Origin of the sequence: Methanobrevibacter arboriphilus JCM 13429 = DSM 1125 (assembly GCF_002072215.1) — an archaeon.
GTDB lineage: Archaea > Methanobacteriota > Methanobacteria > Methanobacteriales > Methanobacteriaceae > Methanobinarius > Methanobinarius arboriphilicus.
Window position 1 is genome coordinate 173,014 of record NZ_JXMW01000003.1, and the last position, 109,735, is coordinate 282,748.

Annotated in this window: 99 protein-coding genes, 1 tRNA gene, 2 pseudogenes and 1 riboswitch (1 of these 103 cut by a window edge); of the genes and pseudogenes, 71 read left to right on the forward strand and 31 right to left on the reverse strand. The window is 25.6% G+C overall.

Annotation, left to right across the window (positions count from 1 at the left end; translation table 11 throughout):
- Together MBBAR_RS02380 and MBBAR_RS02385 are read right to left on the reverse strand one after the other, a co-directional pair.
- On the reverse strand, positions 1–101 hold the 5' portion of the coding sequence (locus MBBAR_RS02380) for a MotA/TolQ/ExbB proton channel family protein (RefSeq protein WP_080459685.1). Its footprint begins 544 nt before the window's first position; 101 of the gene's 645 nt are visible here — the first part of the coding sequence; the start codon lies at positions 99–101; its stop codon lies beyond the left edge, outside the window.
- Positions 102–258: 157 nt separating this feature from the next.
- Positions 259–969, reverse strand: a complete 711-nt coding sequence (locus tag MBBAR_RS02385; RefSeq protein ID WP_080459686.1) for a DUF2162 domain-containing protein — start codon at positions 967–969, stop codon at positions 259–261.
- Positions 970–1,360: 391 nt separating this feature from the next.
- On the opposite strand from MBBAR_RS02385, the gene hisF reads away from it, so the two are divergent.
- Together hisF and MBBAR_RS02395 are read left to right on the forward strand one after the other, a co-directional pair.
- Positions 1,361–2,185, forward strand: coding sequence for an imidazole glycerol phosphate synthase subunit HisF (gene hisF, locus MBBAR_RS02390; protein WP_080459687.1), 825 nt, complete (start codon positions 1,361–1,363; stop codon positions 2,183–2,185).
- Positions 2,186–2,333: 148 nt separating this feature from the next.
- On the forward strand, positions 2,334–3,305 hold the full coding sequence (locus MBBAR_RS02395) for a DNA glycosylase (protein WP_080459688.1): 972 nt from the start codon (positions 2,334–2,336) through the stop codon (positions 3,303–3,305).
- A gap of 17 nt (positions 3,306–3,322) precedes the next feature.
- On the opposite strand, the gene MBBAR_RS02400 is transcribed toward MBBAR_RS02395, so the two are convergent.
- The gene (locus MBBAR_RS02400; protein WP_080459689.1) at positions 3,323–3,592 is read right to left on the reverse strand and encodes a hypothetical protein; all 270 of its coding nucleotides are present in this window, start codon (positions 3,590–3,592) and stop codon (positions 3,323–3,325) included.
- A gap of 531 nt (positions 3,593–4,123) precedes the next feature.
- Positions 4,124–4,531 carry an NUDIX hydrolase gene (locus tag MBBAR_RS02405; RefSeq protein ID WP_080459690.1) on the reverse strand — a complete coding sequence of 136 codons (408 nt, stop codon included), beginning with the start codon at positions 4,529–4,531 and terminating at the stop codon, positions 4,124–4,126.
- A 284-nt stretch (positions 4,532–4,815) separates the two neighbouring features.
- On the opposite strand from MBBAR_RS02405, the gene MBBAR_RS02410 reads away from it, so the two are divergent.
- The 9 genes from MBBAR_RS02410 to MBBAR_RS02450 all read left to right on the forward strand — a co-directional run bounded on the left by MBBAR_RS02410 (position 4,816) and on the right by MBBAR_RS02450 (position 14,310).
- Entirely contained in the window at positions 4,816–5,241 is a 426-nt protein-coding gene (locus MBBAR_RS02410) for a MarR family winged helix-turn-helix transcriptional regulator (protein WP_080459691.1), read from the forward strand.
- Between the two features lie 322 nt (positions 5,242–5,563).
- The gene (locus tag MBBAR_RS02415) at positions 5,564–7,276 is read left to right on the forward strand and encodes an MFS transporter (RefSeq protein ID WP_080459692.1); all 1,713 of its coding nucleotides are present in this window, start codon (positions 5,564–5,566) and stop codon (positions 7,274–7,276) included.
- A 451-nt stretch (positions 7,277–7,727) separates the two neighbouring features.
- Positions 7,728–9,047 (forward strand): diaminopimelate decarboxylase, encoded by a 1,320-nt coding sequence (lysA, locus tag MBBAR_RS02420; protein ID WP_080459693.1) that lies wholly within the window; start codon positions 7,728–7,730, stop codon positions 9,045–9,047.
- 102 nt (positions 9,048–9,149) lie between these two features.
- Positions 9,150–10,037, forward strand: a complete 888-nt coding sequence (dapF, locus tag MBBAR_RS02425) for a diaminopimelate epimerase (protein ID WP_080459694.1) — start codon at positions 9,150–9,152, stop codon at positions 10,035–10,037.
- Between the two features lie 463 nt (positions 10,038–10,500).
- Entirely contained in the window at positions 10,501–10,791 is a 291-nt protein-coding gene (locus tag MBBAR_RS02430) for a 50S ribosomal protein L21e (protein WP_080459695.1), read from the forward strand.
- Positions 10,792–10,796: 5 nt separating this feature from the next.
- A complete protein-coding gene (locus MBBAR_RS02435; protein WP_080459696.1) occupies positions 10,797–11,135 on the forward strand; it encodes an RNA polymerase Rpb4 family protein in 339 nt (112 codons plus the stop codon).
- Positions 11,136–11,928: 793 nt separating this feature from the next.
- On the forward strand, positions 11,929–12,555 hold the full coding sequence (locus MBBAR_RS02440) for a DUF655 domain-containing protein (RefSeq protein ID WP_080459697.1): 627 nt from the start codon (positions 11,929–11,931) through the stop codon (positions 12,553–12,555).
- A 218-nt stretch (positions 12,556–12,773) separates the two neighbouring features.
- Positions 12,774–13,670, forward strand: a complete 897-nt coding sequence (rsmA, locus tag MBBAR_RS02445; RefSeq protein ID WP_080459698.1) for a 16S rRNA (adenine(1518)-N(6)/adenine(1519)-N(6))-dimethyltransferase RsmA — start codon at positions 12,774–12,776, stop codon at positions 13,668–13,670.
- Positions 13,671–13,713: 43 nt separating this feature from the next.
- The gene (locus tag MBBAR_RS02450; protein ID WP_394334519.1) at positions 13,714–14,310 is read left to right on the forward strand and encodes a HemK2/MTQ2 family protein methyltransferase; all 597 of its coding nucleotides are present in this window, start codon (positions 13,714–13,716) and stop codon (positions 14,308–14,310) included.
- 167 nt (positions 14,311–14,477) lie between these two features.
- Here MBBAR_RS02450 and MBBAR_RS02455 read toward each other — a convergent pair whose 3' ends face one another.
- Positions 14,478–14,900: a peptidylprolyl isomerase gene (locus MBBAR_RS02455; RefSeq protein ID WP_042702866.1), complete on the reverse strand. Its 423-nt coding sequence runs from the start codon at positions 14,898–14,900 to the stop codon at positions 14,478–14,480.
- A 646-nt stretch (positions 14,901–15,546) separates the two neighbouring features.
- Between MBBAR_RS02455 and MBBAR_RS02460 the strand changes: the two genes are divergently transcribed.
- The gene (locus tag MBBAR_RS02460) at positions 15,547–16,719 is read left to right on the forward strand and encodes an acetylornithine transaminase (protein ID WP_080459699.1); all 1,173 of its coding nucleotides are present in this window, start codon (positions 15,547–15,549) and stop codon (positions 16,717–16,719) included.
- A 327-nt stretch (positions 16,720–17,046) separates the two neighbouring features.
- Here the strand turns inward: MBBAR_RS02460 and MBBAR_RS02465 are convergent, their stop codons facing one another.
- Positions 17,047–18,345 carry a tRNA pseudouridine(54/55) synthase Pus10 gene (locus tag MBBAR_RS02465; RefSeq protein ID WP_080459700.1) on the reverse strand — a complete coding sequence of 433 codons (1,299 nt, stop codon included), beginning with the start codon at positions 18,343–18,345 and terminating at the stop codon, positions 17,047–17,049.
- Between the two features lie 239 nt (positions 18,346–18,584).
- Positions 18,585–19,154, reverse strand: a complete 570-nt coding sequence (gene hpt / locus MBBAR_RS02470) for a hypoxanthine/guanine phosphoribosyltransferase (protein ID WP_080459701.1) — start codon at positions 19,152–19,154, stop codon at positions 18,585–18,587.
- Positions 19,155–19,884: 730 nt separating this feature from the next.
- Between hpt and MBBAR_RS02475 the strand changes: the two genes are divergently transcribed.
- The 15 genes from MBBAR_RS02475 to MBBAR_RS02545 all read left to right on the forward strand — a co-directional run bounded on the left by MBBAR_RS02475 (position 19,885) and on the right by MBBAR_RS02545 (position 33,979).
- Positions 19,885–21,219, forward strand: coding sequence for a signal recognition particle protein Srp54 (locus MBBAR_RS02475; protein WP_080459702.1), 1,335 nt, complete (start codon positions 19,885–19,887; stop codon positions 21,217–21,219).
- Positions 21,220–21,448: 229 nt separating this feature from the next.
- Entirely contained in the window at positions 21,449–22,456 is a 1,008-nt protein-coding gene (gene dph2 / locus MBBAR_RS02480; protein WP_080459703.1) for a diphthamide biosynthesis enzyme Dph2, read from the forward strand.
- Between the two features lie 423 nt (positions 22,457–22,879).
- Positions 22,880–23,449, forward strand: coding sequence for an exosome complex RNA-binding protein Csl4 (locus MBBAR_RS02485; protein ID WP_080459704.1), 570 nt, complete (start codon positions 22,880–22,882; stop codon positions 23,447–23,449).
- A gap of 59 nt (positions 23,450–23,508) precedes the next feature.
- Positions 23,509–23,784: a DNA-directed RNA polymerase subunit L gene (locus MBBAR_RS02490; protein WP_080459705.1), complete on the forward strand. Its 276-nt coding sequence runs from the start codon at positions 23,509–23,511 to the stop codon at positions 23,782–23,784.
- Positions 23,785–24,177: 393 nt separating this feature from the next.
- Entirely contained in the window at positions 24,178–24,621 is a 444-nt protein-coding gene (locus MBBAR_RS02495) for an NUDIX domain-containing protein (RefSeq protein WP_080459706.1), read from the forward strand.
- Between the two features lie 241 nt (positions 24,622–24,862).
- Entirely contained in the window at positions 24,863–25,177 is a 315-nt protein-coding gene (locus tag MBBAR_RS02500) for a transcription factor S (RefSeq protein ID WP_042702876.1), read from the forward strand.
- Between the two features lie 351 nt (positions 25,178–25,528).
- Positions 25,529–26,395 carry a hypothetical protein gene (locus MBBAR_RS02505; protein WP_080459707.1) on the forward strand — a complete coding sequence of 289 codons (867 nt, stop codon included), beginning with the start codon at positions 25,529–25,531 and terminating at the stop codon, positions 26,393–26,395.
- Between the two features lie 592 nt (positions 26,396–26,987).
- A complete protein-coding gene (pcn, locus tag MBBAR_RS02510; RefSeq protein WP_080459708.1) occupies positions 26,988–27,722 on the forward strand; it encodes a proliferating cell nuclear antigen (pcna) in 735 nt (244 codons plus the stop codon).
- Positions 27,723–28,033: 311 nt separating this feature from the next.
- Complete coding sequence (locus MBBAR_RS02515; protein WP_080459709.1) at positions 28,034–29,200, forward strand: DNA replication complex subunit Gins51; 1,167 nt, start codon at positions 28,034–28,036, stop codon at positions 29,198–29,200.
- Positions 29,201–29,596: 396 nt separating this feature from the next.
- Positions 29,597–29,875 carry a 50S ribosomal protein L44e gene (locus MBBAR_RS02520; protein WP_080459710.1) on the forward strand — a complete coding sequence of 93 codons (279 nt, stop codon included), beginning with the start codon at positions 29,597–29,599 and terminating at the stop codon, positions 29,873–29,875.
- A gap of 208 nt (positions 29,876–30,083) precedes the next feature.
- On the forward strand, positions 30,084–30,263 hold the full coding sequence (locus MBBAR_RS02525) for a 30S ribosomal protein S27e (RefSeq protein WP_080459711.1): 180 nt from the start codon (positions 30,084–30,086) through the stop codon (positions 30,261–30,263).
- A gap of 132 nt (positions 30,264–30,395) precedes the next feature.
- Positions 30,396–31,175, forward strand: a complete 780-nt coding sequence (locus MBBAR_RS02530; protein WP_080459712.1) for a translation initiation factor IF-2 subunit alpha — start codon at positions 30,396–30,398, stop codon at positions 31,173–31,175.
- Between the two features lie 116 nt (positions 31,176–31,291).
- Positions 31,292–31,459: an RNA-protein complex protein Nop10 gene (locus MBBAR_RS02535; RefSeq protein ID WP_080459713.1), complete on the forward strand. Its 168-nt coding sequence runs from the start codon at positions 31,292–31,294 to the stop codon at positions 31,457–31,459.
- Between the two features lie 174 nt (positions 31,460–31,633).
- Entirely contained in the window at positions 31,634–32,404 is a 771-nt protein-coding gene (locus tag MBBAR_RS02540; RefSeq protein WP_080459714.1) for a proteasome assembly chaperone family protein, read from the forward strand.
- Positions 32,405–32,742: 338 nt separating this feature from the next.
- Positions 32,743–32,819: riboswitch (Fluoride riboswitch) on the forward strand.
- Positions 32,820–32,842: 23 nt separating this feature from the next.
- A complete protein-coding gene (locus MBBAR_RS02545) occupies positions 32,843–33,979 on the forward strand; it encodes a cation:proton antiporter (protein WP_080459715.1) in 1,137 nt (378 codons plus the stop codon).
- Positions 33,980–34,399: 420 nt separating this feature from the next.
- Here MBBAR_RS02545 and lysS read toward each other — a convergent pair whose 3' ends face one another.
- The 5 genes from lysS to MBBAR_RS02570 form a co-directional block, all read right to left on the reverse strand.
- Positions 34,400–35,986, reverse strand: coding sequence for a lysine--tRNA ligase (gene lysS, locus MBBAR_RS02550; RefSeq protein WP_080459716.1), 1,587 nt, complete (start codon positions 35,984–35,986; stop codon positions 34,400–34,402).
- A gap of 1,212 nt (positions 35,987–37,198) precedes the next feature.
- Positions 37,199–38,188 carry an HNH endonuclease gene (locus tag MBBAR_RS02555; RefSeq protein ID WP_080459717.1) on the reverse strand — a complete coding sequence of 330 codons (990 nt, stop codon included), beginning with the start codon at positions 38,186–38,188 and terminating at the stop codon, positions 37,199–37,201.
- Between the two features lie 407 nt (positions 38,189–38,595).
- Positions 38,596–39,903, reverse strand: a complete 1,308-nt coding sequence (thiC, locus tag MBBAR_RS02560) for a phosphomethylpyrimidine synthase (RefSeq protein ID WP_080459718.1) — start codon at positions 39,901–39,903, stop codon at positions 38,596–38,598.
- A gap of 480 nt (positions 39,904–40,383) precedes the next feature.
- Positions 40,384–41,310 (reverse strand): carbohydrate kinase family protein, encoded by a 927-nt coding sequence (locus tag MBBAR_RS02565; RefSeq protein ID WP_080459719.1) that lies wholly within the window; start codon positions 41,308–41,310, stop codon positions 40,384–40,386.
- Positions 41,311–42,155: 845 nt separating this feature from the next.
- Positions 42,156–43,076: a helix-turn-helix domain-containing protein gene (locus MBBAR_RS02570; protein WP_080459720.1), complete on the reverse strand. Its 921-nt coding sequence runs from the start codon at positions 43,074–43,076 to the stop codon at positions 42,156–42,158.
- A gap of 381 nt (positions 43,077–43,457) precedes the next feature.
- Here MBBAR_RS02570 and hxlB point away from each other — a divergent pair, with 381 nt between their 5' ends.
- Complete coding sequence (gene hxlB, locus MBBAR_RS02575; RefSeq protein ID WP_080459721.1) at positions 43,458–44,048, forward strand: 6-phospho-3-hexuloisomerase; 591 nt, start codon at positions 43,458–43,460, stop codon at positions 44,046–44,048.
- A gap of 263 nt (positions 44,049–44,311) precedes the next feature.
- On the opposite strand, the gene MBBAR_RS02580 is transcribed toward hxlB, so the two are convergent.
- Positions 44,312–44,677, reverse strand: a complete 366-nt coding sequence (locus tag MBBAR_RS02580; protein WP_346218172.1) for a carboxymuconolactone decarboxylase family protein — start codon at positions 44,675–44,677, stop codon at positions 44,312–44,314.
- Positions 44,678–44,910: 233 nt separating this feature from the next.
- Entirely contained in the window at positions 44,911–45,663 is a 753-nt protein-coding gene (gene fdhD / locus MBBAR_RS02585; protein WP_080459723.1) for a formate dehydrogenase accessory sulfurtransferase FdhD, read from the reverse strand.
- Between the two features lie 868 nt (positions 45,664–46,531).
- Between fdhD and MBBAR_RS02590 the strand changes: the two genes are divergently transcribed.
- The 18 genes from MBBAR_RS02590 to MBBAR_RS02680 all read left to right on the forward strand — a co-directional run bounded on the left by MBBAR_RS02590 (position 46,532) and on the right by MBBAR_RS02680 (position 66,381).
- The gene (locus tag MBBAR_RS02590) at positions 46,532–47,572 is read left to right on the forward strand and encodes a FecCD family ABC transporter permease (protein WP_080459724.1); all 1,041 of its coding nucleotides are present in this window, start codon (positions 46,532–46,534) and stop codon (positions 47,570–47,572) included.
- 51 nt (positions 47,573–47,623) lie between these two features.
- A complete protein-coding gene (locus MBBAR_RS02595; RefSeq protein ID WP_211272906.1) occupies positions 47,624–48,445 on the forward strand; it encodes an ABC transporter ATP-binding protein in 822 nt (273 codons plus the stop codon).
- 179 nt (positions 48,446–48,624) lie between these two features.
- Positions 48,625–49,200 carry an FmdE family protein gene (locus tag MBBAR_RS02600; RefSeq protein WP_394334516.1) on the forward strand — a complete coding sequence of 192 codons (576 nt, stop codon included), beginning with the start codon at positions 48,625–48,627 and terminating at the stop codon, positions 49,198–49,200.
- A gap of 327 nt (positions 49,201–49,527) precedes the next feature.
- On the forward strand, positions 49,528–49,770 hold the full coding sequence (locus MBBAR_RS02605) for a hypothetical protein (RefSeq protein ID WP_080459726.1): 243 nt from the start codon (positions 49,528–49,530) through the stop codon (positions 49,768–49,770).
- A gap of 910 nt (positions 49,771–50,680) precedes the next feature.
- Positions 50,681–51,520 (forward strand): formate/nitrite transporter family protein, encoded by an 840-nt coding sequence (locus MBBAR_RS02610; protein ID WP_080459727.1) that lies wholly within the window; start codon positions 50,681–50,683, stop codon positions 51,518–51,520.
- Between the two features lie 966 nt (positions 51,521–52,486).
- Positions 52,487–54,547: a formate dehydrogenase subunit alpha gene (gene fdhF / locus MBBAR_RS02615; protein WP_080459728.1), complete on the forward strand. Its 2,061-nt coding sequence runs from the start codon at positions 52,487–52,489 to the stop codon at positions 54,545–54,547.
- A gap of 42 nt (positions 54,548–54,589) precedes the next feature.
- Positions 54,590–55,798, forward strand: coding sequence for a Coenzyme F420 hydrogenase/dehydrogenase, beta subunit C-terminal domain (locus MBBAR_RS02620; protein ID WP_080459729.1), 1,209 nt, complete (start codon positions 54,590–54,592; stop codon positions 55,796–55,798).
- Between the two features lie 805 nt (positions 55,799–56,603).
- Positions 56,604–57,419, forward strand: coding sequence for a molybdopterin-guanine dinucleotide biosynthesis protein B (gene mobB / locus MBBAR_RS02630; protein WP_249025012.1), 816 nt, complete (start codon positions 56,604–56,606; stop codon positions 57,417–57,419).
- Positions 57,403–58,419 (forward strand): GTP 3',8-cyclase MoaA, encoded by a 1,017-nt coding sequence (moaA, locus tag MBBAR_RS02635; RefSeq protein WP_080459731.1) that lies wholly within the window; start codon positions 57,403–57,405, stop codon positions 58,417–58,419. Before mobB ends, moaA begins: the two co-directional genes overlap by 17 nt.
- 631 nt (positions 58,420–59,050) lie before the next feature.
- Positions 59,051–59,527, forward strand: a complete 477-nt coding sequence (locus MBBAR_RS02640; protein WP_054835137.1) for a 4Fe-4S dicluster domain-containing protein — start codon at positions 59,051–59,053, stop codon at positions 59,525–59,527.
- The gene (fwdF, locus tag MBBAR_RS02645) at positions 59,502–60,539 is read left to right on the forward strand and encodes a tungsten-dependent formylmethanofuran dehydrogenase subunit FwdF (protein ID WP_080459732.1); all 1,038 of its coding nucleotides are present in this window, start codon (positions 59,502–59,504) and stop codon (positions 60,537–60,539) included. Before MBBAR_RS02640 ends, fwdF begins: the two co-directional genes overlap by 26 nt.
- Positions 60,540–60,597: 58 nt before the next feature.
- Positions 60,598–60,828 carry a 4Fe-4S dicluster domain-containing protein gene (locus MBBAR_RS02650; protein ID WP_042702921.1) on the forward strand — a complete coding sequence of 77 codons (231 nt, stop codon included), beginning with the start codon at positions 60,598–60,600 and terminating at the stop codon, positions 60,826–60,828.
- Between the two features lie 12 nt (positions 60,829–60,840).
- Positions 60,841–61,380 carry a molybdopterin dinucleotide binding domain-containing protein gene (locus tag MBBAR_RS02655; protein ID WP_080459733.1) on the forward strand — a complete coding sequence of 180 codons (540 nt, stop codon included), beginning with the start codon at positions 60,841–60,843 and terminating at the stop codon, positions 61,378–61,380.
- Positions 61,381–61,395: 15 nt separating this feature from the next.
- Positions 61,396–62,745, forward strand: a complete 1,350-nt coding sequence (locus tag MBBAR_RS02660) for a formylmethanofuran dehydrogenase subunit B (protein ID WP_080459734.1) — start codon at positions 61,396–61,398, stop codon at positions 62,743–62,745.
- A 12-nt stretch (positions 62,746–62,757) separates the two neighbouring features.
- The gene (locus MBBAR_RS02665; RefSeq protein ID WP_080459735.1) at positions 62,758–64,467 is read left to right on the forward strand and encodes a formylmethanofuran dehydrogenase subunit A; all 1,710 of its coding nucleotides are present in this window, start codon (positions 62,758–62,760) and stop codon (positions 64,465–64,467) included.
- 9 nt (positions 64,468–64,476) lie between these two features.
- Positions 64,477–65,295, forward strand: a complete 819-nt coding sequence (locus tag MBBAR_RS02670; RefSeq protein ID WP_080459736.1) for a formylmethanofuran dehydrogenase subunit C — start codon at positions 64,477–64,479, stop codon at positions 65,293–65,295.
- Positions 65,296–65,751: 456 nt separating this feature from the next.
- The gene (locus MBBAR_RS02675) at positions 65,752–66,045 is read left to right on the forward strand and encodes a DUF2097 domain-containing protein (protein WP_080459737.1); all 294 of its coding nucleotides are present in this window, start codon (positions 65,752–65,754) and stop codon (positions 66,043–66,045) included.
- 24 nt (positions 66,046–66,069) lie between these two features.
- Positions 66,070–66,381 (forward strand): DUF2097 domain-containing protein, encoded by a 312-nt coding sequence (locus MBBAR_RS02680; RefSeq protein WP_080459738.1) that lies wholly within the window; start codon positions 66,070–66,072, stop codon positions 66,379–66,381.
- A gap of 195 nt (positions 66,382–66,576) precedes the next feature.
- On the opposite strand, the gene MBBAR_RS02685 is transcribed toward MBBAR_RS02680, so the two are convergent.
- The 3 genes from MBBAR_RS02685 to modA form a co-directional block, all read right to left on the reverse strand.
- Complete coding sequence (locus MBBAR_RS02685; RefSeq protein WP_249025013.1) at positions 66,577–67,686, reverse strand: ATP-binding cassette domain-containing protein; 1,110 nt, start codon at positions 67,684–67,686, stop codon at positions 66,577–66,579.
- A 40-nt stretch (positions 67,687–67,726) separates the two neighbouring features.
- Positions 67,727–68,509 carry an ABC transporter permease gene (locus MBBAR_RS02690; RefSeq protein WP_080459740.1) on the reverse strand — a complete coding sequence of 261 codons (783 nt, stop codon included), beginning with the start codon at positions 68,507–68,509 and terminating at the stop codon, positions 67,727–67,729.
- A gap of 177 nt (positions 68,510–68,686) precedes the next feature.
- Positions 68,687–69,490 carry a molybdate ABC transporter substrate-binding protein gene (gene modA, locus MBBAR_RS02695; protein ID WP_080459741.1) on the reverse strand — a complete coding sequence of 268 codons (804 nt, stop codon included), beginning with the start codon at positions 69,488–69,490 and terminating at the stop codon, positions 68,687–68,689.
- Positions 69,491–70,521: 1,031 nt separating this feature from the next.
- On the opposite strand from modA, the gene MBBAR_RS02700 reads away from it, so the two are divergent.
- Positions 70,522–71,367 (forward strand): AAA family ATPase, encoded by an 846-nt coding sequence (locus tag MBBAR_RS02700; protein ID WP_080459742.1) that lies wholly within the window; start codon positions 70,522–70,524, stop codon positions 71,365–71,367.
- 654 nt (positions 71,368–72,021) lie between these two features.
- On the opposite strand, the gene MBBAR_RS02705 is transcribed toward MBBAR_RS02700, so the two are convergent.
- Together MBBAR_RS02705 and MBBAR_RS10195 are read right to left on the reverse strand one after the other, a co-directional pair.
- Complete coding sequence (locus MBBAR_RS02705) at positions 72,022–72,336, reverse strand: hypothetical protein (protein WP_080459743.1); 315 nt, start codon at positions 72,334–72,336, stop codon at positions 72,022–72,024.
- A gap of 345 nt (positions 72,337–72,681) precedes the next feature.
- On the reverse strand, positions 72,682–72,909 hold the full coding sequence (locus tag MBBAR_RS10195; RefSeq protein WP_080459744.1) for a hypothetical protein: 228 nt from the start codon (positions 72,907–72,909) through the stop codon (positions 72,682–72,684).
- Positions 72,910–73,426: 517 nt separating this feature from the next.
- On the opposite strand from MBBAR_RS10195, the gene MBBAR_RS10445 reads away from it, so the two are divergent.
- Positions 73,427–74,287 (forward strand): hypothetical protein, encoded by an 861-nt coding sequence (locus MBBAR_RS10445; RefSeq protein WP_080459745.1) that lies wholly within the window; start codon positions 73,427–73,429, stop codon positions 74,285–74,287.
- Positions 74,288–74,664: 377 nt separating this feature from the next.
- Here MBBAR_RS10445 and MBBAR_RS02720 read toward each other — a convergent pair whose 3' ends face one another.
- The 4 genes from MBBAR_RS02720 to MBBAR_RS02735 form a co-directional block, all read right to left on the reverse strand.
- Positions 74,665–76,500: a DUF128 domain-containing protein gene (locus MBBAR_RS02720; RefSeq protein ID WP_080459746.1), complete on the reverse strand. Its 1,836-nt coding sequence runs from the start codon at positions 76,498–76,500 to the stop codon at positions 74,665–74,667.
- A gap of 438 nt (positions 76,501–76,938) precedes the next feature.
- Entirely contained in the window at positions 76,939–78,264 is a 1,326-nt protein-coding gene (glnA, locus tag MBBAR_RS02725; RefSeq protein WP_080459747.1) for a type I glutamate--ammonia ligase, read from the reverse strand.
- Between the two features lie 620 nt (positions 78,265–78,884).
- Complete coding sequence (locus tag MBBAR_RS02730; protein ID WP_080459748.1) at positions 78,885–80,039, reverse strand: aldo/keto reductase; 1,155 nt, start codon at positions 80,037–80,039, stop codon at positions 78,885–78,887.
- Between the two features lie 571 nt (positions 80,040–80,610).
- Positions 80,611–80,719: transfer RNA gene (locus tag MBBAR_RS02735), tRNA-Met, on the reverse strand.
- Between the two features lie 478 nt (positions 80,720–81,197).
- Here MBBAR_RS02735 and MBBAR_RS02740 point away from each other — a divergent pair.
- The 3 genes from MBBAR_RS02740 (at position 81,198) to MBBAR_RS02750 (ending at position 84,300) form a co-directional block, all read left to right on the forward strand.
- On the forward strand, positions 81,198–82,019 hold the full coding sequence (locus MBBAR_RS02740) for a succinylglutamate desuccinylase/aspartoacylase domain-containing protein (RefSeq protein WP_249025014.1): 822 nt from the start codon (positions 81,198–81,200) through the stop codon (positions 82,017–82,019).
- A gap of 141 nt (positions 82,020–82,160) precedes the next feature.
- A complete protein-coding gene (locus MBBAR_RS02745) occupies positions 82,161–83,411 on the forward strand; it encodes an adenosylhomocysteinase (protein ID WP_080459749.1) in 1,251 nt (416 codons plus the stop codon).
- A gap of 82 nt (positions 83,412–83,493) precedes the next feature.
- A complete protein-coding gene (locus MBBAR_RS02750) occupies positions 83,494–84,300 on the forward strand; it encodes a DUF2119 family protein (RefSeq protein WP_080459750.1) in 807 nt (268 codons plus the stop codon).
- A gap of 305 nt (positions 84,301–84,605) precedes the next feature.
- Here the strand turns inward: MBBAR_RS02750 and fen are convergent, their stop codons facing one another.
- The 6 genes from fen to MBBAR_RS02775 all read right to left on the reverse strand — a co-directional run bounded on the left by fen (position 84,606) and on the right by MBBAR_RS02775 (position 91,118).
- Positions 84,606–85,595, reverse strand: coding sequence for a flap endonuclease-1 (fen, locus tag MBBAR_RS02755; protein WP_080459751.1), 990 nt, complete (start codon positions 85,593–85,595; stop codon positions 84,606–84,608).
- A 275-nt stretch (positions 85,596–85,870) separates the two neighbouring features.
- A complete protein-coding gene (locus tag MBBAR_RS02760; protein WP_080459752.1) occupies positions 85,871–86,431 on the reverse strand; it encodes a chorismate--pyruvate lyase family protein in 561 nt (186 codons plus the stop codon).
- A 70-nt stretch (positions 86,432–86,501) separates the two neighbouring features.
- Positions 86,502–87,758 (reverse strand): homoaconitase large subunit, encoded by a 1,257-nt coding sequence (hacA, locus tag MBBAR_RS02765; protein WP_080459753.1) that lies wholly within the window; start codon positions 87,756–87,758, stop codon positions 86,502–86,504.
- A 49-nt stretch (positions 87,759–87,807) separates the two neighbouring features.
- On the reverse strand, positions 87,808–88,983 hold the full coding sequence (locus MBBAR_RS02770; RefSeq protein WP_080459754.1) for a homocitrate synthase family protein: 1,176 nt from the start codon (positions 88,981–88,983) through the stop codon (positions 87,808–87,810).
- 251 nt (positions 88,984–89,234) lie between these two features.
- The gene (locus MBBAR_RS10595) at positions 89,235–89,369 is read right to left on the reverse strand and encodes a hypothetical protein (RefSeq protein WP_282956039.1); all 135 of its coding nucleotides are present in this window, start codon (positions 89,367–89,369) and stop codon (positions 89,235–89,237) included.
- Between the two features lie 573 nt (positions 89,370–89,942).
- Positions 89,943–91,118 carry an argininosuccinate synthase gene (locus tag MBBAR_RS02775; protein WP_080459755.1) on the reverse strand — a complete coding sequence of 392 codons (1,176 nt, stop codon included), beginning with the start codon at positions 91,116–91,118 and terminating at the stop codon, positions 89,943–89,945.
- Positions 91,119–93,155: 2,037 nt separating this feature from the next.
- Between MBBAR_RS02775 and MBBAR_RS02780 the strand changes: the two genes are divergently transcribed.
- The 20 genes and pseudogenes from MBBAR_RS02780 to MBBAR_RS02870 all read left to right on the forward strand — a co-directional run bounded on the left by MBBAR_RS02780 (position 93,156) and on the right by MBBAR_RS02870 (position 107,812).
- Entirely contained in the window at positions 93,156–93,923 is a 768-nt protein-coding gene (locus MBBAR_RS02780) for a succinylglutamate desuccinylase/aspartoacylase domain-containing protein (RefSeq protein ID WP_080459756.1), read from the forward strand.
- 363 nt (positions 93,924–94,286) lie between these two features.
- Positions 94,287–94,592 (forward strand): annotated as a pseudogene (locus tag MBBAR_RS10690) (metal-dependent hydrolase); the annotation flags it as partial.
- Positions 94,593–94,607: 15 nt separating this feature from the next.
- Positions 94,608–95,129: a hypothetical protein gene (locus MBBAR_RS10695; RefSeq protein WP_394334518.1), complete on the forward strand. Its 522-nt coding sequence runs from the start codon at positions 94,608–94,610 to the stop codon at positions 95,127–95,129.
- 329 nt (positions 95,130–95,458) lie between these two features.
- Positions 95,459–95,776: a Na+/H+ antiporter subunit E gene (locus tag MBBAR_RS02790; protein ID WP_080459758.1), complete on the forward strand. Its 318-nt coding sequence runs from the start codon at positions 95,459–95,461 to the stop codon at positions 95,774–95,776.
- Between the two features lie 336 nt (positions 95,777–96,112).
- On the forward strand, positions 96,113–96,382 hold the full coding sequence (locus MBBAR_RS02795) for a monovalent cation/H+ antiporter complex subunit F (RefSeq protein WP_197016891.1): 270 nt from the start codon (positions 96,113–96,115) through the stop codon (positions 96,380–96,382).
- Positions 96,375–96,956, forward strand: a complete 582-nt coding sequence (locus MBBAR_RS10450) for a hypothetical protein (RefSeq protein ID WP_211272907.1) — start codon at positions 96,375–96,377, stop codon at positions 96,954–96,956. Before MBBAR_RS02795 ends, MBBAR_RS10450 begins: the two co-directional genes overlap by 8 nt.
- Positions 96,949–97,185 (forward strand): DUF4040 domain-containing protein, encoded by a 237-nt coding sequence (locus MBBAR_RS02805; RefSeq protein WP_042702953.1) that lies wholly within the window; start codon positions 96,949–96,951, stop codon positions 97,183–97,185. Before MBBAR_RS10450 ends, MBBAR_RS02805 begins: the two co-directional genes overlap by 8 nt.
- On the forward strand, positions 97,182–97,607 hold the full coding sequence (locus tag MBBAR_RS02810; protein ID WP_080459759.1) for a cation:proton antiporter subunit C: 426 nt from the start codon (positions 97,182–97,184) through the stop codon (positions 97,605–97,607). The genes MBBAR_RS02805 and MBBAR_RS02810 overlap by 4 nt, the downstream gene beginning before the upstream one ends.
- Positions 97,600–99,093, forward strand: coding sequence for an energy conserving hydrogenase EhbF (gene ehbF / locus MBBAR_RS02815; protein WP_080459760.1), 1,494 nt, complete (start codon positions 97,600–97,602; stop codon positions 99,091–99,093). Before MBBAR_RS02810 ends, ehbF begins: the two co-directional genes overlap by 8 nt.
- Complete coding sequence (locus tag MBBAR_RS02820; protein WP_080459761.1) at positions 99,094–99,438, forward strand: hypothetical protein; 345 nt, start codon at positions 99,094–99,096, stop codon at positions 99,436–99,438.
- On the forward strand, positions 99,431–99,784 hold the full coding sequence (locus tag MBBAR_RS02825; protein WP_249025016.1) for an EhbH: 354 nt from the start codon (positions 99,431–99,433) through the stop codon (positions 99,782–99,784). The genes MBBAR_RS02820 and MBBAR_RS02825 overlap by 8 nt, the downstream gene beginning before the upstream one ends.
- A 13-nt stretch (positions 99,785–99,797) precedes the next feature.
- Positions 99,798–100,253, forward strand: a pseudogene (locus tag MBBAR_RS02830) (MnhB domain-containing protein); the annotation flags it as partial.
- Positions 100,254–100,362: 109 nt separating this feature from the next.
- Positions 100,363–100,617 carry a hypothetical protein gene (locus MBBAR_RS02835; RefSeq protein WP_080459762.1) on the forward strand — a complete coding sequence of 85 codons (255 nt, stop codon included), beginning with the start codon at positions 100,363–100,365 and terminating at the stop codon, positions 100,615–100,617.
- Positions 100,618–100,901: 284 nt separating this feature from the next.
- Complete coding sequence (locus tag MBBAR_RS02840) at positions 100,902–102,503, forward strand: 4Fe-4S binding protein (protein WP_080459763.1); 1,602 nt, start codon at positions 100,902–100,904, stop codon at positions 102,501–102,503.
- A gap of 102 nt (positions 102,504–102,605) precedes the next feature.
- A complete protein-coding gene (locus tag MBBAR_RS02845; RefSeq protein ID WP_080459764.1) occupies positions 102,606–103,127 on the forward strand; it encodes a 4Fe-4S binding protein in 522 nt (173 codons plus the stop codon).
- A gap of 219 nt (positions 103,128–103,346) precedes the next feature.
- Entirely contained in the window at positions 103,347–103,793 is a 447-nt protein-coding gene (locus tag MBBAR_RS02850) for an NADH-quinone oxidoreductase subunit B family protein (protein WP_042702964.1), read from the forward strand.
- A gap of 330 nt (positions 103,794–104,123) precedes the next feature.
- Positions 104,124–105,257 (forward strand): hydrogenase large subunit, encoded by a 1,134-nt coding sequence (locus MBBAR_RS02855; RefSeq protein ID WP_080459765.1) that lies wholly within the window; start codon positions 104,124–104,126, stop codon positions 105,255–105,257.
- 127 nt (positions 105,258–105,384) lie between these two features.
- Complete coding sequence (locus tag MBBAR_RS02860) at positions 105,385–106,383, forward strand: respiratory chain complex I subunit 1 family protein (protein ID WP_211272908.1); 999 nt, start codon at positions 105,385–105,387, stop codon at positions 106,381–106,383.
- Positions 106,384–106,615: 232 nt separating this feature from the next.
- Positions 106,616–106,876, forward strand: a complete 261-nt coding sequence (ehbP, locus tag MBBAR_RS02865; protein WP_080459766.1) for an energy-converting hydrogenase B subunit EhbP — start codon at positions 106,616–106,618, stop codon at positions 106,874–106,876.
- Positions 106,877–107,155: 279 nt separating this feature from the next.
- On the forward strand, positions 107,156–107,812 hold the full coding sequence (locus tag MBBAR_RS02870) for a DUF5612 domain-containing protein (protein ID WP_080459767.1): 657 nt from the start codon (positions 107,156–107,158) through the stop codon (positions 107,810–107,812).
- A gap of 200 nt (positions 107,813–108,012) precedes the next feature.
- On the opposite strand, the gene MBBAR_RS02875 is transcribed toward MBBAR_RS02870, so the two are convergent.
- Together MBBAR_RS02875 and MBBAR_RS02880 are read right to left on the reverse strand one after the other, a co-directional pair.
- Positions 108,013–108,303 (reverse strand): hypothetical protein, encoded by a 291-nt coding sequence (locus MBBAR_RS02875; protein ID WP_080459768.1) that lies wholly within the window; start codon positions 108,301–108,303, stop codon positions 108,013–108,015.
- Between the two features lie 185 nt (positions 108,304–108,488).
- Positions 108,489–109,589, reverse strand: a complete 1,101-nt coding sequence (locus tag MBBAR_RS02880) for a CRISPR-associated protein Cas4 (protein WP_249025017.1) — start codon at positions 109,587–109,589, stop codon at positions 108,489–108,491.
- Between the last annotated feature and the right edge of the window lie 146 nt (positions 109,590–109,735).

The window sequence follows — 109,735 nt, forward strand, 5'->3', positions numbered from 1 at the left end:
ACAAAAATCAGCAATATTACTATCACTGGTATTAATAAACTTTGAGAAATAACATTCAAACCAGAAGTTAAAATATCACTACCCGGAATACTTGTAACCATCTTAAAATCACCATTCTTTTATTTAATTATTTGAAAGTTTTATTTATTGAAAAATTATTTAATTTTATAATATTTTAATTAATTTAATCTAAAATTAATCATAAAATTTAATCATAAAATTTAATTATAAGATTTAATTATAAATTTATTATAAAATTTAATTATTGAGATTGCTTATTTTTTTGTTTATAATTCTTCCTGCTATTAGTAATCCTATGAATAGTAGGAATGCTATGATTAGTGAGCCTGTTGATTCGATTGAAATTTTTCCCATAGGATTTGCTAATACACTGCTTATGTTTGGGAGTATTAATGAAGAAATGAGGAAATATAATCCTAAAAAGAACATGAAATTTCCAAGTACAACTGGATATGGTTTTTTAACTATCTTATTGAATATGTTTGCTCCAAAGTATGCAGTAATTATGACTATCATTAAAGCTAATGCTGCGTATTGGCTTAGGTTAAAAGGTGTTAGGCCTATTGTTGGAGCTACTACTAATATACTCACTACTATTGATAAGAAACAACAAGGACATGGTGCAATAATTGCAATTGCAGCTGTTTTAGACGTGTTTTTTTCGTGTATTTTCCATTCTCTTATAGTTAATACACCTGAAATAATCATAATAGCTGCCATTATTAGGAAAAATCCACTGTTATAAGTGTACATTATCTCTGTTATTTGAGATGAATAATATGATGCGATTAAAGTGATTATTAAAACTCCTATTCCATAACTTATTACTATTGTTGCTAATGCTTTCTTTGAAAGATTAGCTAAGCCAGAAGCAAGACCTATCTTTAATCCAAAAACTAAAATTGCAGATAAAACACCTAATTGCCATAATATTGCTACTATATCCATTTCTTACACCTCATTTTTTATTATATATCTTAAGATATATAAAGTTAATTTAAGTTTTTTTCAACTTTGTTTGAAAATTTAAATGGTATATAGAAACAGTTATTACTATTTTTATTATTTTTATTATCTTTATTATTTTTATTATTTTTAAAATAAGTTATTGTTAATAAGTATAAAATATAATATCTATGATAAATAAAAAATAATTGTACAGATTTTAGTATTATGTGTATTATTGATAAATATTTTAGTATTACAAGTATTACAATTTTTAGTATTATATTTATTATTGATAAATAGTTTAATATTAAATTTTAATATTACAGATTTATTTTAATATTACAGGTTTTGCTATTATAAAAACCTATCATTAATAAAAAGGAGAATAATAATGTTAACAAAGAGAATAATTCCCTGTTTAGATTGTGATCTTCAAGTTCCAGAGGGGCGTGTTGTTAAAGGTGTTGAATTTAAACAAATTAAATACGCTGGAAACCCTGTTGAATTAGCTAATAAATATTATGAAGAAGGGGCTGATGAAATTGTACTTCTTGATATTACTGCTTCAAGAGAAAAAAGAGCTACAATGGGAAATGTAGTTAAAGATGTAACTGAAAATGTCTTCATACCTATATGTATAGGTGGGGGAATTAGAAAAGTTGATGATTATATTGATATGCTTAAAGCTGGGGCAGATAAATGTTCAACTAATACTGCAGCTATACATAATCCTGACCTTATTAATGAAGCATCTGAGGTAGTTGGAACACAAGCATGTGTGGTTGGAATAGATGCAAAAAGAAGGTATGTTGATAATCCAAAAGAAAGTGATGATAAAAATATCATAGAAACTAAAAATGGTTATTGTTGGTTTGACACTAGTATCTATGGTGGAACTGAATTTACTGGCATTGATGCTATTGATTGGGCTCAAGAATGTCAAAAAAGAGGTGCTGGTGAAATTTTATTAACTTCTATGGATAGGGATGGAACTAAGGATGGGTATGATCTTGAACTAACTAAAGCAATTAATGATTCTGTTGATATTCCAGTTATAGCTTCAGGTGGTGTTGGTAAACCAGAACATATTTTTGAAGCTTTTGATATAGCTGATGCTAGTGCAGCTTTAGCAGCTAGTATTTTCCATTTTAATGAATATCCAATTCCTGAAGTTAAGGAATATTTAAAAGAAAAAAATATTAATGTTAGACTTTAGTTGAAAACATTAATGCTTGACTTTAATTGAAAATATTAATATTTGACTTTAATTGGAAATATGGATAATGTATTTAGCTTTTAATATGGATAAAAAATTTATTTTTTAATAGGTAGTTTACTTAATTAATATGGGGTTTAGTTTTAGTATGAAATTTGATAATTTAATAAATTTGGAACTAACACAGAAGTCAGGTCAAACATCTCAACCTCCTTGGATTGAGATGCATGGCAAATATTGTGATTTGATTTATTTAAATGAGGTGCCAATCCTTATTAAAGCTTATCAAGATGATATAACCTCTTTAAATATTAATTATGAGCTTCCTCTTGATATTGGAAATTTAAAAGATTCTGTTGATCAAAAAAATACTGAAAAAAATATAAAAAACGAAATTAATAGAATATTCGATTTAAATTTTGATCTTAATAGGTTCTATGATTATTTATCTGAAGATTCTAAACTTGAAACAACCGTTGATTTTTCGAGAGGACTACGTTTATTTTTAGCTAAAAATCCATTTGAAGCTATTGTATCCTCAATTGCATCCGCTAATAATTCTATTGTTCGTTGGACAAAATCGATAGCTAATATTCGGAAAAAATGGGGAAATCCAGTTAAATTTTCATCTGGAATATTCTATGAATTTCCTTATCCTGAATTACTCCAATTTGTTCATGAAAATGATTTAGAAGAATTTGATTCTTTAAATGGATCAATTGATATGGAATTTTGTATTAAAAATCTAAAATCATGTGGTGTAGGTTATAGGGCTCCTTACATCAAAAAAACAAGTGAAATTCTCTCGAATGATATAAATCTCCTTGAAATATTTAATATGGACTATGAAGAAGCATTCGAAACAGTTTTAACTTTTCCAGGTGTTGGCCCAAAAGTGGCTGATTGTATTCTTCTTTATGGTTATGGGTTTAAAGAAGCTTTTCCCACTGATATATGGATAAAAAGAATTATTTCTTATCTTTATTTTGATAATAAAGATATTTCTGTTTCTAAAATTCGAGAGTTTGGAATAGAGCACTTTGGGGAATATGCAGGATATGTTCAACTTTATCTGTTTCATTATGCCCGTAAATCTGGATTAATGAATAAATTGAAGTAATCTAACAATTTTCAATATTATATATATTTTAATACTTTTTTACCATTTTCTGTTATATGATATAGTCTTCCTTTAGTTGCTTCTTCATTAATACATTTTATTAGATTCTTTTCTTTTAATCCAGATAAATAGATACTAATATGGCTTGTTATTACTCCAACATCTCTAGCTATTTCAGAAGGAATTTTTAATTTTTCATCTTTAAGTGATATTAATATCTTCTGTCTATATTTTGAAGGTTTAACATATACTAAAAATTCTATTATTTCATCACTGTATTCTTTCATAATATTATCTCCATCTGTTTATAATTAATCAAATTTTTTGTTTAAGATCAAATTAGATGTAAATTAAATTATATACAAAATTTAAATTATATGCAAAATCAGATATTAATATTAACACAACTTAAAAATTAACTAAATTTAATTTTTTCATTGTTATAATTAAGAATTATTATATTAAAATTAATATTTAATAAATTAGATGAATTATATTAAAAATTATAAAGTTTATTAATATAACATCATTTTATTTAAAATAGTTTAATATAGGGGGATATCGATTTTTATATATTTTTTATTTAGTTTATATGTCATCTAAAGTTATCTAAACAAATGAAATAATATTTATATTTAAAATTTTTAAATGTTCATATAATTTTTTATAAAAATTTAGTATTCAAAATAATTTAAATAATACTATTAATGATTATTAGTATTATTAGCATTATTAATATTACTAATTATACTTAGTATTATTATTGCTTGTTAAAAATTATTAGAATTCTTTAGTTGTAATTTTATTTTAATTTAAAGTTATAAAGAGTAGTTTTTTTCTTTCATTAAAGTTTTGAACCATCCAGATATTTCCAAGTCTTTAATTTCTTCAATATCAGCCCATTTAAAATCAACATGTTCATTACTTATTTTCACTTCTGGAATTTCAGAAGTAATATCAACATTCATAACAACAGCTATAGTCTTTTTATGAGGAAAATCTTCTTGAACTGCTCCTATTAAATCGTTTAACTCAATAGACAAGTTTGTTTCTTCATTAAATTCACGGATGAGTGCTTTGTCAAAGTCTTCTCCTGGTTCAACTTTCCCTCCAGGAAGTTCCCACCGACTAGGATTTGTTTTAGAGTTCGGATGTCTTTTTAATAGTAGAATTTTTCCATCTTTTTTTAATAATCCTCTCATTACTAGTCCATAGGGTTTTTTCATTTTATCAACTCTTTTTAAGTGTTAGTCTTATATTTTATATAAAATATATATAAAATATACTATTACTCTTTAATATATTATTATTTATCTAACTTTATTCATAAATTATGTAAATTTATTAATAATCATCTATAATCATCTATAATCATCATAATTATTCATATTTTTAATATTCCTATTTTTAATATTAGAAATTCAAAAAGTTTAAATACTATTATTTAAAAATAATTGATATATCAATTAAAATTATTTAACAAGTTAATCTATTAGGTTAAGGTCATTATATGGAATATGTTTTTGATAAAAGTGATTTATTATTTGAATTTATAAAAATAAACCATAAATTAAGAAGAATACTTCAAAATAAATTTAAATATTATGATATTACATTTGAACAGTGGTATATGTTATATTTTATATATCAAAATGAAGGATGTAATCAAAAAATGCTTTCAAAAGCTTCAAATAGAGATACTGGAGCTATCACAAGAAGTTTGAATATTCTTGCCGATAAAGGACTTATTGAAAGAAAAATTTCCTTTCAAGATAAAAGAGAGTTTTTAATATATTTAACTGATAAAAGTTTGAATTTGTATAAAGATACATCTAAGTTAATGCTAGAAAATTCTCAAGAGATTAAAAATATTTTTACTAAAGATGAACTTGAAAAACTATTTTATTTATTGGAAAAATTAGATTCGAATTTATAGTTTTTTATCTATATCTTTTCTATCTATAGTTTTTTCTGTATATGATTCTTTTGTATAGTTTTCCATAATTTGATATGATTTCTTAATTTGATATGAATTTTTTCTAATATTTTTAATTTAATTATATAATAATTTTTAATTTAATATTTGATCTATTTAATTTATTAATTTATTTAATATATTTAAACTATTTAATTTAATATATTTGATCTATCTAATTTATTTAATTTATTTAATCTATTTAATTTAATTGACTATCTAAAAATAGCTGATATATCAATAGTTGATATATCATTTATAATAAAAATTAAGGAGGTATTGATTGTCATCAACTGAATCAATTAAAAATGAAGGATTACCTTCATCCGCATGGTTGTTATTTATTGCAATTATCGCTGCATTAATGGGTATGGGTCTTATAGGGCCTGTTTTACCAACACTCTCGACTCAATTGGGAGCAAGTCCAAGTGAAGTTACTTTATTATATAGTAGTTATAATATTGTAATGGCAATAGGTGCACTGATTACAGGGGCCATATCTACAAGACTAGGTCTTAAAAAAGCATTACTCATTGGAATTATTATAATTGGTGTTTTTGCAGCTATTGCAGGATTTGCAACTAATATTTGGACTATTATTGGGCTACGTGGTATATGGGCATTAGGAAGCTCTCTTTTCTTTGCTACGGGGCTTGCTGCTATGGTAACTGTTGCAGGAGTTTCAAAAACAAAGTCAATTGTTTTGTTTGAAGCTGCTGTTGGAATAGGCGTTGCAGCAGGGCCATTAATCGGGGGAATTCTTGGACAATTTTCATGGAGATATCCATTTATTGGAATTGGGGTGATGATGGTTATTGTTTTTTTATTATTATTCACTAAATTACCTAATGTAAAAGAAGATCTCGGTACAAAATCAAACACTTCTTTAAAAGAACCTTTTCGTGCAATGAAAAATCGATCTATTGCAGTTTTGGGAATTGCTAATTCTCTTTATAATTTTGGTTTTTTTACATTATTAGCTTATAGTCCATTGATACTAGGATTAAATCCCTTTAATATAGGACTTATATTTTTAGGATGGGGTATTCTACTTGGTATTTCTTCTTATTTCATAGCGCCTAGACTTGAAAAGACTTTTGGAACAATTAAATCATTATATGCCATGTTAATTTTATTTACAATTCTTCTTTTAGTCATGGGTATATTTACATCTGATTTACTTATTATATCTGGATGTATAATTATTTCTGGTTTATTGTTTGGAAATAGTAATTCTTTATTCACTAATGCTGTAATGACAACATCACCTGTTGAAGCATCAACAACATCTGCTGCTTTTAGTTTTTTACGTATGATAGGTGGAGCTATTGCTCCTTTTTTAGCTGGGATTTTAGCTGAATTATATGCCCCTAACATACCTTTTATTGTTGGAAGTTGTTTTGTTATAAGTTCTATTATAGTTATAGTACTAAATAGGAACTACATCTCTCCAAAATCTAAAATTGAAAGTAAAAAACCAAAGCAAACTCTATCAAATCAAACTATTTCAAAACAAACTTTATCAAATCAAACTCTTAAAGTAAAAGATTTCATGATTTCAGATGTTATTTCTATACCTCCTAATGCTGAAATTAAAGATTTACTAAAATTATTTTCTAAACATCATATCGGAGGAGTTCCAGTTGTCAATAATCAAAATAAACTAATTGAAATGGTTAGTGATGGGGATATAATAAGATATCTCGCTCCAAAAGAATATTCTGCACATGATTTTATATATAGTATATTAATTGAAGAAGGAGAATCAGAACAAGAAGTTTTAAATGATAAAATAACTGATAGTATTGATAATTTGATACCTAAAAGAAAATTATATTATTTAGATGAGGATGATACTTTAGAAAAAGCTATTCAGATTTTATCTCAGAATGAGTTTAAAAAACTCCCAGTATTAGATTCAAATAAGCATGTTATTGGTATTATTAGTAGAGGGGATATAAATAACATTTTAATGAAGATGTTAGCACATAGATAATAGAATATAGATAATATTAAAAAGTTAATATTAAAAAGTTAAAATGCTAATATTAAAAAGCTAATATTAAAAAGTTAATATTAAAAAGTTAAAATGCTAATATTAAAAAGCTTTATTTAAAAATTTTTATTATTAAAAAACTATCTTTAATTATTATATTGAGTATAATACTCTTCTTAATTAATTATAGTATTTTTAATTAATTATAATAGTTAAATCATTACTTTTTTATATTTTTTTTAATTTTAGCCCTATTTTTAACCATTGAGAAAAATTCATATAATAGATTCATATTCTTATAAAAAACTTATATTATTCCTATAAAAAGCTTATATAATATAAAAAAAATATTATTTATTAATAGCTATTAACTAAATTTTGAGAATGTGAGCATAAATATTTAAAATAATAATTTATTTAATAATTTATTATATTGCATCAGGTGAATTAAATGGATTTAAATCTTAAAATTAATGATAAAGGTCATGTTGATATTGGTGGAGCAGATGCTACTAAACTTGCAGAGGAATATGGAACTCCTTTGTATGTTATTGATGAAGATAGAATAAGAGATAATTATAAAAGAGTTTTTAATGCTTTTACTAAATATTATCCTGATTTTAAAATACTTTATGCTTGTAAAGCTAATACTAATCTTTCTGTAATGAGAATACTCGAAGAAGAAGGTAGCTGTATTGATGCAGTTTCTCCAGGTGAGGTTTTTACCTCTTTAAAAACTGGTTTTTCTCCTGATAGGATTCTTTTCACAGGGAATAATGTTACTAACGATGAATTAAGATATATTGATGAAACTGGGGTTAGGATAAATTTAGATTCTGTTTCTCAGTTAAAAAGATTAGCTGAGATTGTTGATCCTGAAGGATATAAGATTTCTTTCAGAGTAAATCCTATGGTTGGTGCAGGACATCATGAACACTGTATCACTGGTGGAGAAATGAGTAAATTTGGCATTAAAGAAAGTGAAGCAGTAGAAGTTTATAAGTTAGCTAAAAGCATGGGTTTTGAACCTGTTGGAATGCATACTCATATTGGTTCAGGTATTTTAGATCCAGAACCTTTCAAGTTAGCTACAACTGTCTTAATGGACATTGCTGGGAAAGTTTCTCAAGAAGCAAATATTGGTTTTGAATTTTTAGATCTTGGTGGTGGTCTTGGAATACCTTATGAACCAGAAGAAAATTTACTTGACATTGATCCATTTGCAGAGGAAATAACTGGGATATTTAAATCAAAATTATCTGAATATGGGATGGATGGAGCAAACAAACCTTCTATGTATATAGAACCTGGAAGATATCTTGTTGGTGATGCATCAGTTCTTTTAACTAGAGTTAACACTGTTAAAAATAGTTATCGTAAATTTATTGGCGTCGATTCTGGATTTAACACTCTTCTTCGCCCAGCTATGTATGGGTCATATCATCATATTGTTGTAGCTAATAAAGCTAATAAAACAGACGAAATTTCTGAAAATGAAACAAAGCTTGAAAAAGTTGATGTTGCTGGTAATGTATGTGAGTCTGGAGATTTGTTTGCAAGAGATAGACCTCTTCCGATAATCGAAGAAGGTGATCTTTTGTCTATAATGAATGCAGGAGCATATTCATTTTCAATGGCTTCTCAATACAATTCAAGACCAAGACCAGCTGAAATTCTTGTGAAAGATGGAAAGTCTGAAATAATAAGGGAAAGAGAAACTTACGATGATCTTTTCAAAAACCAAATTATTCCTAAAAGGTTAGAAAATTAGTTTCCTAAAAGATTAGAAAATTAGTTCAATGATTTATTAGTTTAATTTAATTATTATATATTAAACTATTCAAAGGGTTTAATAATTCAAAAGAGGTTGTAAATGAATTTATCAGGATTAAAGTTTTCTAAAATGCATGGTCTTGGAAATGATTATGTTGTTATAAATGAATTTAATGAAGAAGTAATCCCAGAAAATGAAAAATCTCGCTTTTCAATTGATGTATGTAAAAGAGGCTTTTCTATTGGTGCTGATGGAGTAATCTTTATTTGTCCAGCTACTGATAATGGTGAAATAAAATTCAGGATTTTCAATGCAGATGGTAGTGAAGCTGAAATGTGTGGCAATGGTATCAGATGCTTTTCTAAATATGTTTATGATAATGATATTATTAAAAAAGATAAAATCAATGTTGAAACTTTAGGTGGATTAAAAAAAGTCGAAATTACTGTTGATGAGAAAAATAAAAGTTTATCTAAATTTTTTAAAGTTAACATGGGGTTATCAACTTTTAAAACTTCAGAAATTCCAATGGTAGCTAGTGTGGATGAGTTTTTAGATGAAGTATTAATTGTCAATGATGAAGAGATAGCTATGACCACTGTTAGTGTTGGCAATCCTCATGCAGTAATATTCACAGAAAATACTAATTTTTCTGATTTGAGTAGTGTGAATTTGGATATTTATGGTCCAGCTATTGAAAACCATGAAGCTTTTCCTCATAGGATAAATGTCCATTTTGTTGAAATAATATCTAAAGATGAAATTAAAGTTATTACTTGGGAAAGAGGAGCAGGATTTACCTATGCTTGTGGTACTGGAGCTACTTCCTGTGTTTTATCTGGTTTTAAACTTGGAATTTTAGATAAGAATGTTTTGGTTCATCTTCCTGGTGGAAACTTGGAAATTGAAGTTTATAAAAAAGATGATAAATTAGGAGCATTTATGAAAGGAGAAGCAGAATTAGTCTTTAATGGTGAAATGGTTTAAGATAATTTTTATTTATTTCATATATTTTAATAAAAATTAATTATTTTTCGCTAATTTTTTCATTAATAATTTTCAATTAATAATTTTCATAATATTCTATATAATATTCTTTATAATATTTTTTATAGTATTTTTCATTATATTTTTTATTAATATTTTAATATTTTCATTGAAATTCTATTCAAGTTATTATTTAAGTTGTTATTAGTTTATATATAAAAATTTTAAAAGTATATAAAATTTTAAAAAGGCAAAAATATATTAATACCTTCAATAAGAATATATTAATATTATCAAAGATAGGATAATTTTTCATAATTTTTATTTTAATATAAAACTTTAAAATGCTTATTGAAATTATATCCAATGATATTCTGTAATTTTTAGATTGTTATTATATTTGATTGCTTAATAGCATATCTATATTACTATTTACATGTTATAATTATACGAGGTTATTTAAATGCAAAGATCAAGAGGATTTAGAAGTAGATCAAGAAATAAAATGACTAAGGTTTCAAGACCTGGAAGATCTAACCCTATAACTAGAAAAATTCAGAAATTTAATAATAATGATTTGGTACATATTATTATTGATCCTAGTATCCATAGAGGTCAACCACACACAAGATTCCATGGTAAGACAGCTAAAGTAATTGGATATAGAGGAAATGCTTATATTTTAGCATTGAATGATGGTAACAAAGCTAAAGAATTGATTGTTAGACCAGAACACTTAAAACCACAAGAGTGATTCTAATGATAGGGAAGAAAGCATTAGAAAATGAGCCAATTCCTGCAGCTAAAGTAAAAGAGATACTTGAAGAATTTCAAGAAAAATATGAATTAAGTTATGAACAGAATTTAACTTTAGATCATGTTACAAAGTTTAATAAGCTTTCTTTAGAAGATACGGAAGAATTAATAGGAAAATTAGAAGAAATAGTTAAAAAAAAGCATGCAGTACGTATTGCTGACTTAATGCCTAAAGATTTGTCTGATTTAAGACTTTTATTTGCTAAAGAAAGATTGCCTATATCAAAAGAAGAATTAGAAAAAATTCTTTCTATTGTTGATGAATATAGGGATGATGAATAGATTTTGTATAACTTATCTAATTTTTTAACTATTATTTAATAGCTTATTATTGTTTAATGATGAGCTATTGAATTGTAACTGTTCTATATTATAAATTTATTGATTTCAATATTTTTATAGGTTTCATATTGATATTTCGTATTTATTATATTATTAACAAAGTCAATTATAATAAATTGATTTTTAATCATTGTTTTTAATATAATATTTATTAGAATTCTTTTTTTATTTTACTATTATTAATTGGTTTATTAATCAGTTTATTTTCATAATATTTTTTATGATTAGCTATTATAATTAAAATATAATATTATATTTAGTTTCATAGCTAATTAGAAAATAACTTTAATAACTTTTAATATCAGAAATTATTTTAATTATAGATTAAATAACTATTTAATGATTTTTTGTGGTTTATAATTAATAATTATATTTTAGTAGTATAATTTTATTTAATGGTTTATAGTTATTGTATTAAATCAAATAATATTAATATGATTTAAAAGTTTTTAATTATATCATAATTTTAATTATATAGAAAAGTATTAAATGTAATAGAAACAATATGAAGATAACTATAACTTTAAATGTTCTTTAATTTAAACAATTTACATATAAAATTACATTAAGAATTATAATTACATAAGAAGTATATTAAGAATTATATAAAAATAAGAATTATATAAAAATTAAGTATAAAAAATTTGCATAAAGAAACTTATATAAAAACTTATAATCTTAAGGCAGAATATTGAATTATAAAAATAAAATCTGTGCTTAATGTTGTGATTAAATGGAAGATAATGCAGTAATATTAGACTATTTACCTTTAGGTTATGTAAAGGAAAATATGTCTACCTTTAAAAAAAAGCCTGTTGCTCAGGCTATCGGAACCGAAAACTTTACTTTATTAGAGTTAATCCCAAAAGACAATGTTGACTTAGAGATTCATGAAGATGTATACATCGGCGCAGGAAAAAGAGATAAAATAAGTCGTGTTAAAGGAAAACTTGACTTCGAGAATTTGACTGCAACAAGTAGGATTGAAATTGATTATGTTATTAATGAAATAATAATGAACCATGAAGATAAGTATATTAAATGGATTAATGAAGCCGGACCTTTAAGCACACGTTTGAATAAATTAGAACTATTGCCTGGTATAGGTAAAAAGCATATGTGGGCTATTATCGAAGCAAGAGAAGAAGAACCTTTTAAAAGCTTTAATGATTTAAAAGAGAGAGTTCCCTTACTTAAAGATCCTATTGATAGTATTGCTAAAAGAGTGAAAATGGAACTTGACACTACTCAACCAAAAAGAGGTAAAAATAAGTATCGTGTTTTTACTCATTCTCCAAGAAGGCATGACTCAAAAAATAGAAAAAGACAAGGTAAAAGTAAACATAGGAGAAGAGATTAATAGATTAATCTCTATTTTATTTATTAATCTTTTTATTTTATAATTTTCTTTATTTTTGTTTTGGTTTCTTTATTTTCATTCTATTTTTTATAATAAATTCATATTTATTAATTCCTAAATGTTGATTTACATTTATTATTCATATTTTTTAATCTCATACTTATTAATTCTTATATATTAACTTTAATTTGCTAATTCCTATTTATTGAAGTGATAATTTGAAATCTAATGAAAATAATGAGCATAATTTCTCTTTAGCCACTGAAACTAAAAATATACTTCAAAAGCATGGAATTCGCTTAAATAAAAATTTAGGGCAAAATTATTTAATTGATGATTATAAGAGGAAAAAGATAATTAATTTTGCTAATATTTCAAAAAATGACACTATATTAGAAATCGGTCCGGGGATTGGAACATTAACGATAGAACTATCTAAAAAAGCTAAAAAAGTAGTAGCTATTGAACAGGATAAGAAAATATTTGAAATTTTATTTGAAAGAATACAAGAGGAAAATATTAGTAATATAGAGTTAATAAATGACGATGCACTAAATGTTGAAATATCAACTTTTTCAAAATCTAATAAAATAGTTTCTAATTTGCCTTATCAAATATCTTCTCCAATAACTTTTAAATTTTTGGAATTTGATTTTGATTTAGCTATTTTAATGTATCAAAAAGAGTTTGCTAACCGTATGATAGCTAAAGTAGGTGATAAGAATTATTCAAGACTTTCTGCAATGTTGCATTTTAAAACAAGTATTGAGTTTTTAGATAATATATCTCCTCAGTCCTTTATTCCACAACCAAAAGTAAATTCATCTGTTGTTAAGCTAACTCCTATAAGAAATGAAAGTTTTTTTTCAAATAAGACTAATGAGAATGATTATTCATTGATATGTAGAGCACTTTTCCCTCATAAAAATAAGAAAATTAGAAATGCTTTAATTGATTCAAGAAATATTTTAGGCTATTCTGATAAAAAAATATTAAGGGATTTATTAGATTCTAGTCCTGAATTAGAATCATTTTTAGTTAAAAGAGTTGTAAAAACCTCTCCTGAAGAAATATTAGAATTAACTAATTTGATTAAACCTATATTATGGGGATAACTTTAGAGTAAATTGTAAAATAATAGGAATGGATTTTATGAAGATTGGAGAGTTTAATATTGAATTAGAAAACATGGTTTATGAACCATCAGATGATAGCTTTCTTTTAATTGATAATTTGAATATAAATCCTGGCGAAAAAGTTCTTGAAATAGGAACGGGGTCTGGAATAGTTGCAATGTATGCTTCAAAAGTTGCTGATGAAGTTGTAGCTACTGATATTAATTTTAATGCTATTGAAATTGCTGAAAAAAATTTTTTGTTGAATAATATTGATAATATAAATATTCTTTTTGGAGATCTATTTGAACCTCTTAAGTCTGAGGGTTTTAATGAAAAATTTGATGTTATTTTATTCAATACTCCATATCTACCAACTGAAAATGATGAAGTTTTAGAAGATGATTTAAATTATGCATTTGATGGTGGCTTAGATGGAAGAAAAATAATCGATCCTTTTTTAAATCAAGTGAAAAATCATCTTAATAAGAATGGAAGGGTACAGCTTATTCAGTCTTCACTTTCTAATATAGAACAAACATTATTAAAACTAGAAGAATTAGGATTTTTAGTTGAGATTACTGCTAGTGAAAAATTTTTCTTTGAAGAAATTGTATTAATAACTGGATTTTTAGATTAAGTGATTATTATTAAATTATTAAATTAAAACTAAGATAAATATATTAATATAAAAAAACATGGAATAAGGTATGAAATAAAAAATGAAATAAAAAATGAAATAAAGAATGAAATAAAATGTAAAATAAGATATAATATAAAAATAGAAAAAAAGATTTTTTTTAAAGTTTAACCTTGAATAGTCACCTTTAACATTTTATCTCCTTGTTTTACTGAATTAACAACATCCATTCCAGAGATAACTTTTCCAAAAACAGTATGAACACCATCAAGATGAGGTTGAGGTGAGTGAGTTATAAAAAACTGGCTTCCTCCAGTATCTTTACCTGCATGTGCCATGGATAAAGCACCAGTTCCATGCTTATTATCATTTATTTCACATTTGATTGTATATCCTGGACCACCAGTCCCATTTCCTTTTGGACATCCGCCTTGAATTACAAAATCATCAATAACTCTATGGAATGTTAAACCGTCGTAAAATCCTTCTTTAGCTAATTTTTCAAAGTTAGCAACAGTATTAGGGGCATCTTTTTCAAATAATTCTAACTCTATGTTACCTTTTTCAGTTTCAATAATAGCTTTTTTCATAATATCACTTAAAACTTAATTTAAATTTATATCAATGTCTAAGATATGTTAAATATTCGAAATATAAGAAATATCAAATATAAAAATACTTAATATACAATATTTAATATAATAAAATTAATACAATAATATTTGATGTAAAAATATATTATATAAAATTATTCAATTATACAATATAATTATTCAATTATATAATATAATTATTCAATATATAAAATATATTTAATATACAAAATCATTATATTATTATATAAAAATCATTTTATTATATAAAATATTAATTAATACAAAAATATCTAAATTATATCAAAAACTTTTATGTTTTTTATTGTATAACTATTTTTTGATATAATTAATAATTATAGATAAATTAATAATTATACTATCAATAATTAATATTTTACTATATAGATAACTTAATAATTATAGATAAATAATAAATATGGATTCAACCATTTTAATTTATTAAAAACTAATATAAAACTAATAAAGAATTAATATAAAACTAATAAAAAATTAATATAAAATTAATAAAAATTATATTAATAAAAATTATAAAATAATTAAAATAAATTTTATTATAATAAATAAAATTTATTATACTAATTATTATACTAATGATACTATACTAATATGAGGAAACAGAATGAATAACAAAGAAATCATCGATTTAGACTCTAAATATATTATGCAAACTTATGGGCGCCAACCAATAGCTTTGAATCATGGTAATAGAGCTACTCTTTGGGATGCAGATGGAAATGAATATTTGGACTTCTTTGCAGGAATAGCTGTAAATGTATTAGGCCAGTCTCACCCAAAAGTAATTGAAGCTATTCAAAAACAAGCAGAAAAATTGATTCATGTTTCTAATGTTTATTATACTGAAGAACAAGTAAAACTTGCGAAGAAATTAGCTGAAATAACTATTTTTGATCGTGTTTTCTTTACAAATAGTGGTGCTGAAGCTAATGAGGGAGCTATAAAACTAGCTAGAAAATTTACTGGAAAAGGCGAGATAATTGCCACCAATAATTCTTTTCATGGAAGAACTCTTGTAACTGTTACAGCTACTGGTCAAGATAAATATAAAGAACCTTTTAAACCATTGCCTTCTGGATTTACTCATGTACCTTTTGGTGATAGTAATGCAATAGCTAATGCTATTACTGATGATACTGCTGCTGTTCTTATTGAAGCTATTCAGGGAGAAGGTGGTATTGTAGTTCCTCCAGAAAAATATTTAAAAGAAGTTGAAGCTATATGTCGTGAAAAAGAGGTTCTTCTTATTCTTGATGAAGTTCAAACAGGTTTTGGACGTACTGGGAAGATGTTTGCTTATGAATTATTTGGAATTAAGCCAGATATTATGACTATAGCTAAAGCTCTTGGTAATGGATATCCAATTGGTGGACTTTTAGCTAGAGGTAAAGTTGCTGAAGGTTTTGATTATGGTGATCATGGATCTACTTTTGGTGGAAATCCTCTTGGATGTGCTGTGGCTTTGACTGTTATTGAAACAATTAAAGATGAAAATCTTCTTGAAAATTCTAAAAATCTTGGAAACTATCTTAAAAATGAATTTATTAATTTAAATGAAAAATATGATTGTATAACTGATGTTCGTGGCTTTGGTCTTTTTTTAGCTATTGAATTAGATAGAGATTCTTCTGAAATAACAAATAAAATGAGAGAAAGAGGATTTTTAATTAATTCAACTGCTGGCAACGTTTTAAGGTTTGCCCCACCTCTTATAATAACAAAAGAAGAAATTGATAAAATGATTTTAGATTTAGATCAGGTATTTTCTGAGATTTAGTTAAAAATTTAATATTGATTTTTTCATTATTATTATTTTCATTATTTTTATTATTATTTTTATTATTACATTTATTATTTTTATTACTTTTAATGTTTATTTTTATTACTAAAAAATTATTTAAATAATATATAATTTTTTAATATTTTATTTAATTATTTCATTATTTTATTTTTTAGTTTTATTATTCTATTATTTTATTTAATTATGCTATTATTCTATTTTTTAGTTTTATTATTTCATTTTATTATTTTATATTATAATTATAGCTTATTTTACTTTATTTTTTCTTGATTTATTTTATTAAGTTAATATTTAAATTTAAAATCATCCTACTTCAATAACATCTAATTCTTTACAGATTGATTTTGTATTTAATATTTCACTAATACTTGGACTTGTCCTTGAATCATCACTTGAAATAAGTTCTTTGATATATAACCCACCTTGTGTTTTAACTATCATTTCAAATGTGTTAGAATTTATTAAATTAGTTGAAAGTTCTTTCACTTCTCTTTCACGAATTTTATCAGCTCTTCTATGAGATACTCTTTGAGGAGTTCTTTGTTTAATGATTGAATTTTCGAGCTTTTTAATTTTAGATAAATCTTCTTCTGAGATTTTTGCTTCACATTCTACTAAAGCACGATAAACTTTAAATGTATCTGGTGATGAAACTTTTATTTCTGCCTTTCTACTTCTTTCAGTAAATTTAAGATTATTATATTCAGTTTTTCCCCCTGAATATTCATTAACCTTCTTTGCTATACTGTCCAAATCTAATTTTCTGAATTTCGGTTCTTTTATTTCTAGTACAAATGGACGTCCTTCTCCCAACATTCTAACATCAATATCTTCTCTTCCAGCTCCATGGAATTTAGCTTCATATCCATTTGTTTCTTTTAGTACTATATCTGAGATTAATTCTTCTACAGATTCATTATACATCTTACCAGTTCCATCACATTCATCACAACCTTTTCCTTTACATTTCCTACAAGGCCACTTAGTTTGAGGAATGCCACGAATTAATTTTTTATATTTTCCTTCTATAAATATTGGATTTATTTGAATTCTAATCTTAATTTTTGATAAATCTTCTGTATTCTCTTCTTTGTCTTTATCAAGAATTTTTCTCAAATCTACCATAATTACTATATCTGGATTTTCAAAATCAACAGTTTTATTTAATTTAGCTTCTATTAATTTCCCTATTTTTCTGTTGATTTCTTTTTTAATATTTTCTACATCTAAATCTAAGATACTATTTATTTCTTCATCCTTTTCTAAGATTTTATTAGGTATTTTTGATCCAATTAAAAATGTTTCAAATTCTAAATTTAGATAATCAATTTTTTCAATGATTTTTTTCAATATATTTTCATTGGCAATGTTTTCATGAACTTTAAAAAGAATATCATTACATATTTCACATGAAGAAGATTTTTTATAATTATAACCCTTTTCAGATAGTTTTTCATTAATTAATTTGCCCCTATTTCTATTTCCAGAAATATTTTCTAATTCTTTTAAATTAGAGAACTTTCTTCCAAGACAACAGTTACAAATATTCTCATTATTTAGTTTTATTAGCTCTTTAGCTTTTTTAAGATTGTATTGATCCATGTTATCATTTAAATAATTTATTAAATTAGTATGATATTAATTATCAGAGTTCATTTTAATTATAATTCATTAAGTGTTACTTTATTCAGTATTACTTTAATATTCAATATTATTTCAGTATTCAGTATTATTTAAGTATTCAGCATCACTTTAATATTCAGTATTACTTTAATATTCAATATTACTTTAGTTTTAAAAATAACTTTATTTTTGGGAGTAATTTAATAGTAAAAATCAATTTAATCTATGATTGTTGATTCAATGACAACTTCATTGTTAATAACATCCATTTTGATAATTGTTGTTAAGGAACATCCTGTTTTATCTTTTACAATTTTTTTTCCTTTTCCTTTCTCAATTACAGCTATCGCATCTTTAATTTCAACACCTATCTTTTTAAGAGCTTTAATAACAGCTATATATGTTCCACCGGTACTAACAACATCATCTATGAGGAGTATCTTTTCTCCTTTATTTAGCTGGTTAATATATAGGTTTTGTTCACTGTAACCAGTTTTTTGAAATACTGGAACTTCACCAGGAAGCCCATATTCTCTTTTTCTAATTACTACAAAAGGAATGTTTGTTTCAAGTGAAAGTGCGGTAGCTAAATGGATTCCCATTGCCTCAATACAAACAATTTTATCAATATCTAAATCAGAATTATCTTTAATAACTTCTACAATTTCTCTTAAGATTTCAGGCTTCATTTCAGGAATTCCATCTGATACAGGATGAACAAAATAACTATACTCTCCTTTTTTCACAATTGGAGATTCTTGTAATGTTTTTTTAAATTCTTCAAGCATATTATCACTTTTTATTAATTATTCTTATTTCTATTCCTTATTGTTATTCTATATTTTCATTATCATTATTTCTATTCTTATTATCTTTATTTATACTATTATTATCCTTAATATCCTTATTATCCTTAATATCTTCATCATATCTATTATAATTATTTATATTTTTATTATCAGTATTTATATTCTTATCATCGTTATTAATATCATTATAATACTTATTTATACAAAATTATATTTATTAATCATTTACTAATATTAGATTTAAATATTATTAATTAGTTTTAAAAAACATAACTTTTATGAGATACTTTTAATAAATTTCTTAATTAATTTATTAATCATTAATTATTTATTAAATGATTAATAAATATAATTTTGTATAAATAATCTATGTAATTAATCTCTGTAATTTTTATAATATTAGTTTATATGTGTTAATTTTATGTGTTAATTTTATAATATTAATATTGAATATTATATAATTACTATTTAAAATATAATTATTATTTAAGGTATAATCATTAATTTAAGGTATATCAATTAATTTAAAATATAACTATTATTTATAGTGTAATTATTATAGTATAATTATTATTTAGGATAGTAATTGCTTATAGTATAACTTATTTAGGATATTAATTGCTTATAATATAATCATGTTTAAATTATTTAAAAAATATTATTGTGAATTTTATTATTAAAAGTTATTAATTAAAAGCCTGGTGATTAGATGTTAGGAAATTTAGGGAAGAGTCTTACAAACACAATGAAAAAATTGGCAGGTATGACTGTAATCGATGAAAAAACTATTAAAGAAGTTGTTAAAGATATTCAAAGAGCTTTAATTCAGTCTGATGTTAATATATCTTTAGTTTTAAAGTTATCAAAAAAAATTGAAGATAGGGCACTCAATGAAAAACCACCTAAAGGAATTACTCCAAGAGAACATGTAATAACTATTGTTTATGAAGAAATGGTCAATCTTCTTGGAAGTGAACCTCATGAGCTTGAAATAAATGATAAACCTTTTAAAATAATGTTTTTAGGGTTACAAGGAAGTGGTAAAACAACTACCATTGGAAAATTATGCAGATTTTTACAAAAAAAAGGTTTTTCACCTGCTGTTGTTTCTACAGACACTTGGAGACCAGCTGCTTATGAACAATTAAGACAGTTAACAGAAGAGATGCAAATATCTCTTTATGGTGATCCTGATAATAAAGATGCGGTAGATTTAGCTCGTAAAGGTTTAAAAAAGTTTAAAAACCAAAAAATTATCATATTTGATACAGCAGGAAGGCATAAAGAAGAAAAAGATCTTCTTGATGAAATGGAGAAACTTTCTTCTGTTATTGAACCAAATGAAGCAATGTTAGTCATTGATGGAACTATTGGTCAACAAGCTGGAGAACAAGCTAAAGCTTTTGCAAGTACTACTGATGTTGGTTCAATTGTAATTACAAAGTTAGATGGTTCAGCTAAAGGAGGAGGTGCTCTTTCAGCTGTTGCTGAAATTGGTGCACCAATAAAATTTATTGGGACTGGTGAAAGAGTAGATGACTTTGAAGTTTTTGACCCTGAAAGATTTATTTCTCGTTTACTTGGAATGGGAGATATTAGAAGTTTAATTGAAAAAGCTGAAGAAGTTGTTGATGAAGATGTAGCTGCTGAAACAATGAATGCTATGTTAAGTGGTAAATTCACAATTAAAGATATGGAAAACCAGTTCGAAATGATGAATAAAATGGGACCAATGAAACAAATTATGAATATGATTCCAGGTCTTGGTGGAAAAGTACCTAAAGAAGCCTCTAAAATGACTGAAGATAAAATAAATAAGTATAAAATTATAATGTCTTCTATGAGTACTTATGAAAAGGAAAATCCAAAGGTTATTAAACAATCTAGGGTAATGAGGATTGCTAAAGGTTCTGGAGTTAAAAATGAAGAAGTTAAAGAACTTTTAAAATATTATAATAATACAAAAAAAGCTATGAAAGGCATAGGAAAACGTGGGATGGGTGGAGGATCCATGGGACGACTTATGGGTCAATTCATGAGATAAATTTTTAATTTCTTTTTAAATTTATTTTTAAACCAATTTAATCCATTTAAGTCCATAAATCCATAAATCCAATTAACCTATTTAAGTCTATAAGTCCATAAATCTATAAATCCATTTAACCTATTTAAGTCCATGAATCCATTTAAACCCATTAAATCCATTTAAATTTATTCTAAATTCATTTAAATCTATTTTTAAACTTATTTTAACTCTTATTACAGGAGTAAGTATGTCATTATATGATATGAATATTGAAAAAGCTATTAAAGCTATTAAAAAACAGAATGCTAAGAATGTTGGTCTTCAATTTCCAGAAGGTCTTAAAACTCAAGGAACTAATATTGCAAGAATTCTTGAGAAAGAAACTGATGCTAATATTATAATTTCTGGAGATCCTTGCTTTGGTGCTTGTGATGTAAGTGACAGTAAGATGGAGGGTTTAGTTGATTTAATTATTCATTATGCTCATACTCCACTTCCGATTAAATATAATGTTCCAGTACTGTTTATTGAAAGCTATTCTAAAGTTAACATTTATAAATCTCTTGATGAAGCTCTTGAATTAATTAAAGATTATTCTAAAATTGTTGTAGCTACTACAACACAACATTTAAATCTTTTAAATGAAATAAAAGATTATTTAGAGGATAATGGGAAAGAAATTGTTTTAGGGTCTTCAAAAAGTACTTTAAAAGGACAAGTTTTAGGTTGTAATTTTTCTTCTATAAAAAATCTTGATGCAGAAGCTTATCTTTTTTTAGGTAGTGGAAATTTTCATCCATTAGGTATTCATCTTTTTACTAAATCTCCAGTAATAGTTGCTGATCCTTATAGTGGAGAAGCAAGGGATATAGGGGATTTTGCTGATAGGATCCTTAGAATAAGATTTGCAAGAATAACTAAAGCAAAAGAAGCTAAAAAATGGGGGATACTAATTTCTTCTAAAGAAGGGCAGTATAGATTTGAATTAGCTAAAGAAATAAAGAAAACCCTCACTGATGAAGGAATGGAAGCTTATTTAATTATGATTGATAATATAACTCCTGATGCACTTTTGCATTATATGGATTTAGATGCTTTTGTTGTTACTGCTTGTCCTCGAATTGCTATTGATGATTCTCAAATGTATAAGAAACCACTTATAACTCCTCAAGAATTAGAAATAGTTCTAAATAAAAGAGAATGGGAAAATTATCAGCTTGATGAAATATTATTTCATGAGAAAAATAAATATTAAGTCTTTTATTTAATTTTTGTTTATTATATTGATATTTATTAATATTGGAATTATTTATAATATTGGAATTATAATATATCTAATTTTTACAATCCATTTTTACAATCCATTTTTATAATCCATTTTTATACATAATTCTTACAGAAAATCTTTTTTATAAACAAGCTCATTTATACAAGTTTAGTTATAACAAATTTATTTATAGCAAGATTATTTACACAAAATTTTTATTTACATAGAATTTTATCTATACGCAATTAATATATATGATGAAATTCAAAATTTATAACTTGCAACACTAATAATATTGAAAATGATTATATAAAATATAAACAATTTATAATTTTAAAACTAATTTGTAGCATTGTTTTATTAATTTTTTATTCAAATTTCATTAAAATTCTTATTTTTAGAGGTATAAGTATGAAAGTTAAATCTGGAGATTTTGTGATGCCGGGAGATGTTCTTGGTGTTAGTGAACAATTTTTACCTGATAAATGGACTTATGATGATGAAGGTTATATTAGAGCATCTGTTTTAGGAACAGTTGATATTAATTCTTCAAAGAAAAAAATTTCTATAGTCCCTTCTTCAGGCAATCCTGCTGTTTTGAATGTGGGAGATAGTATTTATGGGGAAATAACTGATGTTCGTGGTCAAAGAGCAATGATTAATGTCCAGAAAATGAAAAATACTTCTAGGAAATTAGCTCTTCCGTATATGGCTGCAATTCATATTTCACAAGTAAAAAAAGGATATTTAGAAAAATTAACTGATGCTTTTAGAATTGGGGATATTATTGAAGCCAAAGTATCTAAAATAATGGGAGATAATTTAGATTTAAATACTGAAAATACTGAAAATGGTGTTGTAAAAGCTATGTGTACTCGATGTCGTGCATATATGGTGCCAACTGAAAGGAAAGATGAAGTTTATTGCGAAGTTTGTGATAGGAAAGAAAGAAGAAAAGTTTCCACAAACTATGATTGCTGAATAAATGATATATTTATAATATTCAGCTAATATTTGATTAACATTTATAGGATGATAAAATGGATGATATTGAGATTTTGAAAAGTACAAAATTAGAACTGGAATTAATGATTCCTGGTGAAAGCCACACTATTTGTAATGCTTTGAGAAAAATCCTTATGGAAGATGAGGAAATTGATTATGCTGTTTATGGTATTGATCACCCATTAATAGGTGAACCAATAATAACAATCAAGGCTAAAAGAACTAAAGACCCTAAGAAATCACTCTTAAGAGCATCTAATAAATTAAAAGAGCAATCTGACGAGTTTAAAAAATTAATAGAATCAGTGTAAATATTTGAAACATAATTATTTAATATTTTTTGTAATGTTGTCTTATTATATTTAGCTATATGTTTCATTATATAGATTTTATACTGTAAAATTATTTTAATATCTTATTGATTTTTCGTTAAATTATTAATATTATTAATATTATTAAATATTAAAACTATTAAAATTATTAAAGCTATTAAAATTATTAGAATTATTAATATTATTAAATATTAAAACTATTAAAATCATTAAAGCTATAAAATTATTAATTGTTAGTATTAAAATCAATCATGGGTCTGTTCTTTATTCACTATTTTTATTATTTTTACTTTTAGTTTTATTTATAATTTTATAAAATCAGCTAAAATAGAAATTTCATATAATTTTATATAATTATTAGTCGTGATATCTTTGATTAATTACAAAAAACCTTCTATTACAGTGGATATAATTATTTTTAATGAAAAAAACAATGATGATATTAGAATAACCAAAAATAAAGAATTTGTTTTAATTAAAAGAAAAAATGAACCATTTAAAGATCACTGGGCGATCCCTGGTGGATTTGTTGATTATGGTGAATTAGTAGAAAATGCTGCTTTAAGAGAAGCTAAAGAAGAAACTGGAATTGATGTTAAAATTAAAAAACTTTTTGGTGTTTATTCAGATCCTAAAAGAGACCCTCGAGGACATACGATTACTATTGTTTATATAGCTAATGGGAACTTTAGTAAAATGAAAGCAGATAGTGATGCTTTAGATGCTCAAATAATATCTTTTAATGATATTGAAGATATTAACCTTGCTTTTGACCATAAAAAGATATTATGTGATGTTTTTAATGGATTGAAATAATTTAACATATAAAAATTATATAAAATTTAATGATTAAGTTTTTATAAAATTATGATTATAGAATAATAAGAAAATAATATTAATTATAATGTGGAATTATAATCGATTATATATATTATAATTATTTATAATTATTTATTAATTTATATTCATTAATTTATTTATTAATATTATACTAATATGTTAGTATTATACTAATATGTTAATATTATATTAGTATTATACTATTGGGAGGAATATTATGGAGTTTTGTCCGAAATGTGGAGCTATGATGCTTCCAAATGGTGATAAATTTCAATGTAAATGTGGTTATACTAAAAGTTTAACTGAAGAAGATGTTAATCAATATGCAGTTAATGAAAAGGTTGATGCAAAAGAAAATGTCATAATGAAAGGAGAAGATATTAATACACTTCCTACAACCAAAGTAACATGTCCGAAATGTGGCAATGAAAAAGCTTCTTGGTGGTTACAACAAACTCGTAGTGCTGATGAGGCAGAAACAAGATTTTTAAGATGTTTAAAATGTAAACATACTTGGAGAGAATATGATTAGAGATGATATTAATCTTTTAATATTCTAAAATTGATTTATATTAGAATTCATTATTTAAAATTTAATATCAATGTATAATGATTAGATTATACTATTCATAGTATCGTAGTGATTAAATTATGCTATTGTGATTAAATTATATTATTATAAGTGATTAGATTATATATTATATGATTAGATTATATTATTAATATTCCTCACTAAATGATGGAATATTATATATTCATTTTTTCTGTTTAGATAAGTACATCCTACTGATTTATATATAATAAGTTTTTATATTTAATTAAAAACTAAATAGTATAGACATTTAAAACAGTATATACATTTAAAATTTATTGAGGAAATCCAATGCCTGATTCCAAGAAAAATTCTGACGATGAATCGTTTATCGATAAAATTGTTTCATCTATTAATAAAATTGATAAAGTTGATTCTGATGAAAAGGCTGATTCTGAAGAAGAATTAGATGAAGAAAAAAAGGATAACGATGAAAAATCAAAAGATAATACTTCTGATAATGACCTTTTTTTAACATCTAAAACAGATGAAATCCTTTCTAATGATTTTAAACGTAAATTTCCTTTTTTAGCTATAATTGGTATGGTGCTCGGCATAGTTATTGTTTTAGCAGGGATTTTTTTTATTTTAGGCGCTTCTGAAAGAGTTGTTGATAGTGTTGCTTCAGGTGAAACTGGTACCTTAGCTATTTTTATAATATTTATAGGAATTATAATCCTCGGAGCTTCAGTTCTTGGAATTTTATCAAAAAAAGGTCCAATTTCAGATGCATTTAATCTTGATGATTTAAAATTATTAGACGAAGATGATTATGAAGAGGATCATGAATCTAAAGACAACAATAAATCTAATGATAAATCTAACCACAAATTTAACGATAAATCTAAAGATAAATCTGATGATAAATCTAAAGATGAGGTTAAAGATTCAAAAAATGAATTAGATGATTTGGAATATACTTCAAATAAAGATTCTAATTTAGATAACTTTGATAATATAGAGAAATTCAAAGATTTAGATGAAGATGGGAATGAAATTTCTAATGAAAGTATTTCTAATAATGATAATAATTATGAAATCTTAGAGGATAATGATGAAACCTTTGAAGATATCTCTGAATCTAAGGATAATAAATTAAAAGAAGATTCTAATGAAGATATTGAAGATATTGGGGAAAATGAGTCTAATGATAAATAGGAAGTGTGTTCTAGATTTAAATGTATATTATATAAATGTATAATATAAATATACTATAACATAAACTATAATATTATTATAGATTTGAAAGGATATTATCTTATAGTTTATATATTTTTTTGTATAATTATTTATAAAATTTATATTTATTTTATAAATATTAGAATCATTTTTAGGATTATCTTTAGGATCAACTTTATTTTCAATAAATTTCAGGTTTATAAGTTATAATATTCAATATAACATTTAATTCATTTGAATTATAATCCATAAAACTTATAATTTATAAAACTTTGAAGTCTTATAAAGTTTAAAAAAATCTTATAAACTTTGAAAATCTTATATATGTATAAATATGATGAAGAACTATCATATATATACATTATATAATGATGAATAACATTGAACACTATAGTTATTAATAGATTAGAATAATATTATAAATTATAATGATATTATAAATTATAGTATTATAAATTCAATAATTAATAATAATTATTTTAATAAAATAATTCTTTTAATAGAATAATTCTTTTATTAACTAATTTAATGTTATCTAAAATCTTAAAACAGTTAAAGAGATGATTTTAAAATGTTTAAAGCTGAATTAAGTAATCCTAATATTTTAAAAACAAGTTTTGATGCTATTTCATCTATTGTTGATGAAGTACAAATTCAAACTGATAGTGAGGGTATTAGACTGGATGCCCTAGATCGTAGCCACATCACATTCGTTCATTTGGAACTTAAATCAAGTTTATTTGATGAATTTATTTGTGATGAACCAGAAAAAATCAATATAGATACTGACGAATTCGTTAAAGTTTTAAAACGTTCTAAAAGTGATGATAGAGTAATAATGTCTCTTGATGAAGGAAATTTTATTATAACTTTTGAAGGGGAAGCTAAAAGAACTTTTAAAATCAGATTAATTGATATTGATCAGGAACCTCCTTCACCTCCTAAATTAGACCATCCTACTCAATTTGAAATTCCTTTCGCACTTTTAAAGGATTCTATTGCTGATATTGATATATTTTCAGATAAAATTTCTTTAAAAGTTGATAATGAGTACTTTAGGGCTGGAGCTGAAGGTGAATTTGGTGATGCTAATATTGAGTATCTTCATGGAGAAAAAATTGAAACAGATGCTAAATCAGTTTTTTCGCTTGAAAAAATTAGAGAAATGCTCAAAGCAGATAAATTTTCTGATATAGCTGTTATTAAACTTGGAGATGATATGCCTCTAGATCTTAAACTTAAAATGGTTTCTGATGATGGTGAACTCAGCTTTTTGCTTGCTCCAAGGATAGAAACTGAAGATTAATCAGTTTCTTATTTAAATTTTAATTTATTTAGTTTTTTACTTATATATATATATAGTTTTTCAATGCTAGATCAGTTAATTTTATTTTATATTTAGAATAACAAATGTTTACTTGTAATAAGTGACATTTAAGTATTTCAAGTTCTATATTAATCCTATATTCATAAATCAATTAATTTAGATATAATTTCAAGATTTAAATTATGTTAGTTTCTTAAGATTAGCTTTTATTAAATCATTGGCTTTTATTAGATTATTAGATTTTATTAAGCTATTAGCTTTTATTAAAAATTAATTAGAGATGATTATTTTTGGAAGATCAATTTTTTGCTAAATTACGTGAAATTCAAAAGAAAGAACGTGCAAATAGCTCATTAGCTAGGGTTGGAAATGATTTTTATAAAAGAACTCATAGGTACTTAGATAATATTAGAGATATTGCTGTTAATGATCCTTTTTCAGAAGAAAGTGATTTATTAAGGAATGCTCAGAGAATAGCTACTGAAATTTGTGAAATTAGAGAACATAAGATAGCTGATGCTGCTGTTATGAATATTCATAGGTCTTATCATCTTTTTCAAGGAAAGCCTCAATTTGATTTAATAGATACAACTCCTTTGAATATTACTGAAGAAGAAGAAAAACTTTATTTTTCATTTATCGATGTTTTAAAGTCACATAGAAGGTCTATATCATTAGATGAACTCACAACTAATGATAATACTTCTAAAGATTCTAATCATTTATCAGATAAAAAATCTTCGGATGATTCTATTAATACTAAATCTGATGATATTAACTCTAATGTTAACTCTAATATTGAATCTAATGGTATTGAATCTAATAATAGATCTAATGATAAATTCATTAATAATAAATTAAAGAATAAAAATAATGATATTAAAAATAATTTAATTGAAAATAATAATGTTAAAAACGATAATGCTAAAAATGATAATGTTCTAAAAAGGCTTAAAACCATAAAATCTGCGAAAGTTATTGAAGATGAGAAAATTGAAAATATTGAAAAGCAAATTTCTAATTCAAATAGTTTTAATGAAAAAAATGAGAATTATGAGTCTTCAAAATCAGTAAAATCAGCTGAAATAGATAAATCAAAAATTTCTAAAGACTTTAACCAAGATAATTTTATTCAGGGCAATAAAAATATAAAAAAAGGAAGAAAATCTGAATTAGCTAATATTATGGGTAATGAAGAGGATCAGTTTGTTGATTTAGATTCTTTAGTTGTTGATGAGACATTTAGTTCTGATAATTCTCTTGATCTAAATAAATCAAAATCAACAGTAAATAAAATAGCTAATGTAATGATTCTAATATTTTCTGAGATTAATTCTATTATGGGAGTAGATAAAAAGATTTATGGTCCTTTTAAACCTCAAGATATTGTTATAATGCCTGATATTAATGCAAAAATCTTAATTAAGAATAAAAAAGGTAGATTGGTTAAAATTTAGTTTTATACATTGTTTTCTATATTTTAGCTATAATTAATAGCTGTAATAATGTAAAAGTTTTTCATTTACATTATGAAAATTTCTATTATTCCATTAAATTTAAATATAGATTAAAATAATATATTATATTAATATCTATTATTTAAATGAAAAGTTTATTATTAATTTTTTATAAAATTTAAGACCTATTTTGGGTTTATTAAGCTTAAATCATTTAGGTTAATGTTTTAGTGATATATTTTTCTTTAAAATTAATATATTGCTTTTTTGACAATTATTTTAAGATAATAAATATTCAACGTACTGTTGTTATATTTTTAGATATTTTTATAATATTATTAATTTATGTCATGGAGACATATATTTGCAAATATATTTACAAATAAAGGTGATTAAATGAAAATTCCTAAAGAAAAAAGAACTTACTGTCCGAAATGTAAAACTCATACTGTTCATGAAGTACTCGTAGCTAAAAAAAGAAAAGCTAGTGAGTTAAAATGGGGACAAAGGCAATTTAGAAGAGTTACCGCTGGTTATAGGGGATATCCTAGACCTTTACCTGGTGGAAATAAACCAGTTAAAAAATTAGATTTAAGGTATAAATGTAAAGAGTGTGGCAAATCCCGTGTTGCAACTTCTTTTAGAACTGGTAAACCTGAATTTGTAGCTCAATAATTTTAGTTAAACAAATAATTTATAAATTTTGTTAGTTATTAGTTAAATTATCTGATTATAATTATTTAAATCAGTTAATATTTAGTATTATTACTTAATATTTATATTTATTACTTAATATTTACATTTATTATTTAATATTTATATTTATTCATTTTAACTAACATTTAATATTAAATTACATTTTCATAATTATATTGGTGATTAAATGTCAAATGAAAGAAGAGGAAATTTTTTAAAAGTCAAATGCTTGGACTGTGATAATGAACAAGTAGTATTTGATAGAGCAGCTTCTAATGTCCAATGTATTATTTGTGGTAAAACACTTGTAAAACCTCTTGGAGGAAAAGCTAAAATAACTGCTCATATTGATTCAGTATTGAAATAAATATGGGTTTAATTTTTAATTATTTTTAAGTTTTTTACTAAATTTAATTATTTTACTAGAGAATTTTATTAATTTGAAAATTATTAATTAAAAAGTTCTTTAGTCTGTTTTTATTTATTTTCAGGTGTTTTAATGGTAAGAAAAAATCAAGAATGGCCAAGTGAAGGAGAATTAATTGTAGCTACTGTTTACAAGGTTCTTGGTTACGGAGCATTTGCTAATCTAGAAGAATATGAAGGAAAAGAAGCTTTTATTCATATTTCAGAAGTATCTTCTGGTTGGGTTAAAAATATTCGTGATCATGTAAGAGAAAATCAAAAAATTGTAGCTAGAGTTTTAAGAGTTAATCCTAAAAAAGGTCATGTGGATGCTTCTTTAAAAAGAATAAGAGAAGATCAAAGAACAAAAAAGATTCAACAATGGAAAGTTGAACAGAAAGCAGAGAAATTTTTAGAATTAGCTGCTAAATCATTAGATAAAAATCTTGATACTGCTTATAAAGAAGTAGGTTATAGGTTAATGGACAGTTTTGGTGATATTTATGGTGCTTTTGAAGGTGCTGCTGAAGAAGGCGAATCTGTTCTTATTGAAGAAGGTATTGATGAAGAATGGGCTAAAACAATTGCGGAGATAGCTAAGAAAAATATTACTCCTCCTGAGGTTCATATAACTGGTTATATCGATATTCAAACTTTTGATGCTAATGGCGTTGATATAATTAAAGAAGCTCTTTTAGCTGCTGAAGACGACGATGTTGAGGTTCAATGTGTTGGAGCTCCTCGTTATAGAATAACTGTCAAGTCTTCTGATTATATCCAAGCAGAAAAAGATTTAAAAGCTGCTGCTGATAGAGCTATTGAAATTATTGAAGAATCAAATGGTAATGGAACTTTCTTACGTGAATTAGAGTAATTTAATTTTTATTAGATTAACCATTATCTTTAATTATTTTTTATTTAATATGATTTATTAGCTATTATTCATTTTTAAATATAAAATTAATATGCTATTTTATTCAAGTGACTTAAATGAAGATGAAGATGCATAAATGTAATTCTTGTAATGTATACACGATTAAAGATGTTTGTCCTAGCTGTGATGGGGATTTAAATGTTATATATCCTCCAAAATATTCTATTGAGGATAAATATGGTAAATATCGTCGAAAATTAAAAGAAGAAGCGTTTGATAAATAACTTGTCATTATTTAAAAATCAAAGATTTTTTATTTTTATAAAAATTTTTTATTTTTATAATGTTAAATAAGCATTATTAAAGAAGACTTTAATAATATTATATTTATAAATTATATTGAATTTATGAAATATATCGGATTTTATAAGGTATATTGAATTTATAAGGTGATTTCTATGAAAAATACTGAAATCAATATTTTGGAAGATGTTGAATTAAATAATCCTATTTTTATTGAAGCTCTTCCAGGAATTGGTCATGTTGGTAAATTAGCTGCCGATCATATTATTGATGAATTAGGAGCTACTAAATTTGCAGAACTATATTCTTATCATTTTCCTCCTCAAGTTTTTGTAGATGAAGACGGACTCATTGAAAATATGGTGAATGAATTTTACTATTTAAAATCTCTAGGAGAAGATAAAAGAGACTATATAATTTTAGTGGGTAATAGTCAGGCTTTATCTCCAGAAGGACAATATGATTTGTCTGGGTTTATATTAGATTTTATTGAAGATTTTGGAGTTAAAGAAATGTATACCCTTGGTGGATTAGCTATTGGGCATCCTATTGAAGAATCTCGTGTATTTGGTGCTGCTACTGATCTTGAAATCATTGAAACATTGAGAGAGTTAGATATTGAAATAAGATCTGCCGATGGTGGAATTGTAGGGGCTTCTGGATTACTCCTTGGATTAGGAAAACTTAGAAATATTCGGGGTGCTTGTTTGATGGGTGAAACACCTGGCTATTTCATTGATGCTGAAGCTGCAGAAGCTATTTTAGGAAAATTAGCTAATCTTCTTAATATAGAAATTAATACTGATAAACTTGATGAAAGAGCTGAAGAAACAAGGAAAATGATATCTAAAGCTCAAAAAATGGAACAAGAAATAGTTAATAGGTCTATGGGTGCTGGAGAAGACGATTTAAGATATATTGGTTAATTAAAATATATACTTACACTTATTTTTAGTACTTTCTTTTTTTCTTTTAATTATTATTATCTTGTTTCTTTCTTTTAATTGCTGTGCTGTTTTTTTTTAACTAACTCCTATTCTTAAACAATTTTTATTTTTATCTATTTTTATGACTTAATTCGGATTTTTAGTTTGATATTTTAAGTGTTGTATAACTTTATAAAATTTACTAAAAATATAAATAGTTGAATAAAAATAGATATTAATGTTATATTATAGGATAAAGTTATATATTTATAAATTACTAATAATTGTATGATTTCTAATCAACATCGTGATTTTAGTAATGTGTAATTTTATTATTTATACAGTAAGGTGATGAGGTTCCACCTATAACTGCCATTTTTTTTAAAAAAATCTGGATGATGACTTCTACTATCAATAAAATGTTTTTAGAGGGTTATTATGGCAGATTTTTATTTATTAGTATTAGGATTATTAGTTTTTGTCTCAAGTTTGATTTCAGTTCGTTTAGGTTTATCTGTATCAATCATAGAAATTTTATTTGGAGTTATAGCTGGAAATTTAGGCATAATCCATTCAGAAACTTGGATGCTTTTTATTGCAAGTTTTGGAGGAATATTATTAACATTTTTGTCTGGAACTGAGATTGATGTTAAGCTTATGAGAAAAAAACTTAAGGAAACAGTTTTAATTGGGTTTTTATCTTTCTTAATACCATTTGTCCTGATTTTTTCAGTTGTTCATTTTTTAATTGGTTGGAATCTAGTTGCTTCATTGTTAGCTGGAACTGCTTTATCTGAAACATCAATTGCTGTTGTTTATTCAACTTTACTCCAACAAGACTTATTTAAGTATGATATTGGTAAGATATTAATGGGAGCAACATTTGTAACAAATATTTGCACAGCTATTGCTTTAAGTATACTTTTTACTAAACCTAACCTTTATATCTTTATTTTTTATGCTGTATCCATATTATTATTGATATTTGCTTTTAAATATTCCTATAGGTTCTTGGTTAATTCTAAAATTTTGAAAGATAAGATATTAGAGATAGAAATAAAATATATTTTTCTTTTACTTTTCATCTTAATGTTTTTTGCATCATGGGGAGGAGGACAAGCAATATTGCCCGTATTTATTTTAGGCATGTTACTATCTAATACTTTAAATGAAAATTCTAATGGACAAAAAGCAAAAGAAAGGATAAAGACTGTTGCATTTGCAGTTATAACTCCAGTATTTTTCATCATTGGTGGAATGAAAGTTTCAATACCTTTAGTAATTGGCGGACTTGGAATTTTTATTCTAATTTTTTCTTTTAGACAATTAGCTAAATTTGCTGGTGTTTATTTTTTGACTAAACATTATTTAAATTCAAGCACTGGTTATATTACTTTGATGATGAGTACTGGTCTAACATTTGGTTTAATAGCTACTTTATTTGGTTTGAATACTGGTCTTTTAGATAATTATTCTTATTCAATATTAACTGGAGTTTTAGTTTTAAGCGCGGTTTTACCTACAATAATCGCTCAAAAATGGTTTGTACCAAGACATTTAGAGGATCTAAATTAAAATAAGAAAAAACAAAATAGAAAAAGAAGTAAAAAGTAAAATATAAAATAAAATTAAAAATATAAGTAATAACTTATTAATATAAAAATAATATTACTAATAAAAATAAAATTACTAAATATATTATTATTAAGTATATTATTAGTAAATATGCTGTTAGTAATCATATTATTACTAATTATATTATTAGATATACTATTACTAATCATATTATTGGTAAGTATAAAATTACTAAGTGTATTATTATTAAGTATATTATTAGTAAATATACTATTACTAAGGATATTAGTAGTGTAATATATTATTGTAATAGCTATTAGTAAATATATTATAGGTATTTAGTAAATTAATAGATATATAATAGAAGAATATTATTAATAAAAAATTTTATGAAGTATTAATATATGAAAATAATACTTTTTATTCTTCCATTCTTAATCTTTTAACTACAAAATCTTTATCTAATGATAAGAGGAATGAAGCTGCTTTTGGGCCTTGTTTTTGCCCAAGAATCATTTTATAAATAGCTTGGAAAGCCTTTTGAGGTTTTAAATCATATCCATTTAAAGTTTCATACATTTCATCATGAAGTGTTTCAGCAGAATTAAATTCTTTGCTTTCAATTAAATCAGCTAAACTTTTAAGAAAAGCTTTTTGATCATCAGCTAGCTCTAATCTTGGAATTTTTTTCATGACTTGGAATTTAACAAATTTCGGACCGTATTTATCTAACCAATTTTTCACTTGTTCTATTCTTTGTGTGAATTGTTCAAGTTCTTTTTCTTCTAAATCTTTAAACTCTTTATCTTGGAAACTTTTAGTTAGCTGAGAATTCTTTTTAAGAATTTCAAATATTTTCTCTGGATTATTTCCTGCTATCTGATAAGCAACAGTTAAAAATCTGTAAGGTGGTCTGAATGGTAAAGAATCTCCTTCGTTTATTTGAGCAATTTCATAAATCTTCTTGAATTTTTTACCTTCTTTTTCTGATGGTGCTTCTTCTTCATTAAAGAAAACTTTTTCCACTTTGTCAAACTGATCAATAAAATCAAGAAATGCCATATTAGGTGAAAAATCTTTGTGTTTCATTGGTTTACTTCTAAATATAAAGTAGTTAAGACTTTCAGCAGGCCCAATTTCTAACCATTGTTTTGGAGTAAAGAATACTCCTTTAGATTTACTCATTGCATCTCCATTTAAGGTGATCCATTCATAAGGGACTGGATATGGTGCTTTATAGTTAAAAATCTCTTCAGATATTATTTTACTAACATCATAAGATCCTCCACTAGCTGCATGGTCTTTACCAAATGGTTCACATGTAATTCCAAATATTTTCCATCTAGCTGCCCATTCTACTCTCCAAGTTAACTTACCATTTCCTGATGTAATATTCATTTCTGCGTCTGCACCACATTCACATTTATAAGATATAGTATCATTATCTTCATTAAATGCATAACTAGTTGTAGTGTTTACTCTTCCACATTTATCACAAATTGGATTGTAAGGTAACCAGTCATCAGCTAATGGATGTTCTCTGTATCGATTGAATATTTCTCTTATTTCATCTACCTTTTCTAAGGATATTCTTATATATTCATCGTAAATTCCATCTTTATACATTTCAAAGCCAGATTTTGGAGTTAGTTCTATTTCAAAGTCATCTAAAATATCTAGTAGTGGCTTTTCAAAGTGTTCTACAAAGCTATCGCAACATCCATCTGGACATGGGATATTGGAGTAGGGCATACCTAGATATTTGTCATAACTTTCTGGTAATGGGTGTGGAACTTTTCTAAGTGGGTCATGGTCGTCTGCAATCCAAATAGTTTCAGTTTTTTCACCCATTTCTTTCAATTGCTTTCCTACAGCATTAGCTATAAAAACATCACATGAATTTCCTATATGTATTGATCCTGATATAGATGTTCCACTTGCAATAACATGTTTTTCAACATCCCATTCTTTTAAATCATCAGCAATTCTTTCTATCCAATGTTTCATCATTTCACCAGTAAAATAATAAGTCGTAATTTTATTTAAGATATATCAATGAATTATATAGTGAACAAAATTAATTATATTTCTATTTATTCTTTTATTTTTATTAAATTAATTAACTTATATTAAATATTAGTTAAAATATTAATTAATCTAAAATATTAATCAATCTATTAAATTAATTATATTAAACTAATCTAATTAATTATATTTTTAGTATAATTTAGATTATAGATATAATTTTAATTTAAGAGTTAAATTAGCTTATTGTAAATATTTTATAATATATATTCTATATGATATGAAAATAGTAAATATATACTTTATTTTTTATATTATTTTTTTTAAATTGTTTAATTAAAATTTAATTAAAATTTAAAATAAGTATTGAATAATAAGCATTATATAAATTTATTTTTAATTCTTATAAATATTATTGTTAATAACTTTTTAATTCAATAAAAATAATTTAAACTTAATTTATATGTTATTATAAATATTTTCAATGCTTTAACAATGAGCTGATTATTAAAAAACAAAATTTAAATTTTAATAAGACATTTTGACTCCAAAATAATTCTAATTGTTGAAATAAATAACTATATTGAAAAATAGAAATAATTATAAAAAATAAGAAGTAATTAGCTAGCTATAATTAGCTAGCTATAAAGGCAAGTACCTTTTTCACCAGTTACTATATTGTTTTTTATCATATATAAATATTTATATCTTAACAATCTAATAGTTATTAGTAGGCTTGGTGAGTTAATAGCTAGTAAAATACTATAGTTGAACAAAACAGTATAATATACTGTTTATTCAAGGAAAGTAGGAGGCAAGTACTATTTTTTCACCGAAGTGTAAGCCTTTTACTTTTACTAAGTAAGTAGGAGGTGATAGTGTTGCCATTTGAAAGTATACTATCTCTTGTATTAGTGATAGTTCTAATACTCCACAATGTAATAGCTATATACTTCCTAATTAGATAAGGTTAAAGGATAGTTACACAGCTCACCAACCTACATAATGATTTTAAATAATAAAAAACGACATAAAATGTCTAATTTATAATAATATTTGATTTTTATAACTTATAAATTTATATGTTATCCAAATTTAAGCAAAATCATATATCAAAATTTTTATTTTTGATAGTTATGGAATTGATATTTAAATAAAAATATATTGTGCATCAATTTTTTATATTTTTATTATTTAATTTTTAGGAAATTCTTTAGTATATTTATTTCCATTATTTTTAAACATCATTATTGCATTCAAACCATTTATTTCATACATATTAAAATCTTCACTTATTAGAACATTTGCAGATAATCTATTAAAAAGAGTCACAACAAGATTTATTGCATTAATGCCATTAACTCGAGCAGGAAGTATTGTTATATAATGCAATAAATTATCATCTTTATATGTAGCTTTAGCTAAATGAAATATTGCTTCATTGACTTCATTGTCCTTTAAAAAATGAATACTAATGCCATGCCTAGTCTTCAAATCTTCAATATATTTATCATCACTTTCAAGATAATTTTTCAATTTATCTCGCATTGGGTCATTGAAATAATCATCACCAAGTTTATAAAAAGCTATTTCATACGCAATCCTGACAAAAAGTTTAATTATTGGCCATGTATCTATGGATTCTTCCATGAAAAATGTTTCTTCATGATTTATTATTTTGCTTTTTATTTTTCCAGATTTTATTTCCTCTTTTGATTTTGGAGATAATTCAACATTGAGTTCTTTTGTCAATTCATCGAATATTTTATCAAGGTCTTCTATAGGAATATTGGCTTCAGCAGTTAATACTCCAGTAGCTTTTCCATCAGTAGTTTTATTTTTTATTTTAAGTGTAGGTTTTATTTGGGGAATGCTTGTTATTTCTAAATTACCTTCGTTATCAAGCCCTATTTCTATTTTTCTATTTTCATTTTCTTTAGATATAAAATCATTGAAAGGATTTATATGATTTCCTTTATTAGACTTTATTTTTTCATCATTCTTATATATTTTAAATAGTAAATTTTCAGCTACTTTTTTATCTAACTCATCATCTATTTTCGAATTACAATCTTTACATAGATTTTTCATTGTTAAACTTCCACCTAATTGTTTAGGAACAATATGCTCTCTATTGAATTCTCTATCTTCTTTGCTTGTTTCACATAGTATACATTTTTTCATTATTATGCTCCTGTTTTTTATTTAATAATTATAATTTAATAAATAATAGCTAATAATATTTTTTAATAAATAAGTTGTAGTATAACAGAAATATTTAATACTAATTCTAAAATGAAGGCCTGAAAGATTATAAGTATATAAATAAGAAGTTATAGTTTTGTATAAAGATTTTAAAAAGAGTAATTTTAGAAAAAATCAGCACATATGGGACAGATTTTATGAACATGGCTAAAAATTAATTTATATAGTTAGAAACTTAATTTTTTGCACTAATTTTTGCAGTTTATTTATATATAATCGACAAAATTTGTTCCAAAAATTTGGTGCTTGACTATAATTTTGAAATTATTTATAAATAAAAATAAAAAAATAGTTAATAAAAAAAATAAAAAAAGTATGTTAAAAAGCTAGATATTCCAAAGCGAACCCTTTGGGTCGGCTTGATCTAACCATTCATTAACTATTTTTACAGCACAGTAGTTCCCACACATTGTACATGTGTCTGGATCTTCTGGAGGTCTGTTTTCTCTTATAGCTCTAGCATCTGCTGGGCAAATAGCTAAATTATATTGACTTTCCCAATCAAGTTTTTTCCTTGCATTAGCCATAGCTAAGTCTTTTTCACCATTGTGTACTCCTTTTGCCATATCTCCAACATAAGTACCGATTCTTGTTGATATAACTCCTGCTTTAACATCTTCTGGCTCTGGAAGAGCTAAATGTTCTGCAGGGGTAACATAGCAGATGAAATTAGCTCCTGCTTTAGCTGAAGCAGCTGCTCCAATAGAAGAAACTATATGGTCATAACCAGGAGCTATATCACATACAATAGGTCCTAACATGTAGAAAGGAGCTCCTCCACACATTTTCTTTTGTATTGTTACATTAGCAGGAATTTCATTAATAGGGATATGTCCAGGTCCTTCAATCATTGATTGAACACCAGCTTCACGACATTTATCAATTAATTCTCCAAGTATAATTAATTCTTGAACTTGAGCTCTGTCTGTAGAGTCAGCTATTGCTCCTGCTCTCATTGCATTAGCTAAAGAAAGTACAACATCGTGTTCTTTTGCAATATCAAGGATATAATCGAAATTTTCAAACAATGGATTTTCTCTTTCATTTTCAACAATCCATGCAGATATAAATGCTCCACCTCTACTTACAAGTCCGCCTTCTCTTCCTTGACGTTTAAGCCTAGCTAAAGTTTCAATATTAACACTTGAATGAATAGCCATAAAGTCAATACCATCTTTGGCTTGTTTTTCAATGGTTTTAAACATTATTTCTTCATCCATATCAATTGCGGATCCAGTTTTCCGTATTGTTTCAATAGCTGCTTGATATATTGGTACACTTCCAACAGGAATATCAGACATTTTTAAAATTCTTCTCCTGATTTCATCAAGGTCTCCACCAATACTTAATTCCATTAAACTATCGGCTTGGTTATCTATAGCTATTTGAGCTTTCTTTTCTTCTTCATCAAAATCAATAATGTCAGTAGATGTTCCAATTGTTGCATTTACTTTTGTTCTAAGACCTTCTCCAATACCACAAGGAGTTAGATCTCTGTTAACATTTGATGGAATTACTATAGTACCATTAGCCACGGAATTTCTTATAAATTCTTCAGAAACTCCTTCTTTTTCAGCAACTATTTTCATTTCTTCTGTAATTATCCCATTTTTTGCATCTTCTATTTGTGTCATAATTAATCACATTTTTAATTAAATAAGATCGAATTTTTATTATAATTTCAAAATTTTTACATAATTTCGAAGTTTTATAATTATTTTTAATAAAAATATATTTTTAATAAAAATATTTGAATAAATTTTATTTCAACCAAATTAGTAACCAAAATTAGTTCAAATAATATTTAATTTTTTAAACTTTATTTGAATTTAAGTACATTTAGATTGAATATATCTTATTATAAACTTATAGCTTATAAATTAATCTATTTTATTTGTATAATACAGGTTTAAATTAAAGAAAACTTGAAAAATTTAAATTTTCTTTGATTTTTTATAAATATCTTTATTAATAAATATCTTTATTAGTACTTTATTAGTGAATATTTTTATTAATAAATAGCTTTGATATAAATATTTTTGATAGTAAACATATTATTAAATATTTAATGATATAATATGTTTTTAAAAAATAATTCAAAATTTAGAATAAATTTAAGATTTATTGTTATAAAACTGATTCATTCTATCAGTCACTTGCTCAAAATTAGGGATATTTGTTTGACATCCTTTTTTTTCTACAATAAATGATGAAACAGCTGAAGCAAATTTAGCACAATTTTCAAGGCTTTTTTCATTAATGTATCCATATAAAAACCCTGCTCTATAAGAATCTCCTGCACCTGTTGGGTCAACAGCTGGTCGATAGATTGAATCAACTTTTATCTTTTCTTTTTCAGTATAAATAACACTACCTGCTTTCCCACATGTTTTAACTATAATATCTGGACCTATTTCTCTTAAACCATTTATATCACATTTTAATAAATTTTGAATTCTTTCTATTTCATGATGGTTTCCGAATAATATTGTACAATTATTTATAACTTCCTTGAGTTTTGGAGCATTATACATATTTAAATCTTGCCCAGGGTCAAATGAAACTATTTTATCATTATTTTTACCTAAAATGCTACTTTTTATATTATATGTCGGATCTCCAGTAGCTAAATGGATTGCTTTACAAGATTGAACAGATGATTCTGGAGGATCAGATTTTAAAAATTCTTTTCCAGCTCCCCAATAAAAATAAAATATTTGATCTTCTTTATTGTTTGTCATACCAAATGCTGTTGGTGTATCTTCATTTTTAGATATAATCATTGAATCAGTATTAATTTTTAATTCAACCATTTTCTCTAAATATTCTGATTTTAAAAATTTTTCTCCAACTGCAGATATAAGAGATGTTTTAAGGCCTAATTTGGCTCCAACCATAGCTACATTTGCTCCGGCACCTCCATGAAATATTTTCATTGTTTTAATAGGAGTGGATGAATTTGGGGCTGGAAATTTCTCTACTGTCATTATATAATCTATTGCTGTATGGCCTATAACAAGTAAATCATCTTTTTTAATCAATTAAAAACCTCTTTATATTTCTCTTTTTATTTTATATCATTTTACTTATTAAATATTATTTAATTATATTATTAATTATTAATTCTGTGGTAAAGATTTAATATGATAATTATTCTATTATTTATATTCTAATTTATATTCTAACTATATTTTAACTATATTCTATTATATTAATTAATTAAATTAATTAAACTATTAATATAATACTCATTAATTATCGTACTATAGAATATATCAGTTTATATTTAATTTAATATAGAATTATACTTTTGATATAATAGTTTAATTGATATAACATAAATACTATAAATAAATTAGATATACAATCTTATATTTCTTTTTGGATAGTGAATGAAAACTAATAGTAATATGTGATTATAATAATGTCAATATCGTGATTATAACTATTATTTTAATCTATTTCATGTATTTTTTCTATTTTTCTTAATTTATTTATGTTAACTGTTTAGACATCTCCTATTTATTTATAATTATTTTATATACTTTAATAATAGAAAAATATAAGTAGTATAATGTAAATATATTTAGTCCTAATGAAATAATAAATTCTTACATAATTTATTATCTAATGCATGAAAAGACGAACCCATACATGAGCTTATTCTTATTAGTTTCATGAAACATTAGATGGGAAATATGTTGGACATATTATTTTTAATTTTTATTTTTTTTAGAAATATTAATTTAAAATTATTATTTAAGAGTTCTTATTTAAAACTATTATTTTAAAGATATTATTTGGGACTTTTATTTTAAAATTATTATTTTAAAATATTATTTGGGAATTTTTATTTGAAGATATTGTATTATATTGTATTTAAATATTAGATTGATAATTTCATCTTCTTTTCTTTTGTTTTCCAAGGTTTTATAGGTATAAAACCCTCTCTAGATATTAATTTTTGACCATCATTCAAAAAATATTCAATAAACTCTTGAACTTCTTTTTTTTCAGAATTAATCGCTATTAAACTAATAGCATGTTTTGTTTCTTCCTTTAAAACATTATTTCCTTTAAAATAGCTTCCATTTAAAAAAGTATATAATTTATTAGAGTTTTGCACAATTTTAAAAGCATCAAACTCTGATTTCACATTTTTTATTATTTTATAGGCAATATTATTTTCATCAAGAGTGCTCCAAGCTAATCTTTGTGCTGTACCCTCAATCGATACAAATTCAAGATTTTTTAAATCTTTCATCTGTTTTATCTTCATCTTAGAGGACATTTCATTTGAAACAAGGACTAAATTATCATATCCAATCACTCTAAAGTCTAAATCATTTTTAAAAGCTATTTGGGGATCATCAAGAGCTAAAATATCAACCAAACCTTTTTTTGCTAATTTATACGCACTATTATCATCACTACTATAGATATCAACTTCAAAAGGTATTTCATTAGATATTGATTCTAAAAAGTTTGTTATTATATGTCCTCCAGCAATTATTAATTTATCAGTTTCAACTACTCTAGAATTGTATTTTTCATAAATATTAACTAAATTCTTGGATTTTTCAGTTAAATAAGTTCTAGAACCAGAAATTTTAACTAAATCAAAACCAAGTCTTTTTTCAGCATTTTTAATTCTTCTATTTAGAACAGAATGAGATATATTGAGTCTTTTAGCCACTGCTCTTTGAGAATTAATTTCATCTAATAGCTTTAATGATTCAAATAGTTTATAGCTATAAGTTTCACCATTAATTTTAATCTCAACTTTTGGTTCAATCTTATATTTCATATAATTACTCACATTTTAGATATTTGATCACATAAATATTGATTATTTAAAATTTATTAGTTAATTTATTAGTCACTTTATTAATTATGTTATTCTTTATTTAAAAATTATAAAATAAATATTATAATTATAAAGTATTATAAAAATATTATAAAAATATTCTAAATAAATAATTTTAAATAAATTAAAATTTAATAAAAATCTATAATATATTTAACATAAAGTATTATTTGACATAAAAATATAACATGATTATATTTATTATTCATTATACTATTATTTTTATAAGTATAATTTAAAGTTATTAAATTATGACTATTTATAGTTTAATAAAAGTGTTATTATCCTCTTAAAATAAATATAAAAATCTAAGGTTGAAATATGAAGTTAATGAAAGCAGCTATTGAAGAAATTTTAAGTAATATAGAGTCAGCTACTGAATTTATTGATGAAGAAACAGTAAATGAGTTTATGAAAGTATTAACTGAATCAAAGAATGTATTTGTTATGGGTGCAGGAAGATCTGGACTTGTAGCTAAAGCTTTTGCTATGCGCTTAGTTCACTTAGGTATTAGTGCTTATGTTGTAGGTGAAACTATTTCTCCAGCTATATATGATGATGATTGTATATTAGCTATTTCTGGATCTGGTGAAACTAATACTATTGTTTCAGCAGTCGGTATTGCTAAAAATAGAGGTTCTAAAGCTTTAGCTCTCACATCTTATCCAGAGTCATCTTTAGGAAAGCTTGCAGATTGTGTAATGAAAGTTAAAGGTAGAACTAAGATTGACATTGATGATGAAGATTATATTAAAAGACAAATTGATGGAAATTATGTTTCTGTAACTCCTCTTGGTACAGCATTTGAGTTAACTTCCCTTATTTTTTTAGATGGTCTTATAGCTGAATTAATGCAAAAGATGGGTAAAACAGAGGATGATTTAAAATATCGTCATACTGTATTAGAGTAAATTCTTTAATTATAATTTTTTCTATCTATTATATTTTTAATATATTATACTTTAATATGTTATATTTTCATCTATTATACTTTCATCTATTATTTTATCTTCATCTATATTCTCTTATATTATACGTTAATACATTATCTTTCATCTATTATTTTTTTATTTTTATCTAATTTTCATCTATATTTTCTTATATTTTCATTTATTATATTTTTTATATTTTTTTATATTTTTATCTACAATATTTTTGTTCTTATAACTATTTTTTATTCATTATCTAGTATTATGTCTTCTGCCCAAGAAATAGCTGCGGCCACTGTTGGAAAGCCTATAGTGCTTGTAATTGATATCAAAGTATTATAAATTTCATCATTCGTTGCTCCTGCTTCTAAAGCACGTCTTGTATGGCTATGAACAGCTCCTTCTGCTCTAATAGATGCACTTGCAGCTAACTGTATTAAATGAAGAGTTTTTTCATCAATCGGTCCTTCTCTACTAGCTTTTCCAAGCTCTTCCAATGCATTACCATATTCTTCAAACCTTTCTCTTATATTGGTATATTGTTTTGGTAAACTAATTTTAACATCTCCTTTTTTAATATCTTTTTTAGAATTTTTAAATGAAAATAATATTTTTAATAACTCTAAGTTTTAATAATTTTAATAACTTTAATAATTTTAATAGAGTTTAATAATTCTAATAATTTTAATAACTTTAATAATTTTAATAGAGTTTAATAATTCTAATATTTTTAATAGTTTTAATAATTTTAATAGGGTTTAATAGTTCTAATATTTTTAATAGTTTTAATAGTTTTAATAATTTTAAGATTTTTAATTTTTAATTTATTTTTTTAAAATGATTTTTAGAATATTACTCTATCCCAATGTGTATAAACATTAAATCTATCTTCTCTTATAAATCCAACTAATGTAACATTTCCTTTTTCTGCAACACTATATCCTGAAAAAGATGGTGCAGCATTTGATGCAAGTAGAGGTATTCCTGATCTAACAATTTTTATAACCATATCTGCAGGCATTCTTCCACTGTATATTATGTAAGAATTAGAAAAATCAAGCTTTTTTCTTGTTGCAGCACCTATTACTTTATCCACAGCTACGTGGCGACTGACATCTTCTCTAACAATGAATTGATTTTTATCATTATTTACAAATGCTGCTACATGAGTTCCACCAGTTTTTTGCCATATTTCAGCATTTTTTCTAAGTTTTTCTATATTTAAAAGTAATTCATCTTTTTCAACTTTCAAATCAGATTTTATTGGAGATATAGAATTAATTTTTGACCTCCAACCACCAGCACTATCTGATGGAAGAACTAAATCTTTTTTTTCCTTATAATTCTCTATTTCAACATCTATATTCATTCCATTAATATTTATCTTTTTTATTTCTTCTAAGTTTTTTATAATTCCTTCTCCTATCATATACCCTGTTGCAAAATCTTTAAGGGAGTTATTTATACTTGAAAAATTATACTTATGCTTATTATTAATTTTCAGGTTAGTTGTTTCATCATATACTATTTCTTCAGACTTTTGAATGTTTTCCCCGTTTTTATAACTAATTGCATTAATATTTCTTGTTAACTTCAAAGTATCACTTTTTCTTATTTTTGATATTTTACTAAAATCACTAAGATATTTTAATAACAGCTTTAATAATTTTTTGTCAATTATTATGAATTAATTATAATTTAATATTTATTAATTATTATAGTTATTTATTTTTTTTATAAGATATATTTATCATTAAATTTGCTATTTGGTTAGGTTTATATAGAAAGAAGTTTATACATTATTCTGATATGTATTTTTATTCATATCGGAATAAGAGGTACTAACTTTCCTATTAATCTAAAAATAATTAACTCATCTAAAAATAATCAAATCAATCTAAAAATAATTAAATTAATATTAAATTAATCTGAATTAATCTAAGAATAGCTTTACTAATTTAAAAATAGTTATTTTGAATTAAAAATAGATATATTATTGTATATAATATGATCCTCTATTAGTATATAAAAGTTCTGTATTTGAATATTTACTATATTCTGTGTAGTTATATTGAATATAGTAAATATTTTCTAAATTTTTTAAAAATCACAGATATTACTGTTATTTAAAAAATATTATATTATTTAAAAGTAAGAATACATATCTATAGTAAGGCTATGTAATATCGAATAATCTCTTGGATTTCATGATAAAATAGATAAAGTCGCTTTGATTTTTAAATAACAACATTAATGTAGTATTAAAATTAGTATTAGATATAATATTAAGAGTAGTATTATAATTATTATTTAATATAATATTAATATTAGTATTAATTGTAATTATAAAAGTAATACTGAAAATAAAAATAAAAGTTTCAAATTAAGCTTTCATAGAAGTAAAAACTTTCAAAGAACCAAAAAATTCAATAGAGTTTAAAAACAGAATAATTGGCTAAGATATAATGAATGTTCCTAATAAACATGTTCTTAATAAAGATATTCCTAATAAATATTTTGTATTGGTTATTTTAGTATTTTTACCAATTTTCTTATTTTTTCTTTCCTTCTTTGTAGGAAGATTTCCAATTTTTCCAAATGATGTAGTATTAACATTATTAAGTGTTATAAATCCAAATTTAGCAGTTTCACCATCTATAAGCTCTATAGTTTTTAATATTCGGTTGCCTAGGATTGTAGCTGCTATGTTAGTTGGAGCATCACTTGCTATAGCTGGAGCAGCTTTTCAAGGAATTTTTAAAAACCCATTAGTATCTCCAGATATACTTGGTGTGTCTGCAGGTTCTGGTTTTGGGGCATGTATTGCAATTTTATTAGCTGCAGGAAATTGGATGATTCAAGTTTTTGCCTTTATTTTTGGACTTATTTCTGTTTCAATAACATATTTAATTTCTAAAAGTTATAAATCTGGAGGAATACTTGTATTAGTTTTATGTGGTGTTGCAATATCTGCTTTTTTCAATGCATTAATTTCAGGAGCTAAATTTGTAGCAGATCCCACTGATAAACTTCCTCAAATTGTTTATTGGCTGATGGGAAGCTTAGCAGACGTAAATATAGATAGATTATATGTCATTATAGTCCCTATTGTTATTGGGGTAACAATACTTTTAATGTTAAGATGGAGACTAAATATTTTAGCTATGGGGGATGAAGAAGCTCAATCTCTCGGTGTAAATCCTGGAAGATTAAGATTGATTATAATTGTCGCTGCTACATTAGTAACAGCTGCGGCAGTTTCTATTAGTGGGATAATTGGTTGGGTTGGTCTTTTAATACCACATATATCTCGTATGGTGGTTGGTCCTAATCATAAAGTATTACTTCCAGCTAGTTTAAGTATTGGTGCTAGCTTTCTTTTACTTATAGATACAATTTCGAGAACAGTTGTATCTATTGAAATACCAATTGGAATTTTAACTGCAATTATCGGAGTCCCAATATTCTTATATTTACTTAGAAAAGGTTATTCAGAATGGCATTAGCTTATTTGAATATAAAATATTTATTGAAAGTTTTTTTATTAAAAGTTAAAAGTGATCTTTATGGATAAAATACTTGAAATTAAAAACGCTTCATTTTCTTATGATAATGAAAATAATGTTTTTGAGGATATAAGCTTTAGTATATCCAAGGGGGATGTTTTATGTGTTTTAGGTCCCAATGGAACTGGAAAAACTACTTTACTAAAGTCTTTAAATGGTTTAAACAATCTTAAATCAGGTGAAGTGATTTTAAAAGGAAATCCATTAAATTCACTTAGTTTTACAGAGATAGCAAAAGTTATTGGATATATACCTCAAGGACATATTCCAACTTTTCCATTTTCAGTTCTTGATGTAATTTTAATGGGTAGATCTCCTTATCTTGGATTAACTGAGTCTCCAGGAGAAAAAGATATTAAAATAGCTGAAAATGTTTTAAAAAACCTTAATATATTGCATATGGCTAATAGGGAATATACTAATCTAAGTGGTGGGGAAAAACAGTTGGTTTTTTTAGCTAGAGTTTTGGCTCAAGAACCGGATTTACTTATTTTAGATGAACCTACATCTCATTTAGATTTTGGAAATCAAATTAGATTTTTAGAAATTATTGATAATCTTTCAAAAAAAGGCTTGACCATTTTAATGTCTTCTCATTTTCCAGATCATGCATTTATATCTTCTAATAAAGTAGCTATAATGAAAGATAAACATTTAATTGATTTTGGAACTCCTGAAAATGTTATAACCGAGAAAACTCTTAAATTTCTTTACAATATTGATTTAGAACTATTAGAAATTTCCAATAATAGAAAGATTTGTGTTCCTATTAAAAGTAATTCTTTCTTTGATTTTGATTTTTTTAAAGAGTAGCATAATAATTTTTTAAATAGTAAGTTTTTAAAAATAGCTATTGTCTGGTGTTAATACTCATTAATTTGGTATTAATATTTATGGCTTGGTGTTAATAATTGTTATTTTAGTGTTAATATTTATAGTTTTGGTGTTAATATTTATGGTTTGGTGTTAATAATTGTTATTTTGGTGTTAATATGAATATTATTGATAATAAAGAAATTTTTGAAGAACAATTGGAAAAAGCAGGTAAATTTCATGGAGATATTTGTGGTGGAATTGTAATAGGTACAAAATTAGCTATTTATGTGCTTGGAAAATTAGGGATGGAACTAAATCAAAAAAATAAAGACTTAATTGTTTTTTTAGAGATTGATAGGTGCATGTCTGATGCTGTTCAAGCTGTAACTGGATGTTCTATGGGTAAAAGGTCTTTAAAACAAATGAATTATGGTAAATTTGCAGCTTCTTTTTATAAAATTTCCACTGGTGAAGCTTTTAGAGTTACTGATGTTGATGCAAATTCTAAAGAAAAAAGAGATGAAACTACTGAAGAAATGATTGAAAGGTTCAAAAAAACTCCTAGTGATGAACTCTTTAGTTTACAACCTGTTGAAATTATCTTGGATGAAAATGAGTTACCTGGAAGCCCTAGAGATAAAGTTTTTTGTGCTTCATGCAATGAAAAAATAATGGATGGAAAACAGATTATTATGGGTGGAAAATCTTTTTGTAAGTCATGTGCTGAAGGTTCATATTATAGAATTTTATAATCATATCTATTTATAATCATCTTTGAGTAGCTAGCTTATTTATTGATTAATTTAGTTTGTATTTCTTTTATTTTTTATATTTCCTTTCATATCTCTTTTTTTATATTTCCTTTTTACTTCTCTTTTTTATATTTCTTTTTTATATTTTTCACTGAATTTTTTTATCTTAAATTGAATATTTTCATTTTATATTTAATATTTACTAAAACACATTATTATTTGATGAATAAAATCTATTATCATTAATAAATTATTATTTAATAAAATATATATATTATGAAAATTATACTGATAGTTAATATTATTTTATTACTAATAGGTGATTGTATGGGTAGCATTGATAAAGAAATTCAAGAACAAATTAAAGGAAAGATTAAAGCTGAAATCCAAGCTGAAATCCAAAATCAGATTAAAGGTAAAGTAGAAGCTGAAGTTGAAAAACAAGTTCAAGAACAGATTAAAGGTAAAATTAATGAAAAAATTGAAGCCGAAATAGATGCTCAAATTAGGGGTCAAGCTAGGGATAAAATCAATAAAAAGATTCAAGAACAAATCATTGGAAAAGACTAGTTTTATTATTAATATATAATATTAATATCTTACAATTAATGTCTTATCATTAAATATCTTATTATTAATATTTTATTTTTTATTATAATACTTTATTTATTATAATATTTTATTATAATACTATATTTTTAATAGTTTATTCTTATATTATTTTTATAATTTTTTATAATTTTTTTTACAGTATATAATTTTTTACACTATTTTTATTATTTTTTAAGGTAAACAATTTTTTTATTATTACATTATTACAATTTATTATTATTTTATTATATAAATAATACTTATTTCAATATTTTATTACTGCTATATGTTATAATTAATAGTTTATAATAATCTATTATTATATTAAAATTAATAATTAGTAATTTGCAAGTAAATAATATATATAACAAAGATAACTTCTGAAATATTCGTATATATAAAAATAAGTACATAAAATATTTCAAAACTTTAAAACTGTTAATCATCCTTGTTTGTACTGAATCTTCTTTAAAAATAGCTTTATCTCTTTAAGTAAAAATAATAAGTAATATTTAGCTTTTTAAGATATTTAATAAATATAAATAATAATTTTTTGATTATTTAATCATTTTCTCTTAGGAGGTTATTATTTTTGTATTATAGTATATATAAGTTTTTTCTTTTGATTCCAAAAGATAATTATTTTTATACTATACCACAAATGATATGTTAATAATACTATGATAAGTTTTTAAAATTTTGTAACATCAGAGTATTATTAAATTTTTTAAATATATTAAATAATATATTAAAAAATATAGAAATTGTATTACTATTGTATTACAATAGTTACTTAATTGACATATGATTAAGTATAAAAATAGATTGCGTATTAATGCATAATATATGTATTAATATGATCTAAACACAATATAAAGAGGTTGAGATTATGGGTTCGTCTTTTAAGAGTCCTGCTGATACAGCTAAGGCTATTGCTGGTATCGCAGAGCTTAAAGAGAAAGCACCATTAGGAAATGTTCTTATTTTAAGTTTCCTTGCTGGTGCATATATCGCATTTGGAGGTCTTTTGGCTGAGGTTGCTACTGGTGGTATGGCTGCTGCTGGGTTCCCGCCAGGACTCGTGAAACTAGTTTTCGGTGCTGTGTTTCCAGTTGGTTTGATGCTAGTTGTTATAGCTGGATCAGAACTTTTCACTGGGAATAACATGTATATGGCTGTTGGTGTTTTAACTGGTAAATCAAGTTTGAAAGGACTAGGTAAAAATTGGGTTGTTAGTTGGATTTTCAATTTTATAGGTGCTGTTTTTGTTGCTTATGTTTTTGCATATTTAGCTGGTATCCTAACTGTTGAACCTTTCATGACTAATGCTGCTACTATTGCTCAAACTAAAGCGTTAGGTGGCGCTGAGTTTATGTCAGCAGGTAAATCTGTTGTTTCTTTAACTTGGGATAAAGCATTTCTTAGGTCTATTGGTTGTAACTGGCTTGTTTGTCTGGCAGTATATTTAGCTATTGCATCTGATGATATTATTGGAAAAGTTATGGGTATATGGTTCCCTATTATGGCGTTTGTAGCTTTAGGGTTTGAGCACAGTGTTGCTAACATGTTTTTCATACCTGTAGGAATTTTCTTAGGTAAAGTAACTTGGTATCAATGTTTTGTTAATAATTTAATACCTGTTACCTTAGGTAATATTATCGGTGGAGCTATATTTGTTGGATTCTTGTACTGGTACACTTATTTGAGAGGACAAGATCTAAGTACATAGCAAAATACACAGTTAAAATATAAATAGAAAGTAAAAAAATCAATGGAATTTAAAATTAGCTAATAAAATTGATGATTAGATGATATCGATAAGATTAATAATAGTAATTAGACAATAAACAATAATTACTACTAAAACTAAAATCTGTAGTTATTATAGTTTATAATCATTCAAATTTATTAGCTTTCAATTTTTTAAACAAAACTTGATTAGTGTAATTATTCAAAAAGCTTTATTAATACAAGTGCCATTAATAGTATTCACTATTTAAACAGTATTGTTGTAAAATCAGTATTGTTATGTTATTATTATATCATTATTATTATGTTATGTATGATTAGTATTTATATGTAATACTAATTTTAATTTTAATAATATTATGGTGATACTAATATATCTTTATTAATAATAATTAATATTATTATAATGCTCATATGTATTATTTCATGTATTATTAATGATAATTAATATAATATCAAATTTTATAATACTAGTATGATTATTAATGAAATACTAGTATGATTGTTAATTATAGTTAATATTATTATAATACTTATATGATTTTTAATAATAATTAATATTATTAATATTAAATTTAATGTTACATTTGTATTTTATCTAATAATGCTTATATTACTCTATATTTGGGAGTTTTCTTTTTAAATTGATGAAATTTTAAATTTATCAAATATTAAATAAAATAATAGAATAATATATTAATTAAGAGCGATATACTAAATATAATCTCATATTCTTAGACTTATAATTTGAATTAATATTTAATATTATCTGATTTGATGTTGAATTTAAAGATTAATATTGAGTATTGTCTGATTTGATGTTGAATTTAAAGATTAATATTGAGTTTAAGAATAAATAGTGAATTTAAAGATTAATATTGAGTTTATTACGATTAGACGATTAGTATATTGAATTATTATATAAGTCATTTAAGGAGAGTATTAAATGGTTGAAATGAAATATGTCCCTACAATATGCCCATATTGTGGAACTGGTTGTGGACTTAATCTCGTTGTAGTCGATGAAAAAGTTGTTGGTGTAGAACCATGGAAAAGACATCCAGTAAATGAAGGAAAGTTATGTCCAAAAGGAATGTTTTCTCATGAATTTATTCATAGGGAAGATAGATTGACTAAACCACTTATAAAACAACCAAATGGTGAATTTAAAGAAGCTAGTTGGGAAGAGGCAACTGATCTTGTTGCAAAAAAATTAGGAGAAATTAAAAGTGAAAATCCTGACAACATTGGATTTTTAGCTTGTGCAAGATCACCAAATGAAAATATTTATATTACTCAAAAATTTGCACGTAAGGTAATAGGAACTCACAATGTTGATCATTGTGCTCGTATTTGTCATGGACCTACTGTAGCAGGTTTAGCTAGGACTTTTGGTTCTGGTGCTATGACTAATGATTTCAAAAGTATTGAAGAAGCAGATGTTGTTTTTATAATTGGTTCTAATAATATGGAAGCACATCCACTGTTTGGTAGAAGAGTCATAAGAGCTAAGAAAAATGGTGCAAAAATTATTGTTGCTGATCCAAGATTTACTCCAACTGCAAAACTTGCAGATATTTACATGGAATTTAGATCTGGTGGAGATGTTGCATTATTAAATGCTATGATGAAGATCATTATAGATGAAGGCTTACAAGATGATGATTTCATCAAAAACAGAACTAAAAACTATCAAAGATTGAAAGAAATTGTAAGTAAATATGATCTTAAAAAGGCTGCTGAAATTGCTGAAGTAAATGTTGAAAAACTTGTAGAAGCTACAATGTTATATGCAAAAGCTGATAAGGCTGCTATTGTCTATTCATTAGGTATTACTGAACATAGGCATGGTGCTGATAATGTAATGTCAACAGCTAATTTAGCAATGCTTACTGGTAATATTGGTAGAAATGGTACTGGTGTAAACCCACTTAGAGGACAAAACAATGTACAAGGTGCTTGTGATATGGGTGCACTTCCAACTGATTATCCAGGTTATCAAAAAGTTGTTGATGTAGATGCTACACGTCTTATAGAGCAAAATTGGACTTGTACTTTGAATGATTGTGCTCCAGGACTCACTGTTGTTGAAATGATTCATGCGGCAGCTGCAGGTGATATTAAAGCAATGTATATAACTGGTGAAGATCCTGTACTTTCAGATCCAGATACTAATCATGTTATTGAAGCTATGGAAAATCTTGACTTTTTAGTTGTTCAGGATATTTTCATGTCTGAAACTGGTAAATATGCAGATGTTGTACTTCCAGCTGCAGGTTGGGGTGAACAAGAAGGAACCTTTACTAATGGTGAAAGAAGAGTTCAACTTGTACGAAAAGCTGTTAACCCGCCTGGTGAAGCTAAAGTTGATTGGGAGATCATGAAAGAGATAGCTGTTAAAATGGGAGCTGACCCAAAACAATTCACATATAATAATGCAGAAGAAATTTTCGATGAAATGCGAGAAATTACTCCTCAATATAAAGGCATGAATAGAGAACGTTTAGAACGTCCAGAAGCACTACATTGGCCATGTCCTGATGAAAATCATCCTGGTACTGGTTTAATGCATGTTAATACTTTTGCTCATCCTGATGGAATGGGAGTATTTGAGCCTGCAGAATATATAGGTCCATCTGAACTTCCAGATGACAATTATCCTCTAATATTAACTACAACAAGAACTCTTTTCCATTATCATGCTAGTATGACAAGAAGGTGTAAGACACTTGATAATGAATTACCAACAGGTTATGTTGAAATTCACACCAATGATGCTAAAAAGCTTGGTATCTTGAATAGAGAACTTGTTAAGGTTAAATCTAGAAGGGGAGAAATTGAAATTCCTGCAAGAGTAACTGATGATATAAAAGAAGGTGAAATTAACATACCTATGCACTTTGCAGAATGTGCAGCTAATATGTTGACTACTTCTAAAGAACTTGACCCTAAATCTAAAATGGCAGAGTTAAAAGTATGTGCAGCTGTTGTCGAAAAGATGGAGTAAATTTAAGTTTTTAAGGGTAAGTTATTAAGGAAGTGATTTAAAATGTCAGTAAAAGTTAATGATATGTGTTATATGTGGTCTGCTGCTGATGATTTAGCTAAAAAAGGTGAATACGGTGGTGCTGTAACTACATTGATGAAATATATGCTTGAAAATGGTATTGTTGATGCAGTTTTGGCTGTTGAAAAAGGTGCTGATCTTTATGATGCTGTACCTATTTTAATTAATGATCCTAAAGATATAGCTAAATCTGCTGGTTCTCTTCATTGTGGTACTTTAAATATCGCGAAAGTTGTTGAAAAGTATCTTGATGGTGTAAAGGATATTAAAGTTGCTGTTACATGTAAACCATGTGATGCAATGACTATAAGAGAACTTATAAAAAAAGGAAGAGTAATAGAAGATAATTTAATCATGGTTGGTGTTAATTGTGGAGGAACTATGCCTCCAGTTAAAACTCGTGAAATGATTGAAGAAGTATATGAAATGGATCCTGATGAAGTTGTTAAAGAAGAAATAGCTAAAGGAAAACTTATTATCGAAACAGAAAATGATGAAAAATCCTTTAGTATTGATGAACTTGAAGAAGATGGATTAGGTAGGAGAACCAATTGTCAAAGATGTGAAGTCAACATTCCTCAAATGGCTGACATGGCTTTAGGTAATTGGGGAGTTATTGGTCCATTAGCTGGAAAAGCAACTTTTGTAGAGGTATTTTCAGATAAAGGTGCAGATGTTCTTGATAAAGCTATTTCTGCAGGTGTTGTAAATATTGAAGAAGCTAATCCTAAAGGTATAGAAATTAGAGGCAAAATTAATCAATCTATGGTTAATTTAGCTAATAAGTCTAAAGAATTTGCTTATGGCGATATTAAAGGAGATATTTTAGAAGTTTTTGCTGAATACCAAGATGAATTCTCTCGATGTATGAAATGTTATGGATGTCGTGAGGCTTGTCCAATTTGTTATTGCCCTGAATGTTCATTAGAATCTAATGGTCCGGATTGGCTTACTAAAGCTTTAATTCCAGCCGCACCAATGTTTCATTTAGAAAGAATGGTGCATATGGTTGATTCATGTACTAATTGTGGACAATGTGAGGAGGTTTGTCCTTCTGAAATTCCTGTAGCTAAAGTGTGGGATACTGTAAATTCAAAAATCCAAGAAATTTTCGATTACTACCGTGGTGTAGAAGATGAAGGTGTTGTATCTCCATTAACATATTATCAGGATAAAGGACTAAGAGACTAAACTCTAAAGACAGTAAATTAAATTTAAAGGAATTTTAGTAAACCAAATTTAAAGGAATATGATAGATAATATTTATAGATTTAATGGCGAGAAAAATTTATATTATTATCTATTTTTATTAAAATCTTTATTTAAAGCCTTTATTTTACTAAAATCCTTTATTTATTAAAAAATTTTATTTATTAAAAACCTTTATTTACTAAAAATTTTTATAGAAGAAAATAAATTTAAGATATTGAAATTATGTACCCTCTTTAATATATATTAAGAATCGCTCATCTGATTAATCCATATTTCATCGTTAGAGTTTATCAATATCTTTTTTATTTTTCTTCTTTTTTTTAGTAATCTTAAATATTATATTAAAAAGTAGACTTAAACTCATTACATATTAATTATATTGCTAATAATATTATTATTAGTATTACTATTAGTATTACTATTAGTATTACTATTAGTATTATTAGTAATTGTATTGTTAATATTATTAGTATTATTATTAATATTAGTATTATTACTATTGTTGTTAACATTAGTAGTATTGTTAATGGTATTATTGTTTTTTAATATAATGTTATTATGATAAATTTAATATTGATGAAAATACAAACTATTTATAATATAATTAAAAAATTTATGATTAATATTTTTACTTTATAAGTAATATTTTTATTATTATTTAATATATTTACTTGTTATTTAGTATAATTTTAGAATTAATATTTATAATATTTGTTTATATATGATTATTTGTATGTAGATTTTTAAAATAAATTTTTAATGTATTTTTGATTGTTTTATAGTGTTGGGGAGTGTTAAAATTAAAATAATTTCTGTTGTGGGTAAGAAAGATACTGGTAAAACTTCATTAACTGTTAAAATAATAAAAGAATTGAGAAAAAGGAGTTTTAAAGTTGCTACCATCAAACATTCTCATCATATGCTTGAAATGGATCGGGAAAATACTGATACATGGAAACATAAAGAGGCTGGTTCTGAAACAGTTGTTGGGATAGGTAGTCGAACTTTTTTTAACATAAATAAAGATTTGTCTTTAGAGAGACTTCTATTTTTGATAAAGCTGATTGATGAGCCGGATTTTGTTGTGGTTGAAGGATTCAAAAATTATAATTATGCAAAAATTTCAACATCAAAGGAAATTAATGATGAATTTACATTAAAGAATGTGGATGCATTAAATATTAAAGATTCTGAAATACCAAAACTTGTTGATCTAATTGAAAATTATAGTTATGATATTTTAGATACATTATACATTGATAATTGTGGTCTTAATGATGCTGAATCCATTGGAAAAGCTATAATAAGTCAATCTCAGGAAAGAAAAGATAATGAAAAAGAGAATATAAAAGAGAATAAAGAAGAAAATAAAGAAGAAAATGAAAAGAAGGAAATTCAAAAGCAGTTGAAAGAACTTGAAGTTGAAGATGTTGAGGTTCTTCTTTCTATTAATGAAAAAGTAATTGGTGTGAACTCTTTTGTAAGTAGTTTCATGAAAAATAGTATCCTTGGAATGTTAAATTCTCTCAAAACTGAAGAATATGGGATAAAAGACTTTGACAAAGTGGAACTTGTGATTAACAATGGAAACAAAAAATAATATCGAAGAGAGACTATCTCCTTTTTTAGAGGATAATTTTGATAATAATTCTTTAAAAAATCTTTCAAAAAAAGTTGAAGATAGATACAATCGTCCAATAATTTCTCTTAGACTTTCTATAACTAATAGGTGTAATATAAATTGTTTATACTGTCATCATGATGGGATGATGCCTTCAAGTAATGAGATGACTTCTGATGAAATTTTTCAGATTTTAAAAATAGCTAAAACATTGGGCGTTGAAAAAATAAGGTTTTCTGGTGGTGAACCACTTATTAGAAAGGATATTGTTGAAATTATTGAGAAAACTGCTTCTTTAAATTTTAAAGATATATCTATAACTACTAATGGAATTTTGTTAGCTAAATATGCTGAGGATCTTTTTAATGCAGGTCTAACTAGAGTTAATGTTAGCTTTGATACTCTTGATCCTGAAACTTATAAAAAAATTACAACAAAAAATTATCTTAAAGAAGCAAAAAAAGGTGTTTTAAAAGCTGTTGAGGCAGGATTAAACCCAGTTAAGTTAAACATGGTTGTGATGAAGAATATTAATGATAATGAAGTTATGGAAATGTTTGAATTTGCAAAAGAAAATGGACTTGTTCTTCAGTTAATTGAACTTATGAAATCTGAAAACTGTGATGATAATGCTTTTAGTGAAGAATATCATTTTGATGTTGGTTTAATAGAAAAAAAATTAGCAAAAATGGCAAAAAAAGTCAGAACTCGTAAATTTATGCAGGATAGGAAAAAATACTTTATTGATGATGGTGAAATTGAAGTTGTTAGACCAATGGATAACACTAAATTTTGTGAAAATTGCACTAGACTTAGAATAACTCCTGAAGGAAAAATTAAACCTTGTTTACTTAGAAATGATAATCTTATTGATATAATCACTCCTTTAAGAGAGGGAGCTTCTGAAGATAGGCTTCGAAAAATCTTTTTAGAGGGAATAAGTAATAGAGAACCTTATTATATTAATAATAATGAATAGATTTTTTAATTATAAACTTTTAATTATAAAATTTTTAATTATAAAACTTTTTATTTATAATTTATTTTTTATATTCTTTTATTTTTTATTAATATATTCTTTTATTAATAAAATTTCTATTAAATATTTTTAAGTACTTTATTCTAATTTCATATTCAATTTTAATTTCATATTTTATGCATTCATTTTTATTACTTGTTTTTATTTATTTTTACTTTAATTTTTATTATCTTATTTTTATTATTTTTAGGTATTTATTTTTAGTATTTTTGGTTTTAGTTTTTAGTATTTTTTGATTTTTATTTATATATTAAAATTTTCAAAATAATGATTTTGGAACCCCTAATTTTACCAATTTTTGATAGAAATTTGAATTTTTTAATAATTCTTTTATTTTAATTTTAAGTGATATTAGTCTTTTTACTTATTTTAAAATTAATATAATATATTATTTTAAATAAATAATCTTATAAATAGCTTTAAATATTTTTATACTAATTTTTAACATTTTTTAAAAATTTTAAATGTGTTGATTCTACACACTACTATATAAATTTTTCGGCATGATTCTAGTAGGCATCTTTATATTAATAGAAATTAAATGTGTATATAATACACATGGTGAGAGAACATGCCAAATCATATTGCTTCTGGTCTTAAATACTTAGCTGCAATTGAGCTGAAAAAACAAGGTTTTAATCAGCAAATGATTGCAGACGAACTTGATATTGATCGTTCAACTGTTTCACATTATCTTAACGGTCGAAATTTATCATGGAATTCTATCGAGGTAGCTAAGACTATAACAAATATGTGTCCTAAAGATTTTTTAATTATGACACAGACATTGTTTAAAGATGAACAAAAAACCCGTAAAATTGCTTTAATTTGTAAGAATGGGGATTATCATGCAGAAGTTTCAGATTCATGTATTGGGTGTGGATTATGTGTAGATTTGTGCTTAATGAAGGCAGTCAGTTTAGACTCTTTGAAAGCTCAGATAGACTCCATTTACTGTTGTGGGTGTCTTCTTTGTGAAGAAGGATGTCCAACAAATTCTATAAAAATTTTGGAGGTAAAAAATGATCGCGAATACGAAAGAAGTTAAAGATGAAGGCTTTGACATTAAAAGATCAGCAGAAGAAGTAAGGAATTTATCTTTCAAAGATCATATTTGTATCGGCTGTGGGATATGCGAATCTACTTGTCCAGTAGATGCTATAACTGTTGATGATATGGGTCCTATTGTAAGAGAAGAAGTAGATGTTTCTAAAATCGACATTGATAAAGATAAATGTGTTCTTTGTGGTATGTGTAGTGGGTTATGTCCAGTAAATGCATTGGATTTCACTATAGATAATGAACCTATTTCTACTATTGATGCATATCCTCATTATATTGCATCTGCTGAAATTGACGATGATACTTGTATTTATTGTCAAAGATGTGAAGTTGCATGTCCTAGAGAGGCTATAACTATAGCTAGGTCTTTACCAGAAAGATCTGATTTAGTTACTGGTGAAATAGAAGTTGATGAGGAAACTTGTATCCATTGTGGAATATGTGATGAAATGTGCCCAGCTGATGCTATAGATGTAGATAGAACTCCTGGTGCTGAAAATATTGAAATTAACAAAGATAAATGTGTATATTGTTTAATTTGTAAGAAATCATGTCCTGTAAATGCAATTAAAGCAGCTTGTAGGATTTGTTCTTATGGAGAATATGATATAGATCCAGCAGATGCTGTAACTACTGGAAGTTCTTTTATTGATGATGAACTTTGTGTAAAATGTGGTTGGTGTGAAGAAATTTGTCCTGTTGATGCTGCTAAAGTTAAAAAACAGTATGAAGGAACTTTAGATATAGATCAAGACAAATGTACTGTCTGTGGAACTTGTATCGATGTTTGTCCTTGTGACGTTTTATCATTCCCTGAGTCTCCTGGACCAGCTACTGTAGTTAATAATATCAACAAAGATGAGCAATATTGTATACATTGTGGTGCATGTGAAAGAGCATGTCCTGTTGATGCTATTGATGTTAAAATTACTAATGTTGATCACACTCCAACTAAATCTAAATCTTGGATAGAGAAATTTGAGGCTTTAAAAAACTAATAGCTAATAATAGTATTTAATACTATAATAATAAGCTATTTAATTATTTGGTGATTATATGGAACTTAAAGTAAATCAAGATAACTGCCTTGGATGTGGTGTATGTGTAGTTGCATGCCCAGTTAATGTTTCAATCAGTAACGATGTTGCTGGAGGGCATGGATCTAGAACAGAAGAAGTAATAATGATGGTTGAAAATGGTGTTATTAAGCTTTTCAGTGATGACAAATGTACCAAGTGTGGAACTTGTCAGATGTTCTGTCCTGTTGACGCCATATTTTTAGAATAGAGGTGCTAAATTATGACATATATTGAAAAACCACCTGTTCCAAATGTTGTTAAATATGATGAACCTATGGCAACTAAAAGAAATAAACTTGAAGTTATGTTAAATACTGGGTCTGATATTTATCAAGGAGCATGTAAAAAGAGAGGTTCTACCTTAAAAGATGAATATAGGCATGCTTCTGGTACTGCTTATATGGATCCTAGAGATATGGCAAGATTAGGTGTCAAAAATTGGGACACTGCTTTAGTAAAAACTGACTGGGGAGAAGTTGTAGTTTTTACAGCTCATTCAAGAGATGCTCCTCATGAAGGTCAAATCTTTATTTGTAAAGGGCCATGGGCAAATGTTATTGTAAGTCCTGAGACTTACTGCTGTTGTGACCCTACTTACAAAGGAGTTGAAGCAACCATTGAAAAAACTGATAAAGAACCGTTACTTATGGCTGATTTAATGGCAGAAGTTTATATGAAATATGATAAAGATGCTGAAAAATCTACTAATCGTTTAACTGAAAAAAAGATTAATGTAGGTATAACCAAGCCAGAAGAATAGATAGGAGATGTAAATATGGCATATGAAGAACCAATTACAGACTATGATGAAATAGTTGAAAATTGTACTTGTGCTTTCTGTGGTTGTAATTGTGATGATTTGACCTATTTGATTAAAGATGGACATGTTGTGGGTGTAAGACATGCTTGTCGTTTAGGTGCAAGTAAAGTTATGGAAGATATGGATCAAAGATTATTAGTCCCTATGATTCGTAATGAAGAAGGAGATCTTGTTGAGACTGACTGGGACACTGCATTAGATAAAGCTGCAGAACTTATTGCTGGATCTGTAAGACCAGTATTTTATGGTTGGAGTGAAACATCTGTTGAAACCATGAAGCATGGTATTAGACTAGGAGAACTCGTAGGCGCAGTTTTAGATAATCAAGCTACTATTTGTCACGGGCCTTCTCTTCAAGCTGTTCAAAATGCAGGATATCCTGTTAACACTTTGGGAGAAGTTAAAAATAGGGCTGATATGATTGTTTATTCTGGAAACAATGCAATGAATTCTCACCCAAGACATTTGGGAAGATATTCTGCTTTCCCTAGAGGATACTTTAGAAAAAGAGGTCGATTTGATAAGACTATTGTTACTATGGATCCAAGATATACAGATACTGCAAAAATGTCTGATATATGGGTAGGATTTGAACAAAATGGTGATTATGAATTTTATAATGCTATGAGGGCAGTTTTAAGAGGTAAAAAACTTAAAAAAGATGTAATATCTGGAATACCTAAGGAAGATATTGAAGATCTTGTTGAAGCTATGAAAACTACTCAATATGGTTCTCTTTTCTTTGGTTTAGGATTAACTCATACTTTGTCTAAACAAAGAAATATTGATATTGCAATTAATTTAATTCAAGATTTAAACAAGTTTACTAAATGGAATTTAGTACCTATGAGAGGACACTTTAACGTTAATGGATTTAATATTTTCATGGCATTTGAAATGGGATTCCCATACGGTGTTGACTTTTCAAGAGGTTATCCAAGATATATGAATGGTGAAACTAACACTATTGATTTGTTAACAAGAGAAGAACCAGATGTATTTATGGTAATAGCTGCTGATCCTGGAGCTCACTTCCCTGGTGGGGCTAACAGACACTTAGCTAATATTCCTGTTATACAAATTGATATTCATTGGGGTCCTTCCACAGAAATTGCTGATATTGTTTTACCAGGTTCTTTCATTGGTGTAGAAGCTGCTGGAACTAGTTATAGGATGGATGGTGTTCCAATTTACATGAAAAAGGCTATTGATAAACCTGAAACTTGTAGGGACGACGAATGGATTGTTAGAGAACTCCATGAAAGAGTTCAGAAAATTAAAGGCTCACAGATAGCTAGTAAATAAATAGGTGATCTAATGGAATACATAATTAAAAATGGTATCGTTTATGATCCTACTAATAAAGTAGATGGGGAAAAGAAAGACGTAATGTTTAAAGATGGTAAAATTGTTGACAGCGTCTCTTCTGATGCTAAAGTGTTAGATGCAACTGATAAAGTTGTAATGGCTGCTGGTGTTGATCCTCATTCTCATATTGCTGGGCCAAAATTAGTTGTAGGAAGATTATATAGGCCTGAAGATTCAAGAAAAGGGATTAAACCTAAAACAGCTACTACTCGTGCAGAGACTGGATTTTCTATACCAAGTTGTCCGACAACTGGTTATAGATATTCTAGAATGGGGTATGGAACTGTTGTGGAAGCAGCTATGCCTCCTTTGGAAGCAAAACACACTCATGAAGAGATTTTAGCAATTCCTAATCTTGATATTCCAGCATTATCATTATTTGGTAATAACTGGTTTGTATTAGAATATGCAAAAGAAAATAATATTGATGATTTAGCTACTTTTATTTCAAAGTGGTTAAAAATCACAAGAGGTTATGGAGTTAAAATAGTAAACCCTGGTGGTAGTGAAGCTTGGGGTTGGGGTATGAATGTACATGGGTTAGATGACCCTGTTCCTTATTGGGATGTTACTTCTCGTGAAGTTATCCATGCATTAGCAGAAGCTAATGAAAAGTTAGGACTTCCACATTCAATTCATCTCCACCCTAATGATTTAGGCCATCCAGGTAATTATAATACTACAATAGACACTATGGATCTTATAAAAGATATATCCAAAAATTCTCCTGTAAGAGATCAAACTGTTCACATGACTCATATTCAATATCACTCTTATGCTGGAACTAACTGGAGAGATTTTGAATCTGGTGCTGAAGATGTGGCAAAATTCATTAATAAAAATGATTATGTTACTTGTGATGTTGGTCAAATCACTTTAGATGAAACCACTACCATGACAGCAGATGCTCCTATGGAATTTGATCTTCATCAATTAAATGGGCTTAAATGGGCTAACAAAGATATTGAACTTGAAACAGCTGCGGGTATTGTTCCATTTATTTATTCTGGAAGAAACAGTGTACACTCTGTACAATGGGCTATTGGTCTTGAAATGTTTTTAATGGTTGATAATCCATGGCAAGTCATGTTAACTACTGACAGTCCTAATGCTGGTCCTTTCATAAGATATCCTAGAGTTATTTCTTGGTTGATGAGTAATAAACGCAGAACTGAAATGATTGAAAATGGTGAAGTTCATAAGGCTGTTGGAAGAAAATCAGTTCTTGCAACTTTAGATCGTGAGTATGACTTTAATGAAATTGCTACTATTTCAAGAGCTGCTCCTGCTAAAGCTTATGGATTTACTGATAGAGGTCATTTAGGTGTTGGAGCTAGAGCTGATGTAGCTGTATATGATATTAACCCTAATGATATTGATCCTTCTAAAGAGTATGAAACTATTGAACATGCATTTGGTAATGCTAATTTAACTGTTAAAGATGGTCAAATTATTGTTCAAAATGGAGATATTGTTTCTACTAAAGAAAGTCAAACTATCTGGACTAATGTTAAAGGTATTGAAGAGAAAGAAAATGCACTTATGGAAAAAATCATGCCAGTATTTGATAAGTACTATACTATTAAATTTGAAAATTATGTGGTACATGATCATTATGTGCATAACCCAATTGAGGTTAATGTCCAAGCAGGCAAATAGGAACTAGAGGTGTTTAATTTGAAAACTATAACTTTTAATCAAAAAAAGACTTCTTCAATAGCACTTGAATTTGATGAATTAATTCCTGATGAAATTTATGGTTGGGATAAATCTGATTTTGATAAATATATGGTGCCTATTGGGAATTCCAGATTTCCACTTTCTGATTACTTTGATGTAGAAGTGGAAGGAGAAGCTGATTCTCCTGCTCAAGTTAAAATGGTTCTTAATGGAGATTTGGGTAGAGTTAAGTATATTGGTGCTAAGATGACTGATGGTCAAGTTATTGCTAACAGTAGTGTAGATCTTCACTGTGGTGCTGAAATGGCTGGAGGTAGCATACTTGTTAATGGTGATGCTGAAAGTTATGCTGGCAGGGAAATGACTGGTGGAAATCTAGAAATCATTGGTAATGTAAAAGAATTCTGTGGTGCTTCTTATATAGGTGATTGGAGAGGTATGACTGGAGGAATCATTACTATTCATGGTAACGCTGGAAAGCAGTTAGGTGAATGTTTAACTGGTGGGGAAATACATGTTAAAGGTAACTGTGATATTCTCGCCGGTATTCACATGAACAAAGGTCTTATTCAAATTGATGGTGATGTCACTAGATGGCCTGGTGGTCAAATGCAAAATGGGGATATTGTTATCAATGGAACTCTTTCAAGATTCCTTGAAGGTTTTGAACAAGAAGAAGTTGTTAAAAATCCAACCATTGCTGGAAAATCTTTTTCAGGAAATTATATAAAGTTTACTGGGGATATTGCTAGAAATGGTAAAGGAAGTCTCTATTTAGCTGCAGAAAAAAATAGACATTTGCTCTAATTTAACCAACTTTCTTTTTTATTTTTTTTATTTTTTTTTTATTTATTAATATTTATTAATTGCAATTAAGGAGATATATTAATTTTAATATGATATTTTTATATTTATTATCATTTTTAGAATCTTATTCTAAAAAATTATCCTGTAAAATCTAAAATTAGAAAATTTAAAATAGTTATTAGAATAATTATTAAAATAATTAAAACATATTATATTATATAGATTTAGATATGATATTTTAAAAATATGATATTAAAATTAATAGAGTCAATAATTAATAGGATCAAATAATTAATTTGATCAAAAATAATTAATATGATTAAATAGTTGAGATGATAAATAATTAATTAGTTAAATTTATTAATTTAGTAGATTTATATAAATCAACAATTTTTAGATGTTAATGACTGATAAAAATTATTTTATCAATTATCCAATCTGGATTAAGTGATATTTATGAAAGAAGAAATTGTTTTAAAGCCTGATGAAGCTTTAGAATATGTTAAATTGAATGTAAAAGAAGAAGATGTGTTAGAATTATCTTATAATAGAGTTTATGCTCCAGGAGATGTCTTAAACATACAAGTTGAAGAAGAATTTGGGGAAGAAAACGTCATTGTTTCTTTACATTTAAATGGAGAACTTGTTAGTGATGTTGTTAGAGTTAATTTAAATGACATTAAAGATGATTTATTAGAAATAGGTCATATTAGTGGTGAAAAAGAGACTATTATTGTTATTGAAGATTAATAAATGATATATGTGGGTGAGATTATGAATACAACAGAATTTGAAATGGACTGTGATAAAGCTATTGAGTATATTAAAGAAAATGTTCAGATTTATGACATATTAGAACTTTCTTATAACAGGGTTTTCACTCCAGGGGAAGTTTTAAATATTGATACTTCTGAGTATAATGGTAAAAGTGGTTTAAAAGTTGTTATTCATGTTTCTGAAGATACGTTTACCTCTACTGTTGAGGTAGATCTTGAAGAAGTTAAAGAAGAGTTGATTGAAGTTATTCATATACCACAAAATAAAGATGAAAAAATAGTAATTATAATTGATAAATGTGATATGTAGATATTTAATAATTATATTTAATTAATTTACTCTTTTTATTACTCTCTTTATTTATTAACCTTCTTCGCTTATTAACTTTCTTTGTTTATTAAACTTTGCTTATTAATCTTTTTTATTAACTTTTTTGTTTATTAACTTTCTTTATTATTTTTTTTTGTTTAATCTAATTCTATTTTATCCTATATCTTATATATTTTAATTTTTAATCTTTTTATAGTTATATTTGTCTAGTATTGTAACATTCAATGATTTAAAACTTATATAAATTTCTTTATTTAACTTAACTTTTAAAACATCAGCAGAACTCTTTGTTAAAAGTCCTCTAAATATATCTCCTCCCACATCAACACTAACTAAAACAGTTGGCCCTGTTTCTTTAATATCTACAATTTTTCCTTTCAGCTGGTTTTTAGCTGATGATTCAAATTTTTCATTAGAAAATATAATGTTTTCTGGGCGAACAGCAATTAAAATTTTCTCTATTCCTTTTTCTTTTATCTTTCCAGTACATTCTGTGTCTGAACTAGTAATTAATGAACCACTATCTAATTTTACAATTATTTTTTCTGAGTCTGCATCAACAACTTTTCCTTCAAATATATTGCGAACTCCTACAAAATCAGCAACAAAATTGTTTTCTGGTTTGGAAAATACTTCATGGACAGAGGCCAATTGCTGAACTTTTCCATCTTTCATCACACCAACTCGATCTGCTAAATTCCAGACTTCATTAAAATTATGTGTTATGTGAATGACTGTTGTTTTATAGTCCTTCACTATGTGTTTAATCATCGAAGTTAATTTTCCTTGTGTTGTAATATCAAGTGCACTAAAAGGTTCATCCATCAGTATTATTTTTGGCTCTACAATAAGTGCTCTTGCAAGGGATGTTCTCTGTGCTTCCCCTCCACTTAATGTATTTATGTCACGATGAAGTATATGGGAGATTTTCATCTTTTTAGCTATATCCTTTATTTTTTCATCAATTTCTTCATCTGAAAACTTTTTTTTAGCTCCATAAGCAATATTTTCATAAACATCCATATTCGGAAATAGAATATTGTCTTGATATACTATTCCTATTCCTCTATCTTCGGGATGTAAATTATTAATTATATTACCATTTAACTTAATTTCACCTTTATTTGGAGAATAAAAACCAATAATAGTTTCTAATAGGACGGATTTTCCACTTCCTGTAGGTCCAATGAGTATTACATATTCTCCTTCATGGATACTAAAATTTATATTTTTTAATATAAAATCTCCTAAATCTACAGTTAAATTTTTTATTTCTAAATACATGATATCACAGAATAATAATATAGGTAATAATTACTAGTAATTATAAATTACTTTCTTTTGCATATCTTTCCATCACTGCTATTGTTATGAATGATATAAGAACTAATAGTATTCCTGCTGTAATTGCCATATCTATATCTCCTGTTGATAAATTAAGATACATTGAAACAGCAAGAGTCTCTGTTTTCATTAATATACCTCCTCCAACAAACAATACAGAAGCGAAAGTTCCGATACATCTAGCAAGCGTTATAATACTACTTGCAAAAAGTCCATTTTTAGACATAGGTAAAGTAACATTAATAAAAGTAGCAATCTCACTATATCCAAGACTCCTTGAAACAAATTCATATCTTGGATCTATATAATTGAAAGTTGAGTATAAAGTCCTTACTGCATAAGGAAGTGCAACAAAAAACTGTGCAATGATTATACCAGTACTATTAAATACAAGTTCAATTCCAGCATTTTCAAGATATGATCCAATACCATTTGACCCTAAAAACATTAAAAGAGCTATTCCTATAACAATTTCTGGAAATGCCATAGGTAAATCAATAATAATATTGAAAAATCCTTTTAAAGGAAATTCATATCTACTTAGTGTATATGCCATAGGAATACAACAAACCATAACTAATATGGCGGACACTATAGAAGTAGTTAAAGTTAGAGAAATTGCAAAAATCATTTCTTCTGAGAATAATGCATCTACGAACCCTTGAAATGTTGGTATTAGGAACATACTCCCAATAACTACAAAAAATATTATTGTTATAAATACAGTTAACCCTATAAATGTCAATTCAAATTTCGATCGCATTTTTTACCATCTTTTTACAATTTACTCAATATATTATGAATATTAGAATATTTTGTTATATAATATTAAATATTATTAGATATTAGAATATTATTAGAATATTTAAAAATATAAAATATTTAAAAAATAAAAAAGGATTTAAGATAGATTAATTAGTTATCATAGATAATTATTTACCTATATTTCAAATCCCCATTCTTTCCATATTTGTTTACCTTCTTCTGAGGTAACAAACTCTTCAAATTTGTCTGCTGCTGATTTATCTTTTACAAATGAAGTTATTCCAATAGGAACAGTACTCTCTATATTTTCATCATCCGGTATTTCTATAACTTCTATTTTCCCATCGCCTTCTTTCCAAACAGTCATATCTTCCCAAATTATGGTTGCATCGACTTGTCCAGTTACTATATATGTGAGTAGCTGATTAACAGTGGTTGTTGTAACTACTACATTGGACTGGACTGAATCAGTTAAATTATTTTTTTCAAGTATTTTTTGAGTGGTTTTACCAATAGCTGGACCATCTGCTTCACCAACACCTACTTTAACACCAGGCTTTGCTAAATCTTCAAGTGATGTGATGTTTTTAGGATTTCCTTTTTGAACAACAATCACAGGAACATTTTTAGTTATATTTTTAACAGTATTATTTTCCATATAACCATTGTTCATAGCATCTTCCATATATTTGTAATCAGCAGGTAAAAAAACATCACCACTTTTTTGTGTTTCGAGAGTAGCAAATAACTCTCCACTACCTCCGTATTTGGCATTTACTTTTATATTAGGATATTTTTTATTAAATTCACTGATAAGATCTGCACCAACTTTACTAAAACCTGCACCAACTAGTACATCAATGCTTCCTTCTTCATTTGAACCACCACTTGTAAGTGTCCCACTTACATATAATCCTGCAATAGCAATTGCTGCTATTATAACAATAATTAAAATTATTATTTTATTATTTTTATTCATATAATCATTCCTACTTTTTTTTTAAAAAAATATGTCAATTGTGAAATATTTTTCATATCGGATATAAGTTTGTATTACCTTTTATATAAGTTTTTTTACTTAATTCTTAGTTATGCAGGTATTTAAATGATTTTTTTTATAATAATTGGTAATATTTAGGTAATATTCTTAGAAATTTCTTAACTTTTAGAAAAATAACTACAAAATGAATTAACTGAAAAAAATAAGATAATTAGTAATATTGCAGGAGAAAATATTAATTTGAAAAAATAGAATGGAATTCTTAATAAAAAGCAAATATAGAGTGAAAAAAGATTAGCAAAAGTTGAAGAAAATGTTTCTTCATTAATGAATGTTGATTATAAAGAGTTTCTTGAATTTATTAAAAAGAGAGGGTAAAAAATAATTATTATATAAAAAAATTAATTAAAAAATTTTTTTTATCTAATATTCAGTGTTTTAAAAATGGTTAATATGGTTATCTTATTTTAAATGTTTTGGCCATGTGCATTAAAGTTTCTAAATTTGGAGCTCGAAGCATTGCATATGTTTTGTGCTATCTAATCTATATTTGTTTAAATTCATAAGAGTTATTCTTTTTAAGCTTCCATATGCAATTGTCCCATTAATACAATTTGAATAACTTTATAACACTTACTCCTGTTTTCCATCTGTACTATTATAAATTATACTACTGAATATCCCAACTGTACTTTTATTTATATTAAAGTTAATATCGGAAGGTATTTCAACTTGTATATTTTCTTCTGTAAATGTGTTGTGGTATTAGCAACTATGCTCCAGTTGCTATAGCTATTATTAAAATTGCTATTCCAATTATTACTATAAATTTTTTCATATTATGTTTATCTCTTAAAAAAATAATATTTTTTTTCTATTTAATAATATATTTATTAGATGTTCGTATATAACCTTATATATTTAATTCTTAGATTAGTTTTCATATACTCCTTTGGATTAATTATATTTTATATTATCATTATACTTTTTTAGTGTAGGGGATGATTATTATGAAAACTGTTGAAAATATATTTGATGTAATAATCCAACAGGAAGGTACATTATTTAAACAATCAGAAGTATTTACATTAGAATATTTACCAGAAATATTAAGATTTCGTGAAAAACAATTAAGAGCTATGATAAATCATAGTAGACAATTAAACAGTGGTCATGCTCCAACTAATATGGAAATTACAGGGCCATATGGAACAGGTAAAACAACAGCTGTAAAGAAATATTTTGAATTAGTAGAAAATAAATTCAATGTAGCAACAGCTTATATTAACTGTGAATTTGATAAAACAGAAAACCAAATGCTAACAAAAATCTATAATAAACTATATAAAAAAAGTGTTAAAACAGGAGTAACAACTAATATTCTTAAAAATAAGATAGTTAACCATCTTGGCAAAACAGAAAAAGTATTAGTGGTTTGTTTAGATGATTATGGATCAAATAAAATATCTGGTGATGATATTGATCAGATAAACAAAGTTATGTACACTTTACTCAGAGCTCATGAAATCGATCATAAAGCTAAAATTAGCCTAATAACAATCACCAATCGTAGGTACATTAATTTTGTATTGTCTCAAAGTGTTGAAACAATATTCAGACCAGCTAATGTTAATTTTGACGCATATACTTTAAGTGAGATACATACTATTTTGAGTGATAGGTGTAAATTAGGCTTTGCTCGAGGAGTTATTAGTGAAGAAGTTATTTATATGGTGGCTGAGCATGCTTACCGTGAAGGAGACTTAAGAATAGGTATAAGATGTTTATATGATGCAGGTCGTAATGCAGAACTTGTAGGAAGTAGTACTATTGAAAGAGAACACTTAGACTTCTAATTTTTTTTATTTTTTGAGTTATATGATGAATTATATCTCGAATCCACTACTGTTGCTTAAACTTGAGTGGTTATTCTTTGAAACTTGTTTTTTTAATTTATCATGGAATTTTTCATAATAATAATCATCATGATACTTACTATTAAGGAATTTTCTATATTCTCCAATGTTTGAATTTAATGTGTGAACAGCTCCACTAGTGAATTGGATTGATAAAACTTTTTTAATAGGGTCAAATCCAATTTTATGTATTATAGGGCTGTTTATTTGATGTTTAGGTTCGTTAATATTTTCACCCCCTGCTTTTATTTTTATGAATGGTTATAAGTTTTGATAAAAGTAATATATAATAATTGTTGATTTGTATTGTTAAAAAATTAATATAAACATTATCAATAATTTATAAAAATTAGCATGAAATGGAAGAAAAGTTATAATAATATATAAAATACGGTTAAAGTGTTATATTCTAATAATCAACCTTTTTCTTATAAAATTTTCTAAATAAATTTGAAAAAACTCTAAAAAAGCACTAGAATATATTTTAAACACTTCAACACAAGAATTAATATCCCATCCATAACTAAAAGAATTGTCCCTTGTGATTTTTAGGGATATGATTAGAATATTGTAAATAATAATAAAAAATGATTCTTAATTTGTTAGTCTCCAAGATTTTAATTTTAAGATATAATGTTTTCTTTCATTAATTGGGATATTAGATTGTTTTTCATATTCTTCTTCAGAACTGTATGTAATGAGAATTACATCTTTATTTAAATTTTCTTTAATTAAATCAGTATCTTTTTCTGTTAAATTTTTAAAATATATTTTTTCATAATTCTTATTATCATTTGCTGATTTGTAATTGATTCTGACTATTCCTTCTTCTAAGATGTGTATTTCAATTTCAAAATTATGTTTGGAAGGGTTTTTTACTTTTTTAATATTCAATATTTTTTTTGTCATTTTAATCAAAACTTATGGATTTTTTTTATTCTCATGTTTTTTATAATTTTTATAAATTATTTAAATATTGGGTTTTTGTTTAAAACGATAATGACTATATTCGGCATTATAATAATTATTTTATAATTTCTTGAAGATTTTAATAAAAATAAAAGTATTATAACTTATGATAGAATTAAAAATTTTAAAAATAAAACAATAATAGGATGTTTTTTTTCAAACATTTTATTTTTATATTAAAATATAATTTAATTACTTATAATATAAAAAATTATTTAATTATTTATAATATAAAAATATTTAAAAATGCTTTAAATGGATTTCTATAAAAATTTTGTTTATTTGCTAATAACTAACTCTTTGATTAAAGCTATGCTTTAAGAAAATCCATCCAACTAAAAATATCGCATATATTATTGTTGTGGCGAATATTAAATTAAAATTCATCATTTTATAATCACCACCTGTATTATATATATGTTTTTGATATGTTATAAAATGATGTATAAAAGAAAAACATTTTTGCAGATGTTTACAATTAATGTAAACCTTTACAGTAACCTTTACACTCATACCCCTTAAGATTGTAAATTAACCTTTACAAACCTTTAAAAAATTCAGTTTTCCTTCACAAAATATGATGATGTGAATGTGTGTGGGTGTATATCAAGATTTATTAGAAGGTAAAAAAATTCAAAGATGAATGGATTATATAATGTTTAGTTTTGCAGCTGTAAAAGTAAACATTTCAAGTGTAAATCTTTTTAATATTTTTGAGTTTGTCTATTTTTGAGTTGATATTTTTTATTTTTTTCCCATTTTCCTTTTTGTATTGTTATTTGGTTTTTTAATCCATTTTTAGTCTTAAATATTCTTTTTATTGATTTAGGAAGAGTGTTTCTGAAGTAATTTTCAATTTTATTATTTTGTTTTTATTAATATTTATTGTTTTTATAACAACTAACTATTTATAGTATTAATTATATAATATAATTTATACATTAACATTTTTATAATATTAATATTCTTTTTTTAATAATTTTATAAATTTTTGTATAAATTAATATATCTAAAATTGGGGGTATTTTTTATGAAAAAGTATTTATTTCTATTAATAGCTGTTTTTTTAATAGGAACCATTTCTGCTGCTGTTGCTGATAATGGTACACTAGTTAATGAAACTACTGTAAAAGTAAATGAAAGTGGGGAACTTAAAGATTATAATTTTTTATGTGTTGATGAAGAAAGAATTATATATTATGGAGATTCTCTTCCTATTAGTTCAAAAATAACTACAAGAGAAGGTGTTGTTGAATACATTGTAGATAATTATCATAATAATAGCTATGATGATTTGCAGGAGGGTACTTGGAATATCACTCAAAAAACCAGTTTACCGTGGGTAGAATATCCAGATTTTTACACAGCACAAAAAGTAGTAAGCACTGATAAAATAGTTACTATTGAAGAGATTAATAGTTCTAATTATACAGTTACAAGATGGACTGATGAGACATATAACTTTATATTTAGAATGATGGGTGATGGTTGGAATGAAGGAAAACAAGATTTATTATTGTTTCAAGTAGATTCTTTCATAAAAGATATAATTGAATATGTAAAGATTCCTGTTGATCCTAACAATGAAACTAACACAACTAATAATACTAATACAACAAATACTAGCATAACTAATAATACCAATACAACTAATGATACTAACATAACTAATACTAATACTTCAAACAATACTAATATTAATAATAACACAGAAGCATTTAAAACTAAAAATTCAACTCTTAATAATGATACTATTTTGTCATATAATAAAGAAGATAACGTTATCAACAATACTCATGCTAGTATGAAAGAAACTGGTTTACCAATTTTATTTTTAATATTAGTATCAATCATTTCTGCAGCAATCTATAATGCTAAAAGAAAAAAATAATAAATTTTAAATTATATTAAATAATATTTTGAGGTAGGTCTTCTATTGATCCACCCTACTTTTTTTATATAATTTTGTGCTACTTTTTCAAAGTGAAAATCCGAAGGATTTATTGCTTTGAAATCAAATCATTAAATAGAGAATATGTATTTTTACGCTTTATATTAATATATGTTCTTCATTTTAATATTTATATCTTTTTAATCATTAATATCCAAATTATTAAATGAATAATCCAATAAAAAAATTTAAAAAACAAAAAAATATCTTATTTTAAAATTAAAGAAAAATATTCAAAAAAAAAGAAATTTTAAATTTTAAGAAAAATAAGGATTTCTACAAAGCTATAATTATAATAAATATAATAGCTATACTAATTATAATAATTCCATTTCATCAATCTCTATTGTTCCTTGAACAGCTTTAATATTAACATCAATTCCACTTTCTTTAATAGCTGCTATCTGGTTTAAACCACTTCCTGTGACAAAACCAAAGTTGTATCTATCTACTTTTGCATTGTAAACAAGTTCTCTAGGTTTTCCTATTTTAAAAATAGGTAACTTTATTTTTTCCATTCTATCTAATATTTCTTTAGTTTTATCTCTTGCAATAAATGGAACTTCTTTTATTGATGCAAGTATTTTTTTTGAACCATTAATATCAAAATTATAATCTGGATTATTCAAATAATTTTCATCATGATTAGACTTGTTAAGAACATAAGTCATATTTTTAAAAATAAATATCTCGTGTGGATCTATTGAAGAACCATCATATGAAATTAGTTCTGTAAAAAATGGATTTTTTCCTATTTCTAAAAGCCCTCCATATTTTGGGGTTGACATAATTCCTTTATTGATAAGTACTCCATCACTTGATAAGCTACAAATTGTAGCTATACCTACTTTATTATTTTCATAATATTCTGTTCCTTTTTCAGGTTCAACTATTTTATAATATGGACTTAAATATCTCTTAGATAGCTTATAACTTTTTTTCATGATTTCTATAGATTCTTCTAAATCTGACCTATCTACATATGATAAATTAGTTATTAGCTTTCCTTCACAAGTTTCAACATCGAAATCAACATTTTGAATAAGATTCCATGCTTTTGAAAGTAAAAATGAAACTTTCAATTCTTTTTCTTTAGCTGAAGGTTTTAGAATACTATTTTTTTGGAGTTTTTTACTATTATTATTGGTAGAATTTTTTCTTTTTCTAAGGACATTATGTGCAGGTTTTAAATTTTCAAAACTAGCCATTTCATCACTTATTTTCATTTCAATAGGATAATCTAGCTCTTTAAGTGTACAAAGTGGTGTTATGCCTGCAATAATTGCTATACCTGCCATACTCTCATTTACATTAATTCCTAATACTTTTTCTCCACCTTCTCCTATTGATATAACTCCATCAATTCCAATTTTGTTTAAGTCACCTAAAATAGCTTTAGTTTTTTCAAGAGAGTCTTTTGGTATTACCCTAAAATTAGCAGGAATAACTCCATTTCCAGTTTCTATAACATCCAAAACTGAAGTCATACCATCAGCTATGAATGCATTTATAGGGGTGATTGAAGTCTTTTTATATGATATTAATTCAGTAAATCTTTGAGGAACATAGTTTTTGACTTTTATGAGTCCTCCATAAATAGGTAAACTAGGAATGCCTTTTTTTAAAAATATTCCATCTATAGTAGTTCCACATATAGTTCTTATTAAGTATTCTTTACTATCAGAATTCTCAATATTCCTTGTTTTTAATCCTATGTATGGGCTTATATGTAATCCTGATGAAAAGACACTTCTCATTGTTTCTATAGGATTTTTTTCTTTTTTATTTAATTCTGAATCTTTTAAAGTGACACTTGAAACATTTACAACCAAATTCCCTTTTTTTGTTTCATAATCAAAATCAGTTTGATATATCATTTCTTCGAATTTTGAGAATACAAAATCAACATGGTCATATATAAGACCATTTTTTAGCTGCAATTTACCATAATTAGTTAATTTTCTTCCAGAATATCCAACTTTTTTAGTAAACCCCTTTTCATCAAGAATTTGCATATGATATCGGATAGTTCTCTCTCCTAGATCATATCCACGGCTTATTAATTCCTTGGAAACAACCCTTGCACCGACTGGTTTATCATATTCATTTATAATTCTTAATATTTCAATTATTTTTTCTTGTGATTCTGACATAAAAAACTCCTAAGAATCAGTATTTTTAATAATAATTATATTTTAACAATAGTTAATTAATAACCTTGTTAAATCATAGTCCTATTATTATTAAATTATTATTTATATTTATCTATATTAAAATATTTATAGAAAATGTTCATTATGATTGAAATATTATTCATTATAATTAAATATTTATAGAAAAAATTTATAATTTGGAGTATTATTAATTTAAATATTATTAATATTGATGATATTATTGATATTATAAATATTTTTAAAATAAGCAGTTTATTTGTAAATTTAAAATTAGCTATAAGATTAAAAATAATAAAAATTTAATAGTAGTATTTAAAGAATAATCTCTAAATTTTCTACTATTTTATAATATATTTTGTATATTCCTTAATATTTTTCATTATTATTTATAGATTAAAGAATTAATAAATTAAAGAATTAAAGACTCATATATTTTTTCTGTTCATATCCGAACACTTGTATTCTGTATTCATCCCATTCTGCGTATTTGGATTCTAAGAATTTTTCACTAATATGGGATCCAAGTCCCTTTTTAAGGACTTCATCTTCTTCAAATGCATGATATGCTTCCCATAAGCTTGCAGGTAAAGTTTTAATTCCTCTTTCTTCAAGTTCTTCATCATTTAATTTATAAATGTTAATTTCTGTTGGGTCTCCAGGGTCTATTTTATTGTTTATACCATCTAAACCTGCTTCTAACATAGCTGCAAATGCAAGGTAAGGATTACATGATGGGTCGGGACATCTATATTCGATTCTTGTTCCTTTTCCACGTGCAGCTGGAATACGTATAAGGGCAGATCTATTTTTAAGTCCATAAGCAACATAAACAGGTGCTTCATATCCTGGGACTAATCGTTTATAGGAATTTACAGTAGGTGCAACAACAGCAGATAGAGCTGCTGAATGTTTAAGTAGTCCACCCATAAAGTATAATGCTTCTTGAGATAATCCATTTTCACTATTTTCATCAGAGAAGAGATTTTCTCCATTCTTAAATAAGCTTTGGTGACAGTGCATTCCACTACCGTTTACTCCAAAGAATGGTTTTGGCATGAATGTTACCATATATCCCATATTGTCAACGATAGCTTTAATAGCTTGTTTAAAGGTTATTACAGCATCAGCTGTTTTCAATGCATCGTCAAACTTAAATGCAATTTCATTTTGACCAGGAGCAACTTCATGATGGCTTGCTTCTACTTCAAAACCAAGTTCTTCTAGGTCGAAAACTAATTTTCTTCTAAAATTAGGTCCTTTATCTAATGGTTCAACATCGAAATAGCTTGCATCATCATGTGGGATGTAATTACCTTCTTCATCTTTGTCTATTATGAAAAATTCTGGTTCAGGTCCAATATTGTAGTTATATCCTTTATCACTAATTTTTTTCAGTGATTTTTTGAGTATACTTCTTGGGTCTCCCTCAAATGGGGTGTTATCAGTATTATATATATCACATATAAATCTACATACTCCAGATTCTTCTGGTCTCCATGGTAAAAGGGAAACTGTGTTTGGGTCTGGTTTCATTATTAAGTCACTATCATTTATTTCAACAAAACCATCTACAGAAGATCCATCAAATAATATTCCATCATTAAACATATCTTCTAAGTCTTCATCACTCCCAAAAGGAACAGATACGCTTTTTGGGATTCCATTAATATCTACAAATTGCAATCTTATAAATTTAATTCCTTTTTCATTCATTATTTCAATTGCGTTTCCTATAACATCCATTAAATCTTCTCCAATAAGAAATTAGCCAACATAAATTTTGATTAGCTATTAATAGTTTTATTTTGTTTAAAAATTTTAAACAATGTCAACATAATCATTATATATCATGGTAATATATCAACCAACTATTTCGACTACAAAAATTTTACAATTTTTATATTATATTAGTTTTTTTATTGTATTTTTTTTATGTGATATATGATTATATTGTATATTGATTTCCTTGTTTTTATATTTATACAATAAATATTGAAATTTATAGTTGTAATTATTAGTAGTCGGAAATAATTTTCCTACTCATGGCATATAAATATTTCTAATTTATTACTTTTTAATAAAAAAATATTAATTATAATTTTTTAATTTTAATCTTTGATTCAATCTTAACCAATTTTCAATTTTAATTAGTTTTTAATTTTAATCAACTTCAATCTTAATTAGCTTTCAATTTAATCAACTTCAATTTTTAATTCAATTTTTATTGTTTTCAATTTTAATTTTCATAATTCAAATCTATATTTAAATTATTTATTTTATATTTAAATTATCTATAACATTGATTTTGTCTATAAATATTGATTTTATCCATATATTTAATTTAGTTTTAATATTTAAAAAATCTATCTACCAAAAAGTTTTTTTACTTTTTCCAATTCTTTAGGAATATTTATCATTTGAGGACACATTGATACACAATCTCCACATTCTGTACATGAAGATGCATAATTTTCTTCATCAAGGAGTGAAAAATATTGCATTGAGCTAGCTTCAGGGTCATCGAGCATTTTAGCTATATTATATTCTTTAAAACAAGTAGGTATATCTACTTTTTCTGGACAGGGCATGCAATAATTGCATTGTGTACATTCAACATCTTTTTTATCTCTATATGCCCTAGCTACTTCTTTTATCAATTTTTTTTCTTCATTAGTAAGAGTGTTTGGATAGCTTTGATTTGCTATAGATATGTTTTCTTTCACTTGTTCTAAATTACTCATTCCACTAAAAACTGTACTAATTCCTTCCATGTCCCATAAATATTTAAATGCCCATTCCAAGGGGCTACGCTTCACTTTTGCACTATCCCAAATTTTTTGAACATCTTGGGGTATGTTTTCAACAAGTTTACCTCCTCTTAAAGGCTCCATAATCATGTTCCCCATATTTATACTACTTAAATATTGTACTCCATTAATTCCACTTTGATAACCTTCATCTAGATAATTCATCTGGGTAAGAACAACTTCCCATTCGTAAGAATCAAGAATTTCAAGTAAAAGATCTAATTCATCATGAAAAGAGAATCCAATATGCTTAATTCTTCCATCTGCCAATGCATCATCCATAAATTCAAAAACATCGAGGTTAGTTAGATTTTTCCAATAATCTTCTTTTAATGAGTGAAGTAGATATATGTCTATACTATCGGTCTTTAATCTATCTAACTGTTGATTTAAAAAGATATCCATATCTTCTTTTTTTTCAACTATCCAAGTTGGAAGTTTTGTTGAGATTAATACTTTTTCTCTGTATCCTGTTGATAAAAAATCTCCTAAAAATGGCTCACTTTCTCCCGGTTCATTGAAATCAAGTGTGTGATAAGAATAAGCTGTATCAATAATATTTATTCCATTATCAATTCCATATTTAAGCATTTTTGAAGCTTCTTTTTCATCAATTACATTTGGTTTGTTTTCTATTATTGGAAAACGCATAGCTCCAAAACCTAAAATTGATACTTTTTCACCAGTTTTTCCTAATTCTCTATAAAGCATCTTAACACCTAAATTATTCTCAAAACTATTCAATTTATAATTCTATTAAATTATATTTATAATTCTATTGAACTATATTTATAATTCAGTTAAATTTTACTCTATAATCCTAGAAATTTACTTAATAATATTAAAATTATGTTTTATAATCTTATTAAAATTAGTTATAAAATTAGTTTATATTATTAAATATTAATAATTATAATAATTATAATAATAATTTTAGAATTATTATTATTATTATTTTGATAATTAATATTAATAATTAATTTATTATTATACTATCAATATTATTATCTAATATTAAGTATTATCTAACAGTAAGTTAACTTTTTATTATGTAAATTATGTTATTTTTAATATATCTTGTTTTACTAGTATTATATTCTAAATTATTACTATTATTTTAAAATTATTATTATTTTTAATTTTTTAGGCAGTAATCTTTGAATTTTTTATCTTAGAATTTTTTATCTGCACTGTTTTAAAACATTTTGAAAAAAGAATAAGTTTTTAAAATACTTGAATTTGTATAAAAATAAAAATATAATGTTTCCTGGGATATATATGATGCCGGGAGCGGGATTCGAACCCGCGGCCTCACGGTATCCCAGGAATTAGTCAGAGCACTGCTTAAAACCCTATGAGCCGTGCGCTCTAACCAGCTGAGCCACCCCGGCATCTGACTATCATCTATCAGATTATTATCACATTTAAACTTTTCGATTATTTTTGATTATATCTTTAGATTTTCAATAAGTTCTAATAAATATTTAATATATTTATGATAAATTGTTTATATTATATATACTTATAATAACTATTATAGAAGTATAATAACTGTTATATATATTATATAGAAATACAACAGCTGTTATATATATTATATGGAATTATAATAATATTTTATGTATTATATAAATATAATAATCATTGTATATATTATGTTGGATTATAATAAGTATATTGTATTAATAATTATTATATGTTATAATAGATATTATATTATAGATATTATAAAAGACATTATAAAAGTTATCAATTATAATAATTATTGATTATATATTTGCTATGTAAACTATCATACAACAATTATCATTTTATTTAAACAATTATCATTGTATAAATCAATAAAAACTTAAAGATGGGGGACTTTAAATGAATAACAATCAAAAGATTTTAATTTCTATAATAATTATTTTACTTATGTTAATTTCTTTAACTACTATTTATTTTGTTTTTTTGGATAAAAATTCAGTAAACATTGACTATATTAACTCTGAAAATGGAGCTGATGTTAATAAAAATAATGTTTTAAGATCTAATCTTATTATACATAATCATTCTAATTTAAGTTTAGCTATGATTGATTCAGCTAAAAATGGAACTCCAGTTATTCAATTTGGGAATGGTGAGGAACCAGTAACATTTATTGTTGCAGGAGTTCATGGAAACCAACTTCCTCCTCAAATAGCTGCAATACAGCTTATTGATTATTTGGATAATAAAAAAATTCATGGAACTGTTTATGTTGTTCCGTTTGCAGCTCCTAATTTAACTGCTAATAATGAAAAACTTTTGAATGGTCAAAATCTTAATACTGTTGCTGATGAAGTAGGAACTCCTTCTAATGATATTGTTACATATGCTGCTAGTAGAAATTCAAGTTTTGTTGGTGATTTCCATTCAACAGCTCCTGGTGCTGTACCTGGACATGATACAATAATGTGTTCTAAATATCCAACTTATGATAGCTATTTATTTGCAATTCAAATGACTAAATTTTTAAATGAAGGTATTGAAGTTCATGAAGTTGCAGGAGTTGATTATGAAGGAGCTATTGAAGATGTTTTAAATATGAAGGGTACTCCTTCAATCACAGGGTTATCTACATCTCCTCATGGTGATATTTCTTCTGGAAGTGTTGAAACTTCTTTTAATCAAATGTTAGCTTTGTTAAAGTCTAATGGGAACATTTAATAATTTTAATAGATAATAAATCTCTTAATAAATTTATTTTCAGAATTATTTTTTTGTATTAATGATTATAGTATTAATAATTTTATATAAAATGAAAATAAATATAAAATTATATTAAGATTAATAATATTTGTGATTTTTATGAGTAAAGTAAGAAATATGAATTTAGCTGATGAAGGTATTAAGAAAATCAAATGGGTTCAAAAACATATGCCCGTTCTTGAACACATTAAAAAAGAATTTGAACGGACAAAACCTTTTGAAGGTATTACTATAGGTTCTTGCCTTCATCTTGAGCCTAAAACAATTAATCTTGGTTTAACTCTTCAAGCTGGTGGAGCTGAAGTTGCAATGACTGGATGTAATCCATTATCTACTCATGATGATGCAACTGCAGGGGGTGCAGCTCTTGGACTTAATATGTATGGTTGGAGAGAAGAAACCGAAGAAGAGTATTATGAAACTATAAATGATGTTCTTGATCATAAGCCTGATATAATCATTGATGATGGTGCTGACATGATCTTAGTTCTTCACCAAGAAAGAAAAGAATTACTTTCTAATGTTAAAGGGGCTTGTGAAGAAACTACTACTGGAGTTCATAGATTAGAAGCTATGCATGCAGACAATGCTTTGAAAATTCCACTTATAGCTGTAAATGATGCTTATACTAAATATTTATTTGATAATAGATATGGTACTGGTCAATCAACTTTTGATGCTATAATGGGAACTACTAATATGTTAATTGCTGGTAAAACTGTTGTTGTTTGTGGATATGGTTGGTGTGGCCGTGGTGTAGCTACTAGGGCAAATGGTTTGGGAGCTAATGTAATCGTAACTGAAGTTGATGCTATAAGGGCACTTGAAGCAAGAATGGATGGATATAGGGTTATGCCAACAAAAGAAGCAGTAAAACATGCTGATTTATTAATAACCGTAACTGGAAACATTAATGTTGTTAGTGGGGATGATTTTAGAAATATGAAAGATGGATGTATGTTGGCAAACTCTGGGCATTTTAATGTTGAAATTAACAGAGAAGACCTTGAAAATCAGTCTGTATCTGTTGAAGAAGTTAGAGAGAGTGTTGAAGAATTCACCATGGAAGATGGAAGGAAAATTTATCTTTTAGCTGATGGACGTCTAGTTAATTTAGCTGCAGAAAGAGGACAAGGACATCCTGCAGAAATAATGGATTTAAGTTTCGCTGCTCAAGCACTTTCAGCTAAATATATAATCGAAAATGATCTTGATGTTGGAGTTATAAAATCTCCAGATGAACTTGATTATAAGATAGCTGGTTTAAAACTCAAAGCTATGGATATTGAAATTGATAACTTGTCTGATCGCCAAAATGAATATTTAAATAATTGGCAAGAAGGAACTTAAATTTATTTATATCTCTTTCCTTTTTACAAACCTTTCTATAAGTTTATAAAATTTATAAAAAATATATCAGTTATATATTTCTATGTCATATTATAGATTTATCGATAAAGGAGAAGGACCTACAAAACTATTTGTAGGTGGAATTCACGGTCATGAAGGTGAAACTACTATTGATTTTCTTAAATCAATGTCCTATTCTGATTTTTCTAATGGTAAAACTTTTATTTATAATTTTGATTATACAGAATATATTTCTACTATAAAAAAAGAATATTATGAAACTAAGATTGGTAAAACTATTATAAATCTTATTAAAAAACATAAACCTGATTTTTATATAGAACTTCATTGTTATAATATTAAAAATTATGAAAATCTGATTTCCCCAAATAGACGTGAATCTCAAGGTGTTCCACCTCTTATTGATCTTGAAAATCATGTTTTAATAAGTTCTGTTTCTCCACTTATCCGGAAGAAATATTTTAAAATGGAAACTGTTTGCAAAACTTTAGAAATCCCTTGTATTAACAAAAAGCTATATTGGAATGATTTGAATAGTATAACTAAAGATATTATAACTAAATATAATATAACTAAAGGTAATATAACTAAAGGTAATATAACTGAAGATAATATAACTGAAGGCAATATAATTAAGAATAATGTAGTTAAATATAATATAAATATGGATAATGCAAATGAAGATAATGGAAATAATTATCATCTAAAATCTTCATTTAATACTTATTTAAACATTATTAAAATATTATCTAAAGTAAAAAATAGGGATGAATTTCAAAGAATAATGATAAAAAAATATCCAAAACAGGTTGAATTAGCTGTAAAATATGCAAAAGAAATTTTTGGTGAAAAATTTCCTCCTTTTTAGATTTGTTTTAATAAAAATCTGTTTTAATAAAATCAAGGAAAAATTAGTTTTAGATATTTATGAAATTAGTAATCATTCAAAATAATTATAGAAATATTAGAAATAAATGTTTTGAATAAAATTTTGAAATAAAAATATTAATAATAAAAATATTAAGAATAAATATATTAATAATAGAAATATTAATAATAAAAATATTAAGAATAGTATTATTAAATTAGATATTTTTATTAAAAAAGATAGATTTATTAAAAAAAATAGTTTTATTAAAAATTACTTTATTGATAAAATAAATGTTCTAATGCTTATTTTCCAAACCAATCTTCAAGGCTTTTTTGAGTAGTATTTAGTTTTTCCATTTTTTTAACAGCACTAAGTACTCTTTCCTCAGAAAAATCATGCTTTTCACATAAAAAATCAACTATTTTAGTTTTATCAACACTTTTCCATTTGATATTATAATTTTTATTAATGTTTGGATTTAAAAAGATATTTTTGAGTTCTTCAAGATTCACATCAAATGTAATGCCTTTTTCTTTTATATATTTTTCTATGCTTGAATTTTTAACTATTTTGAGACCAGTCTTTGCACCAACACCTTTTATTCCAGGATTAAAATCTGTTCCAACCATTATTGCAATATCAACTAACTGTTCTCTTGTAATTTCTAATCTGTTTAAAACATTATCAAGTTCAAGATATTCTAAATCAGATAAGTTTCCACTTATTGTAAGATTTCTAATGATTTTTTTAGCACCAAAAAGTAAACAATCATAGTCTTGAGAAGCCACTGCCCATGCATCTCCGTTTAGAACCATATAAGAAGCTTGAGCTTCTCCTTCTCCAAATGATTGAACATAAGGGATTCCCATTATTTCTAAAAGTTCTTTTGCAGATTCAAGGATATATGGTGACATTCGAGATGATCTTTTTGCAAATTTCATTGCTGTTTGTTCATCTCCTTTTTTAAGAGCTTCTTTCCATTTCTTTTCTGCATCTTGTCTTATTTCACGCCTTTCATTTATGGTGTTTTCTTTATACTCAGAGGGTTCTCCATCAAATACATAAATAGGTTTGATACCTTTTTCAACTATATTTGAAGTTCTATATAATATTCCACTCAAGTGAGAGGTTATATTTCCATTCTTATCCATTAATGGTGTTCCATCAGCTTGACGAATACTTGATAAAAATTGATATAGAGAATTAGCTGCATCTATAGCTATTATTCTACCATTTAAATCTTTGAAATTTATAATTTCTGGTTCTATAATGTCTTTGAATTTAACTCCCATTAAAACACCTTTATGAACACTAATCTGAAGTTAAGAATTATTTTCATGATTTATATTAATTTCATTTTATGTAATAGTTTTAAATTTTATAATAATTTTAAGCTCTATATTAATTTATTTAATAATTTAATTAAATTTTATATTAATTCTAAGCTCTATATTAATTTTAATATGTATAATATTATTTTAAATCTTGGTATGATTTTAATTTTTTGTATTTAATACTCTTATAAAAAAATATATGAATATAAAGATTTTATAGATTTTAATTTTTATTAATTTTTATAATTCTTTAAAAATGAATCGATAGGGAATTTTTCTTCAATCCAAATCAATATTTCATCATTATGTATAATATGATAATCTCTACTTAAAAAATTAGCATTTGTTTTAAAAATATTTTTCAATTCGTCTTTTGGATTTTTTTCAATTTTAACTGTTTGAATTTCTCTTCTAGATTCAATATTGTATTTTCTTAGAATTCTACCAATAGGAATATCTGCACTTATTAAGTCCTTTTTAAATTCTGATGTTAATCTTTTAATAGGAATATATGATGTTGCATAAATTAGAGGAGAATTATCATTAAACATTACAACAACACGATAATTTACTATTTCACCTTCATCAATACTAAGAAGCTTAGCTATGTCACTATCAGCTTCTTGAAATTCCTGTTTCAATGTTTTAATTTTAATTTCTCCCACTAAAACATCAAGTATTGTAGTAACAGAACCGTCTGTTGCTAAAAGTATTTTTTGGGTGTTTGATAATTTAGCACCTTTTTTTTCAAGATTTTCTATCTTATCAATAATTCTAAGCTCTTTTTTATTCATAAAATTCCTCAAATAATTTATAATATATTTTCAATTTATAACCTATTTTCAGTTTATAATCTATTTCAGCTTATAATATATTTTCAGGACTTTCTATATACCCTTTTATAACAGAACTAGCAACTACTCCTGCATTGGATAAATAAACTTCAGATTTAGGATCTCCCATTCTACCCTTGAAATTCCTATTTGTAGTGGAAATGCTAACTTCTCCTTCACTTAAAACACCCATGTGTCCCCCTAAACATGGTCCACATCCAGGATTACAAATAATAGCCCCAGAATCCATAAATGTTTTAAGAATCCCTTTTTCCATAGCTATTTCATAAATTTCTTTTGAAGCAGGAGAAACAATTAGTCTAACATCAGGATGAACTTTCTTACCTTTTATAACTCTTGCTGCTTCTTTTAAATCTGTTAATCTCCCATTAGTACATGAACCAATAAAACCTTGATCAATATGGGTTCCAATAACCTTTGATATATTTTTCACATTGTCTACATCATTAGGACATGCAATTTGAGGCTCTATTTCACTTATATCAAAAGAAAATTCTTTTTCATATACAGAATCCTTATCTGACCTAAATACATTTAATTGATCAATGGATTTATTAGTTCTCTTTGCAATATATTCTAATGTTAATTTATTAGGCTCCATTATTCCATTTTTAGCACCCATTTCAATTGCCATATTCGTAATTGTCATTCTAGAACTAACATCTAAATTATCAATAGTTTCGCCACAAAATTCGCATGCTTTATAAGTTGCTCCATCAGAACCTACATGACCTATAATATGTAAAATAATATCTTTTGATGTTATATTATTTGGTAATTTGCCATTAATTTCAATACGATATGATTCTGGAACCATAAACCAAGTTTTACCAGTAGCATAAACCATAGCTATGTCTGTTGCACCCATTCCTGTTGAAAATGCTCCAAATGCTCCATAAGTACAAGTATGAGAATCTGCACCAACAATAACTTGTCCAGGTTCTACAAGTCCTTTTTCAGGTAAAACTTGGTGACATATTCCTTCACCATGAGTATAGAGATTTTTTATTCCTTGTTTCCTTCCAAATTTTCTCGCTACTTTATGAAATTCTGCAGACCCAATTGTATTTGGAGGAACGGTATGATCAAATACAATAGCAATTTTTTCAGGGTTCCAGACTTTTTTAGCTATTTTTTCAAAAGTTTTAATTGCTGGAGGTGATGTACCATCATGAGACATAGCTAAATCTACATCAATTTCTATTATTTCACCAGGAGATACATCAGAACCTGCTTTTTTTGAAAGGATTTTTTCTGTAATATTCAATTTTAACACTCTTTAATATTTTTGTTAGAATCTTATTGAACTTCATGATTTAAATGTCAAATGGGCCTCTAACTGTTTTAACAATATGATTGAAGACTTCATCATCAATATATGTTCCTTCTTCTCTATTCTTTTTAACTTCCTCTACAATCTTACAGAGTTCGTCTTTTGTAACTTCAACACCACATTGATCAAGTTTAGCTTTTACAGCTCTACAACCAGAATGTTTCCCAAGGACTAATTGGCGTTTTTGACCAACCATTTCTGGTAAAAATGGTTCATATGTAAGTGGTTCTTCAATAACAGCATCTACATGTATTCCAGATTCGTGTCTAAATATGTTTCTTCCTACAATTGGTTTATTATTATGTACTGGGAGTTTTGTATATTTTTCAACAGTTTTTGATAACTCTTGTATGTGTTTTATCTTAAATCCTAAATCTATACCATAAATAATCCTTAAAGCCATTATTAATTCTTCAAGAGAAGTATTTCCTGCCCTTTCACCAATTCCATTTATGGTAGTTGAAACTGCACTTCCTCCTGCGAGAAGTCCTGATATGGAGTTTGAAAGAGCCATACCAAAATCATTATGGCAATGCATAGCTATATCAATATTTAAATTTTTCTTAAGTTCTTTTACAAGAAAATCCATTCCTTGGGGGCTGATTGAACCTACTGTATCTGCAATATGAACTCGATCTGCTCCAAAATCTTCTGCCTTTTTATAAATTCTCTTTAAATAGTCAAGATCAGTTCTTGTAGCATCCTCTGCAGAAAAAGCTACAAATAAACCATGATCTTTAGCATATTCAATAGAGTTCATACACACGTTTAATGCTTGTTCTCTACTTAAATGTAGTTTATGTTCAAGATGAAGGTCTGAAGTTGCCATAAATGTTATAACACCATCTACATCACAATCAAGTGCTCTATCAATATCCTCTCTCTTTGTTCTAGCTAAAGATATAATTTGTGCATTCAATCCTTCATTAGCTATAGATTTCACAGCTTCTCTTTCTTGATTCGATACTATAGGAAAACCTGCTTCTATTTGATGGATCTTAAGTTCATCAAGTTTTTTAGCTATCTCTAATTTTTCTTCTGGATTTAGACATACATCAGGAGTTTGCTCACCATCACGAAGTGTTGTGTCGTAAATTGTGATTTTTTTTGGAAACTTTAATTTAGCTTCTTTATTAAAGGGGCTTACATAATATTGCAATTAATTCACCTAAAATTGAAAATAAATATTTAGATAAAAGATATTCAATATACTTAAAATATATTTACTTAATGTTTTTATCAATTAATGTTTTTATTTATTAATTTTGTAAAATTCAAATTACTAATTTTGTTTTATATTATTTATATTGTTTTTCTTTTTTAATATCTTAATTTCTTTTGTTAATATGATATTTTGTATTAATGTTCTATGATAATTATATCATAGTATTATATTTCATGTCATTAAGTTTATATCTCATATCCACAAATAACACATTTAAATTTGCTTTTCCCTTTTAGAGACCCTGATTTTTTCATTTCTCCACCACAGAGTGGACACCTAACATCTTTATCCACAACAAGGTCTTTTAGTTTATTATTCATGAGTAAATATATATGTTTGATTATATTAATTTTTTTCTAATTATTCTTAAGAGCTAATATTTATTTTATTAATTAAAGTTTCTTTTTGTTATATTTATTCTTAGATTCATTATTATATTTATTATTAAATTCATTATTAAATCATTTATTATTAAATTTATTAGACTTATTATTAGATTTATTATTAGATTTATTATTAGAGTTATCGTTGAATCCATCCTCTAAATTCTATTATTTTATTTATTATTTTATTCATAAATCCTATTTATTTGATATAAAAAATTTAAAAATAAATTTAAAAATAAATGATTAAATAATAAAATTTAAATAATCAATGTTTCAATAAAGTGTTAAAAAGTTATAATGAAAATGAAACTTAAAATAAAATCTATTATAATGATAAAAATATTAGAATATTAAATAGGATTCAAAAAATACAAAAATACAATAAAATAATAAGTCTAATAATAAAAGAATAATTAAAAGAATAATTAAAGGAATAATTAAAAGAATATTAAATGAATAAAAAGATAATGGGGGAAAATAAAAGCTTTTTTAATAGAGTTCTTTATTTTACTTGTTTAATTTTTGATAGATAGCTGCTTGAAGTCCGTGGTGTTTAATCATACCTTCAACTTCTTTTTGATCGTTTTCTTTATCTTCAAAACTTATATGTTCAATATCATGTAAACTGTAATCAGATTCTCGTGATAAAGGAAGAATTGATCCTTTGAATAGCTTTAAAACTACTTTTCCACTCACTCTTAATTGCATATTGTCAATAGCTTGATCCATATCATCTCTAAGAGGTTCTTGCCAAAGAGCATTATAAACTAAGTCTGCATATTTTGTACTCATGTATTCCGAGAACAATATTTCATCTTTTGTAAGAACTAATTCTTCTAAAGCTTGATGAGCACGAATTAACAATAATGCACCTGGAACTTCATAGATTTCTCTGCTTTTAAGACCAATCATACGATTTTCTATTGTATCTATCCTTCCAATCCCATTTTCTCCAGCTATTTTGTTAGCTTCTTCTATAAGCTCAAAAAGTGGCATGATTCTCCCATCAATAGCTATTGGAACTCCTTCTTCAAATTCAATAGCTAATTTTGTAGGTCTGTCTTTTGCATTTTCAGATGATGCAGTCCATGCATAAATCTCTTCAGGAGGTTCATTAACAGGGTCTTCAAGAATATCTCCTTCTATTGATCTTCCCCAAATATTTTCATCTATACTATATATTTTGTCAGAAGAGATATGAATCCCATGTTTTTCAGCGTATTCTTGCTCTTCTGTTCTTGTCAAGTTTAAATCTCTAATTGGAGCAACTATATCAAAATCAGACATGGATCTAATCACTGCTTCAAATCTAAATTGGTCATTTCCTTTACCAGTACATCCATGAGCTATAGCTTTTGCATTTTCTTTTAAAGCTACTTCAATGATTTTCATAGCTATTAATGGTCTTGCAAGAGCAGTACTTAATGGGTATCCTTCATATACTGCATTTGATTTTATTCCTTTAGCTATATATTCATTTGCAAACTCATTTTTTGCATCAATTGTGTAATGTTTTTTTACTCCAAGGTTTTTAGCTGCTTCTTCTGCTTTTTCAACTTCTTCTTTTGGCTGACCAACATCTACACATGCAGTTACCACTTCTAAATCATATTCTTCTTCTAACAATTTAACACATACAGTGGTATCTAATCCACCGCTAAATGCAAGAACTACTTTTTCCATTTAATTCACCATATTTTTGGAGTTTAATATTATTTTAAAATTAATACATAATTAATCAATATAAAATTATCATATTCACTATATTTAATTTAAATATTTTTAGATTAAGCAATTAAATTTAATTATTATCTTATAATTTCAGCATTATATTAATAATTTCAGCATTGCTCAGTAAGTTAATTTAGTTAAACAATTATTAGTTTGATAGTTAATTAATAAAGTAAAAACTTAGTGAATAATAATACTATTAAATAAAGTATTAAACAATATATTTAAAATATAATATTTTAAATTCTATATATTATAATATTTAAACATAATTAAAATTAAAGATAATAAAATATAATATAAAGATATTATATTAATTTTATAATCTAGAAATATTTAAATTAAAGATATGGAAATATAATAAAGATAATTGTATATAATTTAATTGTATAATCTAAAAATATTTAAATTTGCTTAAACATAATTTAGTTCTTAAAATTATTAATTAGCATTTTACCTTATTTTAGTATTTTAAGTATTATTGTCTTTAGTATTATTATTTTAAGCATAATTTTATATTAATATTATTAATATTATTTTAGTATTATTGATATATTAATGTTATTTTAGTTTTAATTTTTGTATTAATATTATTGATATATTGTAATTATTAAGAATATGTAATTATTAGGACTAATTGTATTATTTTGATTATAACTTAAATTAGGCTTTAAATGTTTTAAATAAAAATAGTAGTTAACTAAAATAGTAGTTAATTATAATAGCTAATTTAATATTTATTTATATAATATTTAGTTAAATGTAAGACAGAAGAAAAGTCCTTAATTGGTATTATGAAAATAAAGCTGAGATGACACATTTGAGAGAACATTTTTACCAATTAAGGAATGAGACCTATTTTCTAAAATTTTTATTTTAGGATGTTTTAGATTTCACAATTATTAATTGTACTTCATATTATATAAATGTTTAGGCAAGCCTAAATTTTTTATTTTAATAATTTTTCTTATTATTATAATTTTTATTATTTTATATAATTAAATTATATTCAATTATATTTTTTAGTATTTCTAATTATTCTGTATAGTATCATTTATTATAATAATGTTGATTATACTCTTATTCAGTGTATTATTATTCATTATATCATTATTCAGTATAATTATATCCTGTATATTATTGTTCATTATGATGTAATTCTTTATTATGAATTATTATCATTATAATATCTTATATTATAGTATTAAGAATATTAATCCACTTATCAAATTATTCATGATCTATCATAATAGTTATTATCTAAAATCCTAGCATTTATTATTTATTTGTCAGTATACCTATAATAAATTAATTAAATATTATTAATAATGAGATTAATGCTAAATCTAGAATTGATATTTATTTTAATAAATCATATAATTATTAAATTAAGGTATTTTTGATTTAAATACTTATAATATTAAATATAATGATATTCATAATATAATAACAAATATAAAAATAGACTTGCCATGAACAATAATTATATGTAGATATCTTTAGAATTTATTTATAATTATTCTAAATACTTATTACATTTGATAGTAAATATTTAATAACTTATATAATAATAAATTCTGTTCTGATTTTACACATATATTGTTATTTTATTTAATTGAGAATGGATAATATATAAGATTATGGCAGATTTCATAAATAGTTATGGTTTGAAATACAATTTCGTGTATTTTATAGAATATATAGGATATATTGTAGAATATTTTTAAATAAAGATATATAGAATAGTTTTAAATAATCTATGAGTTAATTTAATATAATCAATGTAGTTATATATTAAATAAGTTTTAATTTTCGATTAACAATTGATTTATTATTACTTATTATATTGAAATTTATTTATTTTAACTTTCATTAATAATAAACTTCTAATGGGGGGCTTATATTAAAGGCTATATAGATTTCAAAAAAGAAAAAGATGAAGATTTAATTAGTTCTGTAAAAATTGAATCTGATATAAAAAATTCTGAAATGTTCAATAGATCTAAATCAGATGATAACTTAAAAATAGATCGTATTTTTAATGATTCTGGAGGCTATATAGCTGCTAATAGTCAAATTTTTGAAAATATTCCGAATACATCTATTTCAAGGAAAATTTTAAATGAATCTATTAAAGGAACTCCTATAATTAAATTTGGTTCTTCCTCTCCAAAAGTCATGATAATTGCAGGAATTCATGGTAATGAATTACCTCCTCAGATTGCTGCTGTTAAACTAATTCATAAACTTGAAAGATTAGAAAAAGAAGATAAAATATCTGGTACTATTTATATAATTCCTTTTTCTTCTCCAAAATCAACAATGGATAATTCAAGATGGTTTAATGGTGTTGATTTAAATAGAATAACTTCTGTTAAAGGTTCTTTAACTAATGAAATTTTATCTAAAATAAAAGATTTCAATTTAAATTCTATCGGAGATTTTCATTCTACTTCTATAAATAGTATGCCGGGAAAGGAAGGAATTTTTTGCACAATGAAACCATCTCCTGAAAGTTTCCAAATTGCCAAGTATATTTCAGATTCTACAAAATCTGAATTACTCTCTTATAAAAACGCTGGAAATGCATATAAAGGAGCTCTTGAAGATGAGTGTAATATTGCATTAATTCCTGCAGTTACATGTGAAGTTCTATCACCTAATGGAACAGCCAAAAAAGAAGCCTGGGAACGCTCATTAGATCAAATGGGGTATTATTTATCCTATTTTGGAATAATTTCAAAAGATTCAATTTAGTTCATATTAATTATAAATTCATTTTTTAAATATAAATTTAATTATAAATCTACTTAGATTAATCTATTATCTTAATCTATTTATTTTAATCTATAACTTAATCTATTTAACTTAATTTATTAGCTTAATCTATTTATTTTAATCTATAGTTTAATCTATTAACTTAATTTATTAACTTAATCTATATTTTAACCTATTTTATTAATCTATATTTTATTCATTTATTTTAATTTTATATTACTTTTCAAATGCTCACAAAATTAATAAATATATTAATATTCAATTGTACTATTATCTATTATACTATTGGATATAATTTTATTGGATATTTTTTATTTCACTATTTAATTAACTGGTGATTCTATTTCTTCTTATAAAAAACATGTTCTATTTGCAATTTTAACTTCATTGATATTTTTTCAAAATCCTATATCTATTGCACTTGTTATTATTGGTGCTAGTTTACCAGATTTTGATCATAATATCAAAAAATTAAATGTATATAAAATGATTATTATCGGACTTATTTCCTTTATCATCCTTTATATAGCTAACTTACCTTATTTTATAGGGATAATTTTCCTTATAATTCCAATTATTTTTTATTTTTCAAATCATAGAGGATTTACTCATTCTATTTTAGGAATATTAATATTATCTTTACTATTATCAATAGTTATCATTATGGGAATTTTTTTGATTTATCCCTCTTTAGAATATTTAACTATAATGAATAATATTGAGAATTATTATATTATTTCTGCTGCTATAATTTCTGCTGCTATAATTGTATTAATATTAGGGATACTAACTATAAATAAAAATTTGATTGTTCCTTTTATAGTATTATTCTTATTAGGAATCATATTCTTACCAATTGAGTATTATTCGTTTTTCACCACATTTGATATTTCATATAATTTTATTAATTGGTTAATTTATTCTATAAACACAATAACAGATATAAATCTAATAACAGGTTTTAATTTACTCCTTGTCAATCAAATGATGATATATTTCTTTTTGCCCTTATTCTTAGGATTTTTAACTCATCTTATTTTGGATTCTTTAACTCCTACGGGTATTGAATTATTTAGACCATTTTCATCAAAAAAAGTACACAAAAAATTTGCAGTAGCTTGTTTAATTCTTATTTTATTATTAGCTATTTTAAAATATTTTTTCACCTATAATTATTATTTTTAGCTGACTTTTCCATCAATAACTATATTTCTGAGATTTTTTATTTCTTTAAGATTTATTTAAAGGAATCATAAAGGAAAATTTTTATATACTTTAAAATTTAATTATTAATCATGACTAATTGAAATTGTCATTATTTGAAACATAAGATAATACTTTTTCATTAAAAAAGTAATAATATATTGAAAATAAAATACATATTGAAAATTAACTTATGATTTTAATAGTATTTTGAAGAAAGTTTAATGAAATATTCTATCTTAATGTATGAATTGATAAATAAATATCTTATGATTATTGTATTTCAAATTTTTTGATGGAGATCCTTTAAAATGTTTTTAAACAGAATTTATTATGGTATTGCTTATGTAATAGTACTTATATGGGAAATAATCAAATCAACTATTGACACTGCTATAAGATCTGCTAAAGGAGGCAAAACAATTGACCCAGTAGTCATCGATATTAAAACTGATTTGACCAGACCAATTTCCCAAACATTATTGGCTAATAGTATAACCCTTACTCCTGGAACATTGACTATAGATGTTGATAGTGAAAATCAAGTTCTTAAAGTTGCTATTATAGCACCAAGGGATGTAAAAGATGTTATTCCATTTGAACCTTACATTAAAAAGATGTTAGAATAATTTACATAATTTACATAAAAACTCGAAAAACTTTTCAAAAATTTAGAATTTTTCAAATGTTTTAGAATAATTTTATAGTTTAAATTATAGTATAAATTAAAAATATGATTATATTAATGTTTATATTAATAATATTAAATATGGGTTAAATCATGGGTTAAATAAATATGAGTTAAATTTTTTAATAATCATTTATATTAATTTTATGACTACATTAATAATCAAATTAAATTAATAACTAAATTGTATTGATAATTAACTTACATTGATAATTAAATTAATAGTTATATGTTTTAATAATCATTAAATTTTATAATCTACTTGAATGTGATAAAAATGAGTATATTGCTAATTTCAGAATATATCTTAATAGTTGCTCTTGTGATATTTATGTTTGCAGCTGTTAGAATACTTACACATAAAACAATAGCTATGGGGCTTATTGGATGTTCCACATTTTCTTTAGCTATATCAGTACTCCTTTTGATTGTAGGAAATATTTATACAATTGATTTCTACAAAGATATTGCTTTAGCATTACTTCTTCTTGGAGTAGTAGGTACAATAGCTTTTGCTGTGGCATTGAGGAGGTTTAGTCATGATTGAACTTTTAATAGAAGTTATTCAATCAATCTGTCTTATTATTGCAGCTATTATAGTTTTAATCACTGCTATTGGAATTCTTCGTCTTGATGATGATATTGATAAGGTAATTTATGCAAGAATTCACATGTTAGGTATGGTTGATATTGCATGTGTTTTAGCAATGATTGGATTGGGTCAATTTCTTGTTGCAGGTATTTATTTTGTATTAGCTCCATTTTTAGCTCATGCAATGGCTAATGCATACTACTATGGGGAAGATGATCGTAATTATGAATCTGATGATAGTTTAACTGGTAAAATTAATGATAATGACTACAATAAATTAGCTATTGGAAAAAATGACATTACTATAACTGATTCTAAATATAAATTTGATAGTAAAAATAATTTTTCAGGTTCTAAGCATTCTGATTCTATTACTAATGTCACTGGTAATGTCGAGGATAATTTGACTGATAATGTGGCTGATAATCTAGCTAATAATGTAACTATTAAAGAAGTCAGTACTGATGATATTGAAAATAGTAATTTAAACCGAAATACAAACCGAAATAGGGGAAAAAATCATGATTGAAGTTGTTGTGATGTTTATTGCAGTTTTAGGATGTATCCTTGCAATAATGCAAAGGGACTTGCTTAAAGCAGCTATTCTCACAGGAATTAATGGTGTATGTGTAGCTTTTCTTTTTCAATTCTTACTTGCTCCAGATGTAGCTTTAACTCAAGCTATTGTAGGATCTGCTATTGTTCCAGTATTTTTAGCAATGGCTATTTATAAAACTCAAAGGATGGATGATAAATGACTGACATTCTCTTGATTCTAAGTGACACTCAGCTGATGTCTTTGCTTACATCAGCAGGATTTATAATTGTAGGACTTTTTGCAGCGATATTCCTTGATAATATAATAAAAAAGATTATTGGAATAGCTTTTATTGAAGAAGGAGCTAATTTATTTATCATTGCTCTTGGTTATAAATCTGGTGGTGTAGTCCCAATTATTATGCCTGGAATGAGCCAAGAATGGTTTGCTGCAAATTCTGCTTATCCATTGCCTCAAGCATTAGTTCTCACAAGTATTGTTATAGGGGCAAGTACTTTAGCTGTAATGTTGGCTATATCTATGGTTTTATACAAAAAATATGGTACTCTAAGTGCTTCTGAAATATTAGGGGATAGAAAAACAAAAAATGTAGCTAATGAAATGGGTGGTACTGATGAATGAGTTAATTCCTCTAATGGTGATTATTCCTGTAATATGTGCTTTACTATTGAATTTATTTCATAAAAAGGATAGAACTGTAAAATTATTAGCTATTTTTGTAGCTATAGTAATTCCTGCTATTCCTTTATTAGCAAATTATGGGGTGTATTTTTTCGGTGGACATGCTCCTTTAATCTCTGATCCAACATTACTCTCAACTCTTCCAGCAAATTTACAGAATTCAACAATAGCACTATTCCATCCTGCTGTTACATATTCTTATGAAGCATTTCAAAAAATATTCATATTTATATTAGGAATTGTAGCATTTTTTGCGATATTCACATCATTAAGCCAAAACAAAAGAGTATCCGGTCCTTTAATGTTTTTAATGTTTATTGGAACAGCGGCAGTCACAGCAATCATGCTTTCAGATGATATTTTCCATATATATGTGTTTTTTGAAATAGCTGCGCTAGCTCAGACAGGAATTATATTAACTTCTAAATCTGATAATAATTATGAAACAGCTCTTAAATATATGATTTTAGGTTCTATTGGTGGTCCACTTTTACTTTTAGGTATAGGATTTGTTTTAGGTGCTGTTGGTAGTGTAAATATCACTGATATTGTTTATGTAATTTCTCACAATCTGGTAGATCCTCTTTCACCAACTCTTTTATTTGCATTTAGTCTAATATTCTTTGGTTGGTTGTATGTTTCAGGATTGCCTCCATTCCATACTATAAAATCGGGAATTTATAGTAAAGCTCTTCCAAACTCTGCAGCTTTACTTCAAACATTTACTGTAATCACTTTTATTTCAGTAGGAATTGCTATATTTAGAATATTTTCATATTTACCTTTCTTTAAAACATTAATTGTAATATTTTCATTACTTGCAATGATTTTAGGTGTTACAATGGCTATTATGCAAACTGACTTTAGAAAAATGATTGCATTTCTAGCTGTAGGTGAGTTAGGTTACATTGGACTTGGATTTGGTCTTGCAACTCAATTATCTATTACTGCAGGTCTTTTCCAAGCACTTAATGAGATCATAGTAACTGCCCTACTTTTCATTGGGTTTGGAACTATATTATATCTTACAAAAACTTCAAACACTAAAAAACTTGGTGGTATGTTAGAGCATAATCCTATAGTTGCGATTATGGTTTTGATGGGTGGGTTTGCAATGGCTGGTGTACCTCCATTAAATGGATTTCAGAGTAAAATGATGATTATCCAAGCATCTTTAGATTCTGGATTTCCTGAAATATCTATTATAGCAGTTTTAGTTAGTATTGTAACATTCATGGTTTTCATTAAAGCATACCATTCAATATATTTAAAACCAAAGCCGAATGACCTAGTGGTTTCTGATAAACCTTTACCCAAGTCATCTATAATTGCTATTGGAGCATTATTAATAATATGTATTATACTTGGGCTTTTCCCTCAATTAGCTACAGATAGCATTTCACAATTTGCAATGGGGTTGATTTAGATGGGATTTTATGATAAAATTGTTAATTCACTTAAAAATATAATCAATATTAAAGAAAAAATAGGTGAAGATTCAGCTACAAATGATCTTGTTTCTTCAGCATTAGCTGCAGAATTAACTTTAATTTCAACTATTCTCATAGCAGCAATTTTACTTAGACATATTAATATATTTTTAACAATAATTGTTGTTTTAGTATTAGGGGTATTTTTAGTTGGTAACATGCCACTTATTCCAAGGCTTAAAAGAGAACAAAGCGAATCTCTGGAAAAGATGACTTTTTATGTGATTCTTACTTTAGGAATTTTAATTACTGTAATTTATTGGGGAACTAACCATGTCTAATGAAAATAATGAATATGTTAGAGATAAAAAAGATTCTAGTGAAAAAGATAATACTAATAATTATACGGGTATTAGAACTTTAATACTGTCTATTTCAACAGCTTTTTTCTCTTTTACATTACTTGAAGTTATGTTCGGTTTTAAAAACATTATAAATCCTGGTATTAGTAACATTTATAATGCGTTAGGTACTTCAATTGAACCTAATATGATTACATTAGTAGTTTTTGATTGGAGAGGTTATGATACTCTTGGAGAATCTTTAATATTAGTAACTGCTGTAATTGTTATTCTTTTAGTGTTTGGAAGAGGTATTGTTGACGGAAATTCTAAGGAGAAAGAATAAAGGAGAGAGAATGATGAGTCCTATTCTTAAATTATTTGCATTTCCATGTGCTTTTATACTAGTATGTTTTGGAGTCATGACTATTTTGGGAGGCCATATAACTCCTGGTGGTGGTTTTCAAGGAGGAGCAATGATTGCTGCTGGAGTTATTTTATGTGTTATTGTTTATGGTGTTGAAAAAAGCCCTATAAACTTTTCCCATGACTTCATATCTGCAATTGAAAGTATTGGTGCTATGGGTTATATCAGTTTAGGTTTAGTTGGTTTGTTCACTACAGGATTCTTTTTATATAATGTAGGTACAGATTTTTATAATATACTTCCACAATATATTGTTAATATATTTCATTATCAGGACCCTACTAATGCAGGAATAGTCCCATACTTTAATATATTGGTAGGTTTTAAGGTATTTGTTGGTTTAAGTGCTGTTGTAATAGCTTTTTCACAGTTTGACAAGATTAAAGAACATGTTAGTGATAAAGAAGATGAACCAAATAATAATGATAGTAAATCTGATATGGATAATAAAAATACCAATGGTAATAAAGATTCTCTAAATATAGGAGATTGAATATATGTTATACTTAGGCCCTGTAATATTTGGATTTTTAATAGGATTTGTTGTAGGAATAAGAGTTAGGAATACTAGTAGTATTAATCTCACAATAGGATCTTATGTTATCATATTTTTAGTAGCTCTTATAATTGCATGGCAATCTGGTCCATACCCATTTTTTAATGATGTGCCTATATCTACATCATTTCTGTCTGCAGCTATTGGTTTGATAGTTGGGGATGTAATTAAAAGAATAATATCAAAAACCCAATAAACTAAATAGAATATGTCTAGTTTAATTATAAAATTTTAATTATAAAATTTCAACTAAATGAAGTTTAATTATATAAAATCTAATTATATGAAATTTAATCATAATTTAAATTATGAAAATTTTAATATTATAAAGAATTTAATCATAAAGTTCAATTATATAAAATTTAATTATATAAATTTAAATTATAAAAAATAAGTTAAATTATAAAAAATTTAATTATAAAAATCTTAATTATAAAAATTCAATTATAAAAAGAATTTACGATGATAGGAAGTTAAATCATGTTTTTATCAACAAATAAATGTGAAGGGATTGGAGAATGTGTTAAAATATGTCCCACTGAAGCTATTCGCCTTATAAATGGTAAGGCTTTTAGTTGTATTACTTGTGGGGCTTGTTTTGAGGCTTGTCCAAATCAAGCTATCTTCAAAAATAGATATGGGGGGTATGTAGTTGATAGAGCCAAATGTAATGGCTGTGGAGTATGTGAATTTACCTGCCCAGTTAATAGTATTCACATTGAAAATGGAATGACTAAAGGTATCTGTGCAAGATGTGGAATTTGTGTTGATTCTTGCCCAACTAAATCTAGAATAGATGGCTTTGATTTAATCGAAGAGAAACAATTAAACTTTTTAAAATCACTTAATTTAGCTATTCCTACTTTAAACGAATCTAAATCTTCAAAATCTCATACCAAAAGAAACTTTGTTGGAACAGACTATGAAAATTGTATCTTATGTGGCCGGTGTGAGTATTATTGTCCTACTAAAGCTATTGATGTTAATATAAATCAAAAAGGTGTTTGTACTGAGTGTAGAGTTTGTACAGATGTTTGTCCTGCAGATGCTATTCAAGAAGGTGTTATTGATCATGATAAATGTGTTTTGTGTTTGAATTGTCTTAAAAATTGTCCAAACGATGCTATTAAAGCAGACAACTTTGAAGTTAATATTATTAAACCTGAGGATGAAATAACTGGTTCAATTGTTTCATGTCTTAATTGTGGTTTATGTGCTGATAATAGTACTACTGGTGCTTTAAAACAAATTAATGGTAAGATGCGTTTTGATCCTTCTATTAATATTCAAGGAGCTAAAAATAAAGTAGAAGATAACAAATTGAATAATAATGAATTTGATAATGAACTTCTTGATAATATTTTAGATGATGCATTTGATACTAGTAATAAAGTTAGTACTAATAATGAAGATATTGAAAGTGATAATAATAAAATTTCTGATTTTGGAGATAAATCTCTAGCTCAAGATGATATGGCATTAGCTAAAGAACTTTTAAAAGCTGATGTTGAGTTTGAAAAAATTAATCAAAAATCAATTGATTCATGTCCTGTTTCTACACTTAAAGAAGACGAAAATGATGAATTTGCACTTAATGGTTATTGTGTTTCTTGTGGTAAATGTGTTAAAGTATGTGATAGACAGAATGCTCGTAAATTTATTACAGCTGAATGGGATGGCTCTGTTTCAGATGATTGTATATCCTGTGGAATATGTAGTGAACTCTGTCCTAAAGATGCCATTACTTTAAAAAGAGGCACTATTGAAGTAGATATGGATAAATGTATTCTTTGTGAAACTTGTGGAATTCATTGTCCTGTAGATGCAATTCCAAAAACTACAATGGCTAAAAAACGCATCTCCGATGGCTTCAATTTAATTGATAATAAGCTTTGTATGAATTGTAAATTATGTTATAGAATTTGTCCTGAAGATGCTATTATTGATAGAGAAGATGTTGGAATGATGGTGGATGATAGTAAATGTATTTATTGTGGTGCATGTCGTAATGCCTGTCCTGCAAAAGCATTTATTTTTGAAAGAGAATTTGAAGATTTTGGTGATAAAATTAGTAATAAATAATAATTATCTTTAATAGTCAAGGATATTTTAAAAAATCTATTTAAAAATATATTTATTATAACTTCATAATAATATTTAACTGAATAACTTTATGGTGTTTGAATGAAAAATTTAATAAGAATAATGCTAGAAGGAGCTTTTGGGAATTTTAAAAAGGTTTTTTTTGCTTCTAATAGAGTAACGGATATGGAAATGAGAGAAGATATCCTGAATGGTAAAATAAAACCAAAAAATAAAGTAGCTATTGATGCTTGTATTGGTTGCTCTGGCTGTGCAAATATATGTCCAACTAATGCGATTGATATGGTTGATTTAGAAACTCCTGAAGAGCTGATGGATGGATGGATCAAAACACAAGTTCCAAAACTCAATTCAGAAAAATGTGTTGTATGTTATTACTGTCATGATTTTTGCCCAGTTTATGCATTATTTGGTGAAAAAGCTACAATACATCCTCATGATGTTGGTAAAGTCGAATTAGACCTCGAAGAGCATATGAATAAACCATTTAAGATTTCTGAAGATAAACTTTCATTTATATCTCAATATTTATCTGATAAAACTGTGATAAAAAATAATACTAGTGAGAATAAACTTAAGAAATTACATAAGTTTAGTAAATAATAATAAAATTAAAAATTAATAATCAAATTTAAAAATTAATAATTAAATTTAAGAATTAATAATTAAATTTAGAAATAATAATTATTATAATTACTATAAATAATAACTATGTTCATAAAATAATAAAATTAGATTTAAAAATAATAATTAATAAATATTATAAATCACATTAATGAATAAAAATTAATAAATAAAAAATAAAAATTATAGAGGGATTTAATGAGCCTTAAGTCATTTTCAAGGGCAAGAGCTGTCCATTTAATGTTAGTATATACTGGAGGATGTAATGGTTGTGATATTGAGATAGTTAATTGTGTTCTTTCACCTAAATTTGATGTTGAGCAATATAAGGTTTTTTTAACTTGGAATCCTCGTGAAGCTGATGTTTTGGTTGTCACTGGTCCTGTAACAAAGCTCAATGAAGCACCTTTAAAAAAAATTTATGAAGCTATTCCAAATCCTAAAGCTGTAATAGCTGCAGGAGCCTGTGCTTTAATGGGTGGAGTTTATAAAAATATTCATGGTGATATACCCTCTGAAGAAATTATGGGTCCAGTTGAGAACATAATTCCAGTGGATGCTAAAGTACCTGGTTGTGCTGTTAGACCAGAAGATGTAATTTCTGGTGTGGTAGCTGCACTTCCTAAACTTTTAGAAGCAGATTAACTATTGAAATTAGATTAGGTTATTTTAAAAATTAGATTAGCTATTTAATTTAATATTTAATATTAATTTAATATTAATTTAATATTAATTTATATTAATATAGTTAATATATTATAGAATTTTAAGATAGTTATGGAATTAATAAATTAGTATATACTAAAATTACATGATAAAATTTAATAAATTAGAATTAATAAATTAAAAAACTTATTAAATTACTAAAATATTCGTTAGATTAATGAAATTATTATATTTATATAGATATAATTATTTAATACTTGAATTTACTTAAAAATTAATTATAATGTATTATTACAATTAAGTGATATAATGACAGAAGATAAAAGACCAATAAAGCAGGAAATAATTGAAACCGAGGTTGCAATGGGAACTGTCCACCCTGCTGCATTGGAACCATATAGGGTCCGACTTTTTGTTGAAGATGAAATTGTAAGGGATGCTGAGATTACTATTGGTGTTAATCATAGAGGAATTGAAAGAATAATGGAAGGACTACCTGTTGAAAAAGCAAATGCCCTTACAGAAAAAGTATGTGGAATCTGTTCTAATGCTCATATATGGAACTCAGTTTTAACTGCAGAAAAAGGCCTTGGAATTGATGTTCCTGAGAGAGCTAATTATATTAGGATTATAGTCGAAGAACTTGAGAGATTACATAGTCATTGTCTTTATCTCGCTCATGGATGCGAAGTTTTAGGACATGAAACATTTTCAATGAGAGCTTTTTATCTTAGAGAAACAGTAATGGAATTACTTCGAATGATTGGGGGTAACCGTGTTCAATATGGAGCTTCTATAATTGGAGGAGTGAGACCAAGATGTGAACTCACTGAAATGAGAATTCAAAAGCTTGCTGAAGGTATGAACACTCTTGAAAAAGGAATATTAGATTTTGCTGATCGATTTGTTTCTGATCCTATTGTTATGAGTAGAATTGAAGGAATTGGGGTAATTACTCAAAAACAGGCAAAAGCCCTTGAAGTATCTGGTCCAACTCTTAGAGCTACTGGAATATCTCAAGACCTTAGAGCTACTATGAAAGAATATGATGATTTTGATTTTAATATTGTAACTCAGGATGATGGGGATGTGAAATCCAATATATTAATGAGAGTTCTTGAAATTCCAGAAACAATTAATATCATACGTCAAGCTATAAAAAATCTTCCAAAAGGCCCTATTGTTAATAGATCTTGGGAAATGTTTGATTGTGATACAATAAAAAGCTATATCGAAGTTCCAAGAGGAACCTTATATCATTCTTATGCAATTGAAGATGGTCGGGTAAGAGGAAGTATAATTAGAACTCCTTCAATGTCTAACATTGGAGCTATGCAAACTGCCTGTATTGGCGATCATGTTACTGATGCACAACTCTGTATAGTTCAGTGTGACCCATGTTTTACTTGTACTGACAGAGCTATTAAAATAATTAAGATTTAAATCATAATTAATAAATTTCATAATATAAATTAAATTTAAAAACTAAAATTAAATAAGTTATAAGCTAGATTTAAATAAACTATAATTTAAACAAACTATACAACTATACAAATTAAGAGGAAATAAAATGTCAAATATCACAATTATATATTCAATTTTAGCAGTGATTGGTACATTAGTTCTAGCCCTGATTGTGGGAACTTTTCTTCCTGGAATTGAAAGAAAATATATTCAGGCGAGAATCCAACAAAGAATAGGGCCTCCTGTCACTAGTCCCGGGATTATGGCTCCTATAAAATTTTTCTTTAAGGAAAATATATCTCCGAATTCACCAGTACCAACCCTTTACAAATCGTTACCTATTGTTTCTTTTATTGTGGTAATTTTAATATTGTTGGCTTTAACTCCTCAAATGTATTTTTTTGGAGCATTAGCTAGTATTATTGCTATCGTTGGATTTTTGAAAGTAGAAGAAGTTGCTTATGTATTAATGGGATCTCTTTCTAAATCTGTAATGTCTCTCGGACTTCCATTTCCAGATATTGTTAAAGGAGCATCTCATCCAAATGTTCAAAGATCTTATCTTGAAGATTTAAGCTCAAATAGAGCATTTCGTATGATTGCTTTTGGTTCATTCCCGTTATATCTATCAATATTTATACCTGTAGCTATAACTGGTAGCATATTCCTTGGAGATATTGTGGCTTATCAACAAGTTCATGGTCCATTCTTATTTACAGTAGCTGGAGTTATTGGGACTATAGTTTTCTTCATTGGTTATATGATTCTTTTAAATGAATATCCTTTCAATATTTTAAAAGCTAAAGCTGATGTTATTGAAGGTCCTTATATGGAATATGCTTCAAAATATAGGTCTTTTGTTTATATTACAAGAGGATTTTTAATGTTTACTTTAGGAGCCTTATTTTCAGTTTTATTCATTGGACTTCCACCTAATATATTTTCTTGGGGGATTTTGGTAAATATTCTTGTTGCAGTTATTTTCCCAGTAATAATGGGTATAATGAGTGCATTTTCTCCAGTATTTACTTATAGGCAGTTCTATCCAGTTGTAATTGCATCATCTCTTTTAGGAGTTTTAGCTATCGCTATTGGATTATTATAGTAATTATCATTGCTTTAATTATTAAATAGATAGTTATCCAAAGATACTATATTATTTTAATTCTTAAATAGATAACTATCTAAAATAGAAAGACATTATTTCAAATATCTAGATATTGTTTCAAATAGATATTAATATAAATAATAATAAATATAAAAATTTATAATATTTATAAAAGTTAAAGTTAATATTATATAAATTAATTATATAAGTTAATATTTCGGTGATTTTATTGAAATTTGTAGTTAGAGCTCATCATATTGTAAGCCTTGGTGGATATATTGTTGAGCGAAATTTTCCATATAGAAATATTATTCTAGTTAATAAATCTGATGAACCTATTAAGGTTGAAATCCCTGTTTTTAATGAAAAATGGATTGATGAGCATAGGGATTTAGGTTTAGAGGTTATACCTGTTGGTGAAGGAGATAGTTTTCTATCTTTGTTTAGAAAAGCTAAAGCTGATTTAGAATTAGTAAAATTAGAAAATTAAGATTTAAAATGTTTTATATCGAGTAATATTATATCTAATAATAATATATCTAATATTATTTTATATCTAATAATATATCCAATATTATTTTATATATATACATTATATATCTAAAATTAATCATATCATGTCTAAAACATATTATGTCTATTAAATTTTATTTCTAGTTTTATAATTTGAAAAAGTTTTTATTTTTAATTTTTTAGTTTTCTATTATTAATTTATTATATCAGATTTATTTATGCTGTTAATTTTTATTTTATTCATTCAGGTGTTTAAATGCCAAACACTGCGATAACAATTAAAAGTCTTGAAAAAAAAGGAGTTTTAGATGAAATAACTAATATAATTTCATCTTATGGTGCAAATATCAGCTATACTCATCTATTTATTGAAAAAAACAATTTAGGATCAATTAATCTGGAACTTGAAAGTATCAATAACCTTGAACAATTAATCGAGGATATAAAATCTATTGATTCAGTTCAATCTGTTGAAGTTCATAGTTCTCTTAATGATATTTATGGTAAGAGGATTATAATATTTGGTGGTGGTGCTCAAGTGTCTCAAGTAGCAATGGGAGCTATAACTGAAGCAGATAGACATAATATACGAGGAGAAAGAATAAGTATTGATACAATCCCTTTAGTTGGTGAAGATGATATTGCAGAGGCAGTTGAAGCTTTATCTAGACTTCCAAGAGTAAGTGCATTGGTGTTGGCAGGATCTTTAATGGGGGGCAAAATAGCTGAATCAATATCAAATGTAAAGTCTGAGCATGATTTGGTTGTTATAAGTTTAAATATGCCTGGTGGTGTTACTGAAATAGCAGACATTGTAATATCTGATCCTATACAAGCAGGAGTAATGGCCGTTATGGCAATAGCTGATACTGCTATTTTTGATATTAAAAAATTGAAAAAAAATAAGTTTTAAATGTTTTCACATATTTTAGATAATTATAATTCTTTTTAAAATATTTAAAATAGAAGTAATACTAGTAAATAAAATAATACTAGTAAATAATCATTGAAATTTATGGATATTTATTAATATTTATTAGTATTTATTAATACTTATTATATTTGTTAATACTTATTATATTGTTAATTTTTTAAAAAAGAGTTATAATATATTTAACTCATTTCTATAGCTCTTATTAATCTACTAGCATCATTTTTTATTTCAGGGTTTTTGATTTTTCCACTTTCTCTTATTTTAAGAGCTAGAGTTAAGACTTTAGAAACATCCTGTGGTTTTAAATTTTCTACCATTTCTAAGTAAGTTTCACTTTCTTCTTCACTTATACCTAACTCTTCTTTACATTCGTCTAAATCTACTAAAACAGCTCTACAGTTAGCCATTAAATCGTTGTCATCATAGAAGTCACATGATTCACATTTTTTTATTAATTCTTTGTCATTCATTTTTTCACCTATATTATTAATTCATAAGTTTGTAATTATATTTTACATATATATTTTCAAGTACTTATTATTTAGTATTTTATTTCGACTTTTTATTATAATTACTTTTATTATAATTATAAAAATTTTTTATTTTTAATTAATTATTTCCTTTGTTTTCTAAGATATCTTAGTAATTTTAAAATTCACTTAAAATCTACCTCTTGATTACATATTAAATTATAAACACACTTATGACATTTTTTATTATCTTTTTTAATTTCAGGCATTATTTCATTGGTTATAATATCATCGATTTCATTTAAAATTCTAAAAAAACTTTTTCTTAAGTTTGCATCCATCACAACAACTCTTCTCTCTCCTAACTTTAAATAATCCACAAATCCTACAAATACTTCGGTATCAAATTCATTTTCTATTAATAATGCAGCTGCAATTAATTCTATTGCATCTCCATCCCAAACTCCTTTCAAAGGTGGATTAGATGATTTTATACTCATTGGAAAATATTTTCCATCAATTATTTCAATTTTATCGCATGTCCCAACAATATCTAATTGTGTATCTCTCATTAGATAACTATACATGGCTGTTGGAAAGAATAATTCTGCAATTTGGCTTCCATCCTTTTGATTTAATAAGATAGCTTTTTTTGTTTTTAAAGATAGTATTTTTAAATTATAATAAATTTCTGTTTTTAGATTTATTTTAATTTCTTGTATTCTATCTATTCTTTCAATTTCTTCCTCTATTGTTTTGATATCATAATTTTCTTTTAAATTATCATTATTATTAGAATTATCATTAGAATTATTAATGGACTTATTATTATAAATATCATTAGCACTATTAGTAGTATTGTTATTAGAATCATGAGAATTATTATTAAAACTATTAATACTATTGGTAGGATCATTATTAGAATTATTTAAATTTTTAGTGTATTTTTCGCTTTTTAATTTATCTAAACTTGTTTCTTCTTTATCATTGTTCAAATCATTATTAAATTTGTTTATATTATTTTTTTCTTCTATTTTAACTAATGCAGACAAAGAATTTTCTATATATTCTTCTATATTTTTATTTAAATTTTTTTCTATCTCTTCTAAGTCCATTTCCTTTGTTATTCTTTTTAAATTTCTTTGAAATAAATCATTTACATCAATTCTTAGTTCTTTCATTGTTTTATGTAAAAGAATGTCTTTTGATTCTTCACCTAATGTTTTTTCAAGATATAGTTTCATTGGACAAAACATATAACTTTTTATTGAAGATATACTGATCATTTTAATCTCTCTTTTTAATTATCTATATAAAGTAATTTTTTAGCAAGTAGAACTTGATAAGTAAAAATTAGTTAGTAAAAATTAAACAATTATTACTCAACTAATATTATTTATTACTTAACTAATAGTATTACTATAAATTATTA

What these genes read in the sequence shown, in the direction of transcription:
- MBBAR_RS02385 (WP_080459686.1), bottom strand. Translation starts at nt 969, where the DNA reads ATGGATATAGTAGCAATATTATGGCAATTAGGTGTTTTATCTGCAATT.
- hisF (WP_080459687.1), top strand. Translation starts at nt 1,361, where the DNA reads ATGTTAACAAAGAGAATAATTCCCTGTTTAGATTGTGATCTTCAAGTT.
- MBBAR_RS02395 (WP_080459688.1), top strand. Translation starts at nt 2,334, where the DNA reads ATGAAATTTGATAATTTAATAAATTTGGAACTAACACAGAAGTCAGGT.
- MBBAR_RS02400 (WP_080459689.1), bottom strand. Translation starts at nt 3,592, where the DNA reads ATGAAAGAATACAGTGATGAAATAATAGAATTTTTAGTATATGTTAAA.
- MBBAR_RS02405 (WP_080459690.1), bottom strand. Translation starts at nt 4,531, where the DNA reads ATGAAAAAACCCTATGGACTAGTAATGAGAGGATTATTAAAAAAAGAT.
- MBBAR_RS02410 (WP_080459691.1), top strand. Translation starts at nt 4,816, where the DNA reads ATGGAATATGTTTTTGATAAAAGTGATTTATTATTTGAATTTATAAAA.
- lysA (WP_080459693.1), top strand. Translation starts at nt 7,728, where the DNA reads ATGGATTTAAATCTTAAAATTAATGATAAAGGTCATGTTGATATTGGT.
- dapF (WP_080459694.1), top strand. Translation starts at nt 9,150, where the DNA reads ATGAATTTATCAGGATTAAAGTTTTCTAAAATGCATGGTCTTGGAAAT.
- MBBAR_RS02430 (WP_080459695.1), top strand. Translation starts at nt 10,501, where the DNA reads ATGCAAAGATCAAGAGGATTTAGAAGTAGATCAAGAAATAAAATGACT.
- MBBAR_RS02435 (WP_080459696.1), top strand. Translation starts at nt 10,797, where the DNA reads ATGATAGGGAAGAAAGCATTAGAAAATGAGCCAATTCCTGCAGCTAAA.
- MBBAR_RS02440 (WP_080459697.1), top strand. Translation starts at nt 11,929, where the DNA reads ATGGAAGATAATGCAGTAATATTAGACTATTTACCTTTAGGTTATGTA.
- MBBAR_RS02455 (WP_042702866.1), bottom strand. Translation starts at nt 14,900, where the DNA reads ATGAAAAAAGCTATTATTGAAACTGAAAAAGGTAACATAGAGTTAGAA.
- MBBAR_RS02460 (WP_080459699.1), top strand. Translation starts at nt 15,547, where the DNA reads ATGAATAACAAAGAAATCATCGATTTAGACTCTAAATATATTATGCAA.
- MBBAR_RS02465 (WP_080459700.1), bottom strand. Translation starts at nt 18,345, where the DNA reads ATGGATCAATACAATCTTAAAAAAGCTAAAGAGCTAATAAAACTAAAT.
- hpt (WP_080459701.1), bottom strand. Translation starts at nt 19,154, where the DNA reads ATGCTTGAAGAATTTAAAAAAACATTACAAGAATCTCCAATTGTGAAA.
- MBBAR_RS02475 (WP_080459702.1), top strand. Translation starts at nt 19,885, where the DNA reads ATGTTAGGAAATTTAGGGAAGAGTCTTACAAACACAATGAAAAAATTG.
- dph2 (WP_080459703.1), top strand. Translation starts at nt 21,449, where the DNA reads ATGTCATTATATGATATGAATATTGAAAAAGCTATTAAAGCTATTAAA.
- MBBAR_RS02485 (WP_080459704.1), top strand. Translation starts at nt 22,880, where the DNA reads ATGAAAGTTAAATCTGGAGATTTTGTGATGCCGGGAGATGTTCTTGGT.
- MBBAR_RS02490 (WP_080459705.1), top strand. Translation starts at nt 23,509, where the DNA reads ATGGATGATATTGAGATTTTGAAAAGTACAAAATTAGAACTGGAATTA.
- MBBAR_RS02500 (WP_042702876.1), top strand. Translation starts at nt 24,863, where the DNA reads ATGGAGTTTTGTCCGAAATGTGGAGCTATGATGCTTCCAAATGGTGAT.
- MBBAR_RS02505 (WP_080459707.1), top strand. Translation starts at nt 25,529, where the DNA reads ATGCCTGATTCCAAGAAAAATTCTGACGATGAATCGTTTATCGATAAA.
- pcn (WP_080459708.1), top strand. Translation starts at nt 26,988, where the DNA reads ATGTTTAAAGCTGAATTAAGTAATCCTAATATTTTAAAAACAAGTTTT.
- MBBAR_RS02520 (WP_080459710.1), top strand. Translation starts at nt 29,597, where the DNA reads ATGAAAATTCCTAAAGAAAAAAGAACTTACTGTCCGAAATGTAAAACT.
- MBBAR_RS02525 (WP_080459711.1), top strand. Translation starts at nt 30,084, where the DNA reads ATGTCAAATGAAAGAAGAGGAAATTTTTTAAAAGTCAAATGCTTGGAC.
- MBBAR_RS02530 (WP_080459712.1), top strand. Translation starts at nt 30,396, where the DNA reads ATGGTAAGAAAAAATCAAGAATGGCCAAGTGAAGGAGAATTAATTGTA.
- MBBAR_RS02535 (WP_080459713.1), top strand. Translation starts at nt 31,292, where the DNA reads ATGAAGATGAAGATGCATAAATGTAATTCTTGTAATGTATACACGATT.
- MBBAR_RS02540 (WP_080459714.1), top strand. Translation starts at nt 31,634, where the DNA reads ATGAAAAATACTGAAATCAATATTTTGGAAGATGTTGAATTAAATAAT.
- MBBAR_RS02545 (WP_080459715.1), top strand. Translation starts at nt 32,843, where the DNA reads ATGGCAGATTTTTATTTATTAGTATTAGGATTATTAGTTTTTGTCTCA.
- lysS (WP_080459716.1), bottom strand. Translation starts at nt 35,986, where the DNA reads ATGAAACATTGGATAGAAAGAATTGCTGATGATTTAAAAGAATGGGAT.
- MBBAR_RS02555 (WP_080459717.1), bottom strand. Translation starts at nt 38,188, where the DNA reads ATGAAAAAATGTATACTATGTGAAACAAGCAAAGAAGATAGAGAATTC.
- thiC (WP_080459718.1), bottom strand. Translation starts at nt 39,903, where the DNA reads ATGACACAAATAGAAGATGCAAAAAATGGGATAATTACAGAAGAAATG.
- MBBAR_RS02570 (WP_080459720.1), bottom strand. Translation starts at nt 43,076, where the DNA reads ATGAAATATAAGATTGAACCAAAAGTTGAGATTAAAATTAATGGTGAA.
- hxlB (WP_080459721.1), top strand. Translation starts at nt 43,458, where the DNA reads ATGAAGTTAATGAAAGCAGCTATTGAAGAAATTTTAAGTAATATAGAG.
- MBBAR_RS02590 (WP_080459724.1), top strand. Translation starts at nt 46,532, where the DNA reads ATGAATGTTCCTAATAAACATGTTCTTAATAAAGATATTCCTAATAAA.
- MBBAR_RS02600 (WP_394334516.1), top strand. Translation starts at nt 48,625, where the DNA reads ATGAATATTATTGATAATAAAGAAATTTTTGAAGAACAATTGGAAAAA.
- MBBAR_RS02605 (WP_080459726.1), top strand. Translation starts at nt 49,528, where the DNA reads ATGGGTAGCATTGATAAAGAAATTCAAGAACAAATTAAAGGAAAGATT.
- MBBAR_RS02610 (WP_080459727.1), top strand. Translation starts at nt 50,681, where the DNA reads ATGGGTTCGTCTTTTAAGAGTCCTGCTGATACAGCTAAGGCTATTGCT.
- fdhF (WP_080459728.1), top strand. Translation starts at nt 52,487, where the DNA reads ATGGTTGAAATGAAATATGTCCCTACAATATGCCCATATTGTGGAACT.
- MBBAR_RS02620 (WP_080459729.1), top strand. Translation starts at nt 54,590, where the DNA reads ATGTCAGTAAAAGTTAATGATATGTGTTATATGTGGTCTGCTGCTGAT.
- moaA (WP_080459731.1), top strand. Translation starts at nt 57,403, where the DNA reads ATGGAAACAAAAAATAATATCGAAGAGAGACTATCTCCTTTTTTAGAG.
- MBBAR_RS02640 (WP_054835137.1), top strand. Translation starts at nt 59,051, where the DNA reads ATGCCAAATCATATTGCTTCTGGTCTTAAATACTTAGCTGCAATTGAG.
- fwdF (WP_080459732.1), top strand. Translation starts at nt 59,502, where the DNA reads ATGATCGCGAATACGAAAGAAGTTAAAGATGAAGGCTTTGACATTAAA.
- MBBAR_RS02650 (WP_042702921.1), top strand. Translation starts at nt 60,598, where the DNA reads ATGGAACTTAAAGTAAATCAAGATAACTGCCTTGGATGTGGTGTATGT.
- MBBAR_RS02655 (WP_080459733.1), top strand. Translation starts at nt 60,841, where the DNA reads ATGACATATATTGAAAAACCACCTGTTCCAAATGTTGTTAAATATGAT.
- MBBAR_RS02660 (WP_080459734.1), top strand. Translation starts at nt 61,396, where the DNA reads ATGGCATATGAAGAACCAATTACAGACTATGATGAAATAGTTGAAAAT.
- MBBAR_RS02665 (WP_080459735.1), top strand. Translation starts at nt 62,758, where the DNA reads ATGGAATACATAATTAAAAATGGTATCGTTTATGATCCTACTAATAAA.
- MBBAR_RS02675 (WP_080459737.1), top strand. Translation starts at nt 65,752, where the DNA reads ATGAAAGAAGAAATTGTTTTAAAGCCTGATGAAGCTTTAGAATATGTT.
- MBBAR_RS02680 (WP_080459738.1), top strand. Translation starts at nt 66,070, where the DNA reads ATGAATACAACAGAATTTGAAATGGACTGTGATAAAGCTATTGAGTAT.
- MBBAR_RS02685 (WP_249025013.1), bottom strand. Translation starts at nt 67,686, where the DNA reads ATGTATTTAGAAATAAAAAATTTAACTGTAGATTTAGGAGATTTTATA.
- MBBAR_RS02690 (WP_080459740.1), bottom strand. Translation starts at nt 68,509, where the DNA reads ATGCGATCGAAATTTGAATTGACATTTATAGGGTTAACTGTATTTATA.
- modA (WP_080459741.1), bottom strand. Translation starts at nt 69,490, where the DNA reads ATGAATAAAAATAATAAAATAATAATTTTAATTATTGTTATAATAGCA.
- MBBAR_RS02700 (WP_080459742.1), top strand. Translation starts at nt 70,522, where the DNA reads ATGAAAACTGTTGAAAATATATTTGATGTAATAATCCAACAGGAAGGT.
- MBBAR_RS02705 (WP_080459743.1), bottom strand. Translation starts at nt 72,336, where the DNA reads ATGACAAAAAAAATATTGAATATTAAAAAAGTAAAAAACCCTTCCAAA.
- MBBAR_RS10195 (WP_080459744.1), bottom strand. Translation starts at nt 72,909, where the DNA reads ATGAGTGTAAAGGTTACTGTAAAGGTTTACATTAATTGTAAACATCTG.
- MBBAR_RS10445 (WP_080459745.1), top strand. Translation starts at nt 73,427, where the DNA reads ATGAAAAAGTATTTATTTCTATTAATAGCTGTTTTTTTAATAGGAACC.
- MBBAR_RS02720 (WP_080459746.1), bottom strand. Translation starts at nt 76,500, where the DNA reads ATGTCAGAATCACAAGAAAAAATAATTGAAATATTAAGAATTATAAAT.
- glnA (WP_080459747.1), bottom strand. Translation starts at nt 78,264, where the DNA reads ATGGATGTTATAGGAAACGCAATTGAAATAATGAATGAAAAAGGAATT.
- MBBAR_RS02730 (WP_080459748.1), bottom strand. Translation starts at nt 80,039, where the DNA reads ATGCTTTATAGAGAATTAGGAAAAACTGGTGAAAAAGTATCAATTTTA.
- MBBAR_RS02740 (WP_249025014.1), top strand. Translation starts at nt 81,198, where the DNA reads ATGAATAACAATCAAAAGATTTTAATTTCTATAATAATTATTTTACTT.
- MBBAR_RS02745 (WP_080459749.1), top strand. Translation starts at nt 82,161, where the DNA reads ATGAGTAAAGTAAGAAATATGAATTTAGCTGATGAAGGTATTAAGAAA.
- MBBAR_RS02750 (WP_080459750.1), top strand. Translation starts at nt 83,494, where the DNA reads ATGTCATATTATAGATTTATCGATAAAGGAGAAGGACCTACAAAACTA.
- fen (WP_080459751.1), bottom strand. Translation starts at nt 85,595, where the DNA reads ATGGGAGTTAAATTCAAAGACATTATAGAACCAGAAATTATAAATTTC.
- MBBAR_RS02760 (WP_080459752.1), bottom strand. Translation starts at nt 86,431, where the DNA reads ATGAATAAAAAAGAGCTTAGAATTATTGATAAGATAGAAAATCTTGAA.
- MBBAR_RS10595 (WP_282956039.1), bottom strand. Translation starts at nt 89,369, where the DNA reads ATGAATAATAAACTAAAAGACCTTGTTGTGGATAAAGATGTTAGGTGT.
- MBBAR_RS02775 (WP_080459755.1), bottom strand. Translation starts at nt 91,118, where the DNA reads ATGGAAAAAGTAGTTCTTGCATTTAGCGGTGGATTAGATACCACTGTA.
- MBBAR_RS02780 (WP_080459756.1), top strand. Translation starts at nt 93,156, where the DNA reads ATGTTCAATAGATCTAAATCAGATGATAACTTAAAAATAGATCGTATT.
- MBBAR_RS10695 (WP_394334518.1), top strand. Translation starts at nt 94,608, where the DNA reads ATGGGAATTTTTTTGATTTATCCCTCTTTAGAATATTTAACTATAATG.
- MBBAR_RS02790 (WP_080459758.1), top strand. Translation starts at nt 95,459, where the DNA reads ATGTTTTTAAACAGAATTTATTATGGTATTGCTTATGTAATAGTACTT.
- MBBAR_RS02795 (WP_197016891.1), top strand. Translation starts at nt 96,113, where the DNA reads ATGAGTATATTGCTAATTTCAGAATATATCTTAATAGTTGCTCTTGTG.
- MBBAR_RS10450 (WP_211272907.1), top strand. Translation starts at nt 96,375, where the DNA reads ATGATTGAACTTTTAATAGAAGTTATTCAATCAATCTGTCTTATTATT.
- MBBAR_RS02805 (WP_042702953.1), top strand. Translation starts at nt 96,949, where the DNA reads ATGATTGAAGTTGTTGTGATGTTTATTGCAGTTTTAGGATGTATCCTT.
- MBBAR_RS02810 (WP_080459759.1), top strand. Translation starts at nt 97,182, where the DNA reads ATGACTGACATTCTCTTGATTCTAAGTGACACTCAGCTGATGTCTTTG.
- ehbF (WP_080459760.1), top strand. Translation starts at nt 97,600, where the DNA reads ATGAATGAGTTAATTCCTCTAATGGTGATTATTCCTGTAATATGTGCT.
- MBBAR_RS02820 (WP_080459761.1), top strand. Translation starts at nt 99,094, where the DNA reads ATGGGATTTTATGATAAAATTGTTAATTCACTTAAAAATATAATCAAT.
- MBBAR_RS02825 (WP_249025016.1), top strand. Translation starts at nt 99,431, where the DNA reads ATGTCTAATGAAAATAATGAATATGTTAGAGATAAAAAAGATTCTAGT.
- MBBAR_RS02835 (WP_080459762.1), top strand. Translation starts at nt 100,363, where the DNA reads ATGTTATACTTAGGCCCTGTAATATTTGGATTTTTAATAGGATTTGTT.
- MBBAR_RS02840 (WP_080459763.1), top strand. Translation starts at nt 100,902, where the DNA reads ATGTTTTTATCAACAAATAAATGTGAAGGGATTGGAGAATGTGTTAAA.
- MBBAR_RS02845 (WP_080459764.1), top strand. Translation starts at nt 102,606, where the DNA reads ATGAAAAATTTAATAAGAATAATGCTAGAAGGAGCTTTTGGGAATTTT.
- MBBAR_RS02850 (WP_042702964.1), top strand. Translation starts at nt 103,347, where the DNA reads ATGAGCCTTAAGTCATTTTCAAGGGCAAGAGCTGTCCATTTAATGTTA.
- MBBAR_RS02855 (WP_080459765.1), top strand. Translation starts at nt 104,124, where the DNA reads ATGACAGAAGATAAAAGACCAATAAAGCAGGAAATAATTGAAACCGAG.
- MBBAR_RS02860 (WP_211272908.1), top strand. Translation starts at nt 105,385, where the DNA reads ATGTCAAATATCACAATTATATATTCAATTTTAGCAGTGATTGGTACA.
- MBBAR_RS02870 (WP_080459767.1), top strand. Translation starts at nt 107,156, where the DNA reads ATGCCAAACACTGCGATAACAATTAAAAGTCTTGAAAAAAAAGGAGTT.
- MBBAR_RS02875 (WP_080459768.1), bottom strand. Translation starts at nt 108,303, where the DNA reads ATGAATGACAAAGAATTAATAAAAAAATGTGAATCATGTGACTTCTAT.
- MBBAR_RS02880 (WP_249025017.1), bottom strand. Translation starts at nt 109,589, where the DNA reads ATGATCAGTATATCTTCAATAAAAAGTTATATGTTTTGTCCAATGAAA.